Source organism: Paraburkholderia sp. LEh10, assembly GCF_017814945.1.
Classification (GTDB): Bacteria; Pseudomonadota; Gammaproteobacteria; order Burkholderiales; family Burkholderiaceae; genus Paraburkholderia.
The window spans coordinates 1-115,343 of the sequence record NZ_JAGIPX010000009.1 but is presented as its reverse complement, the minus strand read 5'-3'; the positions used below and the strand labels follow the sequence as shown (position 1 = coordinate 115,343).

Sequence of the window (115,343 nt, the reverse complement as noted above, 5' to 3'; positions counted from 1 at the left end):
TTCTCGATCTGCTCGACGCGCCGCTCGGGCATCTGCTGCGCAATGCCGTCGATCACGGGATCGAGACGCCCGACGAACGCCTCGCGCGCGGCAAGCCCGCCGACGCGAACATCACGCTCGAAGCGCGCCACAGCGCAGGCAAGTTGCTGATCAGCGTCAGCGACGACGGCGCGGGCATCGATCTGGAGAAGGTGCGCGCGACCGTGATCCGCCGCAAGCTCGCCGACGAAGACACCGCCGCGCGCCTCGCGGAGCAGGAACTGCTCGATTTTCTGCTGCTGCCCGGCTTTTCGATGCGCGAGCAGGTGACGGACGTATCGGGTCGCGGCGTGGGACTCGACGCCGTGCATGAAATGGTCAAGGCCGTGCGCGGCACCGTGCGCATCTTCAACGAGCCGGGCGGCGGCTCGCGCTTCGTGATGCAGTTGCCGCTGACGCTTTCCGTGGTGCGCAGCCTGCTCGTCGAAGTGGGCGGCGAAGCGTATGCGTTTGCGCTCGCGCACGTGCGCCGCACGCTCGAACTCGCGCGCGCCGACATCGACATGCTCGAAGGCCAGCAGCACTTCGCGTTCGACGGCAAGCCTGTCGGCCTCGTCACCGCGCACCAGTTGCTCGGCACGCAGGCGGTGAGCGAAGCGCGCGAGTCGGTGGCCGTGGTCGTGATCGGCGACGAACGGGAGACGTATGGCGTTGCCGTCGACCGTTTTCTCGGCGAACGGATGCTCGTCGTGCAGCCGCTCGATCCGCGCCTCGGCAAGATCAAGGACATCGCGGCGGGCGCGCTGACGGAGAACGGCGACGCCGTGCTGATCGTCGATGTCGACGATCTGCTGCGCTCCGTCGACAAGCTCGTGCGCGGCGGCCAGCTCGACAAGATCAGCCGCGCGCACGACGTCGCGGTGCGGCGGCGCAAGCATGTGCTCGTCGTCGAAGACTCGCTGACGGTGCGCGAGCTCGAACGCAAGCTGCTGGAAAAGCGCGGCTATGCGGTGACGGTTGCCGTCGACGGGATGGACGGCTGGAACGCGTTACGCAGCGGCGCGTTCGACCTCGTCGTCACCGACATCGACATGCCGCGCATGGACGGCATCGAGCTCGTCACGCTGATCAAGCGCGACCCGCTGCTCAAGCCCGTGCCCGTGATGATCGTGTCGTACAAGGACCGCGACGAGGACCGGCGGCGCGGGCTCGACGCCGGTGCCGACTACTACCTCGCGAAGGGCAGCTTTCACGACGAGGCGTTGCTCGATGCCGTGCGCGATCTGATCGGAGAAGCTTCAGCATGAACATCGGCATCGCCAACGACCTGCCGCTCGCCGTCGAGGCACTGCGCCGCGTGATCGCGCTGCGCCCGGAGCATCGCGTGCTGTGGGTCGCCGCCGATGGCGAAGAGGCCGCCGGCTTCTGCGCCGCGCAGACGCCCGATGTCGTGCTGATGGATCTGATCATGCCCAGGCTCGACGGCGTCGAGGCGACACGCCGCATCATGGCGCGCACGCCCTGCCCGATCCTGATCGTGACGAGCAGCGTCGGCGCGAACACGTGGCGCGTCTATGAGGCGATGGGCGCGGGCGCGCTCGATGCAGTCGATACGCCGACCCTCGCCGTGCCCGGCAACCACGACAACAACGCGCAGTTGCTGCTGCGCAAGCTCGACCAGATCGGCCGCCTGATGGACAAGCCCGCGGCGCCGCGGCGAGCGCCCGTTGCGCCTTTCACGCGCGATGCGCGGCGGCTCGTCTCGATCGGCGCGTCGGCGGGCGGGCCGGCCGCGCTTGCGACCGTGCTGGGCAGCCTGCCCGCGGATTTCGCCGCGCCCATCGTGATCGTGCAGCACGTCGACGAGGTGTTCGCGAGCGGCATGGCGCAATGGCTCGACAGTCAGACGCCGCTCACGGTGCGTACCGCCTGCGAGGGCGAGCTGCCGCGCGCCGGCGTCGCGCTGCTCGCCGCGACCAACGATCACATGCTGCTGATGCAAGACGGCGCGCTGCACTACACTCGCGAACCCGCCGAGCTGCCGTACCGTCCTTCCGTCGATGTGTTCTTTCACAGCGTCGTCGAACACTGGGCGGGCGCGGCGCTCGGCGTGCTGCTGACGGGCATGGGACGCGACGGCGCGATCGGGCTCAAAGCGATGCGCGCGAAGGGCTATGACACGATCGCACAGGACGAGGCGACGAGCGCCGTCTACGGCATGCCGAAGGCCGCGGCGACGCTCGGCGCGGCCCGCCGCATCCTGCCGCTCGGCCGCATCGCCGGCGAGCTGGCGGCATTCGCGCGGCAGTGACGCGGGCACGACAGGAACCAGAGCCGCAATCAAGGGCACACGCGCAAGGGCAAGAGCGGCACGCGAGCGACAGACAGAGAACATAGATGACACGCAATCCGGACAGGGGAATCCACATGGACTTCGATCAAATCGGCACACGGGACCAGGGGGGTTCCACATCGACGTCGGCGGATCGCGCGAACGCCGCGCTCGATGCCGCGCGCGCCGCGCTCGAAACGGCCGCGCTCTCCGACGTGCCGATCATGGTGCTGCTCGTCGACGATCAGGCGATCGTCGCGGAAGCCGTGCGGCGCGCGCTCGCAAGCGAGGACGGCATCGACATGCACTACTGCGCGAGCGCCGACGAAGCGATCCGCGCGGCGACCCACACCCGCCCCACCGTGATCCTGCAGGACCTCGTGATGCCCGGCATCGACGGCCTCACGCTCGTCAAGGCATACCGCGCGAATGCGAAGCTGCGCGACGTGCCCATCATCGTGCTGTCGACGAAGGAAGAGCCGAGCATCAAGAGCGCGGCCTTCGCGGCGGGCGCGAACGATTACCTCGTCAAGCTGCCCGACCGCATCGAGCTCGTCGCCCGCATCCGCTATCACTCGCGCTCGTATGTGAACCTGCTGCAGCGCGACGAGGCGTACCGCGCGCTGCGCGAATCGCAGCAGCAACTGCTCGAAGCGAATCTCGAACTGCGCAAGCTCACGCAATCGGACGGCCTGACGGGCCTGTCGAACCGCCGCTATCTGGACGAGTACCTGAACGCCGAATGGCGGCGCGGCATGCGCGCGCAAAGCGAAGTGTCGTTCCTGATGATCGACGTCGACAACTTCAAGCCGTACAACGACACCTACGGCCATGTCGCGGGCGACGAAGTGCTCAAGCAGATCGCGTCGAAGGTCGAAGGCTGTCTCGGACGCCCCGGCGATCTCGCCGCGCGGTTCGGCGGCGAAGAGTTCGCGGTCGTGCTGCCGGGCACGTCGGCAGGCGGCACGCGGCTGCTCGCCGAGAAGATCCGCCTCGAAGTGGAGGCGCTGCGCATTGCGCACGCGGGTTCGTCGTCGGGCCAGCACGTGACGATCAGCATCGGCTGCGCGACCCAGGTCCCCGCGCTCGACGCGCCGATGACCACGCTGATCGAGGCCGCCGACCTCGCGCTCTATCGTGCGAAACGCGACGGGAAAAATCGCGTGGTAGCGATGGACAGCGACCGCAACGAAAGCAGGCGTGACGCGCATCCGGCGTAGTGGCTGGCTGTGCGCGGCGTTCGCCGGCGTGTGTGAAGCGGCGCGCGCCCTAACCCGGCTTGCCGTCCGCGCGTGGCCGCATCAGCGGGAGCGCGTAGGCGCCGACGTATAGTGCGAACGCGGCGATCCAGCACAGGCCGGCGCTCATGATCCATGCGTCGGCGTGGCGCGGCGCGACGAGCGGACCCACGATCCGTAGCAGCGAACCGAGCGTGACGAGCGCGTAGCTCGCGATGTCGCGCATGTCGGCGACGAGCGGCCTGCCCGTATGGCCTCGCGCGGTGCGCGTGATCATCGCGATGATCGCGCCGCCGATCACGCCCGCCGTGAACGCATGCATCGCGACGGAATGCGGCACGCGTCCGAGCGCGCTCGCGCCGAGCAGCGCGAAGCCCACGGGCAGCCACGCATAGGCGACATGCAGGATCAGCAGGATCGCCGGGCCGCGTACCTTGTATGAACGCCAGCCGATCAGGCGCGCGCAGTGAATCGCACAGGCGGCGAACGCCAGCGTCGCAACGGCCACGGCCGGCAACGCAGCGGCATCGGCAAACAACGCGCATAGCGTCAACGGCGCGGCCATCCATTCGACTGCCTTCCACCGCCGCGTGACGAAGCCGGGAATCGCATTCGATGTGAACATCGGAATCACACGCGCACCGATCACGCTGACCAGCAACACGACGATGCCCGCCGCCGCGTACAGGCAGCGCAGCGCGAGATCGGGCCGGCCCGTCTGTGTCAGCACATGGAACACGGCGTCGAGTGCCGCGAGGGTCAGCAGCACGGGAACGAAAAAATAGTTGCGCCGGTTGCCCGCCTTCGTCAGCGCACGCAGCAGCACGAACGCAACGGCGGGCAGAAACGCGCTGTCGACGATCGCGGCCGGTACGGCCGGGCCGCTCCATAGCAGTACGCGCGCGCCGAACCATAACAGCGCGAGTGCGGCGAGCACGCGATGGCTCGTCGTCGGGATGCCCGTCCATGCGCGCACGGCAGTCAGCAGAAAGCCCGCCACTACCGCCCCCGCAAAACCGAACACCATTTCGTGCGCGTGCCAGCCAATCGGATCGAGCTTCAACAGATAGTTGCCCATCACGGGCACGCCGGCGAGCACGAGCAGCCACACGCCCAGCGCGAGCGCGGCAAAGCCCGCACCCGCCAGATACAACGGCCGAAAGCCGAGATTGAACAGCGCAAAGCGCCGCGCGGAACGATAACGCCGGGGAGGTGGCACGAAGGCCGTGCGCGGTTCGACAATTTTCATGGTGGGCTCGCCTGGTCGGATGCGCAGCGCGTGACGGCTGCGACGACCTTCCTTCACGTTCCATGCCAGCGACGAACGTACGGAAAAACAGGCACTTGCAGTGCAGGCTTGTCGTTTGGACGGGAGTCGTTCCGACTAGCCGCCAGGTCGAAGCGACCAGCTACAGCGACGGCGCCCCTTCACGCCGACTCCCGCTCCACCACGCTGAAGCCGACGTCGATGAACGCGCGCTCATGGACGCCGTTCAGGCGGTCGAGCAAAAACCTCGCCGCGTTCACGCCGATGCGCATGCCGTCGACGCGCACCGTCGTCAGTTGCGGCGTCGTTTCCGTCGCGAAGTCGAGATCGCCGAAGCCGCAGATCGCCAGTTGCGACGGCACCTGCACGCCGATGCGCCGCGCCGCGCCCAGCGCGCCGATCGCGAGCAGGTCCGAGCCGCAAAACACGGCGTCGACGCGCGGCGCCGCGTCCAGCAGTTGCGGCAGCGCGGCCTTGCCCGTCGACACCGAGCTAGGCGGCTCGACGATCACCTCGGGCACGTCCGCCATGCCCGCCTTTGCGAGCCGCTCGCGAAACCCGGCGCGACGCGCGAGCGCGCGCGGATCGCTTGCCGAAATCAGCGCGGGCTGTTGCTTGCCGCGTGCGAGGAAGCGCTGCGCCACCGCTTCGCCGATCTGGTAGTGCGAGAAGCCGACCAGCATGTCGATCGGCGTGTCCGTCATGTCCCACGTCTCGACGACGGGAATGCCGACGTTGCGCAAGCGCTCACGCAACGAGTCCGTATGCGCGACGCCCGTTAGCAGCACGCCTTCGGGGCGCCGGCTCAGGACGGTATCGAGCAGGCTTTCTTCGTTCGTGTCGCTATAGCCGCTCAGCGCGAGCAGCACTTCATAGCCCGCGCGCGACATCGTCTCGCTGAACACCTGAATGGTCTCGGAGAACAGCGAGTGTGCGATGGTCGGCACGATCGCCGCAATCAGCCGCGAGCGCGCCGACGACAGGCCGCCCGCGAGACGGTTCGGCACATAGCCGAGTTTCTGCACGACCTGGCGCACGCGTTCGAGCGTTTCGGGCGCAACCGAGCCGGGATTGTTGAACACGCGCGACACCGTGATGGGCGACACGCCCGCCTGCGCCGCGACGTCCGTGATGCGCAAGCCCTTCGGACCGCCGCGCGTGCGACGCGCGGGCGTGGCGGCGCCCTCGAGGTCGATCGATGCGTCGGTTGACTTGGGGGTCGGCATTGAATGTGGGCACCCGATGAAGTTGCGCGCCTATTGTAGCCAATGCGTGTGAAGCCTCCGCGGCGTGCAGCGGCGCGCCTTCACTCGGCGACGGGCGCGGCGTTCACGCGCTCCAAGCCGCGCCCGCTGCGGCGCAGAACGAAGCACGTCACGATCGCGAAGATCAGCATACAGACGACGGGAATCATCATCGGCGCCTGCGCGCTGCCCGTCGACCCGCAGATCGGCGCGCCGACCATGTTGCCGAGGCTGCTGCCCACCGTGAAATAGCCGAGCATCCGCACCCGATGCCGTTGCGGAAACCACAGCGTCAGGTAATAGATCACACCCGGATACAGCCCCGCTTCGGACGCGCCGAGCAGAAAGCGCAGCACGTAGAACATCGTCGCGTTATTCGTGAACGCGAGCAGGATCGTCACGACGCCCCACGTGAACATGATCCGCGCCATCCACTTCGGCGCGCCGTACTTGTGCAACATCACATTGCTCGGAATTTCGAAGATCAGATAGCCGATGAAGAACAGCGATGCGCCCAGTCCATACGCCACTTCGGACAGCCCGAGACTGCCGAGCATCTGCAGCTTCGCGAAACTGATGTTCGAGCGGTCGATATACGCAACCAGATACAGGATGCCCAGCAACGGCATCAGCCGCCACGCGAGGCGATTGATGAGCCGCGATTCGTCGATCGCTGAAGTGACGGTGTTCACAGGGTCTCCCGGGCCCGCTGCACGCGCGCGGGCCTCGTTGTGCAAGTTGTCGTCGTGGCGAAAGCCGCGTTACTTCTGCTGTTCGCGCCAGGCCTTGTAGGCAGCCAGCGTTTCCTCGTTCGGCGGATACGTGCCGCGCAGCGGACTGCCTTCGGCGACGCGCTGCTGGATGAACACTTCAAGCTGCTCCTGCTCCGTCGCGTCGCGCGCGACAGCTTCGGCCATTTCCCGTGGCACGATCACGACGCCATCCACGTCCGCGACGACGATGTCGCCCGGATACACGGCCACGCCGCCGCACGCAATCGGCACGTTCATATCGACGGCATGATGCCTCGCGAGATTCAGCGGCGCGCTCGCGCCTGCGCACCAGATCGGCAGGCCGAGGTCGGCGATCGTGCCGCTGTCGCGCACGGCGCCGTCGGACACCATGCCCGCGACGCCGCGCTTCGCGAGACGCAGCGCGAGAATCGAACCCACCGACGCGACCGTGCGATCGCCTCGGCAATCCTGCACGAGCACGCTGCCCGGCGGCGCCGTTTCGACGGCCTTGCGCTGCGGATGATCCGGGTTCTGGAACACGCCGATGTGATCGAGATCTTCCCGCGCGGGGATGTTGCGCAGCGTGAACGCCGGGCCGACGAGATTCGGCGCGCCCGGCGCGGGCTTCACGAGCGGCGCGACGCCTTGCAGGAACACGTTGCGCAGGCCGCGCTTGAAGAGTTGCGTCGTGAGCGTCGCGGTGCTCACGTGACGCAGTTGTTCGAGCGCTTCGGCGCTTACAGCGGTTTGTCCGGATGTGTTCATGTTCAGTGGGCCATCGTGTGGTTAATGGATTTCGGGTTCATCGCGGCCCGCCTCGGGAGAAGTAGCGAGCCTTTCTTCGAGGAAGTCGAAGTCGCAGCCCTTGTTCGCCTGCGTCACGTGCAACTGATGCATCACGCCGAAGCCGCGCTCGAACGGACGCTTCGGCGCTTTCCATGCCTCCTTGCGCGCGGCGAGTTCCTGATCGCCGACGTCAAGTTGCAGGCGGCGCGCCGCGACGTCGAGTTCGATGATGTCACCGTCCTTCACGAGCGCAAGCGGCCCGCCAACGAACGATTCGGGCGCGACATGCAGCACGCACGCACCGTAGCTCGTGCCGCTCATGCGCGCGTCCGAAATGCGCAGCATGTCGCGCACGCCCTGCTTCAGCAGTTTCTGTGGGATCGGCAACTGCCCCCATTCGGGCATGCCCGGAGCGCCGACAGGGCCCGCGTGTTGCAGCACGATCACCGAATCGGCCGACACGTCGAGTTCTTCGCTGTCGATGCGCGCGGCCATGTCGTTGTAGTCCATGAACACGACAGCGGGACCACGATGCCTGAGCAGATGCGGCTCCATCGCCGCGGGCTCGATCACCGCGCCATCGGGCGCGAGATTGCCCGTCAGCACGGCAAGCCCGTCGCGCTCGACGAGGGGATTGCCGCGCTTGCGGATCACGTCGTCGTCGAAGATTTGCGCGCCCGCGATGTTCTCACCGAGCGTCTTGCCGTTGACGGTCATCTGCGTGCCGTCGATCAGCTCGGCCAGTTCGACGAGCAGCGCACGCAGGCCGCCCGCGTAATAGAAGTCCTCCATCAGATACTGGCCCGCCGGGCGGATATTGCCGAGCACGGGCGTCACCCGCGCGAGTTCGTCAAAGCGCGCGGTGGTCAGATCGATGCCCGCGCGGCGCGCGACGGCCACCAGATGCACGATCGCGTTGGTCGAGCCCGACATCGCGAGCACGGTGGTGACCGCGTTATCGAACGACTTCGCGGTGAGAATGTCCGACGGCTTCTGATCGGTCCACACCATCTCGACGATGCGCTGGCCCGTCAGCGACGCATATTGCGCATGACGCGAGTCCGCTGCCGGAATCGACGAGAAACCCGGCAGCGTGAGCCCGAGCGCTTCAGTCGCGCTCGTCATCGTGGACGCCGTGCCCATCGTCATGCAATGGCCCGGCGAACGCGCGATGCCGCTCTCGATGCCCTTCCATTCGTCCTCGGTGAGCCGCCCGCCTGCCAGATGCCGCGCTTCACTTCCTCGACGCGCTGCTTGAAGTGCGTGTGACACGAGTTGATCTCGCTCCACGTATTGACGACGGCGATCACCGGCTTGCCCATGTAATCGGACGCGTGATACCCCATCTGCGCGGTGCGCGAGCGGTGGCCGAACGAGCGTAGATCGTTCACGCCGTACCAGCGGTGGCTGCGCAACGCTTCAGGTTTCTTGCGGATCGAGGACAAATACGTCTCCTTGGTAACGCTATCATTTCAGGCCGTGAGCATGAAGGAGTCGGCGCGGCGCGCGTTCTTTCCGTTTCGCAGAACGTCGAATGGACGCGCTGATGGTAGCGTTATCATCTGGTACCGTCCGCCAGGGATTGTACGTAGACGCAATGGGAGAACTGGCCGGAACCGGGCCGCGAAGGCCCGCGCAAAGCGGCTCGGCGGGTGCGCGCCGGGCGGCGTCAGAGTTCCTTCGTATCGAACACGAGCAGTTCGACGCCCGCCTGCGCGAAGTTCTGCAGGTCGGCCGTGGTCGCCGCCGCTTCGGGCGTGCCCATCCCCTGTTGCAGCGACTCGAAGCTGTCGAAGCTGAGGACGGCCACGAGGCCATACCCGGAATCGCCCTTCGCGCTCGCGATAGGCCCGACGCTCACCTCATAGCGGCGCAGGCCCGGGATCGCCTTGGCAAGCGGCACGTGTTTGTCGAAATAATAGGCGTCGAATGCGTTGCGGTCGGCTGGAGTCTTATAGAGCGCGACGAGCTTTGCCATGTCAGGCCTCCTGAAGCAGACGTTCAGATCGGTGCGATGCTGGTGTGCCGCTCGAACGGCTCATGGATTTTACGCTCGGGATGAGCAATGGATGTGGCGAGAGGACAGAGGTGCGCTGACGCATGATGCGCGCTCGGCCCGAGCTTGCGTCCAGCGGGCGAGGCTTGCACGCGGCCGATAACCGCTGGAAAAATCGTTGTCCCCGACGTTCGTTTGCGGCTTCACTACGGACGTCGGAGAAACGGAGCGCACCCTTTGACAAGCAGCCGCGTCGGCGACGCAGGCCGGCAGTTCCGTTCTGATCGAAGCGTGAAGCACAATGTCCGTCACCGCGCGGGACGCCGCCGCAACGCCCACCACCCCGCAAGCACGGTAAAGCTCACCACGAGCAGCACCATCACCCAGAACCCGTGCTTGTTCTCCGCAAGCGGCACGCCACCGACGTTCATCCCGAACAGACCGGCAATGATATTGATAGGCAGCGCGAGCACCGTCACGATGGTCAGCGTAAAGAGCGTGCGATTGGTCTGCTCGTTAAGACGCGCCGCAATTTCTTCCTGCAACAGCTTGATCCGCTCGGCCAGCCCCGACAGATCGCCGAGCACCAGCGAAAATTCTTCCGTCGAATCGCGCAGCGCCTGGACGTCGGCGGGCGACAGCCATGCGGGCGGGCGCACCAGCAGACGAAAGATCGAGCCGGGCTCGGGCGCCAGCAGCCTTTGCAGACGCACCAGCACGCGCCGCATCGCGCCCAGATCGCGGCGGCTTTCATAGGCGCGCTGCGACAGGAAGTGATCTTCGATGCGATCGACCTCCACGCTCGTTCTGCGCACGATCTCGACGAGCAGATCGGCCTGGTCGCGCAGCAGATGAATCAGCAGCTCGGCCGCCGTGTCGAAGCTCTCGCCGTTGCGCACCGACGCGCGCAGCCGGTCGACGGAGCGCAACTGCTTCAGGCGCGCCGTCACCATGATCCGCTTGTGCGTGTAGACCCAGAGCGTCGCGATTTCGGAAGGCGTCTGCTCGAAGTCGTACATCACGTCGTTGACGACGGCGAGCAGCGCGCCGTGCTGATGCTCCATGCGCGTCGAGTGCGAGCCTTCGCGCAGCGCCTCGAAGAACGTCTCAGGCAAGTCGAGGTGCGTGCGCATCCAGCGCTCGCTCGACACATGCGCCAGATTGAAATGAAGCCACAGGAACTCGCCTGTCTGTGCGTTCGACGCATTCGCGGTCTGTTCGAGCCATTCAGCAGCCGTATCCGTATCGACGGCAATGCCGGGTCTTTCCGGTGCAAAACGAAATCCGCACACGAGGCCGGAGCGGTCGGCCCCATACGTGGCGGGCGCCAGATTCAGATTCATGAGGGATTCGAGGTGGGGTCCACGAAGTTGGCATTCTGACATGAGCTTGCGGCACAAGCGTTACGTGACAGCCGCTTGACGCCTGTTTGACGGCGACCTGACAGCTATTCGACAGCCGCCTGATGGTTTTTCGCAACGGCATGCATCCCATGCCGCAAGCACAACGGGAGCGGCAGATTCCCGCAAGCGCCCGCCAATGCACCTTCCGAGGTTCCGATAACAGGGTTTCCCTCTACACAGGATGCCGCAAAAGCGGTCGATATATCAGGCGGAGACATGCGCGCCGAATTCCAGACATCGGCGCGCGCCCACCTTACATAATCGCCCACCTGGAGAGGCGTCCGAATGGTCAAGCTGAGTTTTACCCAGAAGCTGTGGCTGCCGCTTGTCATCAGCCTGGTTGCGCTGTTGCTGGTATCGGTATCGGCGGCGTATCTGTCGCGAGAGACGCGCATCGAGGAGCGCAAGAACGATCTCGTGAACGTCGCGCATGTGGGCTTGTCGCTGGTGCAGGAATACGCGGCGCTTGCGCAAAGCGGCAAGCTGAGCGAAGCGGACGCCCGCAAGCAGGCACTCGAGCGGCTGCGCGACGTCCGCTACGGCGAGGACGGCTATTTTCTCGTGATCGATTCGACGCCGCGCATGGTCATGCATCCGATCAAGCCCGCGACCGACGGCAAGGACCTCTCCGGCACCGCCGACGCCGACGGCCGCCATCACTACGTTTCGTTCGCGAAGGTCGCGCAGTCGCCCGAGGGCGGCTTCGTCGACTATGTATTTCCGCATTCGCGCGCCGCGTCCGGCTCGGGTACGCCTGAAGCCGTCGGCAAGATCGGCTATGTCGTGCGCTTTGCGCCGTGGGACTGGATCATCGCGACGGGCGCTTACGTCGACGATATCGACGCGGCTTTCATGCGCTCGCTGTATCTGATCGGCGCCGTCTTCATCGGCATAGCGACGTTGCTCGCCGCGCTCGTCGCGCTGACCAACCGCAGCATCCAGCGCACGATAGGCGGCGACCCGGGCTACGCGGCGGACGTCGCCAACGCGATCGCCGTCGGCGATCTCACCGTCTCGATCGACACGCGTCTTGACGACGACGGCAGCCTGCTGCGCGAAATGCGGCGCATGCGCGACACGCTGACGGACACGATCCGCGCGATCAAGCACGCCGCCGATCACGTCGCAACGGGTGCGCACGAAATCGCGAGCGGCAATGCCGACCTGTCGTCGCGCACGGAGAATCAGGCAGCGTCGCTGCAGGAGACGGCGGCGAGCATGGAGCAGATGACGTCGATGGTCCGGCAGACGGCCGAGAACGCGCGCACCGCGAGCGAGCTCGCCGAAAACGCCGCGCAGATCGCGAATCAGGGCAGCACGATGGTCGGCGAAGCCGTCGCGACGATGCGCGACATCTCCAGCGAATCGCAGAAGATGGTCGAAGTGATCGCGGTGATCGAGAGCATCGCGTTCCAGACCAATATCCTTGCACTGAACGCCGCCGTCGAAGCCGCGCGCGCGGGCGAACAGGGACGCGGCTTCGCCGTCGTCGCGGGCGAGGTGCGCACGCTCGCGCATCGCAGCGCGGGCGCGGCGAAGGAAGTGCGTCAGTTGATCAGCCGCGCCGTCGACAAGGTCGGCGACGGCGCGGGCCTCGTCGAGCGCACGGGCAGCACGATCCAGCAGGCGCGCGACGCGATCGCGAGCGTCACGGGCGTGATGCAGGAAATCGCCGCGGCGGCGGCCGAACAGAGCGCGGGCATCGACCAGGTCAATCTCGCCGTCACGCAGATGGACTCGCTCACGCAGGAAAACGCGGCCCTCGTCGAGCAGGCGGCAGCCGCCGCGCATTCGCTGACCGAGCAGGCCGGGCGACTGAAAACTTCCGTAGATGCGTTCCAGGTGGCCGAGGCCGTTTGAAGTGGTTGGACCAGATTGCTGCCAGTCGCATCGGGCTCGCATCGGGCTCGCATCCGGCGGCGGTTCAGCCCGCCTTGTCGTACACGTGATTGCGCACGTAGTCGATGTGCGCGTGCATGGCCGTACGCGCTTCCTCAGGACGCCGTGCGCAGATCGCGTCGCATAGCGCGCGGTGCTGGATCAATAGCTGGTCGGATGCTTCACGCCCCCGCGAGCGCATGTCCGTGCCGCTCGTCGTGATGTGCTCGCGCAGCATGCCGAGCACGCTCGTATGCAGATGCAGGAACATCGTGTTGCGCGACGCGAGCGCGATCGCATCGTGCAACTGCGCGTCCGCGACGGCCTCGCGTTCCTTGTCGTCGCGCCCGTGCGCGCGCTCCAGTTCGCGCATCAGAGCGCGAATGCGCCGCCGGTCGGCGGACGTCGCGCGCATCGCCGCGAACCAGGCCGTCGCGCCTTCCAGCACGCGGCGGAATTCGAGCATGTCGTCGCGCAGCACGGGGTGATCGGCGACCAGTTGCCCCCAGGGCGACGCGATGCCCGCGCGCAACTGGTCGGTTGCGAACACCCCTGCGCCGCGCCTGCTCTGCAACAGGCCGCGCGCGGCCAGCCGCTGGATCGCCTCGCGCACCGTGTTGCGCGAAACCTCGTATTGCTGCGCGAGCATGCGCTCGGCGGGCAGCCGCGAACCCGGCGGCCATGTGCCGTCGAGCAGCGCCGTTTCCATCCGGCGCATCACGCCTTCCACCCTGCCCCGCTCTCCCGTCGCTGTCGCCATGCGTTTCCTCCGCTGCATCCGTCGTGCTTTGGTCCAACCAATTTGAATTGTCGCGCAGATTTGGGAATCATGCGGCGAACGATTCAGCGATCCGCGCCACCGTTGCGCGCTGCGCGCGGTGCACGAGGCGGGACGCATTCTGGAGCGAGATATGAAGGACAGGCACTATCCGGCGGCCCCACGCGATGTCTATCTGTTCGCGACCTGCCTCGTCGATCTGTTCGTGCCCGAGGCCGGACTCGACGCGGTGAGGCTGCTCGAACGCGAAGGGCTCGTCGTGCACTTTCCACAGCAGCAAAGCTGCTGCGGGCAGCCTGCCTATAGCAGCGGAAATCCCGGACAGGCCCGCGACGTTGCGCGCGCCCAGCTCGATCTCTTTGCGAAGCCGTGGCCCGTCATCGTGCCGTCGGGTTCGTGCGCGGGCATGATGCGCCATCACTGGCCGCGCCTTTTCGCCGACGATCCGGCGACAGCGGAAAAAGCGCGTGCGCTCGGCGAGCGCGTGTACGAACTAGGCGAGTTCCTGCTGCACGTGCTGCGCATCGAGTTGCCCGCCATCACCGACGCGCCGGCCGAGCGCATCGTGCTCCATACGTCGTGCGCGGCGCGCCGTGAAATCGGCACCCGCGCGCACGGCGTCGAACTCGTCGATGCCTTGCCGGGTGTCACGCGCGTCGAGCATGAGCGCGAGTCGGAATGCTGCGGCTTCGGCGGCACGTTTTCGCTCAAGCATCCCGACATTTCGGGCGCGATGGTGCGCGACAAGGTTGCGTCCGCGTGCGCGACGGGCTGCGAGCGGATCGTCTCCGCCGACTGCGGGTGCCTGCTGAACATCGGACATGCGGCCCGCCATCAACGCGCGCCCATCGAAGTCGAACACATCGCGAGCTTCCTGTGGCGACGCACGCAACGCACCGTTGCACGTCAAGACGGCAGCGGAGGCAGTGCATGAACGCGCGTGAACGCATGCTCGGCCGCTTGCGCGCGGCGGCGCCTTCCAGCGTAACCATCGACGACGTCGCACGCGTCGACGAACGCATCGATCGCCATTACGACAGCCGCCGCGCCGCACTCCGCTGCGCGACGCTATCGACGCAAGCGCTAGCCGACTCGATGCAAGCCGCGTTGAGCGCGTCGCATGCGGAAGTGTTTCGCGCGACAGAGCGCGCGTGGCCCGCGCTGATCGCGCAACGGCTCGCCGGCGCCAACGTGAAACGCGTGCTGCTCGACACGTCGCGCGCGGAAGGCGCGGCCTTGCAACAGGCGTTGCCCAGCGCCATCGCGGCGCGCACCTACGATCAGCCGATCGAAGACTGGAAAGCCGAACTCTTCGACACCATCGACGCCGGCTTCACCGTCGCGCGCTCGGGCATTGCGTCGACGGGCACGCTGATCGTCGCGCCCGATGCCCGCTCGCCGCGCACGATGTCGCTCGTGCCGCCGCTGCATATCGCGCTCGTCTACGCAGATTCGCTGCATGTGGACCTGCACGCCGCGATGCGCGCCGAACACTGGCAGGCGGGCATGCCGACGAATCTCGTAATGATCTCCGGCCCTTCAAAGACTTCCGATATCCAGCAGACGCTCGCGTATGGCGCGCATGGTCCACGCGAGCTGTGGGTCGTGATCGTCGAGCATCAGGCCGGTACCCTGCGCGGAGAGCAAGCATGAACGCAAGCCCGCTCCACTTCGTTCCCGCAGCCGACTTCAAGGCTCGCGCGCGCAGCGCACTCGACGATCCAAAGCTGCGCAGCAGCTTTCGCGGCGCGATGGATTTTCTGCAGACCAAACGCCGCGCCCAGTTCCCCGACGACGACGAACTGCAGCAACTGCGCGGCCTCGGCGAAGCGGTGCGGCAACACGCGCTCGCGCGGCTGCCCGATCTGCTCGTGCAGCTCGAACAGCAGTTGACCGCGCGCGGCGTGCACGTTCACTGGGCCGAAACGGCCGCCGACGCGACGGCGATCATCCACGGCATCGCGCAGTCGCTCGACGCGAAGCGCGTGATCAAGGGCAAGTCGATGGCGAGCGAGGAGATCGAGCTCAATCACTATCTCGAAGCGCGCGGCATCGATTGCATCGAGTCCGACATGGGCGAGTACATCGTGCAGCTCGCGCAAGAAAAACCCTCGCATATCGTGATGCCAGCGATTCACAAGACGAAGGCCGATATCGCGGAACTGTTCGAGCAGCACATCCCCAATACGCGCTACACCGAAGATGTCGACGAGCTGATCCAGACAGGACGCCGCGCGTTGCGCCGCGCCTTCGTCGATGCCGACATCGGCTTGTCCGGCGTGAACTTCGCCGCTGCGGATACGGGCACGCTATGGCTCGTCGAGAACGAAGGCAACGGCCGCCTGTCGACGACGGTGCCCGATGTGCACATCGCGATCATGGGAATGGAGAAGGTGGTCGCGAAGCTCGCGCATATCGTGCCGCTATCGAGTCTGTTGACACGCTCCGCAACAGGCCAGGCGATCACGACGTATTTCAATCTCATCACGGGGCCGCGACGCGAAGGCGAGCGCGACGGACCGCGCGAAATGCATGTCGTGCTGCTCGACAATGGCCGCGCGCAAGCGTACGCCGACGAGCAGTTGCGTGCGACGCTGCAATGCATCCGCTGCGGCGCGTGCATGAATCATTGCCCCGTGTACACGCGCATCGGCGGACATGCGTATGGCACGACCTATCCGGGCCCGATCGGCAAGATCATTTCGCCGCATCTGCTGGGCCTCGACGCAACCGCCGATCTGCCGACGGCATCGAGCCTGTGCGGCGCGTGCGGCGAAGTCTGTCCCGTGCGCATTCCGATTCCCGACTTGCTGGTGCGCCTGCGCACGGAGGCCAATCGCAATCCGAACGAAGTGGTCGCGCATCCGTTGCGCGGCCAAGGCGCGAAGTTCAGCCGCGAGGAACAGTTCGTGTGGCGCTTCTGGAGCGGCGCGTTCGCTCATCCGCGCGCGTACCGGATGCTGCGCTGGGCCGCGACGCGGCTACGCGCGTTCGCGCCGAAAAACCAGATGGGCTGGACACGTCATCGCGAACCGCTTCAACCTGCCGCGCGCAGCCTGCATGATCTGCTGCGCGAGCGCGGGCAGCCCGAATGAACCGCGCGCTTCGCTGTGCGACGCGCACGCCTTGTTCATGACGCGCCCGTCAACCATGCCTTCAACGTCGCCGCGCCGGCCTTCAGGTCGACCGACTTCGGGTGAACGAGGTAATACGCTGTTTTCAACGGCAGCGCGAAGTCGAATGGTTCGACGAGCGACTTCGCCGCCCTCTCCGCCTCCGTCAACACGGCGCTCGTCAGGACGACGCCTTCTCCGCGCGCGGCGGCCTCGATTGCCATCAGCGATTGATCGAAGTGGATGCCCGCAATGCCATCGACCTGCCGTGCGGATAGCGTGCTGAACTTCCTGAGCCACATCGACCAGTGCGGATGCAGCGTGTTGTGCAACAACGTGGCGTGCTGCAGGTCGTCGGGGCTTCTGAGCTTCGCACGTCTCGCGTATGACGGGCTGCAATAGACGCGCGCTTCGTCAGGATGCAGCAATTGCACCTGCAGATCGGGCGCATTGCCGTCGAAGTAGCGCACGGCCAGATCGACCGACTGCAACTCGAAATCGACAAAGGCCGTTGTCGTGTTCAGTTCCAGCGCGATGCCCGGATGCGCGATCAGAAAGCTCGTCATACGCGGCGCAAACCATTTGGCCGCGAAACTGGGCGGCATCGACAGACGCACGCCCTTGCTCTGGTTCTCGCGCATGCGTCGGCTTGCGTGCCCGATCTGCGCGAGCGCGGGCTGGATCTGCGCGTAATAGGCGCGCGCTTCGTCGGACGGCACGATCCGCCTTATCTGACGCGAGAACAGCGCGAGACCCAGCCACGCTTCGAGCTTCTGGACCTGCTGGCCAACCGCGCCGGGGGTCACGCCCAGCTCTTCGGCCGCTAGAGAAAAACTGTTCAGACGCATGGCGGCTTCGAATGCAACGAGCGCCTTCAGGGGTGGCATGCGTGACATAGGATAGTTTTTCTGCACCATCGACGAGAACAAATCGTTTGTACCGCATCCGCGGCGGCAGCACAATCCGCAGATCGTCGTCGCATCCGAAGGTGTTTGCCATGAACCCCGCCTATCTCGCGTTCGCGCTCCTCGGCCTGATCTGGGGCAGCAATTTCCTCTTCATGAAATGGGCCAGCGTGCTGATTTCGCCTGCGCAGATCGTGTTCCTGCGCGTGCTGTTCGGCTTCCTGCCGCTGCTCGTCTATGCGCTCGCGACGAGGGCGCTGTCGTGGAAGCAACTGCGCCATGCCCATCACTTCGTCGTGATGTCGCTGCTCGCGACGAGCGTCTACTACTACGCGTTCGCGAAAGGCGCAGCGCTGTTGCTGTCGAGCGTGGCGGGCATGTTGAGCGGCGCGATTCCGCTGTTCGCGTTTGTCTGCGCGTGGGCGCTGTTGCGCGCCGAACGGCCGACGGCCCGGATGATCGTGGGCGTCGCGGGTGGCTTCATCGGCGTGTTGATGATTGCGCGTCCGTGGAGCGGCGCCGTTGCGAGCGTCGATCTGCGCGGCGTCGCCTATATGGTGGCGGGATCATTGAGCGTGGGCTGCTCGTTCGTCTACGCGCGGCGCTTTCTGTCGAAGCTCGACATGTCCCCCGTCGCGCCGTCCACATGGCAAATCGGCTTCGCGCTGTTGACGATCGCATGCATCACGCCATTCGCCGGCATGACGCACATCGCGAGCGAACCGCGTGCGGCAGCAGGCATCGTGCTCGGACTCGGGCTGCTCGGCACGGGCATCGCGTACATCCTGTACTACTACATCGTGCAGCGGCTCGGCGCGCTGGCCGCTTCGAGCGTGACCTATATTCCGCCCGTCGTTGCGTTGGGAATCGGCGTGGTGTTCGCGCACGAACCGATCCGACCGCTCGACCTGCTTGCGATGGTCTGCATCCTCGGCGGCGTGTTCCTGCTGCAAAGCGGGCGCAATCCGCAAAAGATAGAAGCTTCGCGCGCGCAACGCATCGCGCGCGAAGCGTAGCGGCTTACGTATCGCTCCACATCCGCAGCAGGTTGTGATAACAGCCCACCAGCGTGCGGCGCGCCGCTTCGTCGCCATTCGATGCATTGAGCCGCTGGATCGCGCCGTCGAGATCGAACAGCATCGCGCGTTGCGTGTCGTCGCGCACGAGACTCTGCACCCAGAAAAAACTCGACACGCGCGCGCCGCGCGTCACCGGGCGCACCTGATGCAGGCTCGTGCCCGGATACACAATCGCATGCCCTGCTGGGAGCTTCACTTCCTGCACGCCGAACGTATCTTCGATCAACAACTCGCCGCCATCATATTCATCGGGCGGCGTGAGAAACAGCGTGATCGAAATATCGGTGCGCACGCGCGCGCCGCTGCCCGGCACGAGCCGGATCGCGCCGTCGACGTGGCTGCCGAAGTGCATCCCGCCTTCATAGCGGTTGAACAGCGGCGGATATACCTTGTTCGGCAATGCGGCGCTGATAAAGAGGGGATGACGCTCGAGCGACGCGACGATCCGGTCGCCCATTTCGAGCGCGATCGGCGAGCCTTCCGCGATCTGCTGGTTGCGCTTGACGGGTGCGCCCTGATAGCCGGCTGTCGCACGGCCGTCGACCCATGCAGCGCTTGCTTCCAGTTGCACGCGCATGGCGGCGGCTTCGGCGGGACTCAGTACGTCGGGGATCGAGACAATCATTGTTCTACGTTCCTGCATGACCGACTTTCAACGTGCGCCTTCTGCATGCGTTGCTTCATGCAAGAAGGCGCGCGGGATGTCGTGGGCTATCGCTTGCGGCGATCAGAAGAAGCGATAGTTTAACGTCGCGATGAACGTACGGCCGTAACCCGGCACCGCGCGTCCGCCGTCGGACGGAATCAGCGCGTCGTAATAGTTCTTGTCCGTCAGGTTCCACACGTTGAACTGGATGTCATAGCGCTTCGCGTGATACGCGGCCATCGCATCCCAGCGCGTATAGCCGCCGACCTGCACGAAGTTGTTGTTCGCCGCATAGCGCGACGACACGTAGCTCGGGCCGCCGCCTATTTCCCAGTGCGGCGTGAACGCGTATGTGGTCCACAGCGTCACCGTGTTGCGCGGCGTATTCGCGGGCACCTTGCCTTGCGTGCCATCGAACGCCTTCAGGATCTCGCCGTCCATGTACGTGTAGCCGCCGAACACCTGCCACTTGTTCGTGATGTGGCCCGCGAGTCCGAGCTGATAGCCGCGCACACGGATATCGCCGTCGAGCGTATAGGTGCCATCGGGATTCAGCGTGCGCGCGTTCGTCTTCTCGATGTTGAACAGCGATTGCGTGACGGACAGGCCGCCGCCGAGCAGATCCCACTTCGAGCCGACTTCGTACGACCTGTTGTGCTCGGGCGGCAGGTTCTGCTGGCCGTTGGTCAGCGTCAGCGCTTCGAGCGACGGATCGAACGACGTGCCATACGACACGTAGTACGACTGCCAGTCGGCCGGCTGCCAGATGATGCCGCCGCGCACGCTGGTGAAGTAGTTGGTCTGCGTCGCGTACCTCGGCATGTTGATCGTATTCTTGATCGACGCCTCGTAACGGTCCCAGCGCACGCCGCCAACCACTTTCCAGTGCTGGCCGATCGACACCGTGTCGTTCACATAGACGCCCACGCCATTCGCGCTCGATTCGGCAAGATTGGTCGCTACTTCCTTCACGTTCGACGGCCGCGGCGTGTACGGCGGATCGATGAGCGGCACGACGCCGATCGTGTTCGACGGCAAACCCGGCGAAGTCGCGGTGAAACTCTGGTTGCTATATGTTTCGTGACTCAGGTCGAGACCCGTGATGACGTCGTGCTTGAGCGGCCCCGTGTCGAACTTCGCCTCGAGATCCGTCGAGTTGTAGACAGAGTGATCGTTGATGTTGCGGTCCTTGCCTTGCAGCTTGACGAACAGTTGCGACGGATCGAGCTTCGTGAAGTTGCCGCTGGAAAGCGCTGGCGACGTGGCGAGCGGTCCTGTCAGCACCGATGCCGGGTTGGTCGCGCGCGCTTCGGTGCTGTAGTGGCTGAACTGCGTCTGGTTGCGCAGGATCAGGTTGTCGTCGAAGCGGTGCTTGATGCGCGCGCTGAACGTCTGCACGTCCTGAATCGTGCGGTCGTCGGTGTAGCCGTAGAACGTGCCGCGATTGACGGGTGCGGGATGGCCGTTCAATGGCGGCACGCCGTAGTCGGGCTGGTCGCGGTTGTGCTGGATCAGCGCGGACAGCGTGATTTCCGTCGGTGTGCCGATACCGAACTTCACTTCGGGCGCGACGCCATAGTCCTTGTTCTTCATCACGTCGCGCGACGAGCCGAGGCTCTGGCCGAATGCGTTGATGCGGAACGCGGAGGTATCGGTGATCGGCGTATCGAGGTCGACGGTCGTGCGGTAGCGGTCGTGCGTGCCCGCCTGCACGGAGACGTCGGCGCGCTTTTTCAGCGTCGGCTCCTTGCTGACCTGGTTGATCACGCCTCCCGTCGAGCCGCGTCCGAAGTACAGCGACGACGGACCGTACAGCACGTCGATCGACTCGAGGTTGAACGTGTCGCGATAGTACTGGCCGCGATCGCGGAAGCCGTCGAGATAGATGTCGGTGCGTGCCGAGAAGCCGCGCAGGTTGATGTTGTTGCCGATCTGCCCGCCTTCCGCGCCGCCGATCGTGATGCCGGGCACGTTACGCAATGCATCCGAAAACGAGCCCACCGCCTGCGATTGCAGCACTGCCTTGGGCACCACCGTGACAGCCTGCGGAATGTCGCGCAACAGCGTCGGCACTTTGGCGCCGACGCTCGACGTGTCCGGCTGGAAGTCGCCGGCGCTGTCGGCCTGGCTCGTCACCTTGACGGCGGGCAGCGTGCCATTTTCGGAGGTCTGGTTCGTAGAAGGCTGGCTGGCGGAGGGCTGGCTGGCGGGAGATGTCGACGAGTCTGCCTGGGCGATTTGTGCTGCCACAGCGGTGGCAGGCATGGTCGTTTGAGCGTAGAGCGGCGTCGCAAACACGGCCATGACGGCCGCTGCGAGTGGCGTAGTTCGGTACATCGCGATTCCCTGTCGTTGTAACTGATTGTTCTTCGTGCAACGGGCTGGCAACGCCCGTCCGGTTCGCGCGTGGACGCGAACCGCTCCGCCGAGAGCCTGAGTTCCCCCGGCCAGCCCATCTAAATGAGAATCGGTATCATTACATGAACGGTAATGGTTCGCAATAACCCGACAAACATTGTGTGGTCATTGCACGTCACGCTTGCGTTCCAGAAGTCTTTGGGATCTGTGCAATGGAAAGATGCACAGCAATGACCGCTTCTAGTCGATAAAAAAGCGGGCGATGTCTTTCGACACCGCCCGCCTGAACCTTCCCGATTTTCCGCTTTAAACGTCTAGCGCACCTTGCCCGCCTTCCACGCCGCGAGCAACTGGTCGTATTTGACGGTCTCGCCCTTTGGCTTTTCGTTCGCGAGTTTCTTCCACGGCGCATGCTGATCGGAGAGCCACTTCGACGGATCGCTTTCCGGATTCAACTGCGGCGCGCACGCCTTCATGCCGGCGCGCTGCAAGCGGCCCAACACCTGGTCCATTTCTTTCGCGAGATTGTCCATCGCGGCTTGCGGTGTCTTCTCGCCCGCAGCGGCCGTCGCGACGTTCTTCCACCAGAGCTGCGCCATCTTCGGATAGTCAGGCACGTTGTTGCCCGTCGGCGTCCACGCGACACGCGCCGGGCTGCGATAGAACTCGATCAGGCCGCCGTACTTGTCCGCGTTCTTCGTGAAGTAATCGCTATGAATGTCTGAGTCGCGAATAAACGTGAGACCCACAATCGACTTCTTCAACGACACGGACTTCGACGTCACGAATTGCGCGTAAAGCCATGCGGCTGCGCGCTGATTCGCGGGCGTCGACTTGAAGAAAGTCCACGAGCCGACGTCCTGATAGCCGTTCTGCATCCCGTCCTTCCAGTACGGGCCATGCGGTGACGGCGCCATGCGCCACTTCGGCGTGCCATCCGGATTCGTTACGTTACCTGGCTTGAGCATCGACGCCGTGAACGCGGTGTACCAGAAGATCTGCTGCGCGATCTTGCCTTGCGCGGGAACGGGGCCCGCCTCGCTGAACGTCATGCCGGACGCTTCAGGCGGCGCATATTTCTTCAGCCAGTCGACGTACTTGGTGGTCGCGAAAACCGCGGCCGGGCTGTTCGTGCCGCCGCCGCGGGACACGGAAGCACCGACGGGATGACAACCGTCCGGCGTCACGCGAATGCCCCACTCGTCGACGGGCATGCCGTTCGGAATGCCCTTGTCCGCTTCGCCCGCCATCGACAGCCATGCGTCGGTGAAGCGCCATCCGAGCGACGGGTCTTTCTTGCCGTAGTCCATATGGCCGAAGACTTTTTCGCCGTCGATCGTCTTGACCTCGTTCGTAAAAAAGTCGGCGATGTCTTCATACGCGGACCAGTTCACCGGCACGCCGAGATCGTAGCCATACTTGGCCTTGAACTTGTCCTGCAGATCCTTGCGCGCGAACCAGTCGGCGCGGAACCAATAGAGGTTCGCGAACTGCTGGTCGGGCAACTGATAGAGCTTCTTGTCGGGCGCAGTCGTAAAGCTCGTGCCGATAAAGTCTTTGATGTCGAGGCCCGGATTCGTGTATTCCTTGCCCTCGCCCGCCATGTAATCGGACAGCGGCATGATCACGCCGTAACGATAGTGCGTGCCGATAAGGTCCGAATCGGAGATCCAGCCGTCGTAAATGCTTTGGCCCGATTGCATCGACGTTTGCAGTTTTTCGACGACATCGCCTTCCTGAATGATGTCGTGCTTGACCTGTATGCCCGTAATTTCGGTGAATGCTTTTGCAAGCGTCTTCGATTCATACATATGCGTGTCGATCGTTTCCGACACCACATGAATCTCCTTGACGCCTTGCGACTTGAGCTTCGCAGACGTGTCGATGAACCATTTCATTTCATCCATCTGCTGCTGTTTCGTCAGCGTGCTCGGCTGGAATTCGCTATCAACCCATTTCTGCGCCTCGGGCATACCCGCCAGCGCAGCGTGATTCGCACAAGCCCCCGCGACCACTCCTGCCACTGCGAGCGCGACGATCCGTCTCCTGTGTTGCATGGTCTTCTCCTGTGTCTGCCCACCCCTTTTGGATCATCAGCCGATTGCCGCCCGGGGCATCAACGGAACCGGTTTGTTCTTACGCTTTATCCCTTCCACATGATCGCGAGCAGCACGAGAACGGATGCAGCAAAGCCCGGCCACGCGCTCGCGCCCTCGCCGCTGATCGCGATCCACGCGAGATTCACATAGGCCGCCGTCAGCAGCCCGATGAAGAGCCGGTCGCCGCGCGTCGTTGCAATGGGCAGAAAGCCTTTGCGCTCGATGGTCGGCATGCGCATTTCCCATAACGTCATGCCCGCGAGCATCACGACGACGCAGCCAAAGAAGATCGCGACTTCGGGTGTCCAGTACATCCATGTGAACATCACACTCTCCCCATCGCAAAGCCTTTAGCGATGTAGTTGCGCACGAAGTAGATGACGAGCGCGCCGGGAATGATCGTCAGCACGCCCGCCGCTGACAGCACGCCCCAATCCATGCCCGCCGCCGACACGGTGCGCGTCATCACAGCCGCAATGGGCTTTGCATTGACCGTGGTGAGCGTGCGCGCGAGCAGCAGCTCGACCCAGCTGAACATGAAGCAGAAGAACGCCGTCACGCCGACACCGGACTTGATCAATGGCAGGAAGATCTTGATGAAGAAGGTAGGGAACGAATAGCCGTCGATATAGGCGGTCTCGTCGATTTCGCGCGACACGCCGGACATGAAGCCTTCCAGTATCCACACCGCGAGCGGCACGTTGAACAGCATGTGCGCGAGCGCGACGGCAACATAGGTGTCCATCAACCCGACGCTCGAATAGAGCTGAAAGAACGGCAACAGGAAAACGGCGGGCGGCGTCATCCGGTTGGTGAGCAGCCAGAAGAACATGTGCTTGTCGCCGAGAAAGCGATAGCGCGAGAACGCGTACGCGGCCGGCAATGCGACGAGCACCGACATCACCGTATTCATCAGCACGTAGACGATCGAATTGATGTAGCCCCAGTACCACGAAGGGTCGGTGAAGATCACCTTGTAGTTGTCGAACGTCACATGCTGCGGCCATGTGGCGAATGCCGACATGGTTTCTTCGTTCGTGCGCAGCGAAATCGACAGCATCCAGTACAGCGGAATCAGCGCGAACGCGATATAGACGATCAATACGAGCGCGCGTATCCAGCGGCGGTTGTCACGCATTGTCTTCTCCCGTCGTGGCAGGACCGCCCTTGCCGACGCGCTCCATCCAGTTGTACAGGATGAAGCAAAGCAAAAGGATGATCAGGAAGTAGATCAGCGAGAATGCAGCCGCAGGCCCGAGATCGAATTGACCGACGGCCTTTTGCGTAAGGTACTGGCTCAGGAATGTCGTCGAGTCGCCGGGTCCGCCGCCCGTCAATACGAACGGCTCGGTATAGATCATGAAGCTGTCCATGAAGCGCAACAGCACTGCGATCATCAGCACGCCGCGCATCTTTGGCAACTCGATATGGCGAAACACCGCAAAGCGGCTAGCACCGTCGATTTCCGCAGCCTGGTAGAACGCATCGGGAATCGCGCGCAAGCCCGCATAGCAGAGCAATGCGACGAGCGGCGTCCAGTGCCAGATATCCATGACGAGCACGGTCACCCACGCGTCGGTGGGGCTCGCCGTGTAGTTGTAGTCGAATCCCAGACGATTGAGCCCGTAGCCAAGCAGGCCGATATCGGGCCGGCCGAAAATCTGCCATATCGTGCCGACGACATTCCATGGAATGAGCAGCGGCATCGCGAGCACGACGAGCGCCGCCGACGCGCGCCAGCCGGATGCCGGCATTGCGAGCGCGAGACCGACGCCAAGTGGAATCTCGAACAGCAGCACGCAAGCCGAGAAGATGATTTGCCGGCCTAGTGCGCCGCGCAGATCCGGATCGGTCATGATGTTGCGAAACCATTCGGTGCCGACGAACACATGCTGCGTCGGACTGATGATGTCCTGCACTGAATAGTTGACGACGGTCATCAGCGGCAAAATCGCCGAGAACGCGACGCAAATGAACACGGGCACGACCAGCAGCCACGCCTTCTGATTGAGCGGCTTGTTCATCGCGCGCCTCCTGCGGCACGGACCGCGATGCGTTCGTCGTTATTGAAGAAGACCGTCTCGGGCGCCGCGAGACGCAGCCACACGGGTCCATCCACCACGCGCAGATGCGGGTCCATCTTTGCGTTGAACACATGGCCTTCGCAATCCGCCGTGACGAGCTGGTAGTTGCCGAGCTGCTGCGCGCGCGTGACTTGCGCCTTGACGGCGCCCGCTTCGCCGTCGTTGGCGAGCCGCACGAATTCCGGCCGGATGCCGAGCTTGAGGTCGCCATTCGTGCTCTTGAGCGTCGCAAGCGTGTTCGCGTCGACGGCAACACGCTGCGAGCCCAGCTTGATCCCGTTTTCATCGAGACTCACGGGACACAGGTTCATCCCCGGACTGCCGATGAAATAGCCGACGAACGCATGATCGGGCCTGAGGAACAACGCTTCCGGACCGCCCTTTTGCACGACTCGCCCATTCGTCATCACGACGACTTCATCGGCGAACGTCAATGCTTCCACCTGGTCGTGCGTCACGTAGATCAGCGTGAGCTTCAACTGTTGATGGATTTTCTTGAGCTGGCGCCGCAGCATCCACTTCATATGCGGATCGATGACGGTCAGCGGCTCGTCGAACAGGATCGCCGCGACGTCCTTGCGCACGAGTCCGCGGCCAAGCGAGATCTTCTGCTTCGCATCCGCCGACAGATTGCTCGCCTTGCGCGGCAGTTCGCGCGCCATGTCGAGAATGTCGGCGACTTCATGCACACGCGTGCGCACTTCGGCCGCGGGGAGCCCGCGATTGCGCAGCGGAAAGGCGAGATTATCGAACACCGTCATCGTGTCGTAGATCACGGGGAACTGAAACACTTGCGCGATGTTGCGTTCGCGCGCACTTTGCGCAGTGACGTCGCGCCCATTGAACAGCACTTTGCCTTCCGATGGCTTCAGCAAGCCCGACACGATATTGAGCAATGTCGACTTGCCGCAGCCCGACGGGCCGAGCAGCGCATAAGCGCCACCGTCTTCCCATACCATGCTCATCGGCTGCAACGCGTAGTCGTCAAGCGATGCGGGATTCGGGCGATACGCATGCCCGAGATTCTGAAACTCAATGCGCGCCATACGCCACCTCCTGCACCTTTGGACGCGCGACAAGATTCGTATCCGCGCCGAACACGAACAGTTCGTCGGGATCGATATATACGTCGAGCTGCGTGCCGAGTTCGATTTGATGCACACCTTGCAATTGCGCGATGAGGTCGATGCCGCCTTGACGCGTATGCAAATGCAGGTAAGTTTCGGAGCCGCTCAGTTCGGCGAGTTCGAGCACGCAAGGCACGGCAATCGAATGCGCATTGCGCGGCGCAAGCCGCAGATGACCCGGCCGGATGCCGATGCGGCACGCACCCGTGCCGACGGCGGCGGCCGCCGCGCGGCGCACGGGCACATCGAAGCCGATGGGCAAACGCGCGTCGCCGTTCTCGAGCAGCTCGCTCGTCAGCATGTTCATCGGCGGATCGTTGAAGACGGCTGCCACATCGACGTTGGCGGGCGCGTTGTACACGTCGAGCGTCGGCCCGAACTGCAGCACGCGCCCCTTGTCGACGACAGCCGTATAGCCGCCGAGCAGCAACGCTTCGAGCGGTTCCGTCGTCGCATAGACAACCGTCGTCTTGCCGTCCGAAAAGAGCGTCGTGAGTTCGGCGCGCAGTTCCTCGCGCAGCTTGTAGTCGAGATTCACGAGCGGCTCGTCTAGCAGCACGAGCGACGTGCGCTTGACGAGCGCTCGCGCCAGCGCGCAGCGCTGCTGCTGGCCGCCCGACAACTCGCCGGGCCGCCGCTCGAGCAGATGATCGATATGCAGCTTCGCCGCGACTTCATGGACGCGGCGGCGGATTTCGGCGGGTTCTGTCTTTTGCAGCTTCAGCGGCGACGCGATGTTGTCGAACACCGTCATCGCCGGATAATTGATGAACTGCTGATAGACCATTGCGAGGTTGCGCTGACGCACGCTCACCCCCGTCACATCCTGGCCGTCCGCGAGCACGCGCCCGGACGTGGGCCTGTCGAGCCCTGCCATGACGCGCATCAACGTGGTCTTGCCTGCCTGAGTGGGACCCAGCAGCACATTGATCGCCCCCGGGACGAGACGCAGATCGACGCCGTACAGATGCGTCAGCCCGCCCGAAACGACGGTGACCCGCTCCAGTTCCAAGACCAAATTGCTCTCCTTTGTTCGATGCTTCTGATGCAGCTTCGCTTTGTTGTGCTTGTTCTTTGTTCAACCGCGGCTTCGATGCAAATGCAGATGCTTGGGATACGGCTGTAGCAATGATTCAAATGCGGCGTCCGCGCATGCCGGACGGCACGATGCGCGGGCACCGTTCGCTGACGAGAGGCAGGGCAAGGGATAGCGCTGCGAAAGCGCCGGAAATGCTGTTGTCGATCCATTGTCCCGATAGTTTTTTTATTCGGGTACTTCAAAACCAGGCCTAGCGCCGATGTTCAAAAAGGAAATCAAAACAACAGCAACAATGTTCTCTTTTGTTCGTTTACGTTTAAATCGGGGTTAACCATACAAAACACGGACAACCACCATCTACTGTACTTACAGACAGTAGAACAATCTATTACGCACTGACGCCTGTTTGCTTACATAAGGCAAGTTGACGGTCAGCGTAGCAGAAGAAAGACTGAGCACCTGATTTGCCGCGCCCGGAACCGCCAGCCCGGATACTGGAACGGGAAAAATGCGTTAAGCGCGGAATCTCGACCCGCGCTCATCCGTTTGTGCAATCGAGGTAAAGAGGCAACAAGGAGGCAACGAGATCGTTGATGTCGCGTTGGTGATCGAAAGCGTTGGTGCGCGCATGCGAAAAGCCCTGATGTGTTGGGATCGCAACGACACATGACAATGCGGATTCCCGTCGACATCGCTCGCTTACCCGTGCGCAGCAGGCAACGGACTATTCACGAAGCGCTCCATCCGTGAGCTTGCACAGAAAGTGCCTTGTTTTGCGGAGTCTTCGTGATGAGCGGGCCGCTGCGCACGTCTTTTGACGAAGCATCGACGGATGCGGGTATACGTTAATTTGTACGCGCCAAACCGCCCCGTTTACTGAGGAAAGCCAGGTGGTCCGAACTACTTTGATCAGACATGATCGAGGGGGGCGGGCATTGTTCATTTGTACCGGAGGTGTAGCATGGCGAATCTCACCAGCAGTGCAATCGATGAATTCAAAGCTCTCACGCGAGGCCAGGTTGTATTGCCCGGCGATCCATCATTCGATGAAGCGCGCAGCATCTGGAACGGCATGATCGACCGTCGCCCCGCCATCATCGTTCGCTGCGCGGGCACCGCCGATGTACGGCGCGCGGTCAATTTCGCGCGCGACAACAACCTGCTGCTTGCCGTGCGCGGAGGCGGCCACAATATCGCGGGCAGCGGGGTCTGCGACGACGGCATGCTGATCGATCTGTCGCAGATGAAGTCGGCGCGCATCGATCCCGCCACGCGCCGCGCTTACGTCGAGCCGGGCTGTCTGCTGCGCGACTTCGATCATGAAGCGCAGGCTTTCGGGCTCGCCACACCGCTCGGCATCAATTCGACAACAGGTGTCGCGGGCCTCACGCTCGGCGGCGGCTTTGGCTGGATCAGCCGTCGTTTCGGCATGACGGTGGACAACCTGATATCGGCGGACATCGTCACCGCCGATGGCGAATTGCTGCGCTGTAGCGCCGATCAGCACGAAGATCTGTTCTGGGCGATTCGCGGCGGCGGCGGAAACTTCGGCGTCGTCACGATGTTCGAGTTCCAGTTGCACCCCGTCGGCCCTGAAGTCTACGGCGGACTCGTCGTGCTGCCGATAGACCAGGCGCGCGATGCGCTCATCAAGTACCGCGCGGCGTTCGAAACATGGCCGGACGAACTGACCGTCTGGGCCGTCGCCCGCTTCGCGCCGCCGCTGCCGTTCCTGCCCGCCGACGTGCACGGCAAGCCGATCATCGCGTTCGCGGTCTGCTATACGGGGCCCGTTGAAAATGGGCCGAACGTGGTCGACGAGGTGCGCAAGTTCGGCACGCCCTATGGCGAACACCTCGGGCCGATGCCGTTCACCGCATGGCAACAGGCATTCGATCCGCTGCTGACGCCGGGCGCGCGCAACTACTGGAAGTCGCACAATCTGGCGAAGCTCGAAGACGGCATGATCGACGCATTCCTCGATGCAATCGGCAATCTGCCGTCGCCGCAGTGCGAGATCTTCTTCGGCGCGATTGGCGGGCAGACGATGCGCGTCGCCCCCGACGCGATGGCCTATTCGAATCGCGACGCCAAGTACGTGATGAACGTGCACGGCCGCTGGACGGAAGCCGCCGATGACGAGCGCTGCATCGCGTGGGCCCGCGCGTTCTTCGACGCATCGGCACCCTTCGCGCTCGGCAGCGTGTACGTGAACTTCATGACGGAAGAAGAAGCCCCGCGGGTGGGGGCTGCATATGGACCGAACTATCAGCGGCTCGTGGCCGTGAAGGACCGCTACGATCCGCAGAATCTGTTCCGCCACAACCAGAACATCAAGCCGTCCACGATGGCCTGAGTGCCGCGCTCGCACGCGTGCGTCGCCATCGGACGACGCGTGCAGGCGCAACGCGCAATGCCGGATAGCCGCCGTTTTATCCTGCTATCCGGCATTGCCGTTTCGATCCACCACCTCGATACACGCACGTTGCACTGCGCGATTTGCGCGTGTATCACCCGACTTCAACGAATCGTGCGCACGCCAGGCACCGTCCTTCTCACCCAGCGAGCCATGCCGCGCATGCGCATCGCGTTGCTGACGATCGCCGCGATGTTCGCATTTGCGGGCAATTCGTTGCTGTGCCGCGTCGCGCTGAAAGGCACGACCATCGACCCCGCCACATTCACGACGACGCGCGTCATCTCGGCGGCCATCGTGTTGTGGATCATTCTTCGCGTACGCGGCATGTCACGGCCCATCGCCGGCAACTGGGCTTCCGCGTTCGCGCTGTTCGTCTATGCGGCGGCGTTTTCGTTCGCGTATGTATCGCTGGCTGCGGGCACGGGCGCGCTACTGCTGTTCGGCGCGGTTCAGGCGACGATGATCGGCTACGGGCTCGCGCGCGGGGAGCACTTGCGCGCGCTTCAATGGATTGGCCTCGCCTGCGCGCTCGCGGGACTCGTCGGGCTCGTGCTGCCTGGTCTCAGCGCGCCGCCGCCACTCGCATCGCTGCTGATGCTGTGCGCGGGCATCGCGTGGGGCGTCTATTCGTTGCGCGGAAAGCGCAGCAACGCCGATCCGACGGCCACGACCGCGGGCAACTTTATCCGCGCGATCCCGTTCGCCGTGGCCGTCAGCATCGTCGCGGCCGCCCACATGTCGACCGACAGGATCGGCCTGCTCTTTGCAATGCTTTCCGGCGCGGCGACGTCGGGCCTCGGCTATGTGATCTGGTACGCCGCGTTGAAGGAACTCAAGGCGGCCACGGCCGCAACCGTCCAGCTGAGCGTGCCGCTGATCGCGGCGATCGGCGGCATCGTGCTGCTCGGCGAGCCGCTGACTGCACGCCTCGCCGTAAGCTCGGCCGCGATCCTGGGCGGCATCGCGCTCGTCGTTGCGCGCCGCCGAAATGCCTGAACCGATCCCCTCGTCGCTTCGACCCGAAGGGCGCTGCAAGCCGAAGCGAGCGCGATGGAGCGCACGCTTCAGACGCCCGCAGACGGCGTCGCCGGACGCGCCGCTGATTCGCTCGCCATCCTGCGGGATGCGCGCATCGTGTATGTCGGCGGGCGGCCCGGTTCGAACGCTGCTATCAGGCAGATCGTCGAATCTGTGGGCGGCGAGATGACGGCGCACGATGGCGGCATCGAAGACCGCAAAGGCCTGCTCGCGGCTGCGTTGCCGCGCGCGGACAGGGTCGTGTTCCCGCCGGTTGCATCGACTACGACTCGATGAAGAACACGCTCAAGCGTATCTGCGAGGCGGCCAGTTCGCCCGGTATCCGCTGCGCACCGCGAGCGTCGCGAGTTTCGTCGATATCCATCGTCCCTTCTCCCGCTCGACGCAAGGCCCGCGCGACACATCCGCCGTGCGATATATCGGTAGAGATGTCACGCGGCGCGGCGCCCGTTTGCCGAAGGGACAAGCGGCGTGAAGCTCATATCGCACGGCTTATGGCCGTCGGGGGCGCGGCCCGCGCCGCGCCCTTACTGATCGACGCCGACGATCACGCTCGAAGCCTTGAAGATCGCCGCAGCCGGCTTGCCGGCCGCGAGGCCGAGCCGGTCGGCGCTGTCGTTGGTGATGATCGCCGCGATCTGCACGCCGCCCGCCGCCGAGATGACGACCTCGCTGTTGACGGCGCCCCGCGTCACCGACACGACCGTGCCGGCGAGACAGTTGCGCGCCGACACCTTGCTGCTGTCGGCGTCGACTATCACGATCACCGACGACGCCTTCACCAGCGCAAACGCCGGCTTGCCCGCCGCGAGGCCGAGCGATGCCGCGCTGCCATGCGTGATGACGGCGACGATATCGACGCCCTGCTGCGTGCGCAACGTGACTTCGTCATTGACGGCGCCGGTCTTGACCGCGCTGACCTGGCCGATGAAATGATTGCGGGCGCTTGTACGCATGGCGATGGCTCCTTCGGGTTTTCCCTTTGTTGGGATTGTTCGTCGACGGGAAACCGCAGTGTACCTCCGGCGCATGACAGCCAGCCGTGCGCTCTCCCCTTTGGCGCTTCAAGCGGCGCCAGCGCGCGCGCCGCGCTGCAACACGCCCTGGCACTCCGGATGCTCGCCATGCATGTTTTCGGCAGCAATCACCTTGCATGGGAGAGGGGCAGCCATGAACACAATTGGTTTGTCGCAGCGCATAGAGGAAATCGAACTCGCGCTCGTCCGCATGTTCGAGTCGCCGAAGGCGCCGACCGTCAGCGCGTACCAGGAAGGCGGGACCACGTATCTGACGCTGTCGTGGGTGATCGGGACGGGCCGCGACACGACACTCGACGCGCGCTGCGTGGCGACGCTCAAGCTCGATGACGGCCAGATCGACCGCTACGCCGCACTCGACACGGCCAAACGCCGCATCGTGCAGGACCGTCTGAGGGATCTCGTCAGGCAGCACGTCGACGCGATGAGAGCGCAGCCGGGATCGGCGGAGAACTGCTCCGTCGAACTCGACGCCGACGACGCCGTCTTCGACGTGCCCGACGAGCCGTACGATCGCCTGTAGCGCCCGCCGCCGCGCGAAAACGCCGGAACGCCCGGAGCGCTGGACGCGGCGGCGCGAATGGGTGCGATGCGGTGCGATGAGGTGCGACGGTACGCGACGCGAATCGGACGCGAATCGGACGCGAATCGGACGCGAATCGGACGCGAATCGGACGCGGATCGGACGCGAACGGCACGGGGATCGGCCGCACGCCGGGACCGGTCATGCACAACTTTGGGTGCCGCCGCCGGGGCAATGGATTATGCTAACGCGCGAGCCGCTGCGCTCGCGCCGTCGCGCACGCGGCCGCCAACCCGAGTCTATTGCCCATGAATTCGACCCCCGACGCTTCCCCGCGCCCTCCCATGCGCTCGCTCACGCCGCTCGAAGCGCGCGTGCTGGGCGTGCTGTTCGAAAAGCAGCACACCGTACCCGACACTTACCCGCTGTCGCTCAATTCGCTCGCGGCGGGCTGCAACCAGAAGACCTCGCGCTCACCCGTGATGAACGTCAGCGAAACCGAGATTCTCGACGCGATCAACAGCCTGAAACGCTTGTCGCTTGTGCTCGAAGGCAGCAGCAGCCGGGTGCCGCGCTTCGAGCACAACATGGAGCGCGTGCTCGGCCTGCCGCGCCAGTCCGCCGCGCTCCTGACGGCGCTGCTGTTGCGCGGTCCGCAGACGGCCGCCGAACTGCGGCTCGCGACTGCGCGGCTGCATGCGTTCGCCGACACATCGTCAGTCGAAGCGTTTCTCGAAGAGCTTGCCGACAATGATCCGCCGCGCGTCGTCAAGCTAGCGCGCACGCCCGGCGAACGCGAAAGCCGCTGGATGCATCTGCTGTGCGGCGAGCCCGCGCCCGAGCTGCTTCGCGGTGCGGCGCTCGCCGACGAACCGCTGCCGCCGGGCGAACTCGAAGCCCTGCGCGCGCAGCAGCGCGAGCTGAGCGAGCGCGTCGAGCGGCTCGAAGCGCTCGTCACGCGTCTCGCGGGCGAGCTCGGCGTATCGCTCGACGATCAGCAGAACCCGTTGTAGACGGCGGCAGACAACTGTCCCGATCGCCTCACAGTTCGCCGTCGAGCGGCAGCAGGCGCGGCATTCGACACGCGGCCGCACAGGCCGCACGCTGCGTCGCGTGCGGCAGACTCATGCAGCAGTCGCGAAAGGAAACGCATGTTCGTCGTGTATTGGCTCGAAGCAGGAGGTTCGTCGGCGCAAAGCGCTCGCTTCGCGCGTTTCGGCGACAATCAGATGACGCAAGCGCTGGCCTTCACGGAAGCGCTGCGCAAAAAGCAGGCAGCCGGCGAAGACGTCAGTTTCGTCACGCTTTGCAGCGAGAATCCGCACTCCGTCGGCAAGGCGGGCGCATCCGACCCGCCCGCCGGCTACGTTTGGAAAAAGCGCCGCTCATGATCGCGGCCGGGTTTGCCGCGACCCCGCCGCCCCCGCCCCCGCCCCCGCCCCCGCCCCCGCCCCCGCCCCGCAACGCTACACAACAAAAGCGCACTCATCAAAAGCAGAAAAGCGAAGCGCTGTAAAACGTTCAGGATTGCGGAAACATCCGTCAACGCCTCGCGTCCGACTCCCGTTCAACCCGGTTGGGCAGCGGGCCGACCTCGCCCGCAAACCGGCCGAACCACGAGAGGAAGACCACGATGAGACCGACGCAATCGAATCGCCCCGCACATCTGTTGCGGGCTGCGTGCCTTGCCGCATTGCTGGCGATGGGCGGTTGCGTGTCGCTGCCCTGGCAGATGGCCCCCGAAGACCGCTCGCTCACGCATCCGACGCAAGCGGCAGCAACATCCGTGCAACAGGCTCCCCACGCGGCCGCCAGTTCCGACAAGCCGCTGCCGCCCGTGAAGGACGGCTACTATCGCGTGAAGCCCGGCGATACGCTCTATCGCATCGCGACGGCCCATGGCCAGCGCAGTGACGACATCGTCAAATGGAACAATCTCACGGACGCAAACCACATCGAAACGGGCGGCATGCTGCGCGTCGTGCCGCCGCCCGATGCAACCGCGGATGGCAAGGCTGCATCGACGCCGCCCACCGCGCCAGCCGCGTCGAAAGCATCGGCGAAACGCGATGCCGCCAGCGACGCGAACGCCAAAACCGCCAAACAGGACAATCAGGACAATCAGGACAAGGACGACCGCGGCAAAGCCGCCGACAACGGCAAGTCCCGCTTCGGCTGGCCTGCGCGCGGCACGCTGAGCGCCGTCTACGGCCAGGGTAAATCGAAGGGGATCGTGATCGCGGCCAGGGCGGGCGACCCGGTGAAGGCCGCCGCGCCCGGCCGCGTCGTGTTCGCGGGCGATGGCGGCAAGCCCTATGGCAAGCTCATCGTCATCAAGCACGACAACGACCTCGTCACCGCATACAGCCACAATCGCACATTGCTCGTCAAGGAAGGCACGACCGTCCGGCGCGGTGAAACAATCGCCGAAATGGCGGAAACCGGGCGCGGCGACGGCTCGCTGCGCTTCGAAGTCCGCAAAAACGGCAAGCCCGTCGACCCCGCGCCGTATCTGCCGCGCGTCGGTTCGTGACTGGCGCGCCATCGTGCGCCAGGCCGCGAACGGCGCAGCGCCGTTCGCGGCTCATGCTTCGAAACGACGCCGTGCTTTAGCGCACTGCATTCGCTGCGAGCAGCGGGTCCAGACGGCCCGCTGTTTCGAGTGCATTCAGATCGTCGAAGCCGCCGACGTGCGTTTCACCGACGAAGATCTGCGGCACCGTGCGCCGTCCCGTGCGCTCGATCAGCGCGAGCGCCGTAGTGCGATCGTTCTGCACGTTGATTTCCTTGTACGACAGACCCTTGTTCGTGAGTAGCGCCTTGGCGGCGTGACAATACGGGCAGGTCGGCGTCGTGTAGATCGTAATGGCGGACATGTCATCTCCTTGTTGAAAACGTTGCGTTAGTGACCACGATAGATGTCGTCGGATGCGAGCGACCCGCTCGCGAGCGACCGGGCGCGCGTCGCACGGAAGCCCGAAGCAAGGCTGCCGTTCGTCGACGGACCATACGACCCGGCAACCGTGTCATGCGAGTAATGAAACACGTGCGGCGCGACGGCGGGGTGGTTCGCGGATTCCGGGTAGCTGGTGTCGCTTTGCGCATACTGGCCGGACTGTTCGGCGGCGATGAGCTCGGCGTGAAGCTGGGCGCGCGTCGACCCCGACGGCGACGTTTGAGCGTGGCCGGCAAGCGGCAGTCCCAGCGCAGCCGCTATGACGAGCGCTTGATAAACGCGATTCATGGTGTGCACCTTCGAGAAGAGTTGCCGTCGGCGACGGGATGGCTCAACTGTAGGTGCAGCGACGCCCGCCCGGGAATGTCGGCGCGTCTCACGAAGATGCCTGATCGGCTCACCGGTTGCTGGCGCAACGGAACGGGCGCATCACGCGCAAAGCTCACGAGTGCGGCCAACGCCTTGCGTGACAAGGGTTTCGGCGCGATGCGCAGGCGCCGTGCGAACGCACGGCACGGGTGCCGCACGTTTTCTGAAACTCTCTATTTCGCTTCTTCGGCAGACAGTTCCTGCAGGTCTTGCACGGCCTGCGTGTGGCCGCCCGACGCGCGCCAGCGTGCGGGCGTGACGCCGATCTGCTTCTTGAACACACGCTGGAACGCCGCTTCCGACTGATAGCCGACCATCTCGCCGATATCGCCGACGGGCGTCGTCGATTCGAGCAGCGCGCGGCCCGCGATCGTCATCCGGACTTCCGTGAGCACGTCCGTGGCGGAGCGTCCGATCGCTTCCTGGAACTGCCGCACGAAGGTCGCGCGCGACATGTTGCACAGCGCGGCGAACTGGTCGAGCGTCCACGGCTTGCCGGGCGCCTCGAACATCGCCGACACGGCCGCCTGCAAGCGCGGACGCCCGGCCAGCGCCAGCATGCCATGAGGCGGCTGCGCCGCTTCGCTCGCGAAACGCAGCGTCAGCGCGAATAGCGCCGCCGACAGATGGTTGACGAGCGTCTCGCTGCCGGGGCATTCGTCCATCGCTTCTTCGCGCATCAGCTCGATCAGACGCGCGAGCCGCGAGCCGGCGACGCTCGCCGCGGCCTCGCCGTTGGACTGCGCGTGCGCGCTGCTGCGCACCACCAGCCGCGACGGCAAATGGTCGCGCAGCAGCCTGTCGGGCACCGCGCCGAGCAGAAAGCGGCCGCACAGGACGTCGGCGGATTCGCCCGTGCCGTGGTTCTCCGCGACCGTCAGCGTGATGTTGCGCCGCTTGGTGGCGGGAACGGGCTGCGCGCCGCTGCCGTCGTGAATGCGATGCGGGCTGCCCGTCGGAAACACGATGATGTCGCCCGCCCCAAGCTCCTCGGGCGGCCCGCTGCCGTCTTCGAGCACCGCGCGCCCCGACAGCAGCACGTGATACGGAATCTCGCGCACGCCCGCGGGACCTTCGTCGATCGCCCACGGCGCGCCGAAATGACAGCGGACATCGACCCGCCCGCTCACGGGCATCAGCGACAGAAAGCGGCTTAGCAGATCCATTTGAGCCGAATGAGCATGTTTTCGAATCGTTCGGGGATTAGCACGCCGGGCCTTGAACCGTACAGTGGCAACCGTGCAATGCAAACCGATTCTACTGGACGGCAGCGGCAAGTGCGGCACAGGTGACTGATTCCGCCACCCGCCCGTCCGAGCGAGGAACATCATGAAGACGCTTGATATCGACGTTGCTGTGATCGGCGCGGGCAGTGCCGGTCTGCCAGCTTTTCGGGCCGCGAAGGCCGCGGGTGCGAGTGTCGTGCTGATCGAAGGCGGCGCTTACGGAACGACGTGTGCGCGCGTCGGCTGTATGCCTTCGAAGCTGCTGATCGCGGCCGCCGAAGCCGCGCACGCGGCGCGCAGCACGGCGCCGTTCGGCGTGCATGTCGATGGCGCCGTGCGTATCGACGGACGCGAAGTGATGGCGCGCGTCAAGGGCGAGCGGGACCGCTTCGTGGGGTTCGTCGTCGAATCGACGGAAAGCATTCCGGCCGAAGAGCGGCTGATTGGCTACGCGCAGTTCATCGACGACAACGTGCTGCAAGTCGGCGACCATACCCGCGTGCACGCGAAGAGCATCGTGATCGCGACGGGTTCGTCGCCGTACATGCCGCCGATGTACCAGGCGCTCGGCGACCGCGCGATCATCAACGACGACGTGTTCGCATGGAACGACCTGCCGCGCAAGGTCGCCGTGATCGGCGCGGGCGTGATTGGCCTCGAACTCGGCCAGGCGCTCGCATGGCTCGGCGTCGATGTGACGATGCTCGGCGCGCGCGGCCGCGTCGGTCCGTTGAGCGACCCCGCCATCAAGGACTACGCTCGCAGCGTGTTCAGCGATTCATTCCATTTCGAGCCGCATGCGCAAGTCGAAGCGGCTGCGCGCGAAGGCGATAGCGTGCATCTGCGCTATCGCGACAGCGCGGGCGAACTGCGCGAAGACACGTTCGACTACGTGCTGGTCACGGCCGGCCGCCGGCCGAACGTCGACAAGCTCGCGCTGCACAACACGACGCTCGAACTGGATGCGCATGGCGTGCCCGTGTTCGATCCGCTGACGCTGCAGGCGGGCCGGCATCCCGTGTTCGTCGCGGGCGATGCGAACAATGTGCTGCCGCTGCTGCACGAAGCCGCCGACGAAGGCCGCGCCGCGGGCAACAACGCCGCGCACTACCCGGACGTGAAGCCGTTCACGCGCCGTGCGCCGATTTCGGTGGTGTTCTCCGAGCCGGGCATCGCGATGGTCGGTGCGCGCCACGCGGACCTCGCGGCCGGTTCGTTCGTGACGGGTGAAGTGAGCTTCGAAGACCAGGGCCGCAGCCGCGTGATGCTGCGCAATCGCGGACTGATGCACGTGTACGTGGACAAGGCGTCGCGCCGGTTCGTTGGCGCCGAATGGATCGGGCCGGACGCCGAACATATCGCGCACCTGCTGTCATGGGCGCTGCAGATGAACCTCACCGTCGATGCGATGCTGGAGATGCCGTTCTATCACCCCGTCGTCGAAGAAGGGTTGCGCACGGCGCTGCGTGATGCGGCGGCACGTTTGCCGAAGGGTTGAAGAGCACACGGCCTCGCCATATATCGAGCAGTAGCAAGCGTTGCCCGGCCATTTCCGCCTGAAAGCGGCGGTGGTTCCGGGCTGCTTGCAAGCCTCGCGGCCCGTTCTGTGATGAAGCCCCGATGAACGAGCCCGCGCCTGCTGCTGACGCTGCGCCGTTGCGCGCCGAAAGCACATCGTCACGCGCCGTCGTCACGCGCCCTCGTCATGAGGCGGCAAATACTCCATGTGCTCTTCCTCATACAGCGCGTAGATCATTTCCAGCATTTGCGTGAGATCCTCGGACTCATCGAGCAAGCGCATGCTCATGATGATGGGCGACACCAGATTCGCGTCGTCGAGTTCTTTATAGCTGACGTCGTCGCGCTTGAGGCCGTACACGCTGCCCGGCACCACCGACAGCCCCTCGCCCATCGCAACCAGTCCCAGCGCGATCTGCAGCTCTCGCGTTTCGTAGATGCGTCGGGGCTCGAGCCCGCGATCGCGGAACGCGGCCAGCACCTGGTCCGCGTAGCTCGGACGCGGCGCCTTCGGAAAAATGATCAGCGTGTCGTTGACGAGATCGTGCAGCGACAGCACCGGCTGCTGTTCCGACAACGGATGCCCGACGGGCAGCGCGACGATCATCCGCTCCTCGCGCAGCACGATCCGCTTGATGCTCGCGTCCTCGTGACGGATGCGCCCGAAGCCCACGTCGATCACGCCTTCCTTGAGCGCCTTGATCTGATCCATCGTCGACATTTCGTGCAGCGTCAGCTCGACGGCGGGATGTTCGTTGCGAAAGCGCCGGATGATTTTGGGCAGCATCCCATATAGCGTCGAGCCGACGAATCCCACTGAAAGGCTGCGCTCGATCTTGCCGACACGCCGCGTCATCGATTCGAGCTCCGCAGTTTGCGCGAGCAACTGCACCGCATGCGAATAGAAGAAGCGCCCTGTATCCGTCAGTTCGACGGGCCGTGAATTGCGCACGAAGAGCTGCACGCCGAGCAGGTCTTCGAGCTGCTGCATCTGGCGGCTCAGCGGCGGCTGCGCGATATGCAACCGCTGCGCGGCACGCGTGAAGTTGCGCTCCTCGGCCACGGCGACGAAATAGCGCAGATGGCGCAGCTCCATGACGATACCCCTTGGATATTGAACTGATACTAAATCAGTGTTGGACGCGCCATATGTGCGGCAACTACTCTTCACTCAACCGCAGCGCCCCCACAAATTATACCTTTCGGGTACAAAACCGAGCGACGGGCAAGCGCCGGCATCGAACAGGAGACATCCGATGATCCCCATTTACCCGGACCGCAGTCCGAAGCTCAAGCATATCGACGACTACCTGGTCGAAGACGAGGCGCGCGGTGACTATCGCCTGCACCGCAGCGCGTTCACCGACGACGCGCTGTTCGAACTTGAAATGCAGCACATCTTCGAGGGCAACTGGATCTATCTCGCGCACGAAAGCCAGATTCCGTCGAACAACGACTACTTCACGACGACGATGGGCCGTCAGCCCGTCGTCATCACCCGCAACCGCCAGGGCGAACTCAATGCGCTCGTCAATTCGTGCACACATCGCGGCGCGGTGCTGTGCCGCCACAAGCGCGGCAACAAGGCGACCTTCACGTGTCCGTTTCACGGCTGGACCTTCAATAACAGCGGCAAGCTGCTGAAGGTGAAAGACCCGGAAGGCGCGGGCTATCCCGAGTGCTTCAATCACGAAGGCTCGCACGATCTGAAGAAAGTCGCGCGCTTCGAAAGCTACCGCGGCTTTCTGTTCGGCAGCCTCAATCCCGATGTGAAGCCGCTCACCGAGTACCTGGGCGAAGCGGCGCGCATCATCGACATGATCGTCGACCAGTCCGATGAAGGACTCGAAGTGCTGCGCGGCTCGTCCACGTATACGTATGAAGGCAACTGGAAGCTGACGGCGGAAAACGGCGCGGACGGCTATCACGTGTCGGCCGTGCACTGGAACTACGCGGCGACGACCAATCATCGGAAGGAACAGAACGAGCGCGAAGACAAGATCCGGGCGATGGACGCAGGCGGCTGGGGCCGCCAGGGCGGCGGCTTCTACGCATTCGAGCATGGCCACATGCTGCTGTGGTCGCGCTGGGCAAATCCCGAAGACCGGCCCAACTTCAATCGGCGCGATGAGTTCGCCGCGCGCTGCGGCAGCGAAACAGCGGACTGGATGATCCAGAACTCGCGCAATCTGTGCCTCTATCCGAACGTGTACCTGATGGATCAGTTCGGCTCGCAGATCCGCGTGCTCAAGCCGCTGTCGGTGAACAAGACGGAAGTGACGATCTATTGCATCGCGCCGAAAGGCGAATCCGACGAAGCGCGCGCACGCCGCATTCGCCAATACGAAGACTTCTTCAACGCGAGCGGCATGGCGACGCCCGACGATCTCGAAGAATTCCGCGCGTGCCAGCAAGGCTATGCCGCGCGCTCCGTCGAATGGAACGACATGTGCCGCGGGTCGACGCACTGGATCGAAGGCGCGGACGAAGCCGCAACGAAGATCGGCCTCAAGCCGCTCTTGAGCGGCGTGAAGACGGAAGACGAAGGGCTCTATACGATCCAGCACCGCTATTGGGTAGAGACGATCCGCAACGCGCTCGCAAGGGAAACGCAAGCCGGCACGCAAAGGAGCGCAGCATGAGCACGATCGCCATTACGCCGACGCTCGCCGACATCCAGGCCTTCCTTTACCGCGAAAGCCGCCTGCTCGACGATGAGCAATGGGATGAGTGGATCACCTGTTATCACCCGGACGCCGTCTTCTGGATGCCGTCATGGGACGACACGGACAAATTGATCACCGACCCGCAGCGCGAAATCTCGCTGATCTACTACCCGAACCGTCAGGGCCTCGAAGACCGTGTGTTCCGCATCAAGACCGAGCGTTCGAGCGCGACGATCCCCGATACGCGCACGAGCCACAACATCAGCAACGTGGAACTCGAACGCCACGACGATGGTGTCTGCACGGTGCGCTTCAACTGGCACACGCTGAGCCATCGTTACAAGACCAACTACACCTACTTCGGCATGTCGCGCTATGTGATCGATTTCAACGGCGAGACGCCGCAGATCCTGAACAAGTACGTCGTCTTGAAGAACGACTACATCAATCAGGTCATCGACATCTATCACATCTGAGATCACATCCGAGCGCGCAACCGCGCGTCATGCGCGCGCCCACGCACGCAGCACCCGGAAGTCAGGAGCAGTTCATGGAACACCGCATTGCACTTCAGTTCGAAGACGGCGTCACGCGCTTCATCACGTGCCGCGAAAACGAGACGCTGTCGGACGCAGCCTATCGTCAGAAGATCAACATTCCCCTCGATTGCCGCGACGGCGCATGCGGCACGTGCCGCGGTTTTTGCGAATCGGGCACGTACGACCTGCCCGAATCGAGCTACATCGAAGATGCGCTGACGCCCGAAGATGCCGCGCAAGGCTATGTGCTCGCATGTCAGACGCGCCCGCGCTCCGACTGCGTGATCCGCGTGCCCGCTTCGTCCGCTGCGTGCAAGACAGGTGTCGCGCGTCATGAAGGCACGCTCGCGAACGTGCAGAAGCTCTCCGACTCGACGATAGAGTTTTCGATCGACGTCGATGCACCCGACCAGCTCTCGTTCCTTGCGGGCCAGTACGTGAATGTCGAAGTGCCGGGCAGCGAGCTGTCGCGCTCGTACTCGTTCAGCTCCGCGCCGGGGGAATCGCGTGTGTCCTTTGTCGTGCGCAACGTGCCCGAAGGCAAGATGAGCACGTATCTGAGCCAGCACGCGCAGGCGGGGCAGCGCGTCGCGTTCTCCGGCCCTTACGGCGCGTTCTATCTGCGCGAGACGGCGCGCCCCGTGCTGTTTCTCGCGGGCGGCACGGGAATCGCGCCGTTTCTTTCGATGCTCGACGTGCTCGCCGCCAAAGACAATGGCGAGCAGCCAGTGCGCATGGTGTACGGCGTGACGAACGACATCGATCTCGTCGCGCTACCGCAACTCGATGCCGCACAAGGCAAGTTGCCGAACTTCGAATACCGCACCTGTGTCGCCGATGCATCGAGCAGCCATCCGCTGAAAGGCTACGTGACGGCGCATGTCGATCCCGCATGGCTCAACGGCGGCGACGTGGATGTGTATCTATGCGGCCCCGTTGCGATGGTCGATGCTGTGCGCGGCTGGCTCGGCGAAATTGGCGTGACGCCTGCCAGCTTTCACTATGAAAAATTCTCTGCCACCAACGCGGCCTGACGATCATGAAACAACGCTTCGAAGGCAAAGTAGTCGTCGTGACGGGCGCGGCGCAGGGCATCGGACGTGGCGTCGCGATCGCGGCGGCACGGCAGGGCGCGACGGTCGTGCTATGCGATCGTTCGGACTTCGTGCATGAAGTCGCGGCGGAAATTTCCGCGCCGGGCGCACGCTGCATCGCCGTCACCGCCGATCTGGAAACCTGGGCAGGCGCCCGCAAGATGACGGACGCGGCGCTCGGCACGTTCGGCCGCATCGATGTGCTGATCAACAATGTCGGCGGGACGATCTGGGCGAAGCCGTATCAGGAATACGACGAAGCGCAGATCGAGGCCGAAGTGCGCCGCTCGCTCTTTCCGACCCTATGGTGCTGCCGCGCCGTGCTGCCCTCGATGATCGAGCACAGGCATGGCGTGATCGTCAACGTGTCGTCGATCGCGACGCGCAGCATTTATCGCGTGCCGTATGCGGCATCCAAGGGCGGTGTGAATGCATTGACGGCAAGTCTCGCGTTCGAGCATGCCGCCGATGGCATCCGCGTCAATGCCGTCGCGACAGGCGGCACAGAAGCACCGCCGCGGCGCGTGCCGCGCAACACCCATCAGCAGACGGAACAGGAAGCCATCTGGTATCAAGGCATCGTCGAGCAGACCAAGGCGACGAGCCTGATGCATCGCTATGGCACGATCGACGAACAGGTCGGTGCGATTCTCTTTCTCGCATCTGACGAAGCGTCGTACATCACGGGCACCGTATTGCCCGTTGGCGGCGGCGATCAGGGTTGATCGCATTTGGAGGCAAGGCGGTGCGCGGTTCTCTCTCGCATGGCCTTGCCGCCACACTCCTATCGCGCGAAATAGCCACAGCCGCTCACGGCTTAAAAAGCGGGCGAAAAAAAACGCGGCGGCTGCCGCGTTCAAGCGTGGTCTGTCTGCTGAGCGCAGACAGGATGAAACCTCGCCTAGTGTATAGCATTACGCGAAACTGAAAATGCCGGAAGCCGCAATTGTTAATCGTCGTTCGCGCAATATTCCGCGACCAGCGATGATGAAGCGGACCAACTGCGTATTTATTTACTGCGTAATGACTGCGTGTTTGCGCACCACTCTTCGCGTTCAAAAAACAAACAAGGCCAGCATAGGTCCGCGAACGGGTAGACGCGGCAATACACTTTGTATAAGCCGCAATAATCGCATCATGTCGTGTTGTGAATCCATCTAATGCCGCTTATTGGCCTTTTTACATTTCCTGCATGCGCCTAGGCTCTCGTTCATTCGCGAATCACAACACGCAGGAGAAGAGAAAAATGAAGCGCACTGCCCTCTCGCCTTTCTGCAAGCCATTATCAGCCGTAGTCTCCGGGTAACGGGCTGAGAAGCCCGACATTCGTGGCCGCTGCAGCGGCATGCCTGCGGGCCGCGCGTTTAGCGCGATGTCGCTTTCGGTTGCGCGCCGCATGTCGTTTGCCTCCGTGAATGGCTCGCAGGATAAGAACAAAATCTGCATTTGACCGAGCCAACTCCGGCATGATGCGCCGCGCCGACAGGACTGCTTCGACAAACGTCCGACGAAAGCGCGCGGCGCGCTTGATAAACTGGAACGATTCAACGACACGCGCGCCGGTTGCCGAGCGCGCTCAGGCCTGGGTCTTGCTTCGCATGACTACCTCAGCATCGAAGGCACGCACAGCTGTGCCGCGTTTGCGCGGGTAAAAGCGCTCGCAATGGCACTCGCATTCGCAGGCAGCGCTGCGACGGCTCCTGCAAGCGCCATTGCAAACGGCATTGCAAACCCGGCATCTCACGCGGGACTAACGTTGCTACCCGAGGTGCTATCCGAGCCACCGGGCGCGCCCTTTCGACCAGGTCATGAAACTTCCGCTCACCCCGCCAAGGCATTCCGCCAACCGTGTCTATCCGCCGGGCACCCCCGGGCTGCATAGCCTCGCATCGCTGATCACGTTCGTGGTCGTCGTATGCGGGCTGTACTTCGCGCGCGAAGTGCTGATCCCGATCACGCTCGCCGTGCTGCTGAGCTTTCTGCTTGCACCGTTCGTCAGCCTGTTGCGGCGCCTTCACTTCGGGCAACTGCCGTCGATCTTCGTCGCCGTGCTGACCTCGCTCGTCACGCTGCTCGCTGTGAGCACGCTGATCGGCGCGCAGGTCGCGCAACTGGCAGGCTCGCTGCCGCAGTACCAGGCGGCCATCGAGCGCAAGGTCGAGGCCGTGCAGGAGAAGACCGTCGGTCGCGCGGATGCGATGCTCTCGCGCGCCGCCACCGCGCTCGCGCGTGTCGCGCCCGAGCGCGCCGCGCCGCCTCACGAAGCAGGCCGCTCGCAAAAGCCGACGGCGGCGGCCCCGCTGCCCGTCGAAGTGCACGAGCCCATTCCGTCGCCGCTACAGCTTGCGCAGCGCGTGTTCACGCCTGTCCTCGGACCGCTGGAGACGATGTTCATCGTGCTCGTCGTGACGATCTTCATCCTGATGCAGCGCGAAGACCTGCGCGACCGCCTGATACGTCTGTTCGGCGCGCGCGATCTGCACCGCACGACCACCGCGATCAACGATGCCGCGAGCCGGCTGTCGCGCTACTTCGTCGTGCAACTGGGCGTGAACCTTGGCGCGGGTGCGCTGATCGCGATCGGCCTTGCGATCATCGGCGTGCCGGGCGCACTGCTGTTCGGCGTGCTGACCGCGCTGTTGCGCTTCGTGCCGTACATCGGCACGTGGATCGCGGGGATCCTCGCCGTGATTCTCGCGGCCGCGATCCAGCCGCAATGGACCATGGCCGTATGGACGATCGTGCTGTTCGTCAGCATCGACGTCGTTGCCGGCCAGGTCGTCGAGCCGCTGCTGTATGGGCACAGCTCCGGGCTATCGCCGCTCGCCGTGGTGGTCGCGGCGATCTTCTGGAGCTGGCTGTGGGGGCCCATCGGCCTCGTGCTGTCGACACCGCTCACGCTCTGTCTCGTTACCCTCGGCCGCTACGCAGAGCGCCTGAAATTCCTCACGGTGCTGCTCGGCGATCAGCCCGCGCTCACGCCCGCGCAGAATTTTTATCAACGGCTGCTCGCAGACGATCCGCACGAAGCCATCGTGCAGGCCGACCGCTTCCTGAAGGACATGCCCCTCGTCCGCTATTACGACGATGTCGCGCGCGAAGGCCTGAGGCTCGCGCGCAACGACGCACTGCGCGGCGTGTTCTCGCCCGAGCAGCTCGCGCGCATGAACGAGACGCTGCTCGATATCGTCGAGAACCTCGAGCAGGTCGAGGGCATGCCGGAAGCGCGTCCTGATACGGGCGCGCCCGACGCGCTGCCCGCCTTGCTGCCCGAGGACGCCGCGCGGCAGCGCATCGTCTGCGTGGCGGGCCGCGGCGCGTTCGACGAAGTGACCATGGCCATCGCCGTGCAACTGCTGACGCGGCGTGGCTTCGTGCCCATCCTGGCGAACTACGCGCAGTTCCGGCGCGGCCACGCGGGCTCGCACGGCGTCGAGGGCGCGGCGATCGTGTGCGTCGTGACGCTCGATGCGCCCGAAGCGCCGCCTTATCTGCGCAATCTGCTGCGGCGCATCCGCGAGCGCGCGCCTGGCGCGCAGCTGATCGTCGGCATCGGCGGACAATCGGAGCACGTCGATGAAGTCGGCGCATTGAGCGGCACGCATAACGCCAACGCGTTCGGCGACCTCGTCAGCCAGTGCGTGCGGGCCGCTTTCGCAATGTCCGCGCCGCTCGTCGAGAAGAGCCCGCGCAGCGTCAGGGCCTAATCGACGCCGCGCGATGCGTGCGCGTGCGCCTAACGCATCACGCGCTACATACGTTGCGCGGGCCGCCGTTCGCCGGGCTTCGATTGTCCGCACTTTGCGCTGCAAAGCGTCTTTGCGGTGATAAGCTGAATGAAAGCGCAGGTCACGCGATACCTGTGCTTTTTCCTGTCGCCGCCGGGAGGCTCATGTCCGCATTCGCCCCGCATTGCAGGCAGCAAATCCGGCTGTGCACGGCCCCCGACAGTACGCGCATCGCGTACGCGACCTGCGGCAGCGGCCCGCCCATCGTCAAGGCCGCGAACTGGCTGAGCCATCTGGAGTTCGATCTCGCCAGCCCCGTCTGGAGCCACATGATCGTGGAGATGTGCCGCGAACATACGCTGATCCGCTATGACCAGCGTGGCTGCGGCCTGTCGGATCACGACGTCGCCGATATTTCGTTCGACGCGTGGAAGCAGGACCTGATCGCCGTGATCGACGCGGCGGGCGTCAACCGCTTTGCGCTGCTCGGCATTTCACAGGGCGCGTCGATTGCGATTGCGTACGCCGTCGCCTTTCCGGAGCGCGTCTCGCATCTGATCCTGCATGGCGGCTATGCGCGCGGACGGCTCGTGCGCTCGCGCACCGAGCAGTCGCGCGAAGAAGCCGAAACGCTGATCAAGCTCGCGGAAATCGGCTGGGGCCAGCACAATCCCGCGTTTCGCCAGTTCTTCACGACGCAGTTCATACCGGGCGGCAGCCCGGAGCAGCACCGCTGGTTCAACGAACTCGAGCGCATCACGACGACGCCGCAAAACGCCGCGCGCATCATGCGGGTATTCAACGGCATCGACGTCGTCGATCTGCTGCCGCACGTGCGATGCCCGACGCTCGTCCTGCATGCCGTGCGCGATGCACGCGTGCCGTTCGAAGAAAGCCGCCTGCTCGCGAGCCTGATTCCGGGCGCGCGCTTCGTGCCGCTCGAAAGCGACAACCATCTGACGCTCGAATCCGAGCCCGCGTGGCGGCGCTGGCGCGATGAAGTGCGCGCGTTCCTGCCGCCCCCGACCACCGTCGATCCCGTCTTCGCGTCGCTCACCCGGCGCGAGCGTGAAATCGTCGAACTGATGGCGGGCGGACGCGACAATGCGCAGATCGCCGCGCGCCTGGGTCTTTCGGAGAAGACCGTGCGCAATCACATCACGAACATCTTCTCGAAGCTCTCGGTGGAAAGCCGCGCACAGGCAATCGTGATGGCGCGCAAGGCGGGCTTCGACGCACCCGCTGCCTGAAGCGCACCACCGCGCGGCAGCAGTGTCTGCAATGAGGCGGGGCACATGTCCCGGCTTTTCCCGCTTTGTTGCAGTGCTCAACGCACGCACGGGACTCGCGTCTCATGTCCATGACGGCGCGAAAACGCAGAATGCGCACGAGCGATGCGACACGGCACGCAGCATGCCGACGCGCAGCGCTTTGATTCGGCGCCGCTTTCAATCGTTCTTCCTGTTCCGGCGCTATCCCACCGCAATCCGCAACGGCCTCATTGCAGCACCGCCCACAGAGGTCCGGCGCGCGGCCCACAGGAGTTCGAAGATGCGAGCTGTCGATTACCAACTGCCTTCCCACCGCTACGCAAAATGCGTCGAAGTGTCCCGCCGCGTGCGCTGGGACATCGATGACGACGTGATTCGTGGACGCACGCTCGACACCAGCCAAAAGTTCTTGCCGGACGGCCTGTCCCAGGTCTATCGGCTGCCGTTTTTGAACGATGCCGAACGCCGCTTCTATTCGCAGGTCCAGGGGCGCACTTACGCGAACATGTTCAAGCTCGTCGAACGCTTCATCGGGGCGAAGATGCTGGAACTGGGACGCGATCATGCACTCGGCGACCAGATCGCGCTCGAAGCCGTCGTGCGCGTCACCGACGAAGAACTGAAGCATCAGGAACTGTTCCGCCGCATCGAGCTGCTGGCGGCCGCGGATATGCCGGCAGGCTACCGCTTCCTGCCCGATGCCGACGATATCGCCGCGTTCGTGCTCGGCAAATCGACGTGGGCAATTCTCGCGCTGACGTGTCACATCGAAATCTTCTCGCAGGTGCATTACCGCCGGAGCATCGAAGCGGACGACAGCCTCTCGCCACTGTTCAAAGACGTGTTCATGTACCACTGGAAAGAAGAATCGCAGCACGCGATCATCGACGAACTCGAATGGATGCGCGAAGACGCAAAGCTCGGCAAGCCCGAACGCGACGCCGCTGTCGACGATCTGAACGCGCTGGTGGCGGGCGTCGATGGCGTGGTGCAGATGCAAGCCAACGAAGACGCCGCGTACTTCTGCGAGCACGTGGGCCGCACGCTGCTGCACGCCGAAATCGCGCAAGTGAACGCGGCGATGCTCGACGCGTATCGCTGGCAGTACATCGTCTCCGGCGTCGAGGAGCCGCGCTTTCGCACGCTGCTCGGCAGCGTGCTCGACGAAGAGCAAGGCACGCGCATCTTCGCCGCGCTGTCGCCTATCATGAAGCCGGCACTCGAGCGCCCGACACTGCCATTCATCTGAGCACGCAACGGCTGCAAGCCAGCACGAACGGCGAGCGCTGTACGGCGCCTGCCGTTTTTTCATGCGTCGCCAACATGCACGCGCCGTTTGCCCGCGGCCGCCGATGTGCGACACTGCGCATGCAATTGCCGGATCGACCGTAAAGCAGGACAACGGCGCGCTTCTCGCATAGGGCTATGAAGGTTCCATACCGTTACTTGTCCGCGTTGCTCATCAATCTCGCGCTGCCGTGGCTCGCGTATCGGTTCGCGCTGCCGCATTGGGGCCCGACGGGCGCGCTCGCCGCTTCGGCGGCGCCGCTCGTCGCGTGGATCGCGTGGGACCTGTACCACTCGCGGCACTTCGATGCGTTGAGCGCCATCGTGCTCGCCGGCATCCTGCCGTTGCTCGCGTGGGCGCTGATCGACCAGCATGCGCCGCGCCGTGCGCTCGAAGACCCGATGGTGTCGGGTGTCATCGGCATCACGTTTCTGCTTTCGCTGCTGTTGCGCAAGCCGATGATCTACTATCTCGCGCGCTCGACGGCATCGCGCGAGTCGCGCGAGAGCGTCGGGCAATTCGAGTGTCACTACCGCGACAATCCCGAACTCGTGGCGACGATTCGCCGGATGACGGTGATATGGGGCATCGGCCTCACGGCTGAAAATGCCGCACGCTATTGGGTCGTCTCCACATGGAGCGACACGGAACTCGCCGAGCAGGTATCGACAGCGCTGCGCTGGTGCGTCTATGGCGGACTCATGCTATGGACCATCTGGTTGCGCCGCCGCCTCAAACGCGTCGATGCCGACAGAAAAATGGAGTCCGCATGAAAGAGCCTCTGTTGATCGCCGATGCACGGCTGCCGGATGGCACACGCGTGGACGTGTCGATCGCCAATGGACGCATCGATGCGATCGGCCCCGGTTTGCCGGTCCGCGCAGACGCCGTGCGCGAGAACGGCAACGGCGCGCTGCTGTTGCCGGGCTTCGTCGAAGGCCATACGCATCTCGACAAGACGATGTGGGGCATGCGCTGGTATCGCAACGAAGTGGGCCCGAAGCTCACGGATCGCATCGAGAACGAGCGCCGCTTTCGCGCGCAAAGCGGCCACGACGCGGCGGCTGCATCGCTCGCGCTCGGGCGCGCGTTCCTTCAGGCGGGCACGACGCGCTTGCGCACGCATGTCGACATCGACACCGATGCGGGCCTCAGGCATCTCGAAGGCGTGTCGAAGACACGCGATACGCTGCGCGACACACTCGACATGCAGATCGTCGCGTTTCCGCAATCGGGCATGTTGAACCGCGAAGGGACTGTCACGCTGCTCGACGCGGCGCTGCGCGCGGGCGCCGACGTGCTGGGCGCGCTGGACCCGGCGTTGATCGACGGCGATCCCGTCGCGTCGCTGAATGCGACATTCGACGTTGCGACGCGCCATCAGAAGCCCATCGACATCCATCTGCACGAGCCCGCCGAAATCGGCGCGTTCACACTAAAGCTGCTGCTCGATCGCGTCGAGGCGCTTGGCATGCAGGGGCGCGTCGTCGTCAGCCATGCGTTCTGTCTCGGCGCATTGCCGCCGCGCGAGCGCGATCCGCTGCTCGACCGGCTTGCGTTGCTGAACGTCGCGTTGCTCACCACCGCGCCCGCTTCCGTTACCGTGCCGCCGCTGATGACGTGCATCGAGAAAGGCGTCACGCTATTCGGCGGCAACGACGGCATTCGCGATACGTGGAATCCATATGGCTCGCCGGACATGCTGGAGCGCGCGATGCTGATCGGCATGCGATACGACCTGCGGCGCGACGATGCGCTTGCCATCGCGTTCGATTGCGTGAGCCATGCGGCCGCGCGTGGTTGTGGCTTTTCTGACTATGGCCTGCACGCAGGGGCGCGCGCGGATCTCGTGCTCGTCGATGCAGAGAACGTCGCGCATGCGGTGGCCGCGCGGCCTGTGCGCAAGCTGGTCGTGGCGAATGGGCGTGTCGTTGCGCGCGATGGCGCGCTGGTTCTCGACGCATGAAATGCTGCAAAAGAAGAAGCCCCGCACGTGAACACTGCCGAGGCCCGAACTTGCGCTGAAACGCCTACCGTCGCTGGAAACGCAGTCTGAAGTCGAATCAAGAACTTATTGTGAAACGCTTGCTAAGGAAATCAACAGCGCTGAAATATCCTTTGATGGAAAGTGATCAGAAAGCGAAAGGAAATACGCAAGTCACTACGCAATTTCGCCTTAAAGCATTTCGGCATTTAATGCCTCTCCTTTTCCCGTGCGTGCGCAAAAGGCGACATATTCGACCGGCAAGCGCTCGCGACGCGTGTTCGCCCGCGTTGCGATTGGCTTGCCCTGCGCAAACTCGACGCAACATTTCGCCAGCACGTCAGTCGGGTCGACGAGATGCGCGGTGCGCCCGCGACGCGTGACAGTCGCCGCGTCAGGAAAGAGAAGCGGCAATTCCGTGCACGCAAGCAGAATGACTTCGATTTCCTGCGATAGCAGGCTCTCGACGGCAGCGATGATGTCATCGATGCACTCGCCACTCGTGAAGCCCGCTTTCACGCCACGGCTTCCGTAAATGGCATTCGTCACGCGCGCCTGCACCGCGGGCGGCGGCACGACCTGGGTCATTCCGCGCGCTTCGAGCGCCGTGCGATAGACCGCGCTCGCGATCGTGCCGTCGGTGGCGAGCAGGCCCACACGCTCCAATGCGGGAAAGCTCGCGCGCAGATAATCGGCCGTCACGCTCATCATGCCGACGATGGGTACGCGCAAACGCGTTTCCATCGGCGAGATGAACGCATGCGCCGTATTGCACGGAATCGCGATCAAATCGGCGCCGCCGTCTTCGAGTTTCCTGCACGTCGCGTAGAGCGCGAGCGTCGGGTCCGCGCCCGCACCCATCAGATGATCGGTGCGATCGGGAATCTGCGGGTTCTGTTCGACGATCACCTTGATGTGCTGCTGGTCGCGCATCGCAGGCGTATTGCGCACAACCTTGTGCAGGAAGTCGACCGTCGCGGCCGGCCCGACGCCGCCGACGACGCCGAGCTTGATCTGGCGCGCGGGTTTGCGGTAATCGGCCGTCAGCAGATGTTGCGCGTACACCGAATACGCATCGACGACGGGCACAGCGAGATCGCCGAGACGCCGCACCGACAGCGCGCTTTCAGTGCTGCCCGGCAGCAGCAGATCGACGCCTTGCGCGATCAGCGACTCGCAAGCGGCGCGCAGCCCGCGCGCGTCCCGCACGCCGGCGCTCACGACTTCGACGCGCGCGCTCGCGCCGTACCGCTCGAACAACCGGCGCTCGCACAACAGCGGCGACGTCAGCACGCCGACGCGGCGCGCAAGTGGAAAGCGCTGCCGCACATGAGCAAAAAGCGCGGCGATCATATCGACGATCACGACTGACGTGTTCTCCTCCAATTCGTCGATAAACAGATGACTGTCGAAGCATGGCAGCGCGACGGCGGGCACGCCGCGCTGTTCGAAATCGCGTATTGCGTCGAACATGCAAAGCTTGTGTTCGACGGAACCCGCCACCATTGGCTCATGCATGCGATCCCCGGTATCCGGCGAACGCTCGATGGCAATATCGAGCGGCTGGAATTTCCGCGCGGCGGCATTCGCGTAATGCATTTTGCGCAGCACGTCGATGCTTGCCAGACGCGTCGCGCCGCCGACAATGCCGAACGCACGCCGTCCCATTACAGACGATGTATTCATAGTCCCTCGCTCTCTGCTTTATTGGAGTCGCGGATTCCGGCAATCGCATTGCGCATGCTGTCGGCACGATGCATCGAATCCGTTTTTTTGCACCATTCGAAATATAAATCCGAATGGCGAATTATGTCCCGCGAATAAAGCGGATAGTCACCCTATAAACAACACAATTGCGCTTATTCCAACGCCATTAGTACCCGTTAATCGCGCCTGGCTCGCTGGTTAACCCCTATTTGCGCGGCAATTGTTAATCAGGCACGGCGTGCGCCGCATGCGTTTCAGTCCGCCGATTCAGGCCGATTCAAGCCGATTCAAACGGGCGCCCGCCGGGTCCGGCCCTTGCTGCCTCCGCTGCCTTGGGGAGGGAGATCACCATGACGTCAATGAACAAACCGCATGAAAGCGAAGACGAGTTGCAGTGGCGGCCGATCGGCGCGCATATGACCAATAACCGCCGTGTGCTGGTCGTCGACGATTACGCCGACGCCGCCGATGCATTGCAACTGCTGCTGTTCGCGAACGGCTTTGAATGCCGGGCGATGCACGGCGCCGCGGACGTGTGCGAGTTCGCATCCGAATGGCAGCCGTTTGCCGTCGTGCTCGACATCGCGATGCCGGGCGTCGACGGGCTGGAACTCGCGCGCCGCTTGCGCGCGGGCGCGTCGACGTCGCAAATGTTGCTGATCGCCTGCACGGGCTACGCGTCGCAACACGACCGCGACCGGGCGCGGGAAGCGGGCTTCGACGCCCATAGCGCGAAGCCGCTTACGCCGCAACGCCTGCTCGATCTGTTAAAGCGTGCGACCGCGATACCCGGCGAGCCGGGCCGCGACGACAATGTGTAATTCGTACACGCGTCGCGCTCTCACGTAAGCGCGTGCATTCGCTGCGGGACTCGCGGCGTCGCGCCGCGCATAGCGCGAAACTGTCTGTCCGCCCCACGGGCACGCGAGATGCTGTCACTTCGTCAGTCCTTGCCACTCAAGGGTTTCGCGACCCTGCCGGGCTACGGCGAGGCACCAGGAAAACGGTAGCCGGCGGACTTTGCGTTGATAGACAGGGAGAAAACGATGCGTAGAAGAAATTTCATAGTCAGCTCGGGTGCCGCACTGGCGGCAGGCGGCCTGGCTCTCACCGGATGCACGATGACGCCTTCGCATTCGACGTCCGCCACCAGCAATACGGATAAGCGCCGCGCAATCGATTCGAGCGTCGACGAGACGCTCTCGCGCCTGTACACGAGCGTCAACGGCTCGCGCGAACTGGTCGCCAAAGCGCGTGGCGTGCTGGTGTTCCCGTCCGTCGTCCAGGCGGGCTTCTGGATCGGCGGACAGTACGGTCAGGGCTCGTTGCGCGTCGGCGGGCAAACAGTGGGCTACTACAGCACGGCGGCGGGCTCGTTCGGCCTGCAGATCGGCGCGCAGTCGAAGGGCGTGATCTTCCTGTTCATGACAGAGGACGCGCTGAACCGTTTCCGCAACAGCCGGGGCTGGTCGGTCGGCGGCGATGCGACGGTCGCGCTCATCAAGGTGGGCGCGAACGGCAACATCGATTCGACGACGGCAACCGCTCCCGTCCAGGCATTCGTGCTGACCAACGCCGGCCTGATGGCGGGCGTGTCGCTCGAAGGCGCGAAGATCTCGCGGCTCGATATCTGAACGCGTGGTCGCATGCGGGGCGCGCAACGCGCCCCACGCCGTCCCGATGCCCGCACAAGGAAACCGGCGGAAAACCCAACACGAAAGCCCAGCTTTAAAGCGCCCATGTAGAAGCCTTCTCGACCTGTTTTACATCGAGCAACGCAATGCGCAGATCGGATGCGCGTTCACCAAGTTGACGCATTTCATCCTCTACAGTGCTTCATGCACAGCCGCAAAGCGTTGCGTAAAGACGGGAACATTGCCGCCGCGCCCGCAGCAGCGGGCTTGCGGTGAGCCGCGCATCGTGTACGCGTTTGGCACATCGCTTGTTGCGCATCGAAGCCCGTCCCTCGCCTCCTGCCGACATGGTCCGCATCGCGGATCGCGCCAACTATTGCGCGGGACTGAATGACGTCTGCTCGAATGATGTCCGCGCGAATGCCGTGAAAATGAAAACGGACCGCTTCATGCGAAGCGGTCCGTTTTCTTCTTGCTGCTTTCTCGTGCTACTGCCTCTCAGGTCCGCCACTGCGCTTCAAAGCCCATCATTGCGTCAACCGCTCTTCCAGCCGTTGAAAGATCCTTTTCGTCTCGCCCTTCGCATGCAACGCGAACAGCAGCAGCGAACGCCCCGTCACCTGATAGGCATCGCCCGATTCGAAATCCGGCAACTCGTCCCGCTCGGGTGCATTCGTGTCGATCATACAGCTCCATTGATCGCTGCCGGGGATCTCTGGCAGCGTGAAGTCGACGACGTCGTGATACGCGTTGACGACGAGCAGCAACGTCGCATCCGATGCCGGGCGCCGGATGCCGCTCGCCTGCGCGCGTCCGTCGATCACGAGACCAAAACAGCGCATCGCGGTGTCGCTCCATTGCTCGTCGGTCAGTTCGACGCCCGCGGGGCTCAGCCACTTCACGTCCATTACGCCGATGTCCTCGCGCATCTCGCCTGTGAGAAAGCGGTTGCGCCGTAACACGGGCAGTGCATGGCGCAGCGTCGTCAGCTTGCGCACGAACCCGATCAGCGCGCGGCCGTTGTCGTCGATGCCTTCCCAGTCTACCCAGCTTATCTCGTTGTCCTGGCAATACGCATTGTTGTTGCCCTGCTGCGTGCGGCCGAACTCGTCGCCGGCGAGCACCATCGGCGTGCCCTGTGAAAACAGCAGCGTCGCGAGCAGGTTGCGCTTCTGCCGCTCGCGCAGCGCGGTCACGTCCGGGTCGTCGGTTGGCCCTTCGGCGCCGCAGTTCCATGAGCGGTTGTCGCTATGTCCGTCCTGATTGTTCTCGCCGTTCGCGTCGTTATGGCGGTCGTTGTACGACACGAGATCGTTCAGTGTGAAGCCGTCGTGCGCGGTGATGAAATTCACGCTGGCCCAAGGCCGCCGGCCGCGCCGGTTGAAAAAATCGCCCGACGCGGTGAGGCGCGTCGCGAGATCGGCGGTGTAGCCTTCATCGCCTTTCCAGAACGAGCGCGCCGTATCGCGAAAGCGGTCGTTCCATTCGGCCCAGCCGGGCGGGAAGCCGCCCACCTGATAGCCGCCCGGCCCGCAATCCCACGGCTCGGCGATCAGCTTCACGCTGGAAATGATGGGGTCCTGGCGGCAACTGTCGAGAAACCCGCCGCCTTCGTCGAAGCCATAAGGCTCGCGGCCGAGTATCGTCGCGAGATCGAAACGGAAGCCGTCGACGTTCATCTCCGTCACCCAGTAGCGCAGGCTGTCCGTGACCATCTGCAGCACGCGCGGATGCGCGAGGTTCAGCGTATTGCCCGTGCCCGTATCGTTGATGTAATAGCGGCATTGCTCCGGCATCAGCCGGTAGTACGACGCGTTGTCGATGCCGCGAAAAGACAGCGTCGGTCCACGTTCATTGCCTTCCGCCGTATGGTTGTAGACGACGTCGAGTATCACTTCGAGCCCGGCATCGTGCAGACGGTCGATCATCTCCTTGAACTCGTCGATCGCGCCCGGACCGCGTGCGAAGTAACGCGGATCGGCGGCGAAGAAGCCGATCGAGTTGTACCCCCAGTAATTCGTCAGGCCCTTGTCGAGCAGATGCTGATCGTTGACGAACGAATGAATCGGCAGCAGTTCGATCGTCGTGACGCCGACACGCCGGATATGATCGATCACGGCCCGTTGCGCGAGGCCGTCGAACGTGCCGCGCATCGATTCGGGCACGCCCGGATGACGCTTCGTATAGCCGCGCACGTGCGTCTCGTAGACGATGGTCCGATCCCACGGCACACGGATGCGCGTCGGATGCGTCCAGTTGAACGTCTGATCGACGACCTGGCACTTCGGCATGAATGGCGCGCTGTCGCGCTCGTCGAACGTGAGGTCGTCTTCTGTTTCGAGTGTGTAGCCGAACAGCGATGGGTCCCAGCGCAACGAGCCGACATGCGCCTTCGCGTACGGATCGAGCAGCAGCTTGTTCGGGTTGAAACGATGACCCGCGTCGGGCTCATGCGGCCCATGCACGCGATAGCCGTAGACGGTGCCCGGCTTCAGCCCCGCTACATGCACATGCCACACTTCATCCGTGTATTCGGGCAACTCGATGCGTTCAAGTTCCTTCTTCCCTTTCTCGTCGAAGAGACACAACTCGACCTTTGTCGCATGAGCGGAAAAGAGCGCGAAATTGACGCCCTTTCCGTCCCATGTCGCGCCGAGCGGGAACGGCAAGCCCTCGGCAATGCGTGAATCGGTTGGCATGGTGTGTTCCTGAGGCGAAGTGATGGGCGCGGCGCATGCTCTGAGCGCCAACGCGGCGGCGTGCATGAGGAGCAATCCGCGTGCCTGACATCGGCACGACAGTTCGGGCGGCAACGCAATGCGTACGAATTTACAACGAAGCCGCCGATTTTTCCCAAACCCATCACGGGCGGCGCGCCGCGCGCATGTGGCGTCCCGCGTGCATGAAATGCGCGCGCGGTGGCCGCAAAGCCCGCCCCGCATGACGATCAGCGACGTGTTCGCGGTATCGTTGCAGCCGCGCGGGCGCCGCGACGGTCCCTTCTGCCGCATTGGCACGCGTCGTGCGTACGGCGTGTCTGATTGTCGAATCGCAAGGCGTTCGGCTGCGCGAAAGAAGTCTGCCTTCAAGACATGGAATCAAACGCACTCTCGGACAGCCGTCTTCCGACCATCCTGCTCATCGATGACGAGCCGGATCTTCTCATCGCATGGGCCCTCCTGCTCGAACTCGAGGGCTTCCATGTGTTGACCGCGTTCGAGCCTCGCAAAGGGGTCGAACTCGCGCATCGCGTACACCCTGCGCTCGTCATCACGGACCTGATGATGCCCGACATGGATGGCGCGGAAGTGTGCCGCATGCTCAAGAACGATCCTGAACTCGGCGGCATGCCCGTTATCCTGTGGAGCGCATCGCCCGACATTCCGACCGATGTCGACTGCGAATGCACACTGCACAAGCCCGTTGCGCGCGAAACCTTGCTCGATCAAGTGGATCTGCTGCTGCGCCGCCTGCATCCCGGTGACAGCACGCTGGGCCGCGCGGGCGACGCGCCGCCAAACTAGCTGCAGGCGGTTGAGCGCGGGAGGCTCCGCGCAAAGGCGGCAGTGACCGCAGACGAGCGAACGCACCGCTTGTATCTGCACACACGAACATGCGGCATCGCGAAGCGCGGCTGCCAACATGAAATGGGCCGCGTCGCAACGCGGCCCACGGGCCTGGCCCATTCTTCAATACGCTCCCAGTAGCAGGACGGCTACTGTTCGCGCGACGCGGCGGGCAGCACACGGCCCGCCGCGTCCGAAGCGCCTAGTGATGCTTGCGGCTTTCGCGATCGATATCCTTTGCGTCCTCCTTTGCATCGCCATAGGATTTGCGCACTTCGCCGGCGCCCTGCTGCACGTCACCCTTCAATTCCTGGCTGCGGTTGCCCGTGGCCTTGCCAACGGTCTCGTTGACCTTGCCTTTCACCTTTTCGGCCGTGCCCTTCACCTGGTCCTTGTTCATGGCTGACTCCGTCTGGTTATGCCGACGCACGGTTGCGTCAGTCGACGGGAATTCAGCATCCAGTGTGCCCGCAACCCGGCTGACGGGCTGCCCTGTACGCCGCCATCAGCCGACTTGAGGCGCACGCGTCTCGAGCGTGTGCAGCAGTTCGTCGAGCTTGCGGGCGCGCGTGCGCTGCGACGGCACAAGCGACGCCGCGAGCAGCGCGTTCAGTCGAACGCGCCAGTATGAAAGAGGAAAGCGATTTTCTGCGGCCATATGAGCTAGCACCCGCTCCAGATGATTCAGTTCGCTTTCGAGTTGATAGTTATCCATTGTCGTCCCCCCGATATCCGGTTCCTGTCTGGATCGCGAAATGTCCTTCGCGTGTCGAATGCCGTGGAACCCGAGACACTCGCTGGCCGTCTCCCAGCACACAACGTACCTGAGTGCTTTGCTTGCGCGCGAGCGTGAAACGCTTCGCATCGCAGACCTCGCTAGACGTAGGGACGCTCGCGCATCCACTTCGTCATGATCCATTTGTCGCCGCTCGTCACGGGCGCGCCGCCATGCAGGGTCAGCGGATCGAGCTGTCTGCGTCCGTTCATGTAGCGGAAGTAGACGGCGCTGCCTTGCCGCGCCATCACGGCAAGCCCCGCGTCGGGAAAGACCGTTTCGCCGCCGCCCTCGACGTCGTTCAGATAGACGATCAGCGTCGCGACGCGCTGGCCGCCGCGCGCGGTATGCACCGCGCTGCCGCTCTGTCCGGGAGGAAAGTAATCGAAGTGCGCGCGGTACTCGCCGCCTGCCGTGTAATGCAGGATCTGCAAGCCCTCCCCGTGTTCGAGCGGCTCGCCCATCAACGCGGCGATCCGGCGATCCAGCCGCTCGATGAACGGGTCCTCGCATCGCTGAAACCAGAAGCCCTCGCTAGTGCGCAACTGGATCACGTCTTCCTGGCCGCTGTCGGGATTGACGGTCGTCGAGCGTTTGAGCCGATGCCGCGCGCGCTCGATCAGTTCCGTGCATTCGTCCGCAGAGAGCACGTTGCCGAACGCGATCACCTGAGGACGCTCGACTCGCATCAGCACCGTCACGTCGCGGTCGTGCGCGCGCACGCGGTTGCCTGCGGCGACGGGACAGGCATCGTAGTGGTAAGCGCGCGCGCTGTCATCGACGGGTGAAATCGCGGCGGCCTGCACGCCGCCTTCGGCGGCGGCGCGGCCCACGATGTCGCGTGCCGCCGCCGCATCGAAGCCCGCCTGCACCATCGCCTCGATCATCGATTCCGGCGTGCAACCGCGGCTTACATTGGTCGCGAGCCATTCCTGCCATGCAGCATCCACGACGTGCATATTCACCCCCACTGCTTCGTTGTTCATCGTGCCTCTGCAACGGGACACGGCAGGCAGCTCGAACGCGCGATGCATGCCCCGTGCACGCTGACTGTCACGGCCTCTTCACGAGCATGCTCAAGCTGATTTCGCGCGCCACGCGGCGAGACCGAGCTTCGCCTGCTCGCGAATCGCGTTCTGCACAAAGGGGGTCCAGCCGAGCAGCGCGCCCTTCGCGCCCAGCGCCTGGCTGGCCCAACGCCAGAGGTCGAAGCGATCGTGATGCGCGACGATCAGGCCGTCGCGAAACATGAAACGCGCGTCGATCGGATTGACGACCGTCCTGCCCGTTTGACTGAACACGTAACTCGCGACCCAATGCGCACTGCCGCCGACATCGTTCGCCGTGACATGGCTGAAGGCGAGCGTGAACTCCTGCGCGCGCGACACGAGCATGCGCCACATGTCGCGCACTTCGTCGCCGTGCAGCTCGACGAAGACGGGATCGGTAAAGGTCACGTCGGGCGCGTAGCAGGCCGCCATCGCATCGACATCGCGCCGTTGAAAGGCTTCGTAAAATCGCTCGATCAATGCTGCATTGGGATGAGTCATTTCAGCCGTTCCGTTGGCCATTGCTGCCGACCGTTCCGATGCGCCGCATCGACGCCGCCGAACGTGAAGAACCTTCAGCCAAGGTACAACATGCCTGTTCGTCCGCGCAATCTCTCAGGTATGTCGCCATCTTTCACGGCGGCTGCCTGAGCGCACATCGATGACGGCGTCACGCCGCTTCCGGGTCCGAACGGTGAATCGCGATGCCTTCCATCGGGTCCGGCTCCTCGCGCCAGGGCGCGCGCGCGATCATCCGCTGCGCGTCCGCGTAGCCTGCCTGCCAGCGCCGCCTGATGCCGTCCGCCGAAAAATCGATATCCTTGTGCAGCTCGTCGCGGTCGAAACTCGGCGCGTCGAGCTCGATCACCTGCATCGTCGTTCCGCAGCCCCAGTTGAGCAGTTCCTTGACGGCCGCCGACTCGCGTTCGTCCTCGGGCAGATGCGTGCCGAGTTCACGGATCACGTGGCGCAGCCGATGGATCTGCCGCTGACGTTCGAGATGGCTTTCCGCGCGGCTCGAATACTGGATGTCGCGCTGCCGGCTCATCGCCTCGCGGATCGACGCGGGCTCGGCGCCATGCGCGGGCCACAACTGCACGGTGAAGATCACGGAGCTGTGCCGCGGCCGGTCGTCGAGCACCGCTTCGAGCGGCGTATTCGAATAGATGCCGCCATCCCAGTACGCTTCGCCGTCGATGCGCACGGACGGAAAGCCCGGCGGAAACGCCGCCGATGCCATTACGTGCTGCACGTCGAGCGGTTGGTCGCGGTTGGTGAAGTAGCGCATCTGTCCACTGCCCACGCCGACCGTGCCGACCGTCAGCCGCGTCTGCTTGCGGTTCAGGTAGTCGAAGTCGATCAATGCCGTGAGCGTCTCGCGCAACGGCTCGGTGTGATAGAACGCCGCCTGCTCGATGCCGACGGGCACATGCGCGCCGAGCCACGCGCCCGCGCGCGGGGTGAAGAACGTCGGTATGCCTTGCGACATGATCGACAGATTGCGCAGCCACGGCTCGTAGCCGGGCATCCATGCCGCCCACGCGGCCGCCCACCAGTTGGGGATTCCCAGCGCGGCGCACGCGGGCGCGCACGCCGCCAGCCAGTCCGGCGTCTGATTGGCCTGCCACGTCACGCGGTCCCAGAATGCGTGCAGCCGCTGCATCCGGTCCTCGGGACGGTTGCCCGCGATGACCGCGCCGTTGATCGCGCCGATCGACGTGCCGATCACCCAGTCGGGCTCGATGCCGGCGTCGTGCAGCGCTTCGAACACACCGGCTTGGTACGCGCCGAGCGCACCGCCGCCTTGCAGCACGAGCACGACCTGGGCATCGATCGCCGGGTGTGCCGATGCTTCGTGCGCTTCGCGGGCGGGCGCGGATGCGCGGGACGCCTGCGCGGATGGCTGCGCTGCCGTGTGCGCGGGAGGTTTTTTGGCCATCGTGGGACTCTCCGCAATTGAGACGGGAGCCGCGGCACACGCCGCGGGCAGCCACACGATAGCGTACCTTGACTACGCGCGCATGCATGGCGGGCGCGGCGCGGCTCCCGCTTGCTCAGAAGAGGCCAGCAAGCACCCGGTAGCGGACCGTGCTGCGGTACGCGCAGTAGCTTTCGTCGGCAGCCAACGGCTTTTCTTCACGAACGATGCGCACGTACCGCAGCACGAACTAAATTCCGTACACCAGCAGTGTTCTGCAGGCCGAGATGGTCGACACCGTACTGTTACTCCTGATCCGATCCGCTGCCCTGCTGCCGTTCAGCCCACGCTGAACGTGTGACGGCTTCGCGTGTCCATTGCATTGTCGAACACACTGCATCCGTGGACACGCCTCATGTCCGATCACGCCGCTCCGCCCCTCGACAAGCCTCGCGACACGCCGCACGCGTTTCCCGCCCAGGCCAGTCCCTGCGACGATCTCGCGATCCGCGCGCAGCCCGCCGCGGCTCGCGCCTGCCGTCATAAGCGTCTCGCTCTCGCCGCGACGATACTCGGCTCCAGCATGGCGTTCATCGACGGCTCCGTCGTCAACGTCGCGCTGCCCGCGATACAAAGCGAACTCGGCGCAAGCGTCGCGGCGATGCAATGGGTCGTCAATGCGTACCTGCTGCTGCTCGGCTCGCTGGTGCTCGTGGGCGGCGCGATGGGCGACAGGCTCGGGCGGCGCACCGTCTTCATCGCGGGCGTTGCGCTGTTCACGGCGGCGTCGGCGGCATGCGGCTTCGCGCCCGATCCGGGCGCGCTGATCGCCGCCCGCGCCGTGCAGGGCATCGGCGCGGCGCTGCTGGTGCCGGGCAGCCTCGCGATCATCGGCGCCGTGTTCGATGAACGCGAGCGCGGCCGCGCGATCGGCACATGGGCCGGCGTCGGCGCGATCACGTCGGCCGTGGGGCCCGTCGCGGGCGGCTGGCTCGTCGACGCGATTTCATGGCGCGCGATCTTCTATCTGAACGTGCCCCTCGCGGCCTTGACGGTCGCGCTCGCGCTGTCGTCGGTGCCCGACAGCCGCGTCGACGGCGCCACGCGCCGCCTCGACTGGCCCGGCGCGCTGGCGGCGGCTGCGGGACTCGGCTTGCTGACATACGGCCTGACGCTCGCGTCGTCGCATGGTTTCAACGATGCAACAGTGGCCGGCGCGGTGGCGGCCGGGCTGGCCGTCTGCGCCGCGTTCGTCGCGATCGAGGCGCGCAGCGAAGATCCGATGATGCCGCTCGACGTGTTTCATTCGCGAGATTTCACGGGCGCCAACCTCGTCACGCTGCTGGTGTATTTCGGCCTCGGCGGCGCGCTCTTCTTTCTGCCGTTCACGCTGATCCGCGCGCACGGCTACACGGCGACGCAAGCGGGCGCGGCGCTGTTGCCCGTGCCCGTCGTGATCGGCGCGCTGTCGCGCTTCATGGGCGGACTCACGGTGCGCTTCGGGCCGCGCGCGCTGCTGACGGCGGGTCCGCTGATCGCGGCGGCCGGCTTCGTGCTGCTCGCGCTGCCCGCGTGGCTCGACACCGCCGGCATGAGCTACTGGACGCGCTTTTTCCCCGCGCTCGCCGTGCTCGGCCTCGGCATGACGATCACCGTCGCGCCGCTGACGACCACCGTGATGACCTCCGTGCCCGCGGGACGCACGGGCGTCGCGTCGGGCATCAACAATGCCGTTGCGCGCATCGCGAGCCTGCTGGCGATCGCGGTGCTCGGCATCGTGTTCGTGTGGTCGCACGATGCGGCCTTGTCGGTGAATCTCGCACGGCTGCACATTCCCGCCGATCTACATCGCGCGGGCGAGCTCCTCGAACCCGCCGCGATGGCGGGCGCGCATGCCGTCCCCGCGCAAATCGTGGAGGCGCAGACTCAAGCCATCGACGCGGGGCTGTGCGCCGTCGCGCTGGTGTCGGCGGCTTGCGCTGTGCTGGGCGCGGCGTGCGCCGCGGCGACCATCCGCGGGCAAGCGCGCAAGCAGACGCAAGGGCGTTAGCGTCACGCGCGCATCGACACTTCCAGCCACGCTGAAACGTCGCGCGACCCGCGTCGCGGATACTGGGCGTCATGCAGCCGGGGGTTCCGGCCGATCACGACGGAGTTCACATGACGCTCACCTGTTTCATCCGCTATCAGATCGATCCGTTCCAACGCGACGCATTCAGGCAATACGCCGAAAACTGGGGCGAAATCATTCCGCGCTGCGGCGGCCAGCTGATCGGCTACTTCCTTCCGCACGAAGGGACGAACGACATCGCGTGGGGCCTGATCGCGTTCGACAGTCTCGCTGCCTACGAGGCGTATCGCGCGCGGCTGCGCACCGACCCCGCGTCCGTCGAGAATTTCCGCATCGCGCAGACGAAGCGCTTCATCCTGCGCGAAGAACGAACGTTCACGGAAGTCGTCGACGAAACGCTCGGCATACGGGCGCGGCCCGTGCAGGGGTGAGCGCGCCGCCGCAACAGAAAGACGCGAGAAACGCACGAAATTGCGTGCAGCGAACGCTCCCATGCGGATCGGATGCAGGAGGGGAGCCGGATCGCCCGTTTTGAGGAACTTATCGCACCTCGCGGCTGTCGCTTAATTTTCAGTCGAAACGTGGTGGCTCCCGGCGCCGCATCGCGTCAAGCCGTACGCGCATCGCCGCCGCCCACCGGCCTTACATGCGCAAATTCCTCCTGTTCTGCCTGCTCGCGCTATTCAGCGTCCCCGCCCTGTCCGCCGTGACGGAAACCACGAGCGCGTCCGGCGCCTCCGCCACCACCGTCACCCTCACGCCCGAGCAGGCCCGTCAGGCGCTGCTCGTCCTCAACGACCCGAAAAAGCGCGCGCAGATCGAAGACACGCTGAACGCCATCGCGGCGGCCGGCGTGCTCGCGACGCCTGCGCCAGCCGAGCCCGCATCGGCCGCGTCGGCGGCCACGGCGGCGTCGGGCGCGAGCGTGCCCGCGGCGTTCAAGTCGAACGGTCTCGCTTCGCAACTGGTGCGCCAGGGCGCGCACTGGTTCGGCCAGGCCGGCTCGACGCTGAAGCGCTCCGTTGCGGTGTTGCTCGACACATCGTCGGCGGGCTACTGGTGGAACGTGCAGCTTTCCGATTCGCACGAGCGGGCAAAGGCGTTCGGCGTGCTGCTTGCGCTGATCGGCACGCTGTTGCCCGCGATCGCGCTCGAATGGCTCGCGCGGCGGCTGTTGCGCCGGGCGCGCGCCGCGATCATCTTGCGGCGAGAAGCACGTGAGGCACGTGAGGCGCGCGTGGCGAGCGACGAAGCGAGAGCCGCCGCCGCGAACGGCGCGGTCCCGGCGCACGCCCCGACCGCCGCCGCCGAAGGGGGCGTCCCGCCGGGCCCGGCCGCGCCTTCGATGTCGACGCCCCCTGCCGCGTCCGCATCGTCGAGGGCAACCGCGCAAGCGGCGGGCAAGCCCGGCGATCCGCAGAAGGAAGCCCGCAGCAAGCGTCAGGCGGAAAACCACTGGGTCACGCTGCAGCGCCTGCCGAGCGCGGCGCTGCAACTGCTCGTGCGCATGCTGCCGCTCGTCGTGTTCATCGCGGCCGCGAGCGCGCTGATGCCGATCTTCACCGAAGACGGGACGATTCAGGACGCTGCGCTCAACGGGCTGATCGACCTGTACGTGATCTGCCGCGCGATCGTCATCGCCGCCGGCTTCTTCCTGCAGCCCGACGCGCCGGGGCTGCGGCTGTTGCGTCTGCCCGATAGCTGGGCGCTTTTCATGCAGCGCTGGGTGATTCGCGTGGTCAGCGTGATCGGCGCGGGTGGCGCGCTGATCGAGATCGCCACGGCGCTCGGCCTGAGCGACGCCGCGCATCTGCCCCTCGTCAAGCTGCTCGCGCTGGTCGGCCATGTGATGGTGTCGATCATGATCCTGCAATGCCGCGCGCCGGTCTCCGCGCTGCTGCGCGAGCGCACGAGCGAAACCCAGCGTCCCGTGACGCTGCTCGCGCACGGCCTCATCGACATGTGGGCATGGGTCGCCGTGTTCATCGTGATGGCGTTGTGGTTCGTGTGGGCGCTCGACGTTCACAACGGCTACCGGACACTGCTGCATCTCGGCGGCCTGTCGCTCGTCGTGATAGTCGCGGCGCGGGTCGTGTCGATCGTCCTGTACGGCGCGCTCGGCAAGCTTTTTCGCGTCGACGAGGACGAGCAGCGTTCGCTGATCAACCAGCACGCGTACCGCTACTACCCGTTGATCCGGCGCGCGGTGTCGACGGTGATCGTGGCCGTGACGGCGCTTTTGCTGCTGCAGGTTTGGGGCATCGACGTGTGGCTCTTCTTCCGGCCCGGCGCGATCGGCCACCGGCTGACCTCGGCGCTCGTCACGATCTGTGTGGCCGCCGTGATTGCGCTGATTGTGTGGGAAGTCGCGAACGTCGCCGTCGAAAAGCGCCTCGCGGAGTGGACCCAGACGGGCGACCTCGTGCGCGCCGCGCGTCTGCGCACTCTTGTGCCGATGCTGCGCTCGGCGCTCTTCGTCGTGATCGCGCTGGTGGTGGTGCTCACGGGCCTGAGCGAACTCGGCGTGAACACCGCGCCGCTGCTCGCGAGTGCGAGCATCTTCGGCGTCGCGCTCGGCTTCGGCTCGCAGAAACTCGTGCAGGACTTCATCACGGGGATCTTCCTGCTGATGGAAAACGCGATGCAGGTCGGCGACTGGGTGACGCTCGCGGGCGTGTCGGGCACGGTCGAGTATCTGTCGATCCGCACCGTGCGCCTGCGCGGCGGCGACGGTTCGTTATTCACGGTGCCGTTCAGTTCGGTTTCAACCGTGAACAACACGAATCGCGGGCTCGGCAATGCGGCCGTCAGGGTGAGCATCGCGTACGGCCAGGACGTCGATCTCGCGATCGAAACGCTCAAGGAAATCGGCGCGGCGCTGCGCGAGGACGACAGCTTCAAGGACGGCATTCTGTCGGACTTCAGCTTCTGGGGCGTCGATGCCGTCGATGGTGCGTCGGTCACGCTCGCGGGCCAGATCCAATGCCGCGACTCGGCGCGCTGGCCCGTGCAGCGCGAGTTCAACCGGCGCATTCTCGAGACGTTCCGCGCGAAGGGCATCGAGATCGCGAATCCGCAGCGCAGCATGCTGGTCTCCCCCAACGCGGCGCCCGGCGGTCCCGCTTGCGCCGACGAAGAGCCGCAAGGACCGCCGCGTCCCGCGAGTGTCCCGGATGGCTCGAAGAAGCAGAAGCCGCAGCCTCGGCATTGACCTTCACGCCGCGAACCTGGCCGTCACGAATGCTCGATGCCGACGAGGCGCGCGTCGAGCAGACTGGCGAGGGCTTCGCCGCCCTGCTGCATCACGTAATCGTGATTCCATTTGAAGAACGGGCGCGCGAGCGGCGCGAGCAGGTTCATCCAGCCGCGTTTCGTGCGCACGCGCCATTCGTAGTGCACGACTGTGACTGCATCATACGTGGAGAACTGCCAGCGCCCGGTACCTTCGACATCGCCGCGCGCTTCGCCTTCGAGCATCACGAGCGGCTCGACGCGGGTCACGCGCATGTCGAAGGCGACGCGGTAGGGCAAGCGCCCTTTCCATGTGTAGCGGTGTAATGCGCCGACGCCGTCCGTTGCGCCGGTTTCCACTTCGATCACGCGTTCGACGCTTTTCCACCATTGCGGCCAGTGGGCCGGGTCGTGGATTGCATTCCACACTGCTTCCAGCGGCGCGTCGACGCGCCAGATCGTTGTGAAGCGGTACTCGCTTGGGTCCACGTGGGCTCCTTTCTTTTTTTGTCTGCGACGCTGGTTTGTTTTCTTTGTTGTCTGCGACGCTGGTTTGAATTGCTGCTTTCGCTGGCATTCGCGAATGTGGCTTGTTTTGCCCTTTCGCGGGCATCCGCGATGCGGGTTGCTTTTGCCACTGTCGCTGGCATCCGCGAATGCGCCTCGCGGCGCAGGCGTTGCCCCTGTGTGGGGAAACCCTCATTCCCTCAAAGCCTGTCCCGCAAGGAGGATACTGGCTCGATCCCCATACTCTGAGCAAATTTCACTTATTTTCGAGGACACCCGCAGGACACATTTTGCAGAAGTTTTGCACGCCCCGTCCCGTCCAGCTTGCCTCCTTTCGTCACTGCGCCTCCCAGGAATCCATTTCTGAACGAACGGCTTACGCTCGACGTTCCATCCCATGCACGAAAACAACAGGGATGCGGAGACGGTCAGGGCCAAACTGTCACAGGAGAGCGAGGATGAAGGACGTTAACTGTTCAAACCTTCGATACCAGGGAGCGGCACACACCATTTCCACTCCCCGCGCACCAACCCACGCGGAAACTTGCGCGGGCGACAACACTCGGAGTCGCAAAGGCTCGCCACGCGTTGCGGAAAGATTCAACCCCGGTTCGCTGCCGTGGCTCGTGCATGCACCGCGCGATTGGTTCAGCCCGCCAGGGTGAAGCCGCGTAATCTCCAAGGCGAAATCGCTACAGAGGAACAAAAGCCCGCTCGTGGCGGGCTGTGGTCCGGCCGGGTATTCCGAGGAAGGGCGTCGGCGGCCGGGACCGTGTGCGGGGGGCGCGCGGTCGGAACAAAAATATAGGCCGCGCTTTCTTCGCACGACTTGAACCGGGGGAATCGCTTCTTCGGGCCAACGCAGGCGAATCGGCGCGGCGTGCGTGCCGGCGCGCGATTGACGCCGTCACACTCCGCGATCCATTGCGCGAGCACGAACTGAGTCTGTGGTATGCGGTGCATCAGTCCGGTCTTGGCAAGTCGTTCAGGATGCTCAAGATCAAACGGCGCGCATAACTCCGTTTCGAACGTTTCTCATGGACTAACGCAAACGCCGTTCGGAGGGTTGCAACGGCTTCTCGTAATCGTCGATTCCGAGGCCAAGGCTCACGCGCCCAATCTGCTGTTCACGCGAGACAGTGTCGCCGCCATGGCTGACGGAGCTGGTCTTTTGTGTGCGGTGCCACTCTGACGGCGTGGTTCCATGCCTCGGAATCCGATGTCGCTGTCCAGAGTTTGGCCCGCCTTCATAGCGCGCTTTCTTTTGCCCTTCATCTCTCGTTGCTCCTGCCTCTGACGCGTCCGACTTTCATCGGCCGTGTCGCGTTCCATTCGTCTTGCCTGCGATGGCATGGCGATTTTTCGCCTGCCGCAATCAGGCCAGACCTATTTCGCGTGACGTGTTGCGCGCTTGCCACTCTTTTCAAATCCTGACACTTCCGCCAGCACGATTCCGATAGGTTTGAATCTGAATAATTAATTTGCATTCCGAACTAGATGACGTGCTTCCACAAATTAAGCAACAGGGACGTTACGAAAACATGAGCGATAACGCGGGCCGAAAAATCGCGCAGGGTGAAGACTTAAGGACTTGCGCATGAAAAACCGGTCGCCCTTTAATTCTTCTGTCTACATGGCGCCGGAACGACCGCTGGAGATACGTGGTTCAGCGCTGCCCCGATGGACGCCGCCCCAGCCGCCGCGTGACTACTACGTCATAACCGGACAACGGCCACCCAAAGACATCACAGAGCCGGTTTTCATCCCGGTCTACCTGCACGGCACCGAAGCAGTTGGCGAACTTTTCAAATATACGGTGCGCGTGCGCAGCGACATCGAGGTGCCTTCTTTCCCCGATCTCATCACGCTGAATCTGGACGATATCGTCGGAACCGATGTCATCGTGTATGTGGATGTGCCCGGCAAGGGCGTGTTCGTGCCCGGTATGCCGGGGGATACCGGCAGGGGCAATATCGGTGCCTATGTGCGCGAGATATCCGGGGTCGTGTGCGATGCGCGATTTGTACGGCGCGATGACCGTTCGATGGTCTACGAGTTCAATATCGAACCCGCGCTGAAGAAGGCCACACTAGGCCAGAACTGGCGGGTGTTCCAGAACTGTACGGTGATCGAGGCGATCAGCCAGCTACTTGCTCCCTATCCGATCTCGGTTGACTGGCGCATCCACGGGCCGTTGCACGGCGAGCATTACCCCATACGCGATCTGCAACGCCAATACTGGGAGAGTGACTGGACCTGCATCAGGCGCTGGTGTGAACGCGCGGGCCTGTTCTTCTGGTTCGAGCATAGCAACGGGTTTCATCGCCTCGTGATCGCCGACCACATGGGCGCGTTCGATTCACATGGCAAGGCGTACGCAACGCTCCGTTATGCGCCGGGCGACAACCGCATCGACGAGGAACACATCGAGCGGCTGGCATTCAGCAGCCGTCAGACGGAAGGCAAGGCAACCGCTGTCGATCACGACTACATGCAGCCCCGCATGCGGGCCGCCAATACGCCCTTGTGCGCGTCGGAGGACTACCCGCGCGACACGGGGGAAGCCGACCAGGAGTTCTATGAGTTCCGCGAATATCAGCCAGCCGCTCCAGGGCGCCCAGGGTCTGGCCGGGCAACGTCCTGACCTGGACGAACAGGCGCGTCAGGTGGCGCTGGTTCGCCAGCAATCCAGGCGATGCCAGGGACTGCGCGCAACGGGGTTCGGCCACCTGCGCGGACTGACCCCAGGCTGCACGTTCGACCTGACGGAATACCCGCTGGATGCGGCCAACCAGGAATATCTGGTGGTGTCCGCGACCCTCACGATTGAATCGAACGACCAGGCGAGCGGCTCGGACCAGGTATTCCGCTGCGACACGGAGTTCGAACTCTATCCGGTACAGGCGGGATATTTCCGCCTGCCAATCGTCACGCACTGGCCGGTTGCGGGCACCGAGATTGCGGTCGTGACCGGACCCGAAGGCCACGAGATGTGGACAAATGCTCTGGGTCGTGTGCTTTGCCAGCTCGCCCCCGACCGCACGGGCAAGTATGACCACAACTCGTTTATCTGGCTGCGCGTCATGCAGCCGTGGCAGAACCGTCAGATGGGTTCGGTGTTCGTCCCGCGCATCGGCAGCGAGATACTTGTCGGCTATGTCAATGGTAACCCTGACATGCCCTATATCGCGGGCAGCGCGGTCAACGCGAACAATCGCCCCCCGTGGCAGCTACCGCACAACCAGTGGCTGTCGGGTCTGCGCAGCAGGGAGCGGGATGGCTCGGCGTCGAACCATCTGGCGCTCGATGACACACGCGGCAAACAGCAGGTACAACTGGCGAGCGATCACGCGAAATCCAGCCTGAGTCTGGGCTATATCACGCGCATCGACGGCAACGCGGGGCGGCAGGACGAACGCGGTCAGGGCTTCGAACTGCGTACCGATCTGTGGGGTGTGCTTCGCGCGGCGATGGGCCTGCTCGTGACCACGTTCGGACGATCCGGCGCAGCGGGCAAGGTCAAGGACATGGCCGAAACAATCGCACGGCTTACGCAGGCGCGCGGGCAGCACGAGGACCTGTCGCAGCTCGCGCAGCGGCACAACGCGCAGACGCCTGATGCCAGTCAGGCCAATGCGGTCACCACGATCAAGGCGCAGAACGACGCCATCCGGGGTAACGGCGGAAACGGGAACGACTTCCCCGAAATGACGCGGCCCGACATGGTGCTCACGAGCGCAGCCGGCATCGCCACGACGGCGACCGACAGCACGCACATGGCAAGCCAGAACGATCAGGCGGTGACAGCGGGCCGCGATGTGAGCTATTCGGCGGGACGCTCGTATCACGTTGCAGCGCGCGGGGCGGTGTCGCTGTTCGCCTACCAGCAGGGCATGAAGTTCATCGCCGCAAAGGGTGCGTGGGTCGCACAGGCGCAGAGCGGACCGATGTCGCTGGAAGCCCTTGGTGATGTGACCGTCAGCAGCACGGACGGCCGAATCGTGATTACCGCAGCGAAGGAGGTGTGGATCGGCGCGAATGGTTCATATGTCCAGATCAACGGCAGCGGGATCACCAACGCATCGCCGGGACCGATTCTCGAAAAGACGCCTTCGTGGGATAAGCCGGGAGCCGACTCGAAGCGCATGCCGCTGCCGGTCATGCCGGTGGCGCCGTTTGCGCAGAACCCTACCGACGTCTATTCGCAGACGTTCGATGTCAGCACGGTTGCCGCGAATCTCGGCATTGGTCCGGCGCTCGCTAACCAGCCGTATCGCGTCTATCTGCCTGACGGCACGATCCAGCAGCAGGGCATGCTGACCGAAGGTTCCACCGTGACGGTCAATACGGCTGAGTCAACAAGAGTGAAGTGCGAGATTGGCGCAGGCGATTGGCGTGCTTTCGACGATGCCTACGATCATCACGAACTCGAAGACGGTATCGAGCCGGCGTGACCTCCGGGCGGCGCGTCGGAACCCGCAGCCACTTCTCCCGAACAGGGCAAGGTTGTGAAGGATACCCCGACGCGCAAGAAGGAAGTGACTGAAGACGAACAGACCCACAAGATGAAAACCAGCATCACAATCGAACATCACTACAAGGTCGTCGATACGGGCAAACCGACCACGATCGCGTTTAATGTGCTCGGGTCAAGACTTAACTACCCCAATCCGGCCATATTTTCCGAACAGCAGTACAAAAACATGGCGACTCAATTAAACGTCGAAGTCGCTGCCATTAAGGCAATCGTTCAGCAAGAATCACAAGGTCATCCATTTTTGGAGAATGGTCTTCCGCCGATACTGTATGAACGACGACACTTCTTCGACCTGGCAGTCAAAAAACGGGCAAGAGAGCAGCAAATCGTAAATTCGGCAGCCAAACGGAGAGGCGGTCAAGTCAAGGAGTCATCTCCCCAAACCCATATCCTGAATTCCCGGATCTGTGCTTTCCTAATGAGAAAGATAATTACGGCCGAGGTGGGTTGCATCAATATGAAAAGCTGGTTCGCGCGGCAAGCCTTGATTTTGAGGTGGCTTTGATGGCTTGCTCTTGGGGCGGGTTTCAGATATTGGGTGAATATTATCCATCGTGCGGGTGTGCAAACATCTTTGAAATTGTCAATAAGTTCATTTCGGGGACGAATGGGCAAGCGGAGATATTTGTCGCATTTATGAAAAACATGAAGCCAGCTGCCGTTAAAGGTCTGCAAACTCACAGTTGGGAGCAGGTTGCAGCTGCATATAACGGCTCGGGCTGGCGTGCTTCAAACCCTGATTATGCGATCCATCTCGCAGCATATTATGACCAATTCAAATAAATTCGTCGCAATACTATTCCTGCTAGCGCAAATCATTTCAAGCGCTCACGCTGGACAGGCAATAATTTTCACCGACCCAAGTTTAATCGGTTTTCGCAGTGGCGAAGAGGTTTCAGGGTTTTATGATTTGGAGAATAAAAAATTCTCCTGCAGCTTTCTGTTTTTTAAAAATGGAAAGGAGTTGAAAAGTATTGACGTTAGAGGGTACACCGTTACCAAGCTATTCACATTTGTTCCGAGCGAAAATTCACTTAATTTTGCGAACGGGATCGAATATTTGATATAGATGGTAGTTTATATCGAAACGGTAATGAATGGATAATCCGGACTGCAAGTGCTCAAGCGGGGTGTGAAAACGCAATGGGAACATTCACTTTCGATCCTAACGATTTTCGCTCCGTTAGTTATTATGTCCAACAGGAGATTCCAGCAATCGGCATTGCTCTTGCAAAAAGAAAAACCAATTTCTTTGATTATCAAAACGGAACATATGTGGCGCGAAAAGGCTATCTAGCGAAGTGGAATGCAGTGATCATACTGCAAATACGTGATCAGTTTTCTCTTGTTCGTTTCGTCAATCCGCACACAAATGTTGAGAACTTTGGTCGAGTGACAACCGGCTGGGTCCGTTCCTCTGATCTCGTGAACCCTTTCCCGCCAGCGAGCAAACAATGATCGCCCTTATCCGCCTCGGCGACACCACCGACCACGGCGGCGAAGTCATCACCGCTTCCGACACCATGCGCTACGGCGGTCGACGCGTGGCCCGCAGAGGTGACATGGTGACGTGCCCGCTCCACCCCGACATCAATCCAAATGTCATTCTCGAAGGCGACGCAAACATGATGGATGGAGGCGTTCCCGTCGCACGTCACGGACACAAGGCGACATGCGGCTGTCACCTGATTTCCAGTCTGATCTGACGCGGACGATGAGAGGGTATAAGAAGACGATTGAGGACATGCACGGCCTTGCCGCGAGTCGGGGAGGCGTCTGTCTTTCCCAGGAGTATGTCCGTGGGAACCTGCACCTGGAATGGCAGTGTGCCGAAGGGCATCGGTGGCGCGCGACCCCTGACGCTGTTGCCCAGCGTTCATGGTGTCCTATCTGCGTTCGGGCGCGGATGCGCGATACGCTGGAGACAAGACAATGCAGGCGGTCGCCGCACAGCGCGCCGGCCGCTGCCTGTCTGACGCCTATGTCGGCTGTTCCTCACCGCTTGAGTGGGAGTGTGCAAAAGGTCATCGCTGGAGGGCGACACCGGGAGCGGTCAAGCACCGTACCTGGTGTCCCGAATGCGCGAGACTGGCACGCGCGCATACCATCGAGGAAATGCGCGAGGTTGCGCGGCAACGCGGCGGGCAATGTCTGTCGGAAACGTACCGTAACGCTGCGACGCCGCTCGAATGGCATTGTGCGCGCGGACACACCTGGAGAGCTACATCCAATAGAATTCTGCAAGGTGGCTGGTGCAAACAGTGTTATTACGACAGCATGCGCGGCACGCTTGAATCCATGCAGGCGCTTGCGAAATCGCGCGGCGGACGCTGCCTGTCTGAACGATATGTTGACGCGGGAAAGCATCTGAGCTGGGAGTGTGACAAGGGGCACACCTGGCGCGCTGTTCCCTACTCGATTGCCGAGGGCAGATGGTGCCCGCAGTGCGCAATCCTCAGAAGGTGCCAGAACGACGAAGCACGCAGCCGATATCTCGCAGTACGAATCCGTGGTGGCTCTTCTACGTGAGCATAATGGAACACTAACCCGGTTCAAAAAAATGCCGTGCCCTTGGGCACGGTCAACAGGCTGAGTTAGCCGCCTCCGACAAGATCAACCGCGTGAAGCTCCGCTAGTGCTGCGTTGACCGTGCGTCGGGCAGCATCACCAGATCGCCACTGCCGCCAAAATCGAGCCAACCGGCGCATGCAATCTCGATACCTTTCTTTGCGATCGTTGCGGTAAAAGCAAAGCAAACCGCAATCGCGAATACCAGCGACAGCGGCAAAACACACCGGCGTCGCAGACAAACAAAAAAACCTATTACAGACGAGAAACCCTATTCCACTTTCCACCACCGCGGCAACAGCCGCCTCACCTCCCGCCGCCGGAAACGATCATCGATCAGATGCACCACCCCCGCGTCATGCTCTGTGCGTATCACGCGCCCCGCCGCCTGCACGACCTTTTGCATGCCCGGATACAGATACGCATAGTCATAACCATTGCCAAACCGCGCCTCCAGCGTGCGGCGCATCTGCTCATTCACGTCGTTCATCTGCGGCAACCCGAGCGTCGCAATGAACGCGCCAATCAACCGGTCACCCGCCAGATCCACGCCCTCAGAAAACGCGCCGCCCAGCACCGCGAAGCCGATGCCCGCGCCGCTCGTCTCGAATCGCGCAAGAAAAGCGTCGCGCGCAGCTTCGTCCATGCGCGGCTCCTGCGTCCAGATCGGCACCTGCGGATGCCGCAGGCGCATCGACCCGGCCACGCGCTGCAGATAGTCGAAGCTGCTCAGGAACCCGAGATAGTTGCCCGGACGCTCGGCATACTGTCGCGCGATCAGATCGACGATCGGTTCGAGCGAGCGTTCACGGTCGCGCCAGCGTGTCGATACATGATCCGCGACCCGCACGTCCAGCTGCTCCGCCCGGAACGGCCCGTCCACGTCGAGCCAGCCAGTGTCGTCGGGCAAGCCGAGCATGTCGCGATAGAAATGCTGCGGACTGAGCGTGCCCGAAAACATGATCGTCGCCCGCGCGGCTGCATAACGCGGTTTCAGGAACGGCGCGGGAATCACATTGCGCACGCAAAGCGATGTCGCGGGCTTCGTGCGCGAGCCGGCGTGCTGCGATTCGAGCGTCACGTCAACGATGGAGTGATCGCCAAACTGCTCGAGTAGCGACACGAAATGCAACGCGTCGAAATAGAAGCGCAGCACGGTTTCGTCGACGGAATGCGGTGCTTCCGCGAGCTGGTCGCCAAGCGACGCGATCAGGTTCTGCACGGCCGATTGAAGCTTCGGCGGCACGGCGGCGAGCACCTCGTATGCCGCGTTGCGCTCTCGGCTCAACGCATTCCATTCGCGGTTCAGACGGTCGAAGGGCTTCTTCAGCGCAGCGGGCGCGGCATGGCGCGCGCCGCGAAACGCGGACTGATCGAGCGTCGCGCTGTACATGCGGCGCGCGCGGTCGGGCAGATTGTGCGCTTCGTCGACGAGCACCGCGACGCGCCAGTCGTTCATCTGCGTGAGCGCGTAGAGCATCGCGCTGCTGTCGTAGTAATAGTTGTAGTCGCCGATCACGACATCGCACCAGCGCGCCAGCTCCTGCGCCAGATAATACGGACAGATGCCGTGCGCGAGCGCCGCCTCGCGCACCGTCGCGCGATCGAGCATGCGCGCCTGCAACGCCGTGCCGCGCGCGGCGGGCAGACGGTCGTAGAAGCCGCGCGCGAGCGGACACGATTCGCCGTCGCATGATTTGTCGGGATGCTCGCAGGCCTTGTCGCGCGCGACGAGTTCTAGCGTGCGCAGCGGCAACGGCCCCACGCCTTCGTGCAGCGATGCGATCGCATCGAGCGCCAGTGCGCGGCCCGGTGTCTTCGCCGTCAGAAAGAACACACGGTCCAGATGATCGGCGCCGCACGCCTTCAGCAACGGGAAGATCGTGCCAAGCGTCTTGCCGATGCCCGTCGGCGCTTGCGCCATCAGACAGCGCCCGTCGCGCGCCGCGCGGAATGCGGCCACCGACAGCTCGCGCTGGCCGCTGCGAAACTCGCGATACGGAAAGCGCAGCGCGCCGAGCGCGGCGTTGCGCGCGTCGCGATGCGCTTCTTCATGCGCGGCCCACGCGACGAACCGCTCGCACTGGTCCTCGAAAAACGCGCGAAGCGAAGCCGCAGTGTGCGGCTGCGTCAGCACTGTTTCTTTCTGATCGGCGATATCGAAGTACACGAGCGCAACCGTCAGCGCTTCGAGTCCACGCGCGACGCACAGCAAATGTCCATATATGAGCGCCTGCGCCCAATGCAGCACGCGATGGTTGGCGGGCATCCGTTCGAGATCGCCGCGATGCGTCTTGATCTCTTCGAGACGGTTGAGCGCGGGGTCGTAGCCGTCGGCGCGGCCGCGCACCGTCAGCCCGCGATGCGCGCCCGTCAGCGTGATCTCGGCCTCATAGCCACCCGTGCGGCGCGCCGTCACCGTCTGATGTCCGGCCATGCCCTCCAGCGCCGAGGGCGCAGGCGTGAAGCGCAGATCGAGATCGCCGCGCCGCGCGGTGAATTCGCACAGCGTGCGCACGGCAACGACGTACGTCATGCCGCCTCCGTGCTGGTCGCTTCGCCGCTGCGCGCGACGTTGCCGCTGTCGCCGCTACCGGCGTGACGGGCTGTATCGATGCCGTCGGACCAGCGCAGATCGAGCACGCGCACGGGCATGTCGTGCTGCATGCAGTAGTCGAGCCAGCGAATCTGGTTGTCCTGAAGACGGTCGCCCGGCCCCTTCACTTCGATCAGCTCATAGCGCCGCTCGCGCGGCCAGAAGCGGATCAGGTCGGGCAGGCCCGAACGGTTCGCGCGGATGTCGGCCAGCAGGCGCTCGAACCACAGCTTCAGATGCACGGCGGGCAGGCAGTCGAGCGCGAGCGTCAGCAGGCCGGGCGTCAGCATGCCCCAGAACACGAATGGCGATTGCAGCCCGGCCTTCGTTTCGAAGTGACGCAGGATCGTCGCGCGCCACGCATCGCTATCGAGTTGCGCGAAGCACGCGTCGAACTGCGTGGCGCGGCGCACGCGAAAGTTGGGTGCATGCAGGTCGGCGGGGCCGCGCTGGAACGGGTGAAAGAACGCGCCCGGCACGGCCGCGAAGATGGGCTCCCAGCACAACAGACCGAACAGCGAATTGATCAGCGCATTCTCGACATAATGAACGGGCGCGTCGTCCGTCGAAAGATGATCGCGCACCGCGTATTCGACCGCGATCGGCTCGGCGGGACACGGCAGTTCGAGCAGACCGCGCTGCGCGGCGCGCGCGCCCGCGAGCTTTGGCGCGTGAAGCCCGAGCCGTCGTTGCAGGCGCGGCACGATGCGCGCGAGTCGTTGCTGCTCTTCTTCGCTCTCGGGTTCGGCGGCGGCTTGCAGCGCAAGCGCGAGCGCCGCTTCGTCTCGGCCCGCGCGTTCGAGCACGCGCATGCGTCGATGACGCGCACCCGGCCACGCGCAGCGCTCGTAGACACGCAAGGCCGCGTCCCAGTCGTGCCGACGCTCCGCATGATGGCCGATCGCGAACAGCAGCTTCGCGCGCCGCAACGCGAGCCATGCGTTGTCGCGCGTGTCGATTGCGTCGACGGCTTCGAGCAGCGGCTCCAGCGCTTCAGCCCCCGTCAGCTCCAGCGCTTCGCGACATGCACTGAGCGCGAGATACGCATCGACGTCTTCGCGTTGCTGAAACGCCCGCGACGATTGCGCGAACGCGACGCGCTCGTACTGGAACACGCCCAGATCGGCCAGCACGAACTCCGACCAGTCCTGATGCAGATTGCCGAAGAACATCAGCCGAAAGCGCTCGCACAGCGGCGCGACGAGCACACGCAACGCGGCTTCAGACGTCTCGCCATCCCATTCGCGATAACGCCTGGGCGCCGCATGCTGCGCGCGCAATGCTTCGAGCCACTCGGCCTTGCGCGCGCCCTTGAGCGCGGGCGCAGCGGCGAACATGCGGGCAAGCTCCGGCCGGGTCGCCAGCGCGAACAGTTCGTCGAGCGACACGGCGGCATCGGCGTCGATCCAGCCGAGCGCGGCGAGCGGCGCGGCCGCCGCGACGGAGCAGCCGATTTCCGCATACGCGAGCCGACCCGTGCGAAACAGCGTGCCCTTGCGCATCAGCATGCGCACGAGCAGCGCGCGCGACGCCTTCGGCAAACGTGCGTCGTCATTGAGAAACACCTCGAGAAAGGCACGCTCGCCGTCGTCGAGCAGATCGTCGTAACGCTCGGCGATCCAGGCGAGCGCGCGCTCGAAATTAGTCAGGTAATAGAAAGATCCGGCGATGGGATCGGCAGCGGCGGTCGGCACGGCTATCGGGCGCAGTCGGATACAAACGGCATGGAAGATACAGAGGCACGGAGGGCTGTATATTTATACAGCGATCATAGCAAATCCGGCCCGCGGGAAGCGAACAAGCGAACCGGAAACAGCCAGACGCGGACGGGACCTCAGGTGCCGCGCACTTCCGGCTCCGCATAGGTGACCTGCACGGCGGGCACGAACCACGCGAGACATAGCCCTATCAACGCAGCCAGCGCGGCGACGGCAAGCCCGATATGAATCGACACGACGAGCGCTTCGCGCGCCATGTGCATCATCGGGTCGCTGGAATGACCGGCCGCCACCAGCCGCTCGATCAGCGCCGATTGCTCCGCGCGATCGACGAGCAGTTCCGGGCTCGCAAACGACTTGAACCATTGCGTCGCCTGATACGAATCGAGCGAACGGTTCACGCCCTGCGTATACAAATGCCCGAGCAGCGCGCCCGTGATCGCCGTGCCCAGCATCCCGCCGAAAATGCGCAGCGATTGCAGCAGCGCCGTCACGGCGCCGAGATGATCGCGCGCGACGATCTGCTGCGAGCAGATGGTCAGATTCGTCGCGACGAGGCCGAGCCCCAATCCGCTCACGCCCATGCACGACATCCACACGGCATGCGGCTCGTTGCCCTTGAGCGCGACGAGCGCGAGACAACCGATAACGAACAGCGCAAAGCCGATATACATGAGCCCGTTCGCGCGGCGAATCCGGGTGACGATGCGGTTGTTCAGCACGCTGCCGACCGTCGTGCCCAACAGCAGCGGCGTGATCAGCATGCCGGAGTCGTGCGGCGACATCGCATAGCCGCCCTGGAACAGCAGTGGCACGTAGAACACCATCGAAAAGAGCGCGAAGCCGCCGAGCACCGACATCGCGAACAGCGGTGCGAGCCTGCGGTCGAGCAGCACGTCGACGGGCACGACGGGATAGCCCATGCGCTTCTCCCAGAAGTACAGCGTCAGCGCGCAAACGGTCGTGATCGAGAAGAGCAGGATCGTCGTGCCGCTGATGCCTTCACGCGGCAGCAATTCGATCAGCAGTTGCAGCGCGCCGAACGTCACCGCGACGACGAACGCGCCGAGCCAGTCGAGCTGGATCGGACCGCTCGCTTTCATATGACGCAGCTTCGGCACGAACATCTGCACAAAGATCAGCGACACGACGCCGACGGGCACGTTGACGAAGAACACGAGCCGCCAGCCCTGCATCTGCGTGAGCATGCCGCCAAGCGTCGGCCCGACGATGTTCGCGACGCCGAACGACGACGTGACGAACACGAGCCAGCGCAGGCGCAGCTTCGGATCGGGGAACAGGTCGGCGACCGTCGCGAACACCGTGCCGATCAGAATGCCGCCGCCAATGCCCTGCAGACCGCGTGCGGCCACGAGAAATATCATGTTGGTCGCGAGCCCGCACAGCACCGACGCGAGCGTGAACAGCAGGATCGCCGCGAGCAGGAACGGCTTGCGGCCGAACAGGTCGCCGAGCCGCCCGAAGATCGGAATGGTGATGACGGACGCGAGCATGTACGAGGTCGCGACCCACGCGTAGAAGTCAAAGCCCTTCAGGTCCGCGACGATGCGCGGCAGCGCCGTCCCGACGATCGTCTGATCCAGCGCGACGAGCATCGTGACGAACGCGATGCCGAGCATGGCGAGCAGCGATTCGCGAAACGGCAGCAACTGCCGGCCAGGATCATGCGCGTCGATGGCGTACATCATGGCGTGCTCCACCGAAAATGCGTCCGCGCCTGTCGCGGACACCCAACCAGACGAGTGACTCTTGGAGAGTGGTACTCGCGTCCGAAAATAGCAAGGCCGTTGCGCCGCCCTGCCCGCGCAAGCACTTGCGCAGCAAGCTATATACGCATGCCAGAGCCGTCTGGAGCGCAATCGTCGTCAGGAACCGTTGTATTTCTGCGGCTGTCGCGGACCAAAGCAGGCGCATGGCGGATGCGCGGCGCGGCTTTGGGCTTCGCGGCGGCCCGCAAGCCGTGCTCGCGGCGACGCGTGCGGCCGGGCATTGGACGGCTCGTCTTTCTCGGGCGGTAACGCCATGCCGGACAGCGGCGCGATGCCCTCCGCGGCGGCCGGCCGATCAACACACGAAAGCGGGCCAGCACCTGCATCAACGGCATCTGTGGCCTAACATCCGGTGTGTCGCCATCCACCCGTGATGCACGCCATGGAACCGTCCACCAATCCCGCCGATCGCGAGCCGCCCGCCGACACGACGCGTCGCGAAAGTGCCGCCCGGCAGCCGATGGCCGCCGTCAGCGCGTGGCTTGCGCGCGTCGATCCCGGCACGCACCGCCGCATCAAGGGGCTGCGCCTCGTGACGGCGTACGGCCTTGCCGCGGCCCTCGGCACGCTGCAGGACGTCACGCACGGTCTGCCGCGCAACGTGTCCGTCGGCTTGATCGCTGCCGGCTTCGCGCTTTGGGCGAGCGTGTCGGAGGCGCGCACGACACGCCCCGAATCCAGCCGCGACCTCGCGCTGCTCTGCACGGCGGCCGCCTTCGGCGCGGCAACGTACGTGTGCTTCGCGCAACCGTTGCACGGGCTGGGCCACGCCGGTCCCGAACTGATCCTCGTCACGGGCGCGTTCGTCGTCGGCTATCTGAAGCGTTTCGGCGTGCTCGGCGCGGGGCTCGGCTCGCAGATCTATATCGGTCAACTGATGGCCTACACGGCAGGGCTGGTCGTCGCCGATCTGCCCGCCATCGCGGTTGCCGGGCTGATCGCGATGCTCGCGTCGATCGTGCCGCGGCTGCTGAGCGGCCCGGCCGAGCGGCCTGCCGTCGTCGCCGCGCTTTCGCCGGGGCCGCCGCGCGTGCCGGGACGCCCTTCGCCGGAATTCGTGATGGGACTCCAGGCCGCGAGCAGCGCGCTCGTCGTGGTCGCGTTGAACGCATGGCTCGGCATCGAGGAATCGGCGTGGGCGATCACGGCCAGCACCTACGTCGTGGCCGGTTCCGCGACGGGCACTGTCGAGCGCGTGCGGCGCCGGATCATCGGCACACTTTTCGGCGTGCCGCTCGGGCTCGCCTGCCTGCCCGTCGCGGAGCACGCACCGCTGCTGATCTGGCTGGCCGCCGCGCTCGCGATGATCGTCTATTCGATGGCGCTGCCCGAACGATATGACATCGCGTGCGGCGCCTTCGCGTTCACGCTGATCGTCACGCTCGCGGTGAGCGGCGTGCATTCCGTTCCGCTGCTCGCGGCGCGCGCGTGGGAGACGCTGATCGGCGGCGTGCTCGGGCTGCTGGCGGCGATGTTCATCTTTCCACTGCGCGCGCGCAGCGAGTGAGGCGGCCGCATTCTCTGCCGTTTTGGCCGTGCATGCCGCGATAGGCGGTGCCCGGCTGCCCGATGATGCGCAGCCTCAAGTCATGACTTGCGGGCCGCGCCGCTTGCGCGTGGGCGGCTCAGGCGCGGTCTCGCTTTACAAGCGCGATAACAGGCGCGACAACAGGCGCGCTAATGGGCCCGCTGATGGGCCCGCTAACAGGCCTAATGGCCCGCTAATGGGCCCGCTAACAGGCGCGTTAGCGGGCGCGACGCCGGGCAGTGGCCGCAGGCGCCGCTCGTGCGCGCACGTGGGCGGCATCGTACGACGTGCCGAGCACGTGCTCGACGAATTGCACGAAAGCCCTCGCCTTTGCGCTCGCCATGCGGCCCGTCGGGAACACGGCCCACAGATCGACGGGCGGCAGCGACCATTCTTTCAGCACGGCCTTCACCTCGCCGCTCGCGAGCTCGGGCGCGAACATCCATTCCGACGCGACGGCCACGCCCATGCCCGCGAGCACCGCGGCGCGCACGCCTTCGGCCGCCGACACGCGCATCCTGCCCGACACGGCGACAGCCGTCTCGGAGCTTCCGCGACGAAACGACCATCCGCTGCCGCCGCCGCGCTGGTCGTAAATGATCGCCTCGTGCTCCAAAAGATCGGCGGGCGTTTTCGGCGTGCCGTGCGCGCCGAAATAAGCGGGCGTGCCGAGCACGAACCTGCCGCTCTGCGCGATCTTGCGCGCCGTCATGCTCGAATCGCCGAGCGTGCCCATGCGCAGCGCGACATCGATGCCGGCTTCGAGCAGATCGATGTTGCGATCGTCGAGGATCACGTCGACGTTCAGATCGGGATGCGCGTCGAGAAACTCGCGCATCCTCGGGATCAGGTTGATCCGCGCGAACGTCACGGCGGCGCAGACACGCAGGCGTCCTGAAAGCCCCGCCGCTGAACCGCGCGCGGCGAGTTCGGCTTCGTCGGCTTCTTCGATCGCGCGCCGCGCGCGCTCATAGAACTGCTGCCCGGCTTCCGTCGGCGTGAGGCCGCGCGTCGAACGGATCAAAAGACGCACGCCGAGCCGATCCTCGAGCTGGGCAATCGACTTCGATACGGCGGGTTGTCCGACGTCGAGCCGACGCGCGCCTGCGGAAAACGAGCCGGCTTCGACTACGGCGACGAAGGTTTCCATCGCGCTCAGGCGGTCCATAATCTTTAAAAGGTTATTCCCAAGGAGAATGGATCATAGCGCGTGGAAGCAAACTCCGCAGATCGAATCGCGAAAATATCTCTGCGAAAATGCATTACTCGCAGGAAAATGACGCATTCCATCACGGAATTCGTGATGCCGCGCCTGTTTCATCGCGCTCGAAGACACATCGTCGAGAAACGTGCGACTCAGGCAGTGGAATATTCCACCCACTCATTCGTTACCGAACAATCCGCTCACCATCAAATTAATGTCGACGCGATAGTACAAACCCATCCCCAAGGAATAAATTGCATCCGTACCTCGTTCAATGACCGATACGGCCTTTTGGACGGAGCAAGGAGGGCGGTTATGAAGTCTCTACTCGAGGTATTCGGCATCGCAGCCTCTAGCGCGGCTTTGGCAGCCACGCTCGTTTCATGTGGCGGCGGGTCCGGATCGAACAACACGGGCATGCCTGTGCAGTCCACGTTCACGGCCTCTGCGCTGGTCTCGGATGGCGTGATCGCTGCCCCGCACACCGATCCGAATCTGAAGAACGGATGGGGTGTCGCCTTCAATCCGAAAGGCTTCGCGTGGGTCGCCGACAATGGCACCAATCGCGCGACGCTCTATGACGGCAACGGCGTGCCGCAATCTCTGGTCGTCACGATTCCCGACGGCAAGAACGGCACGGCGTCACCGACGGGCATCGTGTTCAACGGCACCTCGAGCTTCACCGTCACGCAGAACGCCAAATCGGGCGTGGCCGCATTCATCTTCGCGGGCGAAGGCGGCACGATCACCGCGTGGGCGCCAGCCGTCGGCCCAACCAATGCATTCACGATGTATGACGACGGCACGGGCGGCGCCGTGTACAAAGGACTCGCGCTCGCCGCGAACAACGGCAACAATTTCCTCTACGCGACCGACTTTCATAACAACAAGATCGATGTGTTCGACACGAACTTCGCGAAGGTCACGATGCCGGGCGGCTTCAAGGACCCCGCGATTCCAGCCGGCTTCGCGCCGTTCGGCATCCAGGCGATCGGCTCGAATCTGTTCGTCACCTACGCGAAGCAGGACGCGGACGCGCATGACGACGTCGCGGGCGCAGGGCTCGGCATGGTGGACGTATATGACACAGCGGGCAATCTTAAGCAGCACTTCGCAACGGGAGGTCCTCTGAATGCGCCGTGGGGCATTGCGCAGGCACCGGGCAGTTTCGGCTCGTTCGGCGGCGCTGTCCTGATCGGCAATTTCGGCGACGGCACGATCAACGCATTCAACGGTGTCAACGGCAGTTCACTCGGCTCGCTCAAATCGTCGAACGGCAACGCGATCGTCGAGCCCGGCTTGTGGGGCATTGCCTTCGGCAACAACCTCGACAACCAGCCTTCGAACACGCTGTTCTTTGCAGCGGGACCCAATGACGAAGACGACGGCGTCTATGGAAGAATCGACCTGAACCCGGCGTCGTCCTCGGGCACGAGCACGGGATCGACGGGCACGAGCACGGGATCTGGCACGAGTTCCACGGGAGGGTCAAGCATCGGCATGTAGGCGCGGGCTCTTATGCCGCGAATAAACGAAACGGCCGCTCTTGCGAGAGCGGCCGTGCTGCATGCATGTTACGCCAAACCTGCGCCAAATCCGCGCCGAACCTGCGCCAGTCGAACCAGCGTCAAACCTGCCGTCGCAACTCCGCAGGCGGAACCTTCATCAAATGCCGATACTTCGCGACCGTGCGTCGCGCGACGAGCACGCCCTGGTCCGCCAGCATCTTCGCGAGTGCGACGTCCGACAGCGGATCATGCGTATTTTCCGCGGCAATCATCTCTTTCAGGAGCGCGCGCACGGCAGCGGCCGAACATGTCCCGCCGCTTTCGGTGCCGAGTTCGCGCGGGAAAAAGTGCTTGAATTCGAAAATGCCGCGCGGCGTCGCCATGTACTTGTTGCCGGTCGCGCGCGATATCGTCGATTCGTGCAGGCCAAGTTCTTCCGCGACATCGCGCAGCACGAGCGGCTTCAACGCTATTTCGCCGTACTGGAAGAACGGCTTCTGATGCGCGACGATGCATTCGGCCACGCGCTGGATCGTCTCGAAACGCTGCTGTGCATTGCGGATCAGCCAGCGGGCTTCCTGTAGCTGCTGCGCGAGCGGCGAACGGCTCGCACCCGCCGACTGCGCGAACAGCTCCGCGTACATGCGATGAATCCGCGCGCGCGGAAGCACGGCGGGATTGACGGTCACGACCCACTTGTTGCGCACGTTGCGCACGATCACGTCGGGGACGATGTAGTTGTCGTCGGCGCGGCCATACGAATTGCCGGGCTTCGGATCGAGCTTGCGCACGAGCGCGCAGGCAATGCGCAATTCCTCCGCATCGCAGCCGATCTGCTTTTGCAATTCCGCGTGCTCACGCCGTGCGAGCTTGTCGAGATGATGTTCGACCACCTTCCTGGCGACATGGCGGCCCGGCGTATCGGCGGGCAATGCATCGAGTTGCAGCGACAGGCACTCGGACAACGAGCGCGCCGCAAGTCCGGGCCGGTCCAATGTCTGCACGAGGCGCAGCGCGACGAGCAATTCGTCTTCCGTCAATGCGGGCTCGAGCTCGACCACGTTCGTGAGATCAGCGAGGTCCTGGCGCAGGTAGCCGTCGTCATCGAGCGCTTCGATCACGATACGCGCCACTTCGCGATCGCGTTCGTCGAGCCGGTAAAGACGTAGCGCATCATGCAACTGTTCATGCAGGGTCGGTTGCACGCGTGCCCATTCCGTGGGATCGCTGGCCTCGGAGTCGCCGTTGTAGCGTGATGGCCCACGGCCATATGCGTCGCCCGCGAAGTCGCCGCCGCCGTCATCCGGCGAGGCGCTGCTCTCCACTGACGATTCCGCCGGCGAGCCTTCGAGCGCGGCATCGCGTTCGGCGGCGGGCAGCGATTCACCATCGGGACCCGTGCCGTCCGGCGTCTTGCCCGCCGACAGCTCCTCGGAAGCGGATGGGTCGTATTCAAGGAAAGGGTTGGTGTCGAGTGCGTTGCGCAGTTCCTGCTGGAATTCCAGCGACGACAGTTGAAGCAGGCGCACGGACTGCTGCAGACGCGGCGTGAGCGCGAAGGTCTGCTTCGCGCGTAGTTCGATTGAAGGCGGCATACAGACTCGTTCCTGTGAATGTTCGACAAAACCTGCTGCGTTGCGATTGAGCACGCAACTGTCGTACCACTTTGCGCAACTTGCTGTTTTGATTCGGCTTTGTCCTCTTCTGTTGCATGCGCGATGCCCGATACGCGCGGCGAATTTACAAACGCTCTGAAATTCGAACCGAATCAGCACGCATCGATTGCAATGCGGCCTTTTGCGTCCACGGCGACATTGCACACGCGCAGCGTCGCCCGCACACGCCGTCGCCACGAAGAAGCGCCGGCGTCCGGCGTGTCGATGGGCATGACGCTTGCTGGAGGCCTCACAGGGATGCGCGCCTTCACATCTGATCCGATCGGACAGACGTGGCGCGCCCCGTGTCGGCGACGGACCAGACGGAACCGCGGCGGCAGTGGTCTTTGGTCTGGTCATCGGCGGCATGGGCCGCGATCGATCGCACGGACGACAGGACCGCATCCCTTGATCGCTTATCAACCGGGAAGGAGAAACCATGAAAACCATCCAGTTCCTCAAGGCCGCAGGCAGCATCGCGTGCGTTGCATTCGCACTGAACGCCACCGCGCAGACGACGGCATCCGCGCCGCGCGCGACTTCGGAATCCATCGGCCAGCATTTCGACGACGGCACCGTGACCACCAAGGTCAAGGCCGAGTTGCTCGGCGCGAAGAACGTGAAGTCCACGCACATTCACGTCAAGACCGTCAAGGGTATCGTGTGGCTGACGGGCTCCGTGCCGTCGGCTGACGACAAGACGGCTGCACAAGATGTCGTGGAGAACGTGTCCGGCGTGAAGGGCGTGAAGAACCATCTGAAGATCGCGGCTGACTAAGCCGCTCTTCTCGCATTCTCCAATTGGACCTTTGACCGGACACGAAAGAAAGGCCGCCCTTGGACAGGCGGCCTGCTTACGATCTGCTGCCTCGATGCCCTTTTGCGCTGCGCTTGCCGCGCGCGCTCAGGTCTTCATCGCGGCGTATTGATCCCGCATCGCGCGAATGCGGTCGTGATTCTGTAGCACGCCCTGATACAGCCGCTCGACCACGGCCCGGACATCGGCGGGCAACTCTTTTTCGAGCGCGTCGAGAAAGTGCCTTTGCGCAGCGTCTTCGCCCTTTTCGCAATCGGAGAGAATCGCGTAATCCGCGCGGCTGCCAACGGCTAACTTTACCTCCAGCCATCCGCGATGTAATGCACCCGCCATGCTGCCTCCGCTCTCGGGCTTCCCGCCAAGCGACAGCACGAGGTCCTGCAGTTCTCGCGCACCCTGCGTGCAATGCTCCGCGGTCTCGAGCAACGCCTCCTTCACGCTTGCATGCTGCGCGGCGTCGGCCGCTTTCATGAAGCCTCGCTCGCCGTCCTTCGAGATTTCGATCAGATCGTTCAGCACCGCAATCACATTCGTCGTCATATGTTCGCTCCCCTTCAGTGGTGCATCGGATACGTGCCCCATTGCACTTGTCATGCCTGCACGCGCGACATCGCGAAGCATTCCATCGACACGCTGGACAAATCGATCGAATGCAACAGCGCCTCGCGCGCAAGCAGGCTTTGGGTTTGAGCTTGCCTCATCACGCGGCGGTTGCCAAAACCGGCCGCCGCATTTTCGTTCTTGTTTTACGGCATCGATCGCGCGGGACGCGATGCTCCAATCACGACTTGACGCCGCGATCCGGCTCCATCCCTTCGACACGGAACAGGCCGCTGTGCAGAATCACACTTTCGCCGCCGTTCAGATCGAGCGCTTCCGCGCACACCGATCGAATGCGCGCGCGTCCGCGCTCATAAGCGCGGATCAACACGTCTTCGAGTGGAGAGTCGGCGCCGAAGTGATCTTCGAGCGCCTCGGCCGTGATCGCACAAACGACGATCTTGCCGTCGACGCACGCGGCAAAGCGCACGGTCAGGCTCGACCCGTCGAATGCGGGAGCATCATCGGGAAATGTGATGTGCATGAGAGAGTCCTCGTACGCCGCGCGCGGGATGAACATGGCAACCACCCCATTCATGATGCAGCCTTGTGTGCGTTGGCGAGTTGCTGAGCCATCGCCAGATGGTGACGGATAACGGGCAGCGCGCGCGTTGCCGCGCCCTTTAGTTGCGGATCGTTGCCGCTTTCGCTTTCCTTCTGGAACAGCTCGACGGCTTTCTCGTGGCCCCCCACCGCGACCTGCTCGATGTAGGCCTTGTCGAAGTCATCTCCCTTCAGTCCCTGGAGCTTGCCGACCAGCGCCGAATCGGCGCCCGGCGACGTCCCAAGGCCCTTTGCCGTCGCGACGACATCGAGGCTGCGTGCAAGCTTCGTGTGATCCGCGATCATCTGCTGCGCGAACTTCTTTACTTGCGGATTGGAGGAGTTCGCCAGCGCGAGCTTGCTCGCCGCGATCTCCGTTGCGCCTGCCTGCGAGGCGTCCTGCATGAACTGCTGGTCGCCCGGCGACAGCTTCTCGTCTGCATTGGCGATCACGGATGTCACGGAGCCGAGCGCGAGCACGGCAGGCAATACAATGGCTCGAACGAATAGGCGAATAGTCATGCGTCTCTCCGATGATGCGCCGCGCGCATTCATGCCGCCTTCTTCTTCGACAGTTGCGCAATCAGCGTTTTGTTGAACGCGGGAATATCATCAGGCTTGCGGCTCGTGATGAAATTGCCGTCCTCGACCACTTCCTTGTCGACCCACGTGCCGCCCGCATTGCGGATGTCGTCCTGCAGGCTCGGCCAGCTCGTGACCGTGCGCCCCTTGATCAGCCCCGCCGACACAGGCAGCCACGTGCCGTGGCAAATCACGGCAATCGGCTTCTTCGCCTGATCAGCCGCTTTGACGAACGCCTGCGCCTGCGGCACCAGACGCAGCGCGTCGCCGTTCACCACACCCCCTGGCAAGACCACGGCGTCGTAGTCGTCGGGCATGGCCTTGTCGAACGTCGTATCGACATCGACGCTATCGCCCTTGTCCACATGCCTGAAACCCTGAATCTTCCCGGCTCTGGAAGAAATTACGTGTACGGTCGCGCCTGCTTCCGTGAGCGCCCGGCGCGGCTCGATCAATTCGGCCTGCTCGAAGCCGTCGACGGCGAGTACTGCAACCTTGCATCCAGCGAGTGTGTTAGCCATGAGTCCTTCCTCCTTCGCTTTATCTGCCGTGGGTGCTATGGGTGAAATACTTTGGTGGAATTCATTTCGCCGGGCCCGTCCTGCAATGCCCGCGTTCGTGCACAAGTCGAGCAAGTTCGGTGCCCAACTCCTACGAACGTGTACGAGCGGGTATGAGCGCGCGATCGAGATCGTGTGCGGCGCATACGAATCCGGGCATTGCTATTGCAGCGGCCTACGGCGTAATGCAATGGGACGGTAGCTTCGAATGAAAACGATGACGCGCCGCGCGCTCGATGCGATTGCAGAAGAACTGCCTGCCGCCATGCCTGCCGGCTTGCGGCACGCGGATGACACACGGCCGGGCTTCACGCGCCGCAAGCTCAAGCACGGGTTCGCCTATTTCGATCTCGACGGCAAGCGTATCGAGGACGCAGCACAGATTGCGCGCATCAATGCACTCGCAATTCCGCCCGCGTATTGCGACGTATGGATCTGCCCCGACCCGCGCGGCCACATCCAGGCGACGGGACGCGATGCGCGCGGCCGCAAGCAGTATCGCTATCATCCGCAATGGCGCGAAACGCGCGACGCCGACAAGTTCGGCCGCATGGCGGCATTCGGGCGCGCACTGCCGAAGATACGCGCGCGCGTCGCACGCGATCTCGCGCGCGAAGGCATGCCGCGCGAAAAGGTGATCGCGGCCGTCGTGCATCTGCTCGATACGACGCTGATCCGCATCGGCAGCGTCGAGTACGCGCGTGAAAACCAGTCGTATGGACTGACGACGCTGCGCAAAAAGCACGTAAAGATTCGCGCCGGCGAAGTGCGCTTCCGGTTCGCGGGCAAAGGCGGCATCGAGCATGACGTAACTGTCGACAACCCGCGCGTGAAGCGCATCGTGCGCAGGTGCGCGGAACTGCCGGGCCACGATCTCTTTCAGTACATCGGCGAAGACGGTGCGCGCCATACGGTCGGCTCAGCCGACATCAACGAATATCTGCGCGCCGCGGGCAATGCGGACTTTACGGCGAAGGATTACCGGACATGGGCAGGCAGCGTGTTTGCGTTGGCCGCGCTGCGTCAACAGGTGTGCGAAAGCGCGGAGCACGCGCGCCGGCATGTGGTCGCGACCGTCAAGGATGTCGCAAGCCTGCTGCGCAATACGCCCGCCGTCTGCAGGCGCTGCTATATCCATCCGGAAGTGATTGCTGCTTTCGAGGCGGGTGAACTGCAAGGCCTGACCAGGCAGCGCGCGAAGCGCTACATGAAGACCGACGAGGCCGCGTTTGCCGCGTTGCTCGCGCAGATCGAATCACGCGCACGGCGCGTGCGCCGCGACGCTCGCCAAGGCCCCGCCGCATCGGCGTCGGCATCGGGCGGTGTCGACAGCGAAAGACTGGCAACGCTGCTCAAGAAATCCAGCGCGCTGCGCAAGCAGGCGAACGCCCGAAAGCGCACGGCCGCCGGAGAATGAAACATGCGGACCCAGGCGAATGGTCGCACGCGCATGGCTCCCCTGATGGCTTGCGCATCATTGCTCTTCATACGCCGCCATGACGAGCCACATGTCGCGTTCGTCGTTGTGAATCTGCGCGGCCAATGCGTACGCATCGTTTGGCCCGCACGTGCTCACGAGCGCACGCTGCGCGACTTCTGCATCGTCGAACACGCGGTCTGCGGCGAGAGGCCGCACTTCGCGCTTGCCTTCGAACATCCGCTGGCTCGCGCGATACACGAGCGGCTGCTGTTTCCACGTGTCGAAGCAGTCCTTCACATGCTGGAAATCGCCGCCGCAGATGTTGCTCTGAAAATGAATTCTGGGTTTCATCACATCACCTCCACACGGTACGCGTGGACGTCGCGGCGGTCCATCAAAGGGGCCGCGCAACGCTGGATCGCACCACGGATGCAAAGACCGAAGCATTCCCGTCCGCGATGCGGACCGCGTGCCGCAATTGTGCCGTGCTGTTCAAGTCCTTGATGAAGCAGCACGGCGTCGAATCGATTGGCTCATAGGCATCTGGCGGCGCTTGGCTGGGTTGCTCATTGCCATTCGCGATCCAGACGCCAACCCCGGGACCGCGTTACTGGCTCGCGCCCGATGCCGCCGCGGCGCCGCTCGCACCCATGGTGGCGGCCGCCGGGGCGCTGCCAGCCGTCGCGCCCGTGTCGGCAGTGCTGTTGTCAGCCTTCTTGCAGGCCGCGCCCAGCGACATCGACACGACGGCCAGCGCGAGCAATGCGTGTTTCCAGGTTGGCTTTGTCATCTTTCCTCCCATCTTCGTTGCAGGTCCGGCTCGAAAGCGCCGGACAGGCTCATGAGGTCATTGCCCCTTCGTATCGCTGCTGGCGTCGGCACCCGGCATGTTCGTCGTATCGGTAGCGGGCTTCGTGTGCGACTTCGACGACTTGTGGTGCATCTTCGACGACGCATGCGTGCTTGATGCAGCCATCCCTGCGCCCGTCTGATCGGACGAGCTCATGCCGGCGCCGTTGCCGCCACCTCCAGCCGCACCGCCGCCGCTGCTGCTGCCGCCGCCCGTCTGGGCATAGGCGCCACCCGTCAGCGCGAGCAATGCCGCTACGAACCATGCTTTGCGATTCTTCATGTGTATTCCTTGAGTGAATGAATGCGGCTGACGACCGCGCGAAGTTGCTGTCACGGTCGTTGGAGCAAGCGGTGTGCCCCTTGCAGCGCCGGTAATTGGTCGGACTACGGCATCGCATGCGCTTCCGAACCGTTTCCGGGCGGTCTTTCATTACGCGCGCGAATGGGCGCGCGCTTGAGGGCGTTTGATAGTTTGATAATTACAAAACACGTAAATCTTTCGTGCGATCTTTCGTGCAATCTTTTCGTGCAATAAATGGCGCAATATCGAAGCTGCGCCCCGCCTGCGCGGCTCGCGCGTACGGCATTGGCCGCGCAAGCGTTCGCCGCTGTTTCAACGACATTCAATCGAAGGAGAAAGCCCCATGCGTATTGCGACATCTTTTCTTTTCGACCTCGACGGCACGCTCGTCGATAGCGTGTATCAGCACGTGCTCGCATGGAAAGAAGCGTTGGACGAAGAAGGCATCGAGTTGTCGGTATGGCGCATCCATCGCAAGATCGGCATGAGCGGCGGTCTCTTCACGCATCAACTGCTGCGCGAAACAGGCGGCGACATGAGCGCGGAACGCGTCGAGCGCTTGCGGCGCGCTCATGCGCGCGCGTACAGGCAGCTGCACGCGAAAGTGCGGCCACTGCCAGGTGCGCAAGCGTTGCTCGCCGCACTGACGGAAAGCGGCACGCCCTGGGCGATCGCCACCAGCGGCCGCATGGAAACGGCCGCCGTCAATCTCGAAGCGCTTGGCGTCGATCCGTCTCAGTCCGTGGTCGTTACGCGCGACGACGTCAAATATGCAAAGCCCGATCCAGACCTGTTCGTTGCGGCGGCCCATCGGCTCAAGGTGCCGATCGAGCATGCCGTCGTCGTCGGCGACAGCATCTGGGACATGCTCGCCGCGCGCCGTTGCCGCGCGCTCGGCGTGGGCCTGCTATCGGGCGGCTACGGCCAGGAAGAGCTCGAACGCGCGGGCGCGCTGCGCGTGTATGAAGACCCATACGATCTGCTCGAACATCTCGACGAGATCGCGGCGCGCCCCTGATCGCGCCTGGCTTGCGGTTACAGTTGCGTGGCGTGCCCCGTGGCACGCCACGTGCAGCGCCTGTGTCATGGACATTCACGCATACGGCGGGAATACGCGCGAGGACGCCCCGCCGACACAGGAGCGACATCATGAAACCCGACGAAACCTCCAACGACACGCCCGTTGGGCACCCGCTCAACGCGCCGCGCGGTGAACCCGAGCCGCCCGATACGACGAAGGACCTGCCCGAGTTGCCGGACCCATCCGAAGTCGGCGAAGACGGTTGACCTGCTGACGCAGGGCCGCGGCTGGCCACGACACGCGCGCATCGTCGCGTCGAGCACTGCATCGGCGCGAGGAATGGCTGTTGCTCGAAGCCTCGTTATATGCACAAACCAACGGAGAACACTCATGACAATGCAGAAGCAGACAGCGGGTGCGGATATCGTCGGCGCGCGCAGCGGCAGGCCATCCGGCCCCGGCCCGTATGTGATGGCCGCGAATACGCTCGACGGCGACAGGGTGCTGAGCGCCGACGGCCAGGACATCGGCAAGATCAAGGACATCATGCTCGATGTGCGCTCGGGCCGCATCGCATATGCGGTGCTGTCGAGCGGCGGCTTTCTCGGTCTGGGCGACAAGCTGCTCGCGATTCCGTGGAGCGCGCTTACGCTCGACATCGACCGCCAGTGCTTCATGCTCGACATGCCGGGCGAAAGCGTGAAGAACGCACCGGGCTTCGACAAGGACCATTGGCCGTCGATGGCCGATCCGACATGGGCCACGTCGGTTCATCAGTACTACGGACGCGAGCCCTATTGGGGCACAAGCGGGAGCACAAGCGGGAGCACAGGCATGAGCAGCGGCGCGGGCACCGATGAATTCGGCGCTGGCGACATTACGCCAGGCTCGTCCGACGCGCCCGAGGCGGGTGGCGTCAAGCTGTAGCGACGCCCGGCTTCGCCCCGGCTGAACACAATCCTGTCCGCTCATGAGGACCATGATGACTACCAGCAAACGCAGCGGCACGTCACGCCCGTCAAAGGCACGCAAAACGGCCGCGCATTCATCGACGCGCACCAAAGGCGGCCGTCCGCCGCGCCAGCGCCATGCGCAGGCGAAAGCCGCGCATCACGCGAGCCGGGCGGGCGCCGCCCCGTCCAAAGACACCTCGAAGTACTGGTCGCATCACGTGATGGAAACCAGCGACGCAATGGACATCGAGAAGGACATCTTCAAGACAGGCAGCGCCGACGAAATCGCGCAATCGCTCAAGCGGTCGTCGACGCGCAGCAAGCGGCGCAAAGGCACGCCGTTCCAGTCCGCGATGTCGATGCTCAACTTCTACATCAACCGCGCGGGGCGCAATCTGCCGAAGACGCGCAAGAACACGCTACAGCAGGCCAAGCGCAAGCTGCGCGAGGCGTTCGGCCGCGCGCCCTGAAAACGCAGCCCGAGGCTCGTTTGCACGATAAAGGTTCATGCACGAAGAAACAGTATGGTGGTATCTGATCGTCGGCGGCGTTCTCATCTTCATGGGGGTCGCGGCGACGACCTTCAAGCGGCTGCCGCTGTCCGCCGCCATGCTTTATCTCGCGATCGGTTTTGCGCTCGGCCCTTCCGCTCTCGATCTGCTGCAACTCGACATCGCGCGCGACGCGCATATTCTGCGGCCCGTCACCGAAGTCGCATTGCTCGTGTCGCTGTTCGCGATCGGGCTGCGTCTGCGGCTGCCGCTCTTTGCGCCGCTGTGGGCGCTGCCGCTGCGGCTCGGCTTCGCCGCGATGCTGCTGACGATCCCGCTGCTCACGCTCGTCGGCGCGCTGCTGCTCGGTCTCGACTGGGGGCCGTCGCTGCTGCTCGCCGCGATACTCGCGCCCACCGATCCCGTGCTCGCTCATGACGTCCAGGTGCAGGATTCCGACGACGTCGATCTGCTGCGCTTCTCGCTCTCGGGCGAAGGCGGGCTGAACGACGGCATCGCGTTGCCGTTCGCGCTGCTCGGTCTCGCTCTTTGCGGGGCGGGCACGGCGGCGGGGCACGGCGCGCCGGGCTGGCGCTTCGCGCTCGAAGCGACAGCGGGAATCGCGGGCGGCCTTGCGATTGGCGGCGTGCTCGGCTGGATCACCACATGGTCGGTTGCGTGGCTGCGCACGCGGCACGCGCAGGCACTCGGGCTGGAAGGCTTCTTCGCGCTCGGCCTGATCGGCCTTTCGTATGGCGTGGCGCAACTGGCGCATTGCTATGGCTTTCTCGCCGTATTCGCGGCGGGCGTCGCGATGCGCCGCGTCGAACACAGGGCGAGCGGCGAGCGCTCGCCGCGCGAGACCATCGGCACCGTCGACTCCGAGGACGTCGTCGCGACAGCGGCCGACCCGCAAAAGGCTCACGCGTTCATGGCCGAGTCGGTGCTCGGCTTCACGATCGAACTCGAACGGATCGCGGAAGTCGCCGTCATGATGATCGTCGGCAACATGCTGGCCACGTCGGGCGCGTCGCTGTTCACCTGGCAAAGCGCGCTGCTGATCGTCGCGCTCTTTCTCGTGGTGAGGCCGCTGGCCGTCGAGGCATCGTTGCTCGGGTCGGATGCGTCGCATGCGCAGCGCAGGCTGATGAGCTGGTTCGGCATTCGCGGCATCGGTTCCTTCTACTACCTTGCCTTCGCGCTCGAAGCGACGCAGGGCCGTCACACGCAAGACGTCGTTGCGCTGATCCCGCTGACGCTCGCCGTCATCACGTCATCCGTCGTCGTGCATGGCATTACGGCAACGCCGCTGATGAACTGGTATCACGGGGTAAGGAAGCGCGATACCGAGGCCGAGGCGCACCGCTAGGCTTCCGTGGTGTTGCTGATTGCGTGCTGCGAACAATGCGTGGCGCGCAGGGAACGGCGCGCCGCGTTGCTTTCAATTACCCGTTTCCCTTCTCGTCTCCAAAGCGCGTCAGCGCGACCTGCTCACGGCGCGGATCGCCCTGCCGCTCCAGCATCCAGCCTGGATACTCGGACGGCAGACGGCTGACTTCATCGAGTTTCGCGAGATCATCCGCGCCCAGTTCGACATCCGTGGCGGCGATGTTGTCGTCGAGCTGCCCGACCCGCTTCGCACCGACGATCACGCTCGTCACGGCGCGCTGATGCAGCAGCCACGCCAGAGCGATCTGCGCGACGGACACGCGCTTCGCGTCGGCGATCGTGCGCATCACATCGACGCAATCGAACGCGCGCTTGCGATCGACAGGCGGAAAATCGAACGTCGTGCGGCGGCTGCCTGCCTCGCCCTGCCCGTCGCGGCCATACTTGCCGCTCAGCAGCCCGCCCGCGAGCGGGCTCCACACCATCAGGCCGAGGCCTTCGCTGCGCAGCATCGGCGCGAGTTCGCGTTCGAGGTCGCGGCCCGCAATCGTGTAGTAGGCCTGCAAGGTATCGAAGCGCGCGAGGCCAAGGCGCTCCGAGATGCCGAGCGCCTTCGCGATCTGCCATGCCGCCCAGTTCGACACGCCGATATAGCGCACGTGACCGTGCTGCACGAGCGTATCGAGCGCGCGCAGCGTTTCTTCCATCGGCGTGGCGGGATCGAAGCCATGGATCTGATACAGGTCGACGTGATCGAGTTGCAGGCGCTGCAGGCTCGCCTTGATGCCGTCCATGATGTGATAGCGCGACGCGCCGCGCGCATTGTGCGACTCGCCCGTCTGCCCGAACACCTTGGTCGCGACCACCACGCTGTCGCGCGGCACCTTCAGGTTCTTGAGCGCCTGCCCGGTGATCTGCTCGGAAAGGCCGGATGAGTAAACGTCGGCCGTATCGATGAAGTTGATGCCCGCGTCGATCGCGCGGCCGATCAAACGTTCGGCGTCGCCCTGCTGCAAATCGCCGATATGCTGCCAGATGCCGCCGCTGCCGCCGAACGTCATCGTGCCGAGACACAGTTCCGACACGAAGACGCCAGTGCGGCCAAGCTGGTTGTATCGCATGGTTCGAGACTCCACGTGGGTGATGAATCGATGCTGAGTCAACGAGAATACTCGCTGCGCGACGATGATGCTGACAGGCTGCGCGTGCGCCGGCGCACACCTCGCGAATCGACGCAACCGTACGCGCGGCGCGCGGCGGGAGAGGCCCGAGCGTTGACGGCCGGCGAGAAAGGCCGGGGCCTTGCCGCGCTGGTTTCCCGCTGGTTTCCCGCTGGTTTCCCGCTGGTTTCCCGCTGGTTTCCGTCACGCAGAATGCGTCATTGGGCGCCCACGCGCTGAAAGCCGACTGTTGGCGGCGCGCCGACGTGTGAGGCGGGTGCGAAGACAGACCGGTAGTTGCATTCTTCCGATTCGCGTCGTCGCTCGGCCGCCGGAGAGTTCACGCTTCGGCACGGCCTCGCGAAACCTGCGAGACTGAGCAGGTCTAATGGTTTTCAAAGCGGTTTCAAAGCTGAGTTTCAAAGCGGGGTTTCAAAGCGCGATTCACATCGGGTTTCACCGCGCGTTTTTGCGCCGCGCACTGGATATTCGGCTTCCCGCCCCCATCTTCGATGCCATGACTTCCGTCTCCCCCGCCGCCCGCGCGCTGGCCGATTTTCATCCCGCCGTCGCGAGCTGGTTCGAGAAAACCTTTCCCGCGCCCACCGACGCGCAAGCCGCCGCATGGCCGCTGATCCGCAGCGGCCGGCACGCGCTCGTCGCCGCGCCGACGGGCTCCGGCAAGACGCTGACCGCGTTTCTCGCCGCGCTCGATCAACTCGTGCGCGACGGACTCGCGCACGACGGCACGCTGCCGGATCAAACGCTGGTCGTCTATGTGTCGCCGCTGAAGGCGTTGTCGAATGACATCCGCATCAATCTGCAAACGCCGCTCGAAGGGATCGCAAGCGAGCTCGCGCAACGCGGACTGCCCGTCCCCGATATCCGCACCGCCGTGCGCACGGGCGACACGACACAGCAGGAACGCGCGGCGCTCAAGAAGCGCGCGCCGCACATTCTCGTCACGACGCCCGAATCGCTCTACGTGCTGCTCGGCTCGGAGTCGGGCCGCAAGATGCTGTCGACGGTGCGCACGGTGATCGTCGACGAGATCCACGCGATGGCGGGCAGCAAGCGCGGCAGCCACCTCGCGCTGTCGCTCGAACGGCTCGATGCGCTGTGTGGACGGCGCCTGCCTCGCATCGGGCTGTCGGCGACGCAAAAACCGATCGAGGCCGTTGCGCGCTTTCTCGTCGGCGGGGCGAGTCCCGACCTCGGCCCAGGAAGCGGCGAGCCCGCCGATTGCGCGATCGTCGATGTGGGCCACGTGCGCGAGCGCGATCTCGCGCTCGAGATTCCACCCGTGCCGCTCGAAGCCGTGATGTCGAACGAAGCGTGGGAGCTCGTCTATAACCGGCTCGCGGAACTCGTCGCGCAACACCGCACGACGCTCGTCTTCGTCAATACGCGGCGCATGGCGGAGCGCGTCGCGCGTCATCTGACCGAGCGGCTCGGCAAGGACGCCGTCGCCGCACATCACGGCAGCCTCGCGAAAGAACATCGCTTTGATGCCGAGCAGCGGCTAAAGCGCGGCGAACTGCGCGTGTTGATCGCGACGGCTTCGCTGGAACTGGGCATCGATATCGGCGACGTCGATCTCGTCTGCCAGATGGGTTCGCCGCGCGCGATCGCGCCGTTTCTGCAGCGCGTCGGGCGCTCCGGGCATCACGTGGGCGGCATGCCGAAGGGCCGGCTTTTTCCGGCTTCGCGCGACGACCTGATCGAGTGCGCAGCGCTGCTCGATTGCGTGAGACGCGGCGAGCTGGACCTGCTGCATATTCCGCGCGCGCCGCTCGACGTGCTCGCGCAGCAGATCGTCGCCGAAGTCTGCAACGCGGAATGGAGCGAAGACGCGCTGTTCGACTTGTTCCGCCATGCCGCGCCGTACGCCGAACTCGAGCGCGCGCAATACGACGCCGTGCTGCGCATGCTCGCCGAGGGCTACACGAGCCGTCATGGGCCGCGCGCCGCGTACGTGCATCGCGACGTCGTCAACGGCACGATGCGCGGGCGGCGCGGCGCGAAGCTCTATGCCGTCACGTCGGGTGGCACGATTCCGGAGAACGCCGATTACGCGGTGATCCTCGAACCGCAGGGGCTCAACATCGGCACGGTCAACGAGGACTTCGCCGTCGAAAGTCTCGCGGGCGACGTGTTCCAGCTCGGCAATGCGTCGTACCGGATCATGCGCGTCGAAAGCGGCCGCGTGCGCGTCGAGGATGCGCAAGGCCAGCCACCGAACATTCCTTTCTGGCTCGGCGAAGCGCCGGGACGCAGCGACGAACTGTCGGCGGGCGTCGCGCGGCTGCGCGCGCAAATCGAGCGGCTGCTCGCCGACGCCAGTACGACTGCGCAAGCCTGCGTCGCGACGACGGCCGAATCCGACGGGTTCGGCGATTCGCGGCTCGGCGATTCGCGCGACGGCTTCAGCGCCGTCGCCGGCCAGCCGGCCGCCGTGCTCGATCTCGAACCCGCGATCGCCTCGCTCGTCGAGCAGACAGGCATCGTCGAGCCGGCCGCGCGCCAGATCGTCGAGTACCTTGCGCGTGCCCGCCAGACGCTGGGCGCGTTGCCGACCCAGGACACGCTCGTGATGGAGCGCTTCTTCGACGAATCCGGCGGCACGCAGCTCGTGATCCACACGCCGTTCGGCAGCCGTGTGAATCGCGCGTGGGGACTCGCGCTGCGCAAGCGTTTTTGCCGCACGTTCAACTTCGAGTTGCAGGCCGCCGCAACCGAGGATGCCATCGTGCTGTCGCTCACGGGCGCGCACAGTTTCGCGCTCGACGAAGTGTGGCGCTACCTGCGAACCGCGACGGCCGAGCACGTGCTGATCCAGGCGCTGCTCGACGCGCCGCTGTTCGGCGTGCGCTGGCGCTGGAACGCGACGACGGCGCTCGCGCTGCCGCGCTACACGGGCGGGCGCAAGACGCCGCCGCCGTTGCAGCGCATGCGCAGCGACGATCTGCTCGCGACCGTGTTTCCCGACCAGGCCGCGTGCGTGGAGAACGTCGCGGGGGAGCGCGAAGTGCCGCGTCATCCCCTCGTCGATCAGACCATCGACGATTGCCTGCACGACGCGATGGACACGCACGCATGGCTCGCGCTGCTGCGCCGGATCGAACAGGGCGCGATTGCACTCGTGAGCCGCGACCTGCCCGCGCCGTCGCCGCTCGCCGCTGAAATCCTGACGGCCAAGCCGTATGCGTTTCTCGACGATGCGCCAATCGAAGAACGCCGCACGCAGGCCGTGCTGAACCGCCGCTACACGAGCGGCCCCGAGTCCGCCGACGATCTCGGCGCGCTCGATGCCGATGCGATAGCGAGCGTCGGCGAGGAAGCGTGGCCGCAAGTGCGCGGCGCCGACGAGATGCACGAAGCGCTGACGGGCCTCGCATGCATCACGGAAGAGGAAGCGCGGCGCAACGAAGGCTGGACGGCATGGCTCGCCGAGCTTGCGAAAACGGGCCACGCGACGCGGATGCAGGTCGCGCAGCACGACTCGCTGTGGCTGCCCGCCGAGCGGCTGACGTGCCTGCGCGCGATCTATCCGCATGCGCAAATCGAACCTTCGATCCGCGCGCCCAAAGGTTTCGAGGAAGTCTGGACCGAAGACGATGCGCTCGTCGATGTGGTGCGCGCGCGTCTGACGGGATTCGGGCCGCTGCCGCTCCCCGCGATTGCGCGCACGCTGGCGCTGCCCGCATCGGCTGTCGCGCAGGCGCTCACGCGCCTCGAAGCGCAAGGCTATGTGATGCGCGGCCGCTTCACGCCCGGCGCCACCGACGACGAATGGTGCGAGCGGCATCTGCTCGCGCGGATTCATCGCTATACGGTGCGGCGCTTGCGGCGCGAGATCGAACCTGTCGAACGGCATGACTTCATGCGCTTCCTGTTTGCGTGGCAACGCCTCACGCCCGATACGCGCGGCGAAGGACGCAATGCGCTCGCAGCCGTGCTCGATCAGCTGGAAGGTTTCCAGGCCGCCGCGAGCGCGTGGGAAGAGGACCTGCTTCCCGCGCGGCTGAAGGACTATGCGGTCACGTCGCTCGACGAACTGTGCCGCTCCGGCAAGATCGTCTGGACCCGGCTGACCGACCGCGCGCGCGGCACGAGCGGACCCGTGCGCAGCACGCCCGTCGTGCTGTTGCCGCGCCGCGCGCTGCCCGTGTGGAGCGCGCTGCTGGATTCGTCGAAGCAGCCGGAGCTGTCGCCGAAAGCGCAACTCGTGTTCGACACGTTGACACAGCACGGCGCGATGTTCTTCGACGAACTCGCAAGCGACGTACATCTGCTGCGCATCGAGCTTGAGAACGCGCTCGGCGAACTGGTCGCGGCGGGCCTCGTCAATTCGGATAGCTTTGCGGGTCTTCGCGCATTGCTCAAGCCTGTCGCGAAACGCAACGCATCGCACTATCCGGGCCGCCGTCCGCGCGGCGCCGGCGCGCTGATCGGCGGCATGGACGATGCGGGACGCTGGGCGCTATTGCGTCGGCGGCCTGCAACCGAAACCGAAGGAGCAGCGGCTGCTTCGGCCGCGCCCTCGCGTTCCCGCCCGTCGTCCTCGTTCGCGCCGGAGGTGCTCGAACATGTGGCGATGGCGCTGCTGCGCCGTTATGGCGTCGTGTTCTGGCGGCTGCTCGAACGCGAAGCCGAATGGCTGCCGCCGTGGCGCGATCTGCTGCGCGTGTACCAGCGGCTCGAAGCGCGCGGCCAGGTGCGCGGCGGGCGCTTCGTGAACGGTCTCGCGGGCGAACAGTTCGCGCTGCCCGAAGCGGTTCCGCTGCTGCGCGAAGTGCGGCGGCACGCAAACGACGGCGCTTATGTGTGCGTGGCGGGAACCGATCCATTGAACCTCGTGGGCACGCTGCTGCCCGGCAACAAGGTGCCCGCCGTCGCGGGCAACCGCGTGCTCTATCGCGACGGCGTCCCCGTCGCGACACTCGTATCCGGCGAGTTCAACTTTCCACCCGACGCCGACGGCGAGACGAAGCAGCAGATGCGCATGCGGCTCGCACGGCGATATTGAACACATCTGAGTGCTTGCACGGCCGCCACAACCTCGTGGCCATGCCGTTCGGAACACCGGGAACGGCGGTTGAATCATTGCGATGAACGCTCAGGACCGGCACACACGACGGCTTGCTCATGCCTCCTCATCGGAACAGGTGGACAACCGGTCTGGTCTGCCGTCGCGTCTTGTTATCGCCGCGACGATCGCACACCGGACGGCGCACGCGTCGCCTGAACGTTTGTGGAACCGTTCCCGAGGAAACGTCACAATTTCTATGCAATGTGATTAAAGAAAGGCGTTTAGAAGGTCGTTATCCAATTCGGAGCCGGAGATCCGGCCGCTTCGATACAATGAAGCCCGTCAGTCAACAGGATCCTTCGCCGCCCGCGTGCTGTGCTCGTATTCGGAGCTCGACTGGAGGCAACTGTTCGCCCGTGGACCACTCATGAACGACCAACACGACCAGGTGCTTTTCGCCCGCTTCGGAACGAGCAGTCCGTGCTGGCGCCTGTCTAGCGACAGCAACGCGCTCGAACTCATGCCCGAAACGGAAGACGACGCCGCGACGGTCGCGATCGCGCTATCGGGCGCGCAGGCCGCGCAGATCCGCCGCCTGACGGGCGTGACGTCGCACCTGACGATGGACGTGCGTCTGTATGGCGAGCCGATACGCCTGCACCTCGTCGGCAAGAAGCTCAATAGCAGCACCTGGGCCGGCACGGCGTCCGCATTCGAGGACACGGAATCCGTCGCGCGCGATCTGGTGCATGGCCTGTCGTTCGCCGAACAGGTCGTGTCGGAAGTCAACTCCGTGGTCGTGATCGTCGACAAGTACGGCCGCATCCAGCGCTTCAACCGTCTCGCCGAAGAACTCACGGGCATGAAGGAAGAGGACGTCGTCGGGCGCAGCGTGTGGGCGCTCTTCATGTCGTCGGAAGCGGGCGCGGAGTCGAGCCAGAACATCTCGGGCTTTTTCAATCGCGGCGTCGCGTACGAAGTCGAGCGCAGGGTGCGCACCGTGCACGGCGAGCGGCTCTTTCTGTTTCGCAACAAGTTCGTGATGAGCGGCAGCGGCGTCGACGAGCAGTTTCTGATCTGCTCGGGCACCGACATCACGGAAGAACGCCGCGCGCAGGAGCGGCTGTCGGAACTTGCGAACACCGATTCGCTGACGGGCCTGCCCAACCGCAACGCGATCCACGACAAGACGCGCGCGGCCATCGCGGGCGCGGCGGCGGGCGACTCCGTCGGCATTCTGTTTCTCGATCTCGACAACTTCAAGAAGGTCAACGATCACTACGGCCACGTGTTCGGCGACCGGCTGATCCAGGACGTGTCGTCGGCCGTGCGCGAATGTCTCGGCGCGGACGACACGCTCGCGCGCCTGGGCGGCGACGAGTTCATCGTGCTGTCGCCCGTCGCCTGCGCCGCGTCGATGGAAGCGATCGCGCAGCGCATTCTGGAGCGCCTGCGCACGCCGTTCAGCCTCGGCCTCGTCGAGGTCTACACGGGCTGCTCGATCGGCATCGCGATGTTCCCCGAACACGGCGACAGCCTGGAAGCGCTGATCCGCGCCGCCGACACCGCGATGTACGTCGCGAAGGACGACGGCAAGCGCACCTATCGCGTGTTCTCGCCGGAGATGAACCGCAAGGTCGCCGAATACATGTGGCTCGATACGAACCTGCGGCGCGGACTGGAAGAAGGCCAGTTGACTTTGCACTATCAGCCGAAGCTGTCGCTTGCGACGGGCACTGTGTACGGCGTCGAGGCGCTGGTGCGCTGGAATTCGCCGGAGCGCGGGCAGATCATGCCTGCCGCGTTCATCCGCTATGCGGAGGAATCGGGGCTCATCGGGCCGCTCGGCCGCTGGGTCATGCAGACGGCGGCGGAACAGGCCGCTCAATGGAAGGCGCGCGGATTGTCGCTGCGCGTCGCGATCAACGTGTCGGCGCGGCAGCTGGTGGATACCGCCGTCGTCGCGCACTTCCGCGAGGCCTTGCAGCGCGCGCATCTCGCTTCCTGCCTGCTCGACATCGAGCTGACGGAAAGTTGCCTGATCGAAGACGAAGCGGCCGCGATCGACCTCATCACGCAGTTCCGTGATCTGGGCGCGCAGGTCCATCTGGACGATTTCGGCACCGGCTATTCGTCGCTGTCGCAGCTTGGCCGCATCCCCCTCGACGTCATCAAGCTGGACCGCAGCTTCGTGAGTTCGATCAACGCGGACAAGAAGTCTCAGGCGCTGGTGCGCTCGATGGTAGCCGTCGCGCAGGCGCTGCAACTGAAGGTCGTCGCCGAAGGGATCGAGACGGAATCGGAAGAACTGTTCATGAAGGGGCTGGGCGTCGAGTACGTCCAGGGGTTTCTGTACGGCAAGCCGATGCCCGCCGCCGAATTCGAGCGCTGGCTGCACGACAGGCAGAAGATCCGCCTGATCGCCTGAACCCCCGAAAGTTCGCTCGACCTGACGGATCTTCTGCGGCCGCTCGCGCGGCTGGCTACTGCTGCGTGCATGCTGCGTGATGCCTGTGTGTTGCGTCGAGTGCTACGTGGAAAGATGCATCGAGATCTGATGGGTGCAGACAAAGCGCGAGACGTGCGATGCGCGGGGCGTTCTGCCAATCAGTCTGCTTTCACGCAAGGTTCACGCAACGTTCATCACCGCCTGACGCAGGTTGCCCGTGCGGCGGTTTTGCAGCATGACGAGCCGCTCCATGAACGCGAGGTCTTTCTCCTCGATCGTGAACGCGGCCTGCACCCAGTCCTCGGTGATCTCCATCAACTCGGCGCGGGAGAGTTGCAGCACGCGCTGACGCGCCCGCACCATCGCACGGATGCCGTTGAGCTTGGGGCGCAACGTGTCGATGAACGTGCGCGTCGCGACGAAGGCGTCGCCCGGCTCGAAAATCTGATCGACGAGGCCGCGGCTTTCGTACCATTCAGCCGTGTGCGATTCGCCGCCGCCGATCAGTTCCTCCGCGACGCGCATGCCCGCCTTGCGGGCAACGAGCGAGTAGCCGCCCATGCCGGGGAACAGATTGAACGCGATCTCCGGAAAGCCCATCCGCGCATCGTTCTGGGCGAGCAGGAAATGATGCGCGAGCGCTGCTTCGAAACCTCCGCCGAGCGCCGTGCCCTCGACCATCGCAATCGAGATCGCGCCCGTGTCGAAACCGCGCGCCGCCGCGTGCACGCAATCGACGCACGCGCGCGCGTACGCCATCAACTCCTGGCGGCGGCCCGAGCGGATCGCGTCGGCGAAGAAATTGAGGTCGCCGCCGACATTGAACATCGTCGGAATGACGGAGCCCGTCACCCAGAAATCGATCCGCACGCCGCAATCGCGCGCGGCCCGCGCGAGTTCGAGAATGTCGCTCACGAGTTCGAGGTTGAAGCACGGACGCGGTTGCGCCCGCAACATCATCCACATGACGTTGCGCTCTTCTTCGTAATAGGCGGAGATTTGCGACAGCTTGCCAGCTTCGAGGAACGGACGGCAGGCGTGGTGGTTTTGCAGATTCATTTTGAACGGTCCTTTTAAAGTTGAACAACTTGGGGTGAAGCATTGCGAGCCTAAAACAGACCGGAATCCGCAGGGAGGGCCAAACGAACAGAAGATGGCAGTTCGACATAAGCAATCCGAAGCCCACTGGACGGGGCTCTTGACCAGAGCCGTTCGCGCAAACGATTGCGGTTCGAAGTAAAACTCCAAACGCGTGCTCTTCCCCGCTTCGAAAAAGGCGAAAGCGGCGATTAGAATTTTTGTTTTAATTTTCGGGCGTTTTTACCCATGCTTATTGCAATCCAAGCTTATTCGGATTGCATTTTTTTGTGAAATCGGGGCAGTGCGCGGCAAAAAGCGGCAATAGGATATTTGCCTGCGCCGTTTCTAAAAGCGGCAGTCGCGCAAGAGTGAACGCGAAGCACGACGCGGCCCGTTCGAACCCGTCATGTGGCGCGTGTATGTCGATGAAAATGCAACGATAGGCGGGCCACATTTTGTGGCATCCGCGAACCGTGGTAACGGGCGGCTTACGGCAGCAGCGCCGACCAGCTATCCGCCTGCTCTTGCGAAAGGCCGGCCGCGAGCGCCGACTCGCGAATCTGCCGCCATGTCTCGGGGTCCACGGGAATGCCGTTGGCTTCACGCTCGGCGCGCGTCGCGCGCTCCGGCTCGCCCGGTGCGTAGATGCGTTCGGCGCCCGCCGTGAGCGGCGATGCCTTCACCCACGCGATGAACGCGTCCGCCTCGGCTTCGGCATTGGGCGCATCGAACGCGGCGGGGTCGACGATCACCGACAGCATGCAGTTGATAATCGCGTTCGTCGTTTGCAGCGTCGCCTCATGCGTCGTATAGCCGCCCGTCAGCGCACCGCCGAAGACCTCGCACATTGCCGCGAGCCCGAAGCCCTTGTGACCGCCCGCCTGCCCGCCCACCGGCATCAGCGCGCCGAAAGGCGGCTCCATCATCACTTTCGGCTCGACAGTCGGCTTGCCGTCGTGGTCGATCAGCGAGCCGGGCGGCAGCTGCTTGCCCTCGTTGTACGCGACGCGCGTCTTGCCATAGGCCACGGCGCTCGTCGCAAAGTCGAGCACGAGCGGCGCCTTGCCCTCGCGCGGGAAGGCTGCGCAAAACGGATTGGTGCCGATGCGGCGGTCCGCGCCGCCGAACGGCGCGACGAGGGGATCGCCCGCGACGTTGACGAAATGAAACGACACGAATCCCGCCTTCGCGCACTGCTCGGCCCAGTGTCCGATGCGGCCGACGTGATGCGCGTTGCGCAGCGCGACGGCGCATACGCCGAGCTTTTTCGCGCGCTCGATGCCCTGCTCCATCGCCTCGTGCGCGACGACCTGGCCGAAGCCCTTGCCGCCGTCGAGGGTCAGCACGGCGCCGACGTCCTTCACGACAGAAGCGTGAGCATTGAGCTTCAATTCGTGATCGCGCAACGAATCGACATAGCGCGGAATCATGCCGACGCCGTGCGAATCGTGCCCCGTGAGATTGGCCGCGACGAGATGATCGGCGACGAGCTGCGCTTCACGCGGCGAGCTGCCCGCCTGCTCCCATATCGCGCGCACGTATGCGTGCAGTTGATCAGCGGGAATCCGGGGAGCGGAGGTCTGGGCAGTGCGCGTAGCGTTCATTCGAAGATGGCCCGATCAAAGGAAATGGCGGACAGCGAGAGGAACCGGCCGGCTCCCCTCGCATTGAAACGCGGAAAAGATGGAACACGCCAGACGCGATGCCGGCCGACGCATCAAGGCGCGGCGGCGATCACCTCCGCGACGGACGCCGTCAGCTTCTTGCCGTACGGCACATGCAGGAACTCGTTCGGACCGTGCGCGTTCGACTTCGGACCGAGCACGCCGCATACCATGAACTGCGAGGTCGGAAAGCCCGCCTTCAGCACGTTCATCAGCGGGATCGTGCCGCCCTGCCCGATGAACGCGACGTCCGCGCCGTAGTGCTGGCGCGATGCGTCGTTGAGCGCGGTCGCGAGCCACGGCGCGAGCTCCGGCGCATTCCAGCCCGTCGCCGCGCCCGCGTCCGGCTTGAACGTGACCTTCGCGTTGTACGGCGGGTCGAACTCCAGCAGCGACTTCAACTGCTGCACGGCCGTATCCGCATCGACGAGGGGCGGCAGACGCAGCGACAGCTTGAACGCCGTGCGCGGCCGCAGCACGTTGCCCGCGTCGGCCAGCGCCGGCAAGCCTGCCGCGCCCGTCACCGACAGCGACGGACGCCACGTCGAATTGAGCAGCGCCTCTTTCGAATCGGTTGTAGTGGGCAAGACGGGGCCGCCGTCCTGGCCGCACGCCCACGGCAGCTTTTTCCACACGTCGTCGCCGAGAATCTTCGCGGTGGCTTCGGCTTCGCTCAAACGGTCGAGGGGAACGGGGCAATGGAAGCCCTTCGGCAGCAGCGTGCCGTCGGCGGCGTCTTCGAGGCGCTCGAACAGTTGCCGCATGATGCGAAAGCTCGACGGCGCGATGCCGCCGTAGCCGCCCGAGTGAATGCCTTCGTCGAGCACCTGCACTTCCAGATCGCCGGACACGAGGCCGCGCAGCGACGTGGTCAGCCATAGCTGATCGTAGTTGCCCGCGCCCGAATCGAGACACACGACGAGACCGACCTTGCCGAGGCGCGCGCGCAATGCGTCGACATACGGCAGCAGATCGTAGCTGCCCGACTCTTCGCAGGTCTCGATCAGGCCGACGCAGCGCGGCCGTTCGATGCCTTGCGCGTCGAGCGCCGCGAGCGCCGTGAGGCTCGCGTAGATCGCGTAGCCGTCGTCCGCGCCGCCGCGGCCGTAGAGCTTGCCGTCTTCGAGCTTGGGCGTCCACGGACCGAGGTCCTTGCGCCAGCCGTCGAATTCCGGCTGCTTGTCGAGATGGCCATACAGCACGATGGTTTCCGTGCTGCCCGAGCGCGTGGCGGGCGATTCGAAGAAGATCACGGGCGTGCGGCCCGGCAAGCGGACGATTTCGAGCTTCAGGCCGCGCACGGGCTGCTGCTCGGCCCACTTCGCCGCTTCCGTGATCACGCGCTCGATGTAGCCGTGCTTTTCCCAGTCGGGATCGAAAGCCGGGCTCTTCGCGGGCACGGCGATGTAGTCGGTGAGAGCCGGCACGATCTCATCGTTCCATTTGCGATCGACGAATTCGCGCAGTGTGTCGTGATTCAGCTTGTGAGCCTGTTGAGTATCGTCGGAGATCATGATGGCAATCCGCTTCTGTCGAAACGCACATGATAGCCCTTCAAGGCCGCGTTGCCGAATTCACGCGATCCACGCGGTCCGCTGCCGCGCGGCGCGGCGCGCCCTCCAATGACACATCGCGGAGCTCGCTGCGATGCGCGTCGCTTGCATTTGGCCTTCAGCCGGGCAAGCAGACGCGCGGCATTCGCGCGACAATCGATGAATAGATCAGATGCCGCGCCTCTGGAGGCTTCGATGAGCAACAACATCGTGGTTCAAGGCGTGGCGACGGTAGCCGCGCTCGGACTGTATTTCCTGCCGTCCATCGTCGCCGACCGCCGCAAGCGCCATGACGTGCTGACGCTCGCACTGTTCAATGCATGCATGGGCTGGTCCGTGTTCGGCTGGCTGATTGCGCTCTACTGGGCGTTCCAGCCGAATCCGCCCGTCAATCTGGAAGGCGAGGTCGTGCGCTCGCGGCGCGTCATCAGCATGCGCAGCTTCACCAAGCTGCTCGGCGACCGCGTGCAGTTGCGCGAGTCGCGCGACCGCTCGAAGTGACACCGGCGTGACATGCGCTCGCGCTGTGAACAAAGAGGAATAAGGCCATGCAGATCACGCAGTTCCAGATTTCGATTCCCGATGTCGAACTCGCGGCGCTCAAGACGCGTCTCGCGCAAACCCGCTGGCCCGATGCGTTCGACAGCGCGCCGTGGGCGCTCGGCGCGGACCTCCACTATCTGCGCGATCTCGCCGACTATTGGGTGGGCGCGTACGACTGGCGCGCAGCGCAAGCGCGGCTCAATCAGGAGCCGCAGTTCATCGCGCGCGTGAACGGCTTGTCGGTGCACTTCCTGCATCGGCGCGGCATGGGTCCGAAGCCCTATCCGCTCGTCATCACGCACGGCTGGCCCGGATCGTTCATCGAGTTCATCGAACTGCTGCCGCATCTGTGCGATCCAGCGTCCGTCGGCGCTGACCCCGCCGACGCTTTCGACGTCGTGGTGCCGTCGATGCCCGGCTACGGCTTTTCCGAACGGCCTTCGAAGCCGGGCATGTCGGTGTTCGCCATCGCGGAACTGTGGGCCGAACTGATGCGAGGACTCGGCTACGAGCGATTCGGCGCGCAAGGCGGCGACCTTGGCGCGGCCGTGTCGATTGCGTTGGCTGCGCATCATCCGCAGCATGTCGACGGCATCCACCTGAATTTTCTGCCGAGTTCGTACACGCCTGCGCTGGCCCCCGGCGATCCCCCGATCACTCAGCAGGAGCAGGACTTTCTCGCGTCCAAAGCCGCGTTTGCCGATGCCGAAGGTGCGTATGCGCACATGCATGCGACAAAGCCGCACACAGCCGCTTTTGGATTGAACGACTCGCCCGTGGGACTGGCTGCGTGGATCGTCGAGAAATTCCGCGCGTGGAGCGATTGCGATGGCGACGTCGAGCGCGTGTTTTCGAAGGATCAGTTGCTGACGAATCTGTCGTTGTACTGGCATACGCAGACGATCGGCTCGTCGATGCGGCTCTATGCGGAAACGCGCGCGCAGCCGCTGCGCTTTGCGCCCGGCCAGCGCGTCACGCCGCCGCTCGGCTTCGCGCGCTTTCCGAAGGAGATCAGCCAGCCGCCGCGTTCGTGGATCGAGCGCGTATTCGACATCACGCAATTCACCGACATGCCGCGCGGCGGGCACTTCGCCGCGATGGAACAGCCCGCGCTGCTCGCCGAAGAAATACGGCGCTTCTTCCGGCCATTGCGGCGCTGAGCGCCAACGCTGCGCAATCGCTGGCCGAAGCGTTGTGCGATTTCGCAGCGGTGTGCGACTGCGCGCCGCGTGCAAGCTGCTGATCGTCGCGGCGGGCTGCCGCGCTCAAGTGTATCGACGGATGGGTCCTGCTTTGTATCTGTTGCGCTCGCGAATTGCGCGCGACATACGAAGCTTCGCATGCCCCGGCCTCGCGCACGCCGTCGCGTCGCGCTTACTTCACTGGAGCTCACTGAATGCCCCAAACCACGCATCTGCTCGCATTCGCCGTCGTCGCGCTCGGCATGGCGCTCACGCCGGGGCCCAACATGATCTATCTGATCTCGCGTTCGATCTGCCAGGGCCGCACGGCCGGCCTGATTTCACTCGGCGGCGTTGCGCTCGGCTTCGTCTTCTATATGTTCTGCGCGGCGTTCGGCATCACGGCGCTGCTGCTCGCCGTGCCGTTCGCGTACGAGGCGCTGCGCTTCGGCGGCGCGCTCTATCTGCTGTATCTCGCGTGGCAGGCCGTCAAGCCGGGCGGCCGCTCGCCGTTCCAGGTGCCCGATTTGCCCGTCGACAGTCCGCGCAAGCTGTTCACGATGGGCTTCGTGACGAATCTGCTGAACCCGAAAATCGCCGTGCTCTATCTGTCGCTGCTGCCGCAGTTCATCGATCCGCACGAAGGCAGCGTGCTCGGCCAATCGCTGATTTTCGGCGCGGTTCAGATCGTGTTGAGTATTTCCGTCAATTCGACTGTTGCGATGACGGCGGGATCGATGGCCGTGTTTCTCGCGCGCCGGCCGACGTGGCTCGTGATTCAGCGCTGGCTGATGGGTACGGTGCTTGCCGGTCTCGCTATCCGAATGGCGATGCAAGCAAGGCGTTAACGAGCGACGCCGGGCTTTCAGGCCCGGCGTCGTGTGTGCAAGCAGAAGAATCGAATGCGGGAAAACTGCGAGGGCGCCTGCTGGCGCGTCTTCGCGTTCAAGGCGAAACAGTGCGAACAAACTTGTGCAAATGCACGGAGCCCGCGGGAATCGAGCGCGGCTGGCGCCACACGTCATCCTGCGCGAAGGTTTCCTGACGCAGTTCGCCATGCTCGTCGAACCATTGGCACACAAGCCAATCACCCGTTCTACGGGCAACCGGGCCCACATACGTCACCGTCATACGCGAGCCGCCCGTTTTGAGCGTCACCACGTCCCCAACATTGATTTGCACCGTTTGTGTCGCTTCAAATGCGTCGAAAGTAGCAGTCAGCATGGATGTCCCCGTTATAAGCATTAGGCTGGCTGAAAATGCACTGCCGTAAACGCACCGCGGTCCAACGAATTAATTAAGAGTGGCGCAAGATTAACAATCGATTATTTTGCGAGCAAGTATTTTTTATTGGAAACGTTTTCAGTAAAAGCATGCTTATCGCCGAACGTTCGTCCGTTTTTGTTTAGTTCGCGGATCGCTTGCCGGTGAAGGCGCGGTGCTGTTTCGCAGCATGCGGAAGAAGGTAGTTTAGACCGATCGTGCAGGAAATTTCCGGGTATACGTATATGCGCCCGACCCCGCGCTGTCATATGGATGACATTCTTCTCGTTACGCGAACTAAAACCCCGCGCTGAAGAGATAATCGGCGTCATCTGTGAATAAGCGCATCACTGTTGAACGCAAAAACCGGTTGCGCTGCGCAACGCTGGCGCTTCGAATAGTAAGACTCTTGGCGCTGAAAATGATATCCGCCGATTTTCGCGCGCATTTTTTGTCTGAAGAAATACAAATATTCGGCCGCCCAGGATTTTCCCTAAGCCGCGTTCAATTCGCGGCGATGAGCGATCTTCTGATGGCGAACGAGCGTCACGCTAGGCCGATGCAGGTAGGCCGCATTTATCCGCGTGTCATGAAGGACGGCGAACTGGACGCGGGTGCCTGGTCGCGCGGCATGGTTGCCGGACTCATTCATGACATCCCCAGGATCGGCGAGCGGTCGAACGAATCATGCACCAGGCCGAAGAAATCATTGCGAAGCGGCTTCACGGGATGCTCTCGCACACTTGAGCAAGACCGGGTTCGCTCGCAGCCGGTGTCGCAGCTGCGTGATGTCAAGTTTCAGTTGACACCCCGTCAATTTTTCGCGGATATGTTTCGCACGCGAATAACCTTATACTTCGCATGCGAACATTTAAACGCGGCGTTCCAGAGGAGGTGCCTCTAAGACGCCGCAAATTTTAGGAGGCAAGCTAATGACCCCGGAAATCAAAGTTGAGCTATCAGGTAGCGGTGTACTGGCCGTCACGATTTCGCGACCGGATAAGAAAAACGCTCTCACTAATGACATGTATGGCGCACTTGCAGATGCCATCGCGAGAGCTAATGACGACGACGTCCGTGTGTTGTTGATTCAGGCCGATGGAGACATATTCACGGCTGGCAACGACGTCTCGGAATTCGCAGCCCAGTCGACCGGAAACGGCCCGAAGGAACGCAACGTCGTCCGCTTTCTGCGAAGCCTGGCGAATGCCAGCAAACCGATTATTGCTGCAGTCCAAGGCAAGGCCGTCGGCGTTGGAACGACTATGTTGCTGCATTGTGACTACGTGCTTCTCTCCGAAGAGGCGCAATTGATAACCCCCTTCGTGAATCTGGCACTCGTGCCCGAAGCGGCTTCAAGCTACCTGCTTCCGTTGCGAATCGGGCATGTCAAGGCATTCGAAATGTTCGCTCTCGGGGAAGCCGTTCCTGCACATACTGCCGTTGCATGGGGTATTGCAAACAAGGCTATCCCCGGCGCGGAACTCCGTGCAGAGGCACACCGTGTCGCCGAGAAAATTGCCGCCAAGCCAATCGGGTCGCTGACCGCGATGAAGCGGCTGATGCGAGAGTCAGAGAAGCTGGTCGCTCAGATGGATTGCGAAAGCGCCATCTTCGTGGAACGACTTGCAAGCGCCGAAGCGAAAGAAGCCTTCGCAGCGTTTGCGCAAAAGCGCCAGCCGGATTTCACGAGAGTCGTCCGATAACAGGCACGGTACGAATCAGGGGGCACCGTTGGTGTCCCCTACTCCAGGTTCTCGTCAATGGCCGGAAACTTCTCCTGCAAACTTGTCAGCCATCGCACTACGATGTCGATCTCGGATGCAGTGAACCCGTCCGTCAGCCGTACATTCAAGTCGGCGAGAACTGCCTTCGAACGCTTGAGTGCGGCGCGCCCGTCTTCCGTCAGCCACAGCCGTGACGCGCGTCGATCGAATTCGTCCGAATGGCGTTCGATGAGACCAGCCCGTTCGGCTCGATCAACCAGCCCAGTCATTCCCGGCGCCTTGAGGTCAAGGGCTGAGGCCGCTTCATTTGTGAGCGCACCGTCGTTCTTTGCCAGAAAAAAGAGTAGCCCAGCTTGCGCTGCTGTCACTCCACCCGTGGCCGTCCTAGCCTGCGACCACCGATGCAGGCGCCGCTGACCCACATTCAGTAGATAGACAAGCCGATGATTCATTTTGAAACCTCGCTCCACGTTCCAGTCATCGGAACGGCAATAGAATAATAATTCGCATGCGAAATATAGCATGAACCATACCCCAGCAAGATGGCAGGCTTTTTTCAGTGCGCGAAGTTCGACCAGAAGTTTCTTCCAGCAATCCCACCATCACAACCCGATTGCCCTGGTGGAAGAGGGATCTTCTCCTGCTCGTGCCTGCCCATTCGAAGGGCTTCTCGCGTCTATCATCTGGCGATGAAGTCGCAACATTGTGAAACTGCGCACAAACCCTCGTGTCGCTGCCCGTATTAATTGAATCGTGGGAGGAAAGGATGGATTCGTTGAAAAGTATCCGCCCGAGAATCCCCGTAGTAGCGAGTGCTCTCGATTTCGCCGAAACTTCAGTACCGTAGGGGAGATGGTCG

Annotated in this window: 101 protein-coding genes and 1 pseudogene (1 of these 102 running past the window's edge); 53 read left to right on the top strand and 49 right to left on the bottom strand. The window is 64.0% G+C overall.

Translation table 11 applies throughout. The features are described from left to right. The 3 genes from J8I87_RS10150 to J8I87_RS10140 form a co-directional block, all read left to right on the top strand. Positions 1-1,286: the 3' portion of a hybrid sensor histidine kinase/response regulator gene (locus J8I87_RS10150; RefSeq protein ID WP_209931324.1), read on the top strand. The gene continues 1,216 nt to the left of window position 1, outside the view; the window shows 1,286 of its 2,502 coding nt (coding positions 1,217-2,502); its start codon lies off the left edge, out of view; the stop codon is at positions 1,284-1,286. Beyond that, on the top strand, positions 1,283-2,290 hold the full coding sequence (locus J8I87_RS10145; RefSeq protein WP_209931323.1) for a chemotaxis response regulator protein-glutamate methylesterase: 1,008 nt from the start codon (positions 1,283-1,285) through the stop codon (positions 2,288-2,290). The genes J8I87_RS10150 and J8I87_RS10145 overlap by 4 nt, the downstream gene beginning before the upstream one ends. Before the next feature lie 116 nt (positions 2,291-2,406). Further along, positions 2,407-3,531, top strand: coding sequence for a diguanylate cyclase (locus J8I87_RS10140; protein ID WP_280923064.1), 1,125 nt, complete (start codon positions 2,407-2,409; stop codon positions 3,529-3,531). A gap of 49 nt (positions 3,532-3,580) precedes the next feature. Here J8I87_RS10140 and J8I87_RS10135 read toward each other — a convergent pair whose 3' ends face one another. The 7 genes and pseudogenes from J8I87_RS10135 to J8I87_RS10105 all read right to left on the bottom strand — a co-directional run bounded on the left by J8I87_RS10135 (position 3,581) and on the right by J8I87_RS10105 (position 10,961). Then, positions 3,581-4,798: an NnrS family protein gene (locus tag J8I87_RS10135; RefSeq protein WP_209931322.1), complete on the bottom strand. Its 1,218-nt coding sequence runs from the start codon at positions 4,796-4,798 to the stop codon at positions 3,581-3,583. 179 nt (positions 4,799-4,977) lie between these two features. After that, the gene (locus J8I87_RS10130; protein ID WP_209931321.1) at positions 4,978-6,042 is read right to left on the bottom strand and encodes a LacI family DNA-binding transcriptional regulator; all 1,065 of its coding nucleotides are present in this window, start codon (positions 6,040-6,042) and stop codon (positions 4,978-4,980) included. 80 nt (positions 6,043-6,122) lie between these two features. Then, positions 6,123-6,752 carry an MFS transporter gene (locus J8I87_RS10125; RefSeq protein ID WP_313064377.1) on the bottom strand — a complete coding sequence of 210 codons (630 nt, stop codon included), beginning with the start codon at positions 6,750-6,752 and terminating at the stop codon, positions 6,123-6,125. A gap of 69 nt (positions 6,753-6,821) precedes the next feature. Next, a complete protein-coding gene (locus J8I87_RS10120) occupies positions 6,822-7,559 on the bottom strand; it encodes a ribonuclease activity regulator RraA (protein ID WP_209931320.1) in 738 nt (245 codons plus the stop codon). Positions 7,560-7,580: 21 nt separating this feature from the next. Further along, positions 7,581-9,025: pseudogene (locus J8I87_RS10115) on the bottom strand (dihydroxy-acid dehydratase). Positions 9,026-9,249: 224 nt separating this feature from the next. Continuing rightward, positions 9,250-9,558, bottom strand: coding sequence for an EthD family reductase (locus tag J8I87_RS10110; protein ID WP_209931319.1), 309 nt, complete (start codon positions 9,556-9,558; stop codon positions 9,250-9,252). A gap of 326 nt (positions 9,559-9,884) precedes the next feature. Further along, positions 9,885-10,961, bottom strand: coding sequence for a transporter (locus tag J8I87_RS10105; protein ID WP_409518742.1), 1,077 nt, complete (start codon positions 10,959-10,961; stop codon positions 9,885-9,887). A gap of 303 nt (positions 10,962-11,264) precedes the next feature. Between J8I87_RS10105 and J8I87_RS10100 the strand changes: the two genes are divergently transcribed. Beyond that, positions 11,265-12,839, top strand: coding sequence for a methyl-accepting chemotaxis protein (locus J8I87_RS10100; protein ID WP_209931317.1), 1,575 nt, complete (start codon positions 11,265-11,267; stop codon positions 12,837-12,839). 64 nt (positions 12,840-12,903) lie between these two features. Here the strand turns inward: J8I87_RS10100 and J8I87_RS10095 are convergent, their stop codons facing one another. After that, the gene (locus tag J8I87_RS10095; protein WP_245253830.1) at positions 12,904-13,617 is read right to left on the bottom strand and encodes a FadR/GntR family transcriptional regulator; all 714 of its coding nucleotides are present in this window, start codon (positions 13,615-13,617) and stop codon (positions 12,904-12,906) included. 151 nt (positions 13,618-13,768) lie between these two features. Here J8I87_RS10095 and J8I87_RS10090 point away from each other — a divergent pair, with 151 nt between their 5' ends. From J8I87_RS10090 to J8I87_RS10080, 3 genes are read left to right on the top strand one after another with little or no spacing between them, the layout of a single operon-like run. Then, complete coding sequence (locus J8I87_RS10090) at positions 13,769-14,569, top strand: (Fe-S)-binding protein (RefSeq protein WP_209931316.1); 801 nt, start codon at positions 13,769-13,771, stop codon at positions 14,567-14,569. Further along, the gene (locus J8I87_RS10085) at positions 14,566-15,288 is read left to right on the top strand and encodes a lactate utilization protein C (RefSeq protein WP_209931315.1); all 723 of its coding nucleotides are present in this window, start codon (positions 14,566-14,568) and stop codon (positions 15,286-15,288) included. The genes J8I87_RS10090 and J8I87_RS10085 overlap by 4 nt, the downstream gene beginning before the upstream one ends. Further along, positions 15,285-16,730, top strand: coding sequence for a LutB/LldF family L-lactate oxidation iron-sulfur protein (locus J8I87_RS10080; protein ID WP_209931314.1), 1,446 nt, complete (start codon positions 15,285-15,287; stop codon positions 16,728-16,730). The genes J8I87_RS10085 and J8I87_RS10080 overlap by 4 nt, the downstream gene beginning before the upstream one ends. 35 nt (positions 16,731-16,765) lie before the next feature. On the opposite strand, the gene J8I87_RS10075 is transcribed toward J8I87_RS10080, so the two are convergent. Further along, positions 16,766-17,644, bottom strand: a complete 879-nt coding sequence (locus J8I87_RS10075; RefSeq protein WP_209931313.1) for a LysR substrate-binding domain-containing protein — start codon at positions 17,642-17,644, stop codon at positions 16,766-16,768. Positions 17,645-17,745: 101 nt separating this feature from the next. Between J8I87_RS10075 and J8I87_RS10070 the strand changes: the two genes are divergently transcribed. Further along, positions 17,746-18,669 (top strand): DMT family transporter, encoded by a 924-nt coding sequence (locus J8I87_RS10070; RefSeq protein WP_209931312.1) that lies wholly within the window; start codon positions 17,746-17,748, stop codon positions 18,667-18,669. Positions 18,670-18,673: 4 nt separating this feature from the next. Here J8I87_RS10070 and J8I87_RS10065 read toward each other — a convergent pair whose 3' ends face one another. The 8 genes from J8I87_RS10065 to J8I87_RS10030 all read right to left on the bottom strand — a co-directional run bounded on the left by J8I87_RS10065 (position 18,674) and on the right by J8I87_RS10030 (position 28,064). Further along, complete coding sequence (locus J8I87_RS10065) at positions 18,674-19,357, bottom strand: Fe2+-dependent dioxygenase (RefSeq protein WP_209931311.1); 684 nt, start codon at positions 19,355-19,357, stop codon at positions 18,674-18,676. Positions 19,358-19,459: 102 nt separating this feature from the next. Further along, positions 19,460-21,715, bottom strand: coding sequence for a TonB-dependent siderophore receptor (locus J8I87_RS10060; protein WP_209931310.1), 2,256 nt, complete (start codon positions 21,713-21,715; stop codon positions 19,460-19,462). Positions 21,716-22,050: 335 nt separating this feature from the next. Then, positions 22,051-23,793, bottom strand: coding sequence for an ABC transporter substrate-binding protein (locus tag J8I87_RS10055; RefSeq protein WP_209931309.1), 1,743 nt, complete (start codon positions 23,791-23,793; stop codon positions 22,051-22,053). 86 nt (positions 23,794-23,879) lie between these two features. After that, positions 23,880-24,161, bottom strand: a complete 282-nt coding sequence (locus tag J8I87_RS10050; RefSeq protein ID WP_209931308.1) for a DUF2160 domain-containing protein — start codon at positions 24,159-24,161, stop codon at positions 23,880-23,882. Next, positions 24,161-24,973, bottom strand: a complete 813-nt coding sequence (locus J8I87_RS10045; RefSeq protein ID WP_209931307.1) for a carbohydrate ABC transporter permease — start codon at positions 24,971-24,973, stop codon at positions 24,161-24,163. The genes J8I87_RS10050 and J8I87_RS10045 overlap by 1 nt, the downstream gene beginning before the upstream one ends. Continuing rightward, a complete protein-coding gene (locus J8I87_RS10040; RefSeq protein WP_209931306.1) occupies positions 24,966-25,859 on the bottom strand; it encodes a carbohydrate ABC transporter permease in 894 nt (297 codons plus the stop codon). Before J8I87_RS10040 ends, J8I87_RS10045 begins: the two co-directional genes overlap by 8 nt. Beyond that, on the bottom strand, positions 25,856-26,965 hold the full coding sequence (locus J8I87_RS10035; RefSeq protein WP_209931305.1) for an ABC transporter ATP-binding protein: 1,110 nt from the start codon (positions 26,963-26,965) through the stop codon (positions 25,856-25,858). The genes J8I87_RS10040 and J8I87_RS10035 overlap by 4 nt, the downstream gene beginning before the upstream one ends. Beyond that, positions 26,952-28,064 carry an ABC transporter ATP-binding protein gene (locus J8I87_RS10030; protein ID WP_209931304.1) on the bottom strand — a complete coding sequence of 371 codons (1,113 nt, stop codon included), beginning with the start codon at positions 28,062-28,064 and terminating at the stop codon, positions 26,952-26,954. The genes J8I87_RS10035 and J8I87_RS10030 overlap by 14 nt, the downstream gene beginning before the upstream one ends. A 982-nt stretch (positions 28,065-29,046) precedes the next feature. Here J8I87_RS10030 and J8I87_RS10025 point away from each other — a divergent pair. The 3 genes from J8I87_RS10025 (at position 29,047) to J8I87_RS10015 (ending at position 31,818) form a co-directional block, all read left to right on the top strand. Next, positions 29,047-30,441 carry an FAD-binding oxidoreductase gene (locus J8I87_RS10025; protein WP_209931303.1) on the top strand — a complete coding sequence of 465 codons (1,395 nt, stop codon included), beginning with the start codon at positions 29,047-29,049 and terminating at the stop codon, positions 30,439-30,441. 213 nt (positions 30,442-30,654) lie between these two features. Continuing rightward, entirely contained in the window at positions 30,655-31,500 is an 846-nt protein-coding gene (locus J8I87_RS10020) for a DMT family transporter (protein WP_209931302.1), read from the top strand. 54 nt (positions 31,501-31,554) lie between these two features. Then, positions 31,555-31,818: a hypothetical protein gene (locus J8I87_RS10015; protein ID WP_409518741.1), complete on the top strand. Its 264-nt coding sequence runs from the start codon at positions 31,555-31,557 to the stop codon at positions 31,816-31,818. 251 nt (positions 31,819-32,069) lie between these two features. On the opposite strand, the gene J8I87_RS10010 is transcribed toward J8I87_RS10015, so the two are convergent. Then, the gene (locus J8I87_RS10010; protein WP_209931301.1) at positions 32,070-32,498 is read right to left on the bottom strand and encodes a molybdopterin-binding protein; all 429 of its coding nucleotides are present in this window, start codon (positions 32,496-32,498) and stop codon (positions 32,070-32,072) included. Positions 32,499-32,712: 214 nt separating this feature from the next. Here J8I87_RS10010 and J8I87_RS10005 point away from each other — a divergent pair, with 214 nt between their 5' ends. The 4 genes from J8I87_RS10005 to J8I87_RS09990 all read left to right on the top strand — a co-directional run bounded on the left by J8I87_RS10005 (position 32,713) and on the right by J8I87_RS09990 (position 35,635). Further along, the gene (locus tag J8I87_RS10005; protein WP_209931300.1) at positions 32,713-33,102 is read left to right on the top strand and encodes a DUF3022 domain-containing protein; all 390 of its coding nucleotides are present in this window, start codon (positions 32,713-32,715) and stop codon (positions 33,100-33,102) included. A gap of 308 nt (positions 33,103-33,410) precedes the next feature. Next, the gene (locus tag J8I87_RS10000; protein WP_209931299.1) at positions 33,411-34,115 is read left to right on the top strand and encodes a YceH family protein; all 705 of its coding nucleotides are present in this window, start codon (positions 33,411-33,413) and stop codon (positions 34,113-34,115) included. A gap of 138 nt (positions 34,116-34,253) precedes the next feature. Next, on the top strand, positions 34,254-34,493 hold the full coding sequence (locus J8I87_RS09995) for a hypothetical protein (protein ID WP_209931298.1): 240 nt from the start codon (positions 34,254-34,256) through the stop codon (positions 34,491-34,493). A gap of 242 nt (positions 34,494-34,735) precedes the next feature. Next, positions 34,736-35,635 carry a M23 family metallopeptidase gene (locus J8I87_RS09990; RefSeq protein WP_209931297.1) on the top strand — a complete coding sequence of 300 codons (900 nt, stop codon included), beginning with the start codon at positions 34,736-34,738 and terminating at the stop codon, positions 35,633-35,635. A gap of 76 nt (positions 35,636-35,711) precedes the next feature. Here J8I87_RS09990 and grxC read toward each other — a convergent pair whose 3' ends face one another. The 3 genes from grxC to J8I87_RS09975 form a co-directional block, all read right to left on the bottom strand. Beyond that, a complete protein-coding gene (gene grxC / locus J8I87_RS09985) occupies positions 35,712-35,978 on the bottom strand; it encodes a glutaredoxin 3 (RefSeq protein WP_209931296.1) in 267 nt (88 codons plus the stop codon). Positions 35,979-36,004: 26 nt separating this feature from the next. Then, complete coding sequence (locus J8I87_RS09980) at positions 36,005-36,346, bottom strand: DUF4148 domain-containing protein (protein WP_209931295.1); 342 nt, start codon at positions 36,344-36,346, stop codon at positions 36,005-36,007. Between the two features lie 254 nt (positions 36,347-36,600). After that, entirely contained in the window at positions 36,601-37,593 is a 993-nt protein-coding gene (locus J8I87_RS09975) for an AraC family transcriptional regulator (protein ID WP_209931294.1), read from the bottom strand. A 163-nt stretch (positions 37,594-37,756) separates the two neighbouring features. On the opposite strand from J8I87_RS09975, the gene J8I87_RS09970 reads away from it, so the two are divergent. Then, complete coding sequence (locus J8I87_RS09970; protein ID WP_209931293.1) at positions 37,757-39,151, top strand: dihydrolipoyl dehydrogenase; 1,395 nt, start codon at positions 37,757-37,759, stop codon at positions 39,149-39,151. A gap of 192 nt (positions 39,152-39,343) precedes the next feature. Here J8I87_RS09970 and J8I87_RS09965 read toward each other — a convergent pair whose 3' ends face one another. Continuing rightward, positions 39,344-40,267: a LysR family transcriptional regulator gene (locus J8I87_RS09965; RefSeq protein WP_209931292.1), complete on the bottom strand. Its 924-nt coding sequence runs from the start codon at positions 40,265-40,267 to the stop codon at positions 39,344-39,346. Between the two features lie 160 nt (positions 40,268-40,427). Between J8I87_RS09965 and benA the strand changes: the two genes are divergently transcribed. The 9 genes from benA (at position 40,428) to J8I87_RS09920 (ending at position 51,723) form a co-directional block, all read left to right on the top strand. Next, entirely contained in the window at positions 40,428-41,813 is a 1,386-nt protein-coding gene (benA, locus tag J8I87_RS09960; RefSeq protein ID WP_209931291.1) for a benzoate 1,2-dioxygenase large subunit, read from the top strand. After that, positions 41,810-42,313: a benzoate 1,2-dioxygenase small subunit gene (gene benB, locus J8I87_RS09955; RefSeq protein ID WP_209931290.1), complete on the top strand. Its 504-nt coding sequence runs from the start codon at positions 41,810-41,812 to the stop codon at positions 42,311-42,313. Before benA ends, benB begins: the two co-directional genes overlap by 4 nt. Positions 42,314-42,387: 74 nt before the next feature. Then, complete coding sequence (benC, locus tag J8I87_RS09950; RefSeq protein WP_209931289.1) at positions 42,388-43,410, top strand: benzoate 1,2-dioxygenase electron transfer component BenC; 1,023 nt, start codon at positions 42,388-42,390, stop codon at positions 43,408-43,410. 5 nt (positions 43,411-43,415) lie between these two features. Further along, positions 43,416-44,195 (top strand): 1,6-dihydroxycyclohexa-2,4-diene-1-carboxylate dehydrogenase, encoded by a 780-nt coding sequence (locus tag J8I87_RS09945; protein WP_209931288.1) that lies wholly within the window; start codon positions 43,416-43,418, stop codon positions 44,193-44,195. A 1,083-nt stretch (positions 44,196-45,278) separates the two neighbouring features. Next, positions 45,279-47,177, top strand: a complete 1,899-nt coding sequence (locus tag J8I87_RS09940; RefSeq protein ID WP_209931287.1) for an AI-2E family transporter — start codon at positions 45,279-45,281, stop codon at positions 47,175-47,177. A 185-nt stretch (positions 47,178-47,362) separates the two neighbouring features. Beyond that, entirely contained in the window at positions 47,363-48,448 is a 1,086-nt protein-coding gene (locus J8I87_RS45650) for an alpha/beta fold hydrolase (protein WP_209931286.1), read from the top strand. A gap of 301 nt (positions 48,449-48,749) precedes the next feature. Beyond that, on the top strand, positions 48,750-49,718 hold the full coding sequence (locus J8I87_RS09930) for a hypothetical protein (protein WP_209931285.1): 969 nt from the start codon (positions 48,750-48,752) through the stop codon (positions 49,716-49,718). A 176-nt stretch (positions 49,719-49,894) separates the two neighbouring features. Then, complete coding sequence (locus J8I87_RS09925) at positions 49,895-50,530, top strand: VC0807 family protein (RefSeq protein WP_209931284.1); 636 nt, start codon at positions 49,895-49,897, stop codon at positions 50,528-50,530. Continuing rightward, positions 50,527-51,723, top strand: coding sequence for an amidohydrolase family protein (locus J8I87_RS09920; RefSeq protein WP_209931283.1), 1,197 nt, complete (start codon positions 50,527-50,529; stop codon positions 51,721-51,723). The genes J8I87_RS09925 and J8I87_RS09920 overlap by 4 nt, the downstream gene beginning before the upstream one ends. Positions 51,724-51,933: 210 nt before the next feature. On the opposite strand, the gene J8I87_RS09915 is transcribed toward J8I87_RS09920, so the two are convergent. Further along, on the bottom strand, positions 51,934-53,427 hold the full coding sequence (locus tag J8I87_RS09915) for an amino acid racemase (RefSeq protein WP_209931282.1): 1,494 nt from the start codon (positions 53,425-53,427) through the stop codon (positions 51,934-51,936). 371 nt (positions 53,428-53,798) lie between these two features. On the opposite strand from J8I87_RS09915, the gene J8I87_RS09910 reads away from it, so the two are divergent. Together J8I87_RS09910 and J8I87_RS09905 are read left to right on the top strand one after the other, a co-directional pair. Beyond that, positions 53,799-54,269: a response regulator gene (locus J8I87_RS09910; RefSeq protein ID WP_209931281.1), complete on the top strand. Its 471-nt coding sequence runs from the start codon at positions 53,799-53,801 to the stop codon at positions 54,267-54,269. A gap of 225 nt (positions 54,270-54,494) precedes the next feature. Further along, positions 54,495-55,082: a YSC84-related protein gene (locus J8I87_RS09905; RefSeq protein WP_209931280.1), complete on the top strand. Its 588-nt coding sequence runs from the start codon at positions 54,495-54,497 to the stop codon at positions 55,080-55,082. Positions 55,083-55,609: 527 nt separating this feature from the next. On the opposite strand, the gene glgX is transcribed toward J8I87_RS09905, so the two are convergent. Further along, positions 55,610-57,781, bottom strand: a complete 2,172-nt coding sequence (gene glgX / locus J8I87_RS09900) for a glycogen debranching protein GlgX (protein ID WP_209931279.1) — start codon at positions 57,779-57,781, stop codon at positions 55,610-55,612. A gap of 393 nt (positions 57,782-58,174) precedes the next feature. Between glgX and J8I87_RS09895 the strand changes: the two genes are divergently transcribed. Then, complete coding sequence (locus J8I87_RS09895; RefSeq protein ID WP_209931278.1) at positions 58,175-58,606, top strand: PleD family two-component system response regulator; 432 nt, start codon at positions 58,175-58,177, stop codon at positions 58,604-58,606. Positions 58,607-58,850: 244 nt separating this feature from the next. Here J8I87_RS09895 and J8I87_RS09890 read toward each other — a convergent pair whose 3' ends face one another. The 5 genes from J8I87_RS09890 to J8I87_RS09870 all read right to left on the bottom strand — a co-directional run bounded on the left by J8I87_RS09890 (position 58,851) and on the right by J8I87_RS09870 (position 62,411). After that, on the bottom strand, positions 58,851-59,048 hold the full coding sequence (locus J8I87_RS09890) for a CsbD family protein (RefSeq protein ID WP_209931277.1): 198 nt from the start codon (positions 59,046-59,048) through the stop codon (positions 58,851-58,853). 105 nt (positions 59,049-59,153) lie between these two features. Continuing rightward, positions 59,154-59,363 carry a hypothetical protein gene (locus J8I87_RS09885; protein ID WP_209931276.1) on the bottom strand — a complete coding sequence of 70 codons (210 nt, stop codon included), beginning with the start codon at positions 59,361-59,363 and terminating at the stop codon, positions 59,154-59,156. Between the two features lie 161 nt (positions 59,364-59,524). After that, a complete protein-coding gene (locus J8I87_RS09880) occupies positions 59,525-60,382 on the bottom strand; it encodes a 2OG-Fe(II) oxygenase (RefSeq protein WP_209931402.1) in 858 nt (285 codons plus the stop codon). Positions 60,383-60,499: 117 nt separating this feature from the next. Continuing rightward, positions 60,500-60,973, bottom strand: a complete 474-nt coding sequence (locus tag J8I87_RS09875; RefSeq protein ID WP_209931275.1) for a nuclear transport factor 2 family protein — start codon at positions 60,971-60,973, stop codon at positions 60,500-60,502. 169 nt (positions 60,974-61,142) lie between these two features. Then, positions 61,143-62,411 carry a patatin-like phospholipase family protein gene (locus J8I87_RS09870; RefSeq protein WP_209931274.1) on the bottom strand — a complete coding sequence of 423 codons (1,269 nt, stop codon included), beginning with the start codon at positions 62,409-62,411 and terminating at the stop codon, positions 61,143-61,145. A gap of 394 nt (positions 62,412-62,805) precedes the next feature. Here J8I87_RS09870 and J8I87_RS09865 point away from each other — a divergent pair, with 394 nt between their 5' ends. From J8I87_RS09865 to J8I87_RS09855, 3 genes are all read left to right on the top strand, one after another. Then, positions 62,806-64,440, top strand: coding sequence for an MFS transporter (locus tag J8I87_RS09865; protein ID WP_209931273.1), 1,635 nt, complete (start codon positions 62,806-62,808; stop codon positions 64,438-64,440). Positions 64,441-64,550: 110 nt separating this feature from the next. After that, positions 64,551-64,892, top strand: a complete 342-nt coding sequence (locus tag J8I87_RS09860) for an NIPSNAP family protein (protein WP_209931272.1) — start codon at positions 64,551-64,553, stop codon at positions 64,890-64,892. Between the two features lie 215 nt (positions 64,893-65,107). After that, positions 65,108-67,672: a mechanosensitive ion channel domain-containing protein gene (locus J8I87_RS09855; RefSeq protein ID WP_209931271.1), complete on the top strand. Its 2,565-nt coding sequence runs from the start codon at positions 65,108-65,110 to the stop codon at positions 67,670-67,672. Positions 67,673-67,695: 23 nt separating this feature from the next. Here the strand turns inward: J8I87_RS09855 and J8I87_RS09850 are convergent, their stop codons facing one another. Next, positions 67,696-68,181 carry an SRPBCC family protein gene (locus tag J8I87_RS09850; RefSeq protein ID WP_209931270.1) on the bottom strand — a complete coding sequence of 162 codons (486 nt, stop codon included), beginning with the start codon at positions 68,179-68,181 and terminating at the stop codon, positions 67,696-67,698. 1,615 nt (positions 68,182-69,796) lie between these two features. Here J8I87_RS09850 and J8I87_RS45645 point away from each other — a divergent pair. The 6 genes from J8I87_RS45645 to J8I87_RS09820 all read left to right on the top strand — a co-directional run bounded on the left by J8I87_RS45645 (position 69,797) and on the right by J8I87_RS09820 (position 74,442). Then, positions 69,797-70,843 carry a phage late control D family protein gene (locus J8I87_RS45645; RefSeq protein ID WP_209931269.1) on the top strand — a complete coding sequence of 349 codons (1,047 nt, stop codon included), beginning with the start codon at positions 69,797-69,799 and terminating at the stop codon, positions 70,841-70,843. Then, a complete protein-coding gene (locus J8I87_RS45640; protein WP_209931268.1) occupies positions 70,779-72,653 on the top strand; it encodes a type VI secretion system Vgr family protein in 1,875 nt (624 codons plus the stop codon). Before J8I87_RS45645 ends, J8I87_RS45640 begins: the two co-directional genes overlap by 65 nt. Positions 72,654-72,707: 54 nt before the next feature. Then, entirely contained in the window at positions 72,708-73,241 is a 534-nt protein-coding gene (locus J8I87_RS45945; RefSeq protein ID WP_209931267.1) for an N-acetylmuramidase domain-containing protein, read from the top strand. Beyond that, positions 73,184-73,519 carry an N-acetylmuramidase domain-containing protein gene (locus J8I87_RS09830; RefSeq protein ID WP_409518740.1) on the top strand — a complete coding sequence of 112 codons (336 nt, stop codon included), beginning with the start codon at positions 73,184-73,186 and terminating at the stop codon, positions 73,517-73,519. The genes J8I87_RS45945 and J8I87_RS09830 overlap by 58 nt, the downstream gene beginning before the upstream one ends. 360 nt (positions 73,520-73,879) lie before the next feature. After that, positions 73,880-74,194 (top strand): hypothetical protein, encoded by a 315-nt coding sequence (locus J8I87_RS09825; protein ID WP_209931265.1) that lies wholly within the window; start codon positions 73,880-73,882, stop codon positions 74,192-74,194. Further along, positions 74,191-74,442 (top strand): PAAR domain-containing protein, encoded by a 252-nt coding sequence (locus J8I87_RS09820; protein WP_209931264.1) that lies wholly within the window; start codon positions 74,191-74,193, stop codon positions 74,440-74,442. Before J8I87_RS09825 ends, J8I87_RS09820 begins: the two co-directional genes overlap by 4 nt. A 1,133-nt stretch (positions 74,443-75,575) precedes the next feature. Here J8I87_RS09820 and J8I87_RS09815 read toward each other — a convergent pair. From J8I87_RS09815 to J8I87_RS09805, 3 genes are all read right to left on the bottom strand, one after another. Then, complete coding sequence (locus J8I87_RS09815; protein ID WP_209931263.1) at positions 75,576-77,840, bottom strand: ATP-dependent DNA helicase; 2,265 nt, start codon at positions 77,838-77,840, stop codon at positions 75,576-75,578. Beyond that, the gene (locus tag J8I87_RS09810) at positions 77,837-79,594 is read right to left on the bottom strand and encodes a VRR-NUC domain-containing protein (RefSeq protein ID WP_209931262.1); all 1,758 of its coding nucleotides are present in this window, start codon (positions 79,592-79,594) and stop codon (positions 77,837-77,839) included. The genes J8I87_RS09815 and J8I87_RS09810 overlap by 4 nt, the downstream gene beginning before the upstream one ends. A gap of 140 nt (positions 79,595-79,734) precedes the next feature. Further along, positions 79,735-81,327 (bottom strand): MFS transporter, encoded by a 1,593-nt coding sequence (locus tag J8I87_RS09805; protein WP_209931261.1) that lies wholly within the window; start codon positions 81,325-81,327, stop codon positions 79,735-79,737. A gap of 463 nt (positions 81,328-81,790) precedes the next feature. Here J8I87_RS09805 and J8I87_RS09800 point away from each other — a divergent pair, with 463 nt between their 5' ends. Further along, positions 81,791-82,915, top strand: a complete 1,125-nt coding sequence (locus J8I87_RS09800; protein ID WP_209931260.1) for an FUSC family protein — start codon at positions 81,791-81,793, stop codon at positions 82,913-82,915. Positions 82,916-83,153: 238 nt separating this feature from the next. Here the strand turns inward: J8I87_RS09800 and J8I87_RS09795 are convergent, their stop codons facing one another. Further along, positions 83,154-84,104, bottom strand: a complete 951-nt coding sequence (locus tag J8I87_RS09795) for a LysR family transcriptional regulator (protein ID WP_209931259.1) — start codon at positions 84,102-84,104, stop codon at positions 83,154-83,156. A 351-nt stretch (positions 84,105-84,455) separates the two neighbouring features. On the opposite strand from J8I87_RS09795, the gene J8I87_RS09790 reads away from it, so the two are divergent. Continuing rightward, positions 84,456-85,646 (top strand): TIGR03118 family protein, encoded by a 1,191-nt coding sequence (locus J8I87_RS09790; RefSeq protein ID WP_209931258.1) that lies wholly within the window; start codon positions 84,456-84,458, stop codon positions 85,644-85,646. Between the two features lie 121 nt (positions 85,647-85,767). Here J8I87_RS09790 and J8I87_RS09785 read toward each other — a convergent pair whose 3' ends face one another. Beyond that, complete coding sequence (locus J8I87_RS09785) at positions 85,768-87,243, bottom strand: RNA polymerase factor sigma-54 (RefSeq protein ID WP_209931257.1); 1,476 nt, start codon at positions 87,241-87,243, stop codon at positions 85,768-85,770. A 499-nt stretch (positions 87,244-87,742) separates the two neighbouring features. Here J8I87_RS09785 and J8I87_RS09780 point away from each other — a divergent pair, with 499 nt between their 5' ends. After that, positions 87,743-88,081 (top strand): BON domain-containing protein, encoded by a 339-nt coding sequence (locus J8I87_RS09780; protein ID WP_209931256.1) that lies wholly within the window; start codon positions 87,743-87,745, stop codon positions 88,079-88,081. A 126-nt stretch (positions 88,082-88,207) separates the two neighbouring features. Here J8I87_RS09780 and J8I87_RS09775 read toward each other — a convergent pair whose 3' ends face one another. The 4 genes from J8I87_RS09775 to J8I87_RS09760 all read right to left on the bottom strand — a co-directional run bounded on the left by J8I87_RS09775 (position 88,208) and on the right by J8I87_RS09760 (position 90,366). Next, entirely contained in the window at positions 88,208-88,660 is a 453-nt protein-coding gene (locus tag J8I87_RS09775) for a PA2169 family four-helix-bundle protein (protein WP_209931255.1), read from the bottom strand. Between the two features lie 241 nt (positions 88,661-88,901). Next, positions 88,902-89,204 carry a DUF1488 domain-containing protein gene (locus J8I87_RS09770; protein WP_409518739.1) on the bottom strand — a complete coding sequence of 101 codons (303 nt, stop codon included), beginning with the start codon at positions 89,202-89,204 and terminating at the stop codon, positions 88,902-88,904. A gap of 50 nt (positions 89,205-89,254) precedes the next feature. Further along, positions 89,255-89,785, bottom strand: a complete 531-nt coding sequence (locus tag J8I87_RS09765; RefSeq protein ID WP_209931253.1) for a DUF4142 domain-containing protein — start codon at positions 89,783-89,785, stop codon at positions 89,255-89,257. Positions 89,786-89,814: 29 nt separating this feature from the next. After that, the gene (locus tag J8I87_RS09760) at positions 89,815-90,366 is read right to left on the bottom strand and encodes a type 1 glutamine amidotransferase domain-containing protein (RefSeq protein ID WP_209931252.1); all 552 of its coding nucleotides are present in this window, start codon (positions 90,364-90,366) and stop codon (positions 89,815-89,817) included. 247 nt (positions 90,367-90,613) lie between these two features. Between J8I87_RS09760 and J8I87_RS09755 the strand changes: the two genes are divergently transcribed. Further along, positions 90,614-91,822: a DNA topoisomerase IB gene (locus J8I87_RS09755; RefSeq protein ID WP_209931251.1), complete on the top strand. Its 1,209-nt coding sequence runs from the start codon at positions 90,614-90,616 to the stop codon at positions 91,820-91,822. Between the two features lie 57 nt (positions 91,823-91,879). Here the strand turns inward: J8I87_RS09755 and J8I87_RS09750 are convergent, their stop codons facing one another. From J8I87_RS09750 to J8I87_RS09740, 3 genes are all read right to left on the bottom strand, one after another. Then, positions 91,880-92,176 carry a hypothetical protein gene (locus J8I87_RS09750; protein ID WP_209931250.1) on the bottom strand — a complete coding sequence of 99 codons (297 nt, stop codon included), beginning with the start codon at positions 92,174-92,176 and terminating at the stop codon, positions 91,880-91,882. 256 nt (positions 92,177-92,432) lie between these two features. Beyond that, the gene (locus J8I87_RS09745) at positions 92,433-92,615 is read right to left on the bottom strand and encodes a hypothetical protein (RefSeq protein WP_209931249.1); all 183 of its coding nucleotides are present in this window, start codon (positions 92,613-92,615) and stop codon (positions 92,433-92,435) included. A 57-nt stretch (positions 92,616-92,672) separates the two neighbouring features. After that, complete coding sequence (locus J8I87_RS09740) at positions 92,673-92,957, bottom strand: hypothetical protein (protein WP_209931248.1); 285 nt, start codon at positions 92,955-92,957, stop codon at positions 92,673-92,675. A 364-nt stretch (positions 92,958-93,321) separates the two neighbouring features. Here J8I87_RS09740 and J8I87_RS09735 point away from each other — a divergent pair, with 364 nt between their 5' ends. The 5 genes from J8I87_RS09735 (at position 93,322) to J8I87_RS09715 (ending at position 96,812) form a co-directional block, all read left to right on the top strand. Continuing rightward, positions 93,322-93,996, top strand: a complete 675-nt coding sequence (locus tag J8I87_RS09735; RefSeq protein WP_209931247.1) for an HAD family hydrolase — start codon at positions 93,322-93,324, stop codon at positions 93,994-93,996. Between the two features lie 131 nt (positions 93,997-94,127). After that, positions 94,128-94,265, top strand: coding sequence for a hypothetical protein (locus J8I87_RS09730; RefSeq protein WP_209931246.1), 138 nt, complete (start codon positions 94,128-94,130; stop codon positions 94,263-94,265). A gap of 124 nt (positions 94,266-94,389) precedes the next feature. Further along, entirely contained in the window at positions 94,390-94,926 is a 537-nt protein-coding gene (locus J8I87_RS09725; RefSeq protein ID WP_209931245.1) for a PRC-barrel domain-containing protein, read from the top strand. 55 nt (positions 94,927-94,981) lie between these two features. Beyond that, positions 94,982-95,422: a DUF3175 domain-containing protein gene (locus J8I87_RS09720; RefSeq protein ID WP_209931401.1), complete on the top strand. Its 441-nt coding sequence runs from the start codon at positions 94,982-94,984 to the stop codon at positions 95,420-95,422. A gap of 37 nt (positions 95,423-95,459) precedes the next feature. Then, a complete protein-coding gene (locus J8I87_RS09715) occupies positions 95,460-96,812 on the top strand; it encodes a cation:proton antiporter (RefSeq protein WP_209931244.1) in 1,353 nt (450 codons plus the stop codon). 76 nt (positions 96,813-96,888) lie between these two features. Here the strand turns inward: J8I87_RS09715 and J8I87_RS09710 are convergent, their stop codons facing one another. Then, positions 96,889-97,953 carry an aldo/keto reductase gene (locus tag J8I87_RS09710; RefSeq protein ID WP_209931243.1) on the bottom strand — a complete coding sequence of 355 codons (1,065 nt, stop codon included), beginning with the start codon at positions 97,951-97,953 and terminating at the stop codon, positions 96,889-96,891. Positions 97,954-98,509: 556 nt separating this feature from the next. On the opposite strand from J8I87_RS09710, the gene J8I87_RS09705 reads away from it, so the two are divergent. Both J8I87_RS09705 and pdeR read left to right on the top strand, forming a co-directional pair. Then, positions 98,510-103,021, top strand: coding sequence for a DEAD/DEAH box helicase (locus J8I87_RS09705; RefSeq protein WP_209931242.1), 4,512 nt, complete (start codon positions 98,510-98,512; stop codon positions 103,019-103,021). A 430-nt stretch (positions 103,022-103,451) separates the two neighbouring features. Beyond that, positions 103,452-105,452 carry a cyclic di-GMP phosphodiesterase gene (gene pdeR / locus J8I87_RS09700; RefSeq protein WP_209931241.1) on the top strand — a complete coding sequence of 667 codons (2,001 nt, stop codon included), beginning with the start codon at positions 103,452-103,454 and terminating at the stop codon, positions 105,450-105,452. Between the two features lie 201 nt (positions 105,453-105,653). Here pdeR and J8I87_RS09695 read toward each other — a convergent pair whose 3' ends face one another. The 3 genes from J8I87_RS09695 to J8I87_RS09685 form a co-directional block, all read right to left on the bottom strand. After that, a complete protein-coding gene (locus J8I87_RS09695) occupies positions 105,654-106,532 on the bottom strand; it encodes a crotonase/enoyl-CoA hydratase family protein (RefSeq protein ID WP_209931240.1) in 879 nt (292 codons plus the stop codon). 509 nt (positions 106,533-107,041) lie between these two features. Continuing rightward, positions 107,042-108,157: a malate/lactate/ureidoglycolate dehydrogenase gene (locus J8I87_RS09690; protein WP_209931239.1), complete on the bottom strand. Its 1,116-nt coding sequence runs from the start codon at positions 108,155-108,157 to the stop codon at positions 107,042-107,044. A gap of 113 nt (positions 108,158-108,270) precedes the next feature. Further along, on the bottom strand, positions 108,271-109,731 hold the full coding sequence (locus tag J8I87_RS09685) for a M20 family metallopeptidase (RefSeq protein WP_209931238.1): 1,461 nt from the start codon (positions 109,729-109,731) through the stop codon (positions 108,271-108,273). Positions 109,732-109,965: 234 nt separating this feature from the next. Here J8I87_RS09685 and J8I87_RS09680 point away from each other — a divergent pair, with 234 nt between their 5' ends. The 3 genes from J8I87_RS09680 to J8I87_RS09670 all read left to right on the top strand — a co-directional run bounded on the left by J8I87_RS09680 (position 109,966) and on the right by J8I87_RS09670 (position 112,342). Continuing rightward, positions 109,966-110,271: a superinfection immunity protein gene (locus tag J8I87_RS09680; RefSeq protein ID WP_209931237.1), complete on the top strand. Its 306-nt coding sequence runs from the start codon at positions 109,966-109,968 to the stop codon at positions 110,269-110,271. A 47-nt stretch (positions 110,272-110,318) separates the two neighbouring features. Beyond that, a complete protein-coding gene (locus J8I87_RS09675; protein ID WP_209931236.1) occupies positions 110,319-111,473 on the top strand; it encodes an epoxide hydrolase family protein in 1,155 nt (384 codons plus the stop codon). A 236-nt stretch (positions 111,474-111,709) separates the two neighbouring features. Continuing rightward, positions 111,710-112,342, top strand: a complete 633-nt coding sequence (locus tag J8I87_RS09670) for a LysE family translocator (RefSeq protein WP_209931235.1) — start codon at positions 111,710-111,712, stop codon at positions 112,340-112,342. A 97-nt stretch (positions 112,343-112,439) separates the two neighbouring features. Here the strand turns inward: J8I87_RS09670 and J8I87_RS09665 are convergent, their stop codons facing one another. Then, positions 112,440-112,718: a YodC family protein gene (locus J8I87_RS09665; RefSeq protein WP_209931234.1), complete on the bottom strand. Its 279-nt coding sequence runs from the start codon at positions 112,716-112,718 to the stop codon at positions 112,440-112,442. Between the two features lie 373 nt (positions 112,719-113,091). Here J8I87_RS09665 and J8I87_RS09660 point away from each other — a divergent pair, with 373 nt between their 5' ends. Together J8I87_RS09660 and J8I87_RS09655 are read left to right on the top strand one after the other, a co-directional pair. Further along, on the top strand, positions 113,092-113,661 hold the full coding sequence (locus tag J8I87_RS09660; protein ID WP_209931233.1) for a hypothetical protein: 570 nt from the start codon (positions 113,092-113,094) through the stop codon (positions 113,659-113,661). 28 nt (positions 113,662-113,689) lie between these two features. Further along, entirely contained in the window at positions 113,690-114,463 is a 774-nt protein-coding gene (locus tag J8I87_RS09655) for an enoyl-CoA hydratase-related protein (protein ID WP_209931232.1), read from the top strand. A gap of 38 nt (positions 114,464-114,501) precedes the next feature. On the opposite strand, the gene J8I87_RS09650 is transcribed toward J8I87_RS09655, so the two are convergent. Further along, the gene (locus J8I87_RS09650) at positions 114,502-114,936 is read right to left on the bottom strand and encodes a MarR family winged helix-turn-helix transcriptional regulator (RefSeq protein ID WP_209931231.1); all 435 of its coding nucleotides are present in this window, start codon (positions 114,934-114,936) and stop codon (positions 114,502-114,504) included. 25 nt (positions 114,937-114,961) lie between these two features. After that, positions 114,962-115,343: hypothetical protein (locus tag J8I87_RS09645; RefSeq protein ID WP_209931230.1), on the bottom strand; the 382-nt coding region annotated here is incomplete at its 5' end.

Bases quoted from the DNA above. Each gene is read 5' to 3' on its own strand.
- J8I87_RS10000 (WP_209931299.1), top strand. From the start codon at position 33,411: ATGAATTCGACCCCCGACGCTTCCCCGCGCCCTCCCATGCGCTCGCTC.
- J8I87_RS10110 (WP_209931319.1), bottom strand. From the start codon at position 9,558: ATGGCAAAGCTCGTCGCGCTCTATAAGACTCCAGCCGACCGCAACGCA.
- J8I87_RS09925 (WP_209931284.1), top strand. From the start codon at position 49,895: ATGAAGGTTCCATACCGTTACTTGTCCGCGTTGCTCATCAATCTCGCG.
- J8I87_RS09720 (WP_209931401.1), top strand. From the start codon at position 94,982: ATGACTACCAGCAAACGCAGCGGCACGTCACGCCCGTCAAAGGCACGC.
- J8I87_RS09910 (WP_209931281.1), top strand. From the start codon at position 53,799: ATGACGTCAATGAACAAACCGCATGAAAGCGAAGACGAGTTGCAGTGG.
- benA (WP_209931291.1), top strand. From the start codon at position 40,428: ATGATCCCCATTTACCCGGACCGCAGTCCGAAGCTCAAGCATATCGAC.
- J8I87_RS09650 (WP_209931231.1), bottom strand. From the start codon at position 114,936: ATGAATCATCGGCTTGTCTATCTACTGAATGTGGGTCAGCGGCGCCTG.
- benC (WP_209931289.1), top strand. From the start codon at position 42,388: ATGGAACACCGCATTGCACTTCAGTTCGAAGACGGCGTCACGCGCTTC.
- J8I87_RS10055 (WP_209931309.1), bottom strand. From the start codon at position 23,793: ATGCAACACAGGAGACGGATCGTCGCGCTCGCAGTGGCAGGAGTGGTC.
- J8I87_RS09890 (WP_209931277.1), bottom strand. From the start codon at position 59,048: ATGAACAAGGACCAGGTGAAGGGCACGGCCGAAAAGGTGAAAGGCAAG.
- J8I87_RS09750 (WP_209931250.1), bottom strand. From the start codon at position 92,176: ATGAAACCCAGAATTCATTTTCAGAGCAACATCTGCGGCGGCGATTTC.
- glgX (WP_209931279.1), bottom strand. From the start codon at position 57,781: ATGCCAACCGATTCACGCATTGCCGAGGGCTTGCCGTTCCCGCTCGGC.
- J8I87_RS10140 (WP_280923064.1), top strand. From the start codon at position 2,407: ATGGACTTCGATCAAATCGGCACACGGGACCAGGGGGGTTCCACATCG.
- J8I87_RS09820 (WP_209931264.1), top strand. From the start codon at position 74,191: ATGATCGCCCTTATCCGCCTCGGCGACACCACCGACCACGGCGGCGAA.
- J8I87_RS09965 (WP_209931292.1), bottom strand. From the start codon at position 40,267: ATGGAGCTGCGCCATCTGCGCTATTTCGTCGCCGTGGCCGAGGAGCGC.
- J8I87_RS09770 (WP_409518739.1), bottom strand. From the start codon at position 89,204: ATGCACATCACATTTCCCGATGATGCTCCCGCATTCGACGGGTCGAGC.
- J8I87_RS09980 (WP_209931295.1), bottom strand. From the start codon at position 36,346: ATGAATCGCGTTTATCAAGCGCTCGTCATAGCGGCTGCGCTGGGACTG.
- J8I87_RS10005 (WP_209931300.1), top strand. From the start codon at position 32,713: ATGAACACAATTGGTTTGTCGCAGCGCATAGAGGAAATCGAACTCGCG.
- J8I87_RS09825 (WP_209931265.1), top strand. From the start codon at position 73,880: ATGGGAACATTCACTTTCGATCCTAACGATTTTCGCTCCGTTAGTTAT.
- J8I87_RS10010 (WP_209931301.1), bottom strand. From the start codon at position 32,498: ATGCGTACAAGCGCCCGCAATCATTTCATCGGCCAGGTCAGCGCGGTC.
- J8I87_RS09715 (WP_209931244.1), top strand. From the start codon at position 95,460: ATGCACGAAGAAACAGTATGGTGGTATCTGATCGTCGGCGGCGTTCTC.
- J8I87_RS09800 (WP_209931260.1), top strand. From the start codon at position 81,791: ATGGAACCGTCCACCAATCCCGCCGATCGCGAGCCGCCCGCCGACACG.
- grxC (WP_209931296.1), bottom strand. From the start codon at position 35,978: ATGTCCGCCATTACGATCTACACGACGCCGACCTGCCCGTATTGTCAC.
- J8I87_RS09740 (WP_209931248.1), bottom strand. From the start codon at position 92,957: ATGAAGAATCGCAAAGCATGGTTCGTAGCGGCATTGCTCGCGCTGACG.
- J8I87_RS10090 (WP_209931316.1), top strand. From the start codon at position 13,769: ATGAAGGACAGGCACTATCCGGCGGCCCCACGCGATGTCTATCTGTTC.
- J8I87_RS10025 (WP_209931303.1), top strand. From the start codon at position 29,047: ATGGCGAATCTCACCAGCAGTGCAATCGATGAATTCAAAGCTCTCACG.
- J8I87_RS10015 (WP_409518741.1), top strand. From the start codon at position 31,555: ATGGAGCGCACGCTTCAGACGCCCGCAGACGGCGTCGCCGGACGCGCC.
- J8I87_RS09705 (WP_209931242.1), top strand. From the start codon at position 98,510: ATGACTTCCGTCTCCCCCGCCGCCCGCGCGCTGGCCGATTTTCATCCC.
- J8I87_RS09915 (WP_209931282.1), bottom strand. From the start codon at position 53,427: ATGAATACATCGTCTGTAATGGGACGGCGTGCGTTCGGCATTGTCGGC.
- J8I87_RS45645 (WP_209931269.1), top strand. From the start codon at position 69,797: ATGAAAAACCGGTCGCCCTTTAATTCTTCTGTCTACATGGCGCCGGAA.
- J8I87_RS09755 (WP_209931251.1), top strand. From the start codon at position 90,614: ATGAAAACGATGACGCGCCGCGCGCTCGATGCGATTGCAGAAGAACTG.
- J8I87_RS10120 (WP_209931320.1), bottom strand. From the start codon at position 7,559: ATGAACACATCCGGACAAACCGCTGTAAGCGCCGAAGCGCTCGAACAA.
- J8I87_RS10105 (WP_409518742.1), bottom strand. From the start codon at position 10,961: ATGTCAGAATGCCAACTTCGTGGACCCCACCTCGAATCCCTCATGAAT.
- J8I87_RS09710 (WP_209931243.1), bottom strand. From the start codon at position 97,953: ATGCGATACAACCAGCTTGGCCGCACTGGCGTCTTCGTGTCGGAACTG.
- J8I87_RS09880 (WP_209931402.1), bottom strand. From the start codon at position 60,382: ATGCACGTCGTGGATGCTGCATGGCAGGAATGGCTCGCGACCAATGTA.
- J8I87_RS09930 (WP_209931285.1), top strand. From the start codon at position 48,750: ATGCGAGCTGTCGATTACCAACTGCCTTCCCACCGCTACGCAAAATGC.
- J8I87_RS09855 (WP_209931271.1), top strand. From the start codon at position 65,108: ATGCGCAAATTCCTCCTGTTCTGCCTGCTCGCGCTATTCAGCGTCCCC.
- J8I87_RS10135 (WP_209931322.1), bottom strand. From the start codon at position 4,798: ATGAAAATTGTCGAACCGCGCACGGCCTTCGTGCCACCTCCCCGGCGT.
- J8I87_RS09945 (WP_209931288.1), top strand. From the start codon at position 43,416: ATGAAACAACGCTTCGAAGGCAAAGTAGTCGTCGTGACGGGCGCGGCG.
- J8I87_RS09745 (WP_209931249.1), bottom strand. From the start codon at position 92,615: ATGACAAAGCCAACCTGGAAACACGCATTGCTCGCGCTGGCCGTCGTG.
- pdeR (WP_209931241.1), top strand. From the start codon at position 103,452: ATGAACGACCAACACGACCAGGTGCTTTTCGCCCGCTTCGGAACGAGC.
- J8I87_RS45650 (WP_209931286.1), top strand. From the start codon at position 47,363: ATGTCCGCATTCGCCCCGCATTGCAGGCAGCAAATCCGGCTGTGCACG.
- J8I87_RS09795 (WP_209931259.1), bottom strand. From the start codon at position 84,104: ATGGACCGCCTGAGCGCGATGGAAACCTTCGTCGCCGTAGTCGAAGCC.
- J8I87_RS09815 (WP_209931263.1), bottom strand. From the start codon at position 77,840: ATGACGTACGTCGTTGCCGTGCGCACGCTGTGCGAATTCACCGCGCGG.
- J8I87_RS09735 (WP_209931247.1), top strand. From the start codon at position 93,322: ATGCGTATTGCGACATCTTTTCTTTTCGACCTCGACGGCACGCTCGTC.
- J8I87_RS09765 (WP_209931253.1), bottom strand. From the start codon at position 89,785: ATGACTATTCGCCTATTCGTTCGAGCCATTGTATTGCCTGCCGTGCTC.
- J8I87_RS09785 (WP_209931257.1), bottom strand. From the start codon at position 87,243: ATGCCGCCTTCAATCGAACTACGCGCGAAGCAGACCTTCGCGCTCACG.
- J8I87_RS45640 (WP_209931268.1), top strand. From the start codon at position 70,779: ATGAGTTCCGCGAATATCAGCCAGCCGCTCCAGGGCGCCCAGGGTCTG.
- J8I87_RS09975 (WP_209931294.1), bottom strand. From the start codon at position 37,593: ATGGATCTGCTAAGCCGCTTTCTGTCGCTGATGCCCGTGAGCGGGCGG.
- J8I87_RS09690 (WP_209931239.1), bottom strand. From the start codon at position 108,157: ATGAACGCTACGCGCACTGCCCAGACCTCCGCTCCCCGGATTCCCGCT.
- J8I87_RS09730 (WP_209931246.1), top strand. From the start codon at position 94,128: ATGAAACCCGACGAAACCTCCAACGACACGCCCGTTGGGCACCCGCTC.
- J8I87_RS09860 (WP_209931272.1), top strand. From the start codon at position 64,551: ATGACGCTCACCTGTTTCATCCGCTATCAGATCGATCCGTTCCAACGC.
- J8I87_RS09895 (WP_209931278.1), top strand. From the start codon at position 58,175: ATGGAATCAAACGCACTCTCGGACAGCCGTCTTCCGACCATCCTGCTC.
- J8I87_RS09695 (WP_209931240.1), bottom strand. From the start codon at position 106,532: ATGAATCTGCAAAACCACCACGCCTGCCGTCCGTTCCTCGAAGCTGGC.
- J8I87_RS09760 (WP_209931252.1), bottom strand. From the start codon at position 90,366: ATGGCTAACACACTCGCTGGATGCAAGGTTGCAGTACTCGCCGTCGAC.
- J8I87_RS10040 (WP_209931306.1), bottom strand. From the start codon at position 25,859: ATGAACAAGCCGCTCAATCAGAAGGCGTGGCTGCTGGTCGTGCCCGTG.
- J8I87_RS09775 (WP_209931255.1), bottom strand. From the start codon at position 88,660: ATGACGACGAATGTGATTGCGGTGCTGAACGATCTGATCGAAATCTCG.
- J8I87_RS09685 (WP_209931238.1), bottom strand. From the start codon at position 109,731: ATGATCTCCGACGATACTCAACAGGCTCACAAGCTGAATCACGACACA.
- J8I87_RS09920 (WP_209931283.1), top strand. From the start codon at position 50,527: ATGAAAGAGCCTCTGTTGATCGCCGATGCACGGCTGCCGGATGGCACA.
- J8I87_RS09870 (WP_209931274.1), bottom strand. From the start codon at position 62,411: ATGGCCAAAAAACCTCCCGCGCACACGGCAGCGCAGCCATCCGCGCAG.
- J8I87_RS10020 (WP_209931302.1), top strand. From the start codon at position 30,655: ATGCCGCGCATGCGCATCGCGTTGCTGACGATCGCCGCGATGTTCGCA.
- J8I87_RS09970 (WP_209931293.1), top strand. From the start codon at position 37,757: ATGAAGACGCTTGATATCGACGTTGCTGTGATCGGCGCGGGCAGTGCC.
- J8I87_RS10035 (WP_209931305.1), bottom strand. From the start codon at position 26,965: ATGGCGCGCATTGAGTTTCAGAATCTCGGGCATGCGTATCGCCCGAAT.
- J8I87_RS10070 (WP_209931312.1), top strand. From the start codon at position 17,746: ATGAACCCCGCCTATCTCGCGTTCGCGCTCCTCGGCCTGATCTGGGGC.
- J8I87_RS09780 (WP_209931256.1), top strand. From the start codon at position 87,743: ATGAAAACCATCCAGTTCCTCAAGGCCGCAGGCAGCATCGCGTGCGTT.
- J8I87_RS10130 (WP_209931321.1), bottom strand. From the start codon at position 6,042: ATGCCGACCCCCAAGTCAACCGACGCATCGATCGACCTCGAGGGCGCC.
- J8I87_RS09725 (WP_209931245.1), top strand. From the start codon at position 94,390: ATGACAATGCAGAAGCAGACAGCGGGTGCGGATATCGTCGGCGCGCGC.
- J8I87_RS10145 (WP_209931323.1), top strand. From the start codon at position 1,283: ATGAACATCGGCATCGCCAACGACCTGCCGCTCGCCGTCGAGGCACTG.
- J8I87_RS09790 (WP_209931258.1), top strand. From the start codon at position 84,456: ATGAAGTCTCTACTCGAGGTATTCGGCATCGCAGCCTCTAGCGCGGCT.
- J8I87_RS10075 (WP_209931313.1), bottom strand. From the start codon at position 17,644: ATGTCACGCATGCCACCCCTGAAGGCGCTCGTTGCATTCGAAGCCGCC.
- J8I87_RS10045 (WP_209931307.1), bottom strand. From the start codon at position 24,973: ATGCGTGACAACCGCCGCTGGATACGCGCGCTCGTATTGATCGTCTAT.
- J8I87_RS10100 (WP_209931317.1), top strand. From the start codon at position 11,265: ATGGTCAAGCTGAGTTTTACCCAGAAGCTGTGGCTGCCGCTTGTCATC.
- J8I87_RS10095 (WP_245253830.1), bottom strand. From the start codon at position 13,617: ATGGCGACAGCGACGGGAGAGCGGGGCAGGGTGGAAGGCGTGATGCGC.
- J8I87_RS09990 (WP_209931297.1), top strand. From the start codon at position 34,736: ATGAGACCGACGCAATCGAATCGCCCCGCACATCTGTTGCGGGCTGCG.
- J8I87_RS09865 (WP_209931273.1), top strand. From the start codon at position 62,806: ATGTCCGATCACGCCGCTCCGCCCCTCGACAAGCCTCGCGACACGCCG.
- J8I87_RS09665 (WP_209931234.1), bottom strand. From the start codon at position 112,718: ATGCTGACTGCTACTTTCGACGCATTTGAAGCGACACAAACGGTGCAA.
- J8I87_RS09885 (WP_209931276.1), bottom strand. From the start codon at position 59,363: ATGGATAACTATCAACTCGAAAGCGAACTGAATCATCTGGAGCGGGTG.
- J8I87_RS09655 (WP_209931232.1), top strand. From the start codon at position 113,690: ATGACCCCGGAAATCAAAGTTGAGCTATCAGGTAGCGGTGTACTGGCC.
- J8I87_RS09905 (WP_209931280.1), top strand. From the start codon at position 54,495: ATGCGTAGAAGAAATTTCATAGTCAGCTCGGGTGCCGCACTGGCGGCA.
- J8I87_RS10065 (WP_209931311.1), bottom strand. From the start codon at position 19,357: ATGATTGTCTCGATCCCCGACGTACTGAGTCCCGCCGAAGCCGCCGCC.
- J8I87_RS10060 (WP_209931310.1), bottom strand. From the start codon at position 21,715: ATGTACCGAACTACGCCACTCGCAGCGGCCGTCATGGCCGTGTTTGCG.
- J8I87_RS10085 (WP_209931315.1), top strand. From the start codon at position 14,566: ATGAACGCGCGTGAACGCATGCTCGGCCGCTTGCGCGCGGCGGCGCCT.
- J8I87_RS10080 (WP_209931314.1), top strand. From the start codon at position 15,285: ATGAACGCAAGCCCGCTCCACTTCGTTCCCGCAGCCGACTTCAAGGCT.
- J8I87_RS09680 (WP_209931237.1), top strand. From the start codon at position 109,966: ATGAGCAACAACATCGTGGTTCAAGGCGTGGCGACGGTAGCCGCGCTC.
- J8I87_RS10050 (WP_209931308.1), bottom strand. From the start codon at position 24,161: ATGTTCACATGGATGTACTGGACACCCGAAGTCGCGATCTTCTTTGGC.
- J8I87_RS09805 (WP_209931261.1), bottom strand. From the start codon at position 81,327: ATGATGTACGCCATCGACGCGCATGATCCTGGCCGGCAGTTGCTGCCG.
- J8I87_RS09875 (WP_209931275.1), bottom strand. From the start codon at position 60,973: ATGACTCATCCCAATGCAGCATTGATCGAGCGATTTTACGAAGCCTTT.
- J8I87_RS09940 (WP_209931287.1), top strand. From the start codon at position 45,279: ATGAAACTTCCGCTCACCCCGCCAAGGCATTCCGCCAACCGTGTCTAT.
- J8I87_RS09995 (WP_209931298.1), top strand. From the start codon at position 34,254: ATGTTCGTCGTGTATTGGCTCGAAGCAGGAGGTTCGTCGGCGCAAAGC.
- benB (WP_209931290.1), top strand. From the start codon at position 41,810: ATGAGCACGATCGCCATTACGCCGACGCTCGCCGACATCCAGGCCTTC.
- J8I87_RS09670 (WP_209931235.1), top strand. From the start codon at position 111,710: ATGCCCCAAACCACGCATCTGCTCGCATTCGCCGTCGTCGCGCTCGGC.
- J8I87_RS09675 (WP_209931236.1), top strand. From the start codon at position 110,319: ATGCAGATCACGCAGTTCCAGATTTCGATTCCCGATGTCGAACTCGCG.